A 115343-nucleotide genomic window follows, 5' to 3' on the forward strand; every position below is an offset into this window, starting at 1 on the left:
TTTTCAAATTGCCATAAATGCACTTGGAGCTGCGTTTTCACCAATTTATCAAGCTCTCTATTTTCCAGCTTAAAGGTGTGAATTGGGTGTCCCGGCTGCTCCTCAGAACGTTTTTCGCAGTTATCTTCCTCAATTCTGCCTTTAAAAATATCAGTGTGCTGAGTGTACAGTCGCTGAAGTTCTTCTGCCGGCATAATTCCCTCGTTGTCAAACTCCAGTTGCAGCTGCGCAATTTCCTCTATGGTCACTTTACCAATAAAAGCATCGAAATGAGCCGTCACTTCATTTATATTTCTTCCACTATGAAGGTCTCTGAAAATTTCTTTTAAAATTTCGAGGCGCTCTGTATTCTTATATGTTTGTTGTTCACGGTTATTTATGAATTCACTCATATCCAGGATTCTCCTTCACAAGTTGCTTTTTTAAAAAATATCACTAATCCTGGTTCGAGTTTGTGATTAAAATCATTCATTACTAAAGAAATATTAACAACTTGTGAACAATGAAAACCCCCATAAAAAAGCTTCAGTTTCTAAAAATGAAAACTGAAGCTGAACCGCCTATTTACCGATAAATGAAGCTTTACGTTTTTCAAGGAATGCCGCGGTTCCTTCCTCTTTGTCAAGGGAGCTGTACAGTACGGCCTGAGCCAGTTGCTCAATCAATATACCTGTTTGAATATCTGTTTCCGCTCCGCTGTGAACCGCCAGCTTGGCAAGCCTTACTGCTAACGGACCTTTGGATAAAATTTTTCCTACCTTTTTCACAACTGCTTCCCACAACTCTTCTTGTGAAACTACTAATGATACTAAGCCGATTTCCTTTGCTTCCTGGGCAGTGATCATGTCACCTGTTAAAATCAAATCCAAGGCTCTGCTTTCGCCAATCAATCTTGTCAGCCTTTGGGTCCCGCCTGCTGCTGGAATGACCGCCAAGTTAAGTTCAGGCAGTCCAAATTTAGCGTTCTCACTGGCAATCCGTATATCACAGGACATCGCCAACTCACTGCCCCCTCCTAAAGCATAGCCGTTTACAGCGGCAATGGTCACCTTGGAGCAGCTTTCCACTTTTTGATAAAAACGGGACATACCGAATCCTATAGCATCCATAGGTTGATAGCCATGGACCTGATTAATATCTGCCCCAGCCGCAAAGGCTTTATCCCCTGTTCCGGTAAAAACAATTACCCCAATACTATCATCCCGTTCAAGTGCTTCAAACCCCTCTTCCATCTCAGTAATGGTATCCTGATCCAAGGCATTCCGAACGCTAGGCCGATTGATTTTGATAACCCCGATAGACCCTCGCTTTTCCACCAAAATATTATCAAAAGACATTCTACTATTCTCCTTAAAGATTCTATTTTTAGAGCATCGTCAATCCGCCGCTGACCGACAACGTTTGTCCAGTCACATATCCCGCATCATCTGAAACAAAGTAAGCCACCGCGCCAGCAATATCCTGTGGCTGTGCCAATCTTCGGAACGGAATAGCTTTTTCTAGAGCACTGGCAATTCCTTCATTATATGAGCCGATTTCCTGGAATAATGGGGTGTCACTCGGACCTGGCGCCACACAATTTATGTTGATCTTATGACGGGCCATTTCGCGGGCCAGTGTTTTTGTCAGCGCTACTACGCCGCCTTTTGCAGCGGAATAAACAGCTTCACCGCTCGAACCAACCCTAGCTGCATCAGATGCAATATTGACAACCTTCCCGAAACCGTTTTCAATCATAAGCGGCAAAATCTCCTTGCACGTATGGATATGCCCCATTAAATTAATATCAATGATTTTCTTCCATGTGTCTGGCTCACTCTTTAAAAATGGCTCAACTTTATCCCAGCCGGCGTTATTCACTAACACGTCAATTTTCCCATACGCTTCAACTGATTCCTGAACCGCGTTTTTCACACTTTCCAAACTAGTAACATCACAATGAACCGCAACTGCTTCACCGTCATTTTCTTTAATTTGCGCAACAGTTTCCGCAGCGCCCTCCTTATTAATATCAGCAACAATTAAGTCCATTCCTCGTGATGCTAGTAATTTAGCAATCTCTCTGCCAATGCCGCTGCCGGCACCGGTAACAAATGCAATACGTTTTACCATTGTTTATCCCTCCAATTTTTAAACCTTATCAGCAAATTTTTCATTTATCATATCCCGTAAGCGGAACTTCTGGATTTTCCCGCTTGGTGTTCGCGGGAAATCGTCAATCACTTCGAGGTGCTCAGGCCAATATTGCTTGGCGACACCTCTTTCTGCTAAAAAGGCCTTCATCGCATCAAAAGTTAGCGGTGCTGCACCCTGTTTCATGCTTATAAATGCACAGGCTTTTTCCTGCAGACGTGCATCTGGCATGGCAACAATTTGAACGACTGACACATCCAGGTGCTCGTATAAAACATTTTCCACATACGCAACCGGGATGTTCTCGCCGCCGCGAATAATAATGTCCTTGTTACGGCCGGTAATGCGGATATAGCCGTCCTCATCTATCATCGCCCGGTCACCTGTGATGAACCATTCCCCGTCAAACTCAGACCTTGTCAACTCTATTCGTTTTAAATAACCAACAAACAATGAAGGCCCTCTTACCAGTAAACTCCCTTCGACGTTAGGAGGCAGTTGATTACCTACTGCATCCACAACCTTAACCTCAAGCCCCGGGAATGCTTTTCCATCAGTAGAGGTGAGCTTTTCCTCAGTATCGTTTGCAAGAGTCAGGGTAACCAAGCCATTTTCGGTTTGCCCCCAGCCCGAGAGAATTTGCGCTGGCAGCTTCTGACGGGCCTGTTTCACAAGTGTTCTTGGAATTGGTGCTCCAATTGCTGCAAAGTACCGGAGTGAGCTCAAATCGTATTTTTCGATTCCGTTGAAATTGATGGTATCCTGTAAGAATGGTGTTGCCGCCGTGGTAAAGGTAATTTTCTCTTTTTCTATTAATTGAATGAATTCTTCAGGGTTCCAAATATCCTGATAAACAGCACTTCCCCCATAAATGGCCGGTAGGCGGACGCCATATAGGAAACCGGTTTGATGGGCAAAGGTGGAAGCCATGAAAATTACGTCATTAGAAGTTAATTGAAAATGGTCAATCCAAAGCTCTGATGCGAACGTCACAGTATTGTGGGTGTGCATGACACCTTTTGGTTCACCCGTGGTTCCTGACGTAAAAATGATTTCTGTTACTTCATTAGGATTAAGGGCAATCTGATCCAAAGCAGAGGGCTCCCTTTGCTCTTCCCAAGGAGCATCCATTAAATAGGAGAAAGATTTCATTCCCTCCGGCACTTTTTCACCAACGACAAAAATATGTTCCAGTGAGGGCCATTGCGGCTTAAGTCTCTCAATCATTTCCGGATAATTGAAACCGCGGAACTCGTCGGGTACGACAATCATCTTGGATTCAGCGAGTTTGACCATAAAGCCAATTTCCCGATCACGATAAATCGGGATTAATGGATTGCTGATGGCGCCGATTCTTGTTGCTGCAAAATGCAAAATCACAAACTCATTCCAGTTAGGCAGCTGGATGGAGATGACATCTCCCTTTTTCAATCCTAATTCAAGCAAACCAAGAGCCACACGGTCTACCAGTCTCCCAAGCTCTTTGTAGGTGTATCTGCTTTTCTTGTCAATAATGGCTGCTTTTTCAGGATACTTTTCAATTGCTTCCTTTAAATAATCAAGAATCGTCTTATTTGACCAATTCGATTCATATTTTTTGATATCCTCATCCGTTAAAATCGTTTCGAAACCCATCAGCTTGTTCTCCCCCTACTAAAGGTAATATTGGTTTACTGCCTGAATTTCTTAAAATCAACCGGACGTTTCTCGACAAACGCATTTCTTCCTTCTGCCGACTCATCCGTTTTGTAGAACATCGCTAGGCTTGCCATTGAAATTTGCGAAATCCCTTCAATATTGGCAGAATCTGCATTAAAGGAATATTTCAGCATTTTAATTGCCGTCGGGCTCTTTTCTAAAATTTTCCCCGCCCATTCCTCTGCAGCCGCCATCAATTCGCCTTGTGGGACGATTTTATTGACAAGGCCCATTTCCTTTGCCTCCTGCGCCGAATACTTTTCGCACAAGTACCAAATTTCCCTTGCCTTTTTCTCACCGACAATCCTCGCAAGATAGGCAGATCCTAACCCTGCATCATAGCTGCCCACTTTCGGACCGCTTTGGCCAAAAATGGCATTTTCAGCGGCGATGGTTAAATCGCAAACCACATGAAGAACGTGGCCGCCGCCAATAGCATAACCGTTTACGGCTGCAATAACCGGCTTTGGAATCGCGCGAATTGTCCGGTGCAAAGCTTCAATTTCCAATCCGATGCCGCCGCCAAGTCCACCTGAGCTATCATAGCCACTGTCACCTTTATTCTTTTGGTCACCGCCAGTACAAAAGGCTTTTTCTCCTGCTCCTGTTAAAATAACCGCGCCAATTCTGTTATCATCCCAGGCATCCCGAAACGCCCAAATTAATTCTTGGACAGTTTGAGCACGAAAGGCGTTATAAACCTCCGGGCGGTTAATTGTTATCTTGGCAATTCCATCCTTTTTCTCATAAAGTACATCTGTCATTTCCATTTTTCATTCCTCCATTTTCTTTGCTAAAATTTTCAAAACAACTTGCCCTCTGACCACTTCAAAACCAGATTGATTGATGCATGTTACCTTTTCGGTAACCCAATCCATTTCTTGATTAACATCTATGGTTTCTATCTCAACTGTCAACATATCGCCGATATGGACTGGATTTAAAAAGACGAGTTCTTTCTTCAATATCACAGCAGGGTGACAGGTCAATTCTTTGCCCATCGCCTCCGCAATCAATCCCTCACAAACAATTCCCGGAACATGAGGCAGTTCAAACCATGTCTCACTTTGATACACCACATTAAAATCCCAGGTTAAAAATTTCCACTTTTCAACATCTTCACTAATAATGGTCCTTTGGATTCTCGCTATTTGTCCGATAAAAAATGTTTCAGCATCATCCATTCGGGAAGTAGTCTCCTATTTTAATAGGGACGAAATTCTTTCCCAATCAATTCTCGAGCAATGACCATTTGGTTAGCCTGTGCTGTGCCATCCCCAATTTCCAACCCAATTACATCCCGAAGCCTTTGTTCAAGCGGCATTTCCTTCGTATAGGCGTAGTGGCCATTAAGAAGCATACATTCATGGATTGCCTCCTGTGCATATTTTGGTCCTAGCCATTTTACCGAGGATGCCTCTTTTGTATGTTTTTTCCCATTGTCACGAAGCCATAGGCCTCGATATGCCTGCCACTTAATTAACTCCAACTGCGTATAGTGGATGACGATTGGAAAAGAAACTCCCTGAAATTTTGCAAGTGGTCTGCCAAAAGCCTGTCTCGTTTTTACGTGTTCAATGGTCTCATCGATACTTTGGAAGGCTGCCCCTGCACACTGGAGTCCAATTAACAAGCGGCTAAGGTCAAACCCATTCATAACTTGGAAAAAGCCATTGTTTTCAAGTCCGATTAAATTTTCTTCCGGAACCTCGACATCCGTTAAATAAATCGACCCTCTTCCAATCGGTACATTACCCATGTCGTCATAACCTTTACATTCCACGCCAGGAGCATCGGCAGGCACGACGAGGGCACTGATACCTTTACTGCCGGAGTTGGGGTCTGTTTTCGCAAAAACAATAAAGGCATCGCCAATCGTTGCCGCACTGATACCTGATTTTTCTCCATTTAAAATGTAGCGGTCCCCTTTATGTACTGCTGTCGAGCGGATTCCTGCAGCATCGGTCCCGGCCGCTGGCTCGGTAATTGCTACTCCAACAATTTTGTCACCGCTAGCAATTTGCGGAAGCCAGGTTTTTTTCAATTGGTCTGTCGCATGATTGGTAATAATTTCTGAGGCTAAGGCATTTAGCATGACAGCATAGGTCAGGTTAAAATCTCCTCTTCCGACTTCCTCTGCCGCAATACCGGTTGTTACACAATCCGCCCCGCTGCCGCCATACTCTTCGGGAATTCTTAGTCCATTCACTCCAAGTTCCCCGAGTTTTTTCCACAAATGGCGGGGATGTGTCTTCTCCCGGTCCCATTTTGTATATTGGGGAAGTAATTCATTTAAGGAAAATTCTCTTAGCATTTCACGAAAATATTCTTGTTCATCTGTAAAGGTAAAATTCAACAAGATGATTCCCTCCTTTACCTTTCTATATTGCAAATTCCGTGCCAACATAGAATTCACTATTTTACCGGTTTCCGAGTTTTGCATTTTTGCAAATTCACTATTTTTCGCATATTTGCGAATCCGATTTGCGAAAAAAAACACACACACTAGAAAAAGTGTGTGTGAATAGATAAAATTATCATTTATTTAGTTTATATTTCGCTATTTTTCTATATAGGCTGGCTAGATGAATATTAAGCAATTGGGCTGCTTTTGTCCGGTCGCCGTCTGCTTCCTTAAGTGCACGCTGGATTGCGGAAACTTCTGCATTTGAGACAGCTTCCTCTAAACTTAAGAGTTTAGGTGTTTCTTCCGTCTCCGTTTTTTCAACTGAACTTTCAAGAGATGGGGAAATAAACAAGCTTTCCATTGTCAGTGTTTCCCCCTGAACAATGTTCATCCCCCGTTCAATAACCGCTTTTAGTTCGCGGACATTCCCAGGCCACTCGTAATTCAAAAGCCATTCCTGGAGATTGGGTGCTAAGTATTTTACCTCTTGGACTAATTTTTCATTGAAATATTCGATGAAATAATAGGCTAACGGTAAAATGTCCTCTTTTCTCTGCCTTAATGACGGTATTTTTAATTCAAACACATACAAACGATAAAACAAATCCTGCCGGAATTTGCCTTCCTGAACCAAAGTTTTTAGGTCTCTGTTCGTTGCCGCAACAATCCGGATATCGACATTCTTGCTCCCAGTTCCCCCAAGCCGCTCCACCTCTCGCTCTTGCAGCACTCGGAGCAATTTCCCCTGTGCTTGATAAGGCAACTCAGATATTTCATCTAAAAATAGTGTCCCGTTCTGCGCCAATTCAATTTTTCCAGGCTTTCCTTCTTTCTTCGCCCCGCTAAATGCCCCTCCTTCATAGCCAAATACTTCCGATTCAAATAATTCATCAGGAATCGCTGCACAGTTAACCGCTACAAACGGATGGTTTTTTCTCGAGCTAAGTCCATGAATGGCCTGGGCAAACAATTCCTTCCCTGTACCGCTTTCGCCAGTAAGCAGCACAGTTGAACTACTGGCTGCAATCCTGGCAGCCAATTCCTTAATTTGCGCCATCAATGGGCTGTCGCCAATAATCTCCTCAAAACTATATCGATTCCCGTTGGCTGTCTTTGATCTTATTTTTGGCTTATCCACCATCTGCAGAAAGGAATAAAATTCAGCATGATCGATTTCTTCTTTTCTTAAAATGACCGAATAAATGAGATGTTTGTCCTTTTTTTCGATTCGAATTAAACAGGAATGGCCTTTAATCACACCAGGAATAACTGGTTTTCCAACAGCAGAGGTTGGCCGACTTTTTGTGGCTCCTTCAACGATATGCGCAATCGAAAGCCCTATTAGTTCAGGCTTTTCAAAAGCAAAACAGCTGCAAAATTCAGGGCTGACATCTACAAGAATCCCCTTTTCATTCACTTCCATTGATCCCCAATACCCTGTGCGGTTATCAACTTTTTGGGTTAGTTCCATTCACATCACCTATGAACTTTGTTTAGGCAGAATAAGTATGACCACCTGTCCTTTTACCACTTCGTTTCCCTGCTGGTTGTAACAGCTGACCCTTTGCGTTACCCAATTCCTTGTTTCGTTGATATCAATAATTTCGAGCTCCGCAGTAATCTCATCTCCAACATGGACAGGGTAATAAAAAACCAATTCCTTTTGCAGCAAAATGCAGGCGTCACCCGGCAGCTTTTGGCTGATAACCTGGGTGATTAAACCTTCGGTCAATAACCCTGGAACAATTGGTTGATCGTAAAAATTTTTCCAGACATTCTCATTTACTTGATAAACTGGGCTAAAATCCCGTGTCAACTCATTGCATAATTTGACATCCTCATCTGTAAATACTCGTTTTAAGCGAGCGATTTGTCCGATAAATAACTCATCAATCGCTATACTCATCTGTTCCATCTCCCATTGAAGAAATATTATGAATATTTTATTTATAATTAAAGGGTAACAGATACTCATCCAACCGTGCAATACTCAATCCCCCTTAACAGCTGTGTTAGGTTTTATATTTATTGAATATTCAACGCCGCCATGGCATATCGTTGTTAAGACGGAAAGGAGACTAAAGAATGACCATAAGTAAAGAAACAACCAAGAAAATTGAAAGTATCGCCCACCCGAAGGTACGTAACATTGTTAAAATATGCGTGGAGCACGGCTGCCAGTTCAGACCGCACCCCAACAATCCAAATATGGTAAATTTGTTCGATCCAATCCGAAGGAAAAATATTATAGGCGATATAAATATTGCAAGTGAAAGAGGCTATTTTACCCTCGAAGTCAAGGGCGGAAGGTTCAAGTCATTTCGCAATGAAACACATGATTTAGATATTGACCGGGCAGATTTCGAAGAACGGGTACTTAAAAAGTTGAAAAGCTGATTAATTAAAAACTAAGGGGCAGTAATATCTAAAATCACTGTCCCTTTTATGAATGTATTTTTTATAAAAATTTTTCAATTACCTTTTGTCCATTTTCATTTTCTTTATATAGAAATGTTACGTTACTACCCTCTTTAAGGGCCAATAATTGTCTTTGGGCTTCATCAGATAATTGGAACGCGGTATTCGTGCCATTCATATCAATTTCAATGGTATGTGGGTCGATTTGTCCAACGTATTTGCCAGAACCGTTGAAAGCGGCTTTTTCCACAAGTAAATCCTTAACAACACTCGCCTGCTCCTCTTTTGCTGTTAAGAAAACCTCCAGCTTATACTTGCCATTTTTCAGGTCGGTGATGGTAAATTCCTTGGAGATTTCTTCATTGTTCTCAAGATTTACTTCCTCCATGGCTTGAGTAGACATAACCTCTTCTGAATATTGTTTTAGCTTTTTTCCAGACTCATCATAAACAATATAATCCACTTGTAAACCATTTGAAAACGTTAATTTCTGAGCTTTACCGGAAATATTCTTTACTCGGTAATTCACGTTAATTCCCGTCCCTTGCTCAATAATTTCAATCCTTGGAAGGAAACTTGCAGCTATATCATTTTGTTTAGGCGCTGTCGCTTTTGGAGTTCCTGAACTGCCATTCGTCTTATCCACCACCCCTGAACCGCAGCCGGCTAAAAGCCCAATAGCTAAGGCAGTGGTTAATATGAAAATCACACTTTTATTTCTCATTTTCACGATCCCCTTTTTGTAATTATTTGGTTTTCAGCATAATAGTCGCTCAATAAAGGGGTGAGGTTACACCGTATTAAAAAAATTGGTCTTTTGACATAAAGAAAGCCGCCAGAGGCAGCTGATCTTTTTTATAACTTCTCCAATATGGTAAAAAGTTCTTCTAATTGGTGAATCTCGAAGGTAGGAATGACTTCATTCCGCTCTTTATTGTGGCGGTTGATCCAAACGGATTTGATCCCGGCACGGTTTGCCCCAAGAATATCGGTCATTAAGTTATCCCCCACCATGATGACTTCATCCTTTTGCAAGGAGAGGCGTGACAAGGCATGTTCAAAAATCGTTGGATCTGGTTTTCCTCTACCAAAATCACCTGAGATGACGATTTGGTCAAAGTATGGAACCAATTCTGGAGTAATTGTTAGTTTCGTATTTTGTAAGTCTGGTGATCCATTCGTTAATAGTAAAAGCTTGTATTTCCCTTTTAACGTATCTAGTGTTTTAAACGTTTCCTCATATAAAAATGGCAGCTTTCGACGCTCGGCTGGGAAACGCTCCGCCAATTCTTGGCCAAATTCTGGGTCGTCAACTCCCAAAGCCTTAAGACCTGCCGTCCAAGCGTCTTTCCGGTAACCAGGAACCGTGTCCTTCATTTTTCTAAAATCATCTTGATCATCAAGGAAATTGCCCCATAGGCCTTCAAATGGATTGATTCCTATCATTTGTGTAAAAGGATAAAATTCATAGGAAGAGTAGAGGTTTCTAGCAGCCTCTCTGACAGCCTCCTCCAACTGGTCCGAATCTACTAGTCCATATCGTTCCTCTGCAACCTTACATGTAGCCACAAAGGCTTCCTTTACACTCTTCTGATCCCACAGCAACGTATCATCCAAATCAAAAAAAACTGCTTTAATCATGCTGGCGCCTCACTTTTTGTTTTTTTAACTAGTTTACCATTTTTAAAAAAAAAGAAAACTGAAAACTTCCTATCTTCATAACCTAATAAAGAGGTTTTAAAATGAGGAGGAATTATATTTGCCTTTAGATAAGTTTGTAGATGCATTGCCAATACCTTCAGGCATTACCCCCGTCGGGAACATAAATGGAAAACCATACTACGAGGTAGAAATGAAGCAGGTTCAGCAAAAATTACACCGTGACCTAAAACCGACGACTGTTTGGGGTTATAACGGCATATATCCAGGACCTACATTTGAAGTTCGCAGGAACCAACCTATTTATGTTAAGTGGGAAAACCAACTGCCCTTTGAACACCTGCTTCCGGTAGATAGAACCATTCATGGCGCAGAACTCGACCGGCCATCTGTTCGGACAGTCGTGCATTTACATGGCGGGCGTAACCGGCCGGAAAATGACGGATATCCGGAAGCCTGGTTTACCCGAAACTTCAAAAATGTTGGACCTAAATTCTTGCATGAAGTTTATTATTACCCAAATGGCCAACGTCCTGCTACACTCTGGTATCATGATCATGCCATTGGAATCACCCGTCTAAATGTTTATGCAGGGCTAGCCGGGTTTTACCTTATTAGAGATGACGAGGAGGAAATGCTAAATCTTCCACGAGGAAACTATGAAATCCCGTTATTGATTCAAGATCGATCGTTCTATCTTAGCGGTGAGCAGTTTGGTGAATTATTCTATCCTTCCCAGCCAAACCAGGCAGCGCCGCCGGATCCTTCACCGCCAATTGATTCAAGCCTGCCCAGACCATCTGTCGTCCCGGAATTTTTCGGGAATACCGCTCTTGTGAATGGAAAAGTCTGGCCCTTTCTCGAGGTTGAGCCGCGCAAATACCGATTCCGTATCCTTAATGGCTCCAATTCCCGGTTTTATCGACTACGATTAAGTTCTGGCCAAGAGTTTATCCAAATAGGGACAGATGGCGGATTTCTTGTGAAACCAGTTTTTGTACCACATAGGGAAGGGCTGCTGCTCGGCCCAGCGGAACGTGCAGATGTGATTGTCGACTTTTCAAAACATGCAGGTCAGAAAATCATCCTAACAAATGATGCGCCATCACCATTCCCAAGCGGCGACCCACGCAATCCAGCCCTTCCGCAAATTATGGAGTTCCGTGTTAGTAAAAACCTTACTGAACCTGACAAAAGTGTAATTCCAGCAACATTATCTTGTTTGGAGAGACTTAATCCAAAAGGTGTACCTGTACGGCAGAACATTTTGACTGAAATAGATGACCCGGAATTTCCAGGTCGTTTGAAACCATTGCTCAATGACATGATGTGGAGTGAATTACCCATTACAGAAACTCCGTATAATGGCACTGTGGAAATATGGGAGCTTTACAATTTGACAGGAGACAATCATCCAATGCACTTACATCTTGTGCATTTTCAGGTTCTCAATCATGCTCCCATTACAATTGATAAAAATAAAAATATCACACACGTCGGTCCACCGCGGGAACCACCCGCGAACGAAAAAGGCTGGAAGGATACCGTTGGAGTGAATCCCAAAGAAGTCACTCGCATTATTGCCCGCTTCGGACCTTTTACGGGAATCTACCCTTGGCATTGCCATAACCTTGAACATGAGGACCATGAAATGATGCGGCCGTATGAAGTACTCCAAAATCCCGAATTTGACCCACGCATTCCAATTCCAGGTCAATGCCCTGATGACTCGTTTACTCAAAGTTTTAAAAAGGAGGGCCGAGATGAGTCAAGTATTTGACTTCTACCCTCTTCTAATGAAAAAACCTAGCTTTATCATGAAATGCTAGGTTTTTTCAATATTTAAGCATGCAATGTTTTTAATTCTTTCTCTTCCTTACTAACGATTTGCTTCGGAAGCAACCCGCTAAAAACGGCAGCCAGTGCAAGAATAATAATCGAAAAGTAGAAAGAAAGATTATAATTTCCTGAGAGGCTATACCATAAACCTGGTAAGTACGAACCTAATGCCGAGCCTATTTGATGGCTTAGTGACAACATGCCCAGGATAAACCCTACAGAATGATTTTTAAAAAATTGAGTTGCCAGTAATTGAGTTGGCGCTACCGTTGCAAAGTCGACCAATCCGAACACAACGGCAAAAGCCAGCAGCATTGCCGGGTTATAAGTATTTAATAGAATAACAATGGATAAAGCTCTTACCGCATACAACCCGAACAGTATTTTTTTGCAGCTCCATCGATCGGCAACGATACCTGAAAGTAAAATGCCAATAATGTTGAAAGCAGCTAGAATGCTCACTGCAGCACTTGTTACACCTGGTGAAAACCCACATAAATTAGAAATAGGAATTAAATGTGTATCCATTAATCCTGTCGTGGTAAATCCACAAACTCCAAACGGTAAAACTAAAAACCAAAACTGTCTTTGGCGGAAAGCTTCCCAAATAGAAAAATTACTATTTTGATCCGCATCACCAATTGTCTGTTTTTCTTCTTTCCCTTTTCCGCCAATTGGCAGTAAACCTTTCTCTTTAGGGTCATTGCGTAAAAATAAAAGGACAAAAGGAAAAACAATAACTGCCAGAAAAATACCTAAAATAACAACTGTTACTTTCCAATTCAACCAGTTTATTAACAGTAAAGACCCTGGTACAAGCAGCATTTGTCCTGCTCCAAATCCTGCTTCGATAATTCCTAAGGCAAGGCCGCGTTTTTCATTGAACCACTTCGTTACAAGGACGGTTGCCGCAACATTGGATGCTCCCCCCACTCCGATGGAAACGAAGATGCCGTAAAGAACAAACAACTGCCATGGCTTATTGATAAAGGAGGTTAAAAAGATACTCACTCCAACCAATAAGGTACTCACCGATAAAATCAACCGTGGACCCAGCTTATCTACAAGTCTCCCAATCACTGGCTGCGAAAGACCATAAACAACAAAGCTTAATGTAGATATAAGAGAAATAGTCCCCCTATCCATGGAAAAATCTTTTTCCCAAGGCTGCACAAATGCTCCAAACGCAAGGCGAACTCCTTGAACAGCCAATAAAGCTAAAAATGTAATAAAAATGATTATCCAAGCATAATGGAATTTTGCTTTCATAGAATTCACCTCATTTATAAAGTAATTTAGTTTTGCCCCCGATTTCCGCCAAATCAAAAATTTCACAATATTAACAGTATTCACTGTACTATGATACCACTTTTCTCCTTTAAACAAATAAAAAAGGTACTTTCCCTTAAAAAGGAAATGTACCAATTAACTTTTAATTACACATTAAACCTTCCCATCAAAAAAGTATTATAGTAATTCCCATCGGAAAGAATTTTGTCCTTTTTTAAAATGCCTTCCACTTCAAACCCATATCTTTGATAAAGCTTAACAGCCTTACTATTCGTTTCAAGAACACTCAATGATATTTTCTTAATACCGTTTGAATCTGCCCAATGAATGGATTCTTCCAATAGTTTTTTCCCAATGCTATGTCCCCAAAATTCTTTTAAGACACAGACTCCAAATTCCACTTTATGGGACATTCTTTTCAGTTGAGTCCCTTCACATCTAGAGAAACCTACAATTCTATCATTTGCTTCTGCCACTAAAAAAAGATTATTTTTCCGTTCGGTATCCGATCTAATAATCTGTTTGAAGCCAGATTCATCTATGTATGCTTCTCCTTTTTCTCTATCCATATTTTCTGTTTCACCATCAATCTGCACTCTAACTTCAGATAAGTTTTGGGCATCCTCTTCCTTTGCAGACCTAATAATATAAATTAAATTATTTATTTCAAATTTCTTTGGATTCACTCTCATTAAAAACTGTCCCCCATTTTTAGCTAAGTTGCCCTTACTATAATACTCTCCTGCCCACTTTATTTCCTTCTTGATAACATAAAAAAGCGTTCCTGCTTTAAACAGAAACGCAACTTTTATACCCACAAATCATTGAGATTTGAGTTTTATTATTTTGTTAAGTTGATACCATTAACGATTTGTGTCAAAGCTTCATTTATCGGTGTAGCTGGTCTGCCGATAAGCTTTTCAAAGTCGTCGCTTTCAACTGCCAGTGTATCTTCACGAATGCTTCTTTGGATGTCAACAAGTAAAGGAATAAGAAAATCAGGCAGTCCAGCACCTTTCATAATATCGGCATATGCAGCATCATCAACCTTTTGTAAAATTACCTCTTTACCCAACACGTTGCCAAGGGTAGTTGTTAATTCTTCCTGTGTTAATAGCTTGCCGGAAAGCTCGTAAATTGTGTTATCGTGTCCTTCACCAGTCAGTACCGCAGCTGCAGCCTCTGCATAATCCTGCTGCAACGCCCAGCCGACTTTACCTGATTCAGCAGATGTTACCCATGGAGCGCCAGCGATGACACCTTGAATACTTGGGATTTCGTTTTCCAAGTACCAGTTGTTGCGTAAGAAGGAGTAAGGAATGCCTGTTTTCACGATTGCCTTTTCTGTTGCCTGATGTGTTGGCGCAAATAGGTTATTACTTTCCATTGCATTCGCTAAACTAGTATAGGCAATGAATTTAACTCCAGCCCGTTCTGCCGCAGCTACTGCATTTGCATGCTGGCGAATTCTTGTTTCATTGTCTCCATCCGCAGAGATGATTAATAAACGATCGATTCCTGCAAAGGCAGTATCCAATGTTTCCGGAAGATCAAAATCTCCTTGGCGTACTTCCACTCCACGAGAACGAAGCCCTTCTGCTTTCTCCGGATTCCGAACGCTGACAGCCAATTGGCTTGCCGGTACAGTTTTTAATAAGGTCTCTACGATTTTTGTTCCCATCTTACCCGTTGCTCCAGTTACTAACATTTTCATTTTCTATTCCTCCAATGTTTTTGTTAATGTTTTTCATTTGTAACAAATTCGATTACCTGTAATCATAATAGTTACATTATGTTTTTTTGTCAACAAATAAATTTTGTTCTTTCTATTAAGATAAAATTCACATAAAAACAAAAAAGGACTTACTCATAAAAATTTCGAGTGAAGTCCTTGATAATATGATGGATTTTTTTAGCTCCTGTATTGGTTATATCTTTTTAATTTATATCATATAACTTACATTTATCATAAAAACTGGTTTTACCGATTTCCAGCAGTTTAGCCGCTTCTAGTTTATTACCCTTCGTTACCACTAAAGCTCGTTCAATTGCTTGTTTTTCAGCTTGAACGAGCGTCTCCTTCAATGGCAGAATTTTTATCGGTTCAGCTGACGAGATACTGCTTAATGAAACGTTTTGTTCATTATGTAAGATTCCTGCGTTTCTTCCCTCAGTCTCTCTGTCGCGCAAATATAGGGGCAGGTGCATTAATAGAATGTATTTTCCATCGAGAACATTAATCGAACGTTCTAATACATTCTCCAATTCACGAATGTTCCCTGGCCAAGAGTGCTGCATCAACCTTTCCGTTACCTCACTAGACAGCTCAATACCATTTCGGAAAAATCTTGACTCTAATTTCTTCAATAACTGCTTTGCAATCGCAGGGATATCCTTTTTTCTTGTCCTAAGCGAAGGAATATCAATTTTAATGACATTTAATCGATAATATAAATCTTGTCGGAAATCCCCTTTTTCAACCATTCTCTCTAAATTTCGATGGGTGGCAGCAATAATCCGCACATCCACAGGGATAGATTTATGACCTCCGACTCGGACCACTTCTTTTTCCTGCAGCACTCTTAATAGTTTACTTTGCATCGTGAGCGGCATGTCCCCAATTTCATCCAAAAACAACGTCCCGCCGCTTGCTAATTCAAACTGTCCTTTCTTGCCGCCTTTTTTCGCGCCGGTAAACGCACCATCCTCATAGCCAAACAATTCCGATTCAAGCAGGTGCTCTGGGATAGAGGAACAATTAATGGCCACAAAGGAAGCGGCAGTCCGGTTGCTGTCATGATGAATCGCATGTGCAAATAATTCCTTTCCAGTGCCTGATTCACCGATCAATAACACCGACGAATCACTCCTGGAAACTCTTTGCGCCAAAGTTTTTGCTGCAAGAAAATTAGGACTATCCCCTATTAAGTCCTGAAAACTATATTTACTTTGCAAATCCCTTTGAACTTTTGCTTGATAATAGTTTAATTCATCAACAAGGCTTTGGATCTTACTTTTATACATCCGCCATTCTTCAGGATTACGGAACATAACATTTCCTACAGCACCAACAATCTGTTCCGCTTCAACAATGGGGAATCGATTAGCAATCATTTCACTGCCATTTATTTGTTGGACTGAGGCCAGTTCCTTCAGACCTGTTTGGGCAACAATATGCATCCGCGAGTTTTCAATCACATCCTGTACATGCCGGCCAAGCGCCTCTTCCATCGTGGTGCCGATAAACTCGCAATATCCCTCGTTAATATATAAAATAATCCCGTTCTCATCGACAATAACCACACGTTCTGCTAATAGATTGATAATTTGCTCATGCCAACTGTTTGGTACTTTGTCAAATGCTCGCGTCATTGAATGCCTCCCCATTAATACTAAGTAAAATAATTATAGCAAAAACCACTTAATTTTTTGATATAATTGGAAGTTTTGCAAAAAAAAGAGAATCCTGCTTGCATGGATTCTCTTGAACTATAAAAATCAAACTGCAAAGCTACTGTGCCGTGTACCCTCCATCGAGCACAACCGCCTGCCCTGTAATCCCCCGACCTTTGTCGCTTGCTAGAAATACTGCATAATCTGCAATCTCAGATACGGATAAGAGCCTTTTTTGGGGGACAAGCGGATAAATGACTTCCTCGAGGACACGTTCCAATCCGACATTTCTTGTCTTGGCCAAATCAGCCAACTGCCCCCTTACAAGCGGTGTATCAACATAGCCCGGACATAAGGCATTGACCGTAATTCCGTATTGTGCCCCTTCTAATGCGGCTACTTTCGTTAAGCCAATCACCCCATGTTTCGCGCTATTGTAGGCCGCTTTCCCGGCAAAGCCAACCAAGCCATTAATGGAAGCCATATTGATAATTCGGCCGAAGCCCTGCTCTTTCATATACGGCAATACATTTTTAATGCCAATAAACGGTGCCGTTAACATAACTTTAATCATCAGTTCAAATTTTTCTGTCGGAAAATCCTCTATTGGGGAAACATATTGCAGCCCAGCATTATTTACGAGAATATCAATTTTTCCAAAAGTACTTCTTGCCAATTCCAGACTATTGCTATATGCCTCCTCATCGGTGACATCACAGGGAGCGGCAAATGCTTCAAAACCTTGTTCCTTTAACTCCAGCGCCACTTGTTCACTTTTTTCTTCATTTAAATCGGAAATAACAATATTTGCCCCTTCTTCAGCAAAAGTCCTAGCAATTTCTACGCCGATTCCGCTTGCCGACCCGGTTACAAATGCTGTTTTTCCAGCTAATGCTTTACTCATATTTCAAGACCCCCTAAACTGTTAAGCGATTCCAAAGAGTGAATAAATAGCAATAACCGCAAATACCGCCAATGTCTTAATGACCGTGATGGCAAAAATATCACGATAAGATTGCTTATGGGTTAAACCTGTTACTGCCAGCAAGGTGATGACTGCACCGTTATGCGGCAGCGTGTCCATTCCTCCTGATGCCATCGCTACAACTCGGTGCATAACTTCAGGAGGAATATTCGCTGCAGCAATCGCTTGATTATACTTTTCAGCCATCGCCCCTAATGCAATCCCCATACCGCCGGATGCTGATCCGGTCATCCCTGCAAGCGTAGTTGTCGTAACAGCACCGTTCACAAGCGGATTAGTAAAAGTAGTCGATATGCCATCACTTATTTTTGCAAATCCCGGAAGTGCGGCAATCACTCCGCCAAATCCGTATTCAGCCCCTGTATTCATGGTTGCCATAAGTGACCCGCCAATCGCAGTGTTTACGCCATCCTTAAAGCCCTTCGTAACCCGTTTCCAATCATAGGCAATAGATGTAATAATCCCTACAAGGAGTGCCATAATTATCGCCCAAATTGGAGCAGATACTGCCACATCCACCTTATAGGCATCTAAGCCAAGTGCTGCAAAATCAAAGCCATTCGGATACCACTTTGGAATATTCGTTACAAAAAGTTTATTCGTTACTCCGACCAAAATGAGCGGAACAAAGGCAAGAATTTTTCTTGATAATGACAGTTCGGTTGTTAAATCAGGTAGAGCAGGCTCATTAGCACCAAGCTTTTCCTTTTCAATAGCAGCTGCCATTTCCGCTCCTAACCCATAATAACCTTCACCTGCTTTTTCAGCTTTTTTCCGTCTGGATTCCAGATAGAATAAGCCGGCTGCCAAAACGATGATGGCACCAATGATTCCAAGGATAGGTGCGGCATAGATGTCGGTTTTAAAGAAAGCAATGGGAATAACGTTTTGAATTTGCGGTGTTCCAGGCAGCGCATCCATTGTAAATGTAAACGCACCTAGTGCAATCGTACCTGGAATAAGCCTTTTCGGAATATCTGCCTGCTTGAACATTTGTGCAGCAAACGGGTAAATCGCAAACACGGCTACAAATAAACTAACCCCGCTGTAGGTTAATATTGCCCCAAGCAGCACAATCGACAGCATCGCCCGTTTCGCCCCAAGCCAGCCGACAATTGTCTTGGCAATCGATTCAGCAATCCCGGACATTTCAACAACCTTACCAAAAATAGCTCCCAATAAGAAAACCGCGAAATAAGATTTAATAAATCCGACCATTTTTTCCATAAATACGCCTGAAAAGAATGGCAATACATGGCTTGGTGCAATTAATACCACAGCCAGGAGGGCACAGATTGGAGCAAACAGGATAACAGAGTAACCTCGGTATGCCACAAACATCAATAATCCAAGTGCCAATAAAATTACCAATAAATCCATATAAATCCCCCTTGCGTAAAATTCGTAAAGGACCTTTACAGAAAACGCTTTCATCTACGTTCAAAAAAAGGCCGTTACATTTAACATTTATTTGCAAGTTTCATGCCAACTATTCTGAAAATTAAAAACGCTTAATTTAAAGGCGTAATCAACATATTCACTTAGGAAATATAGATAATTCTGAATCCATTTCCAATTATACGGAAGTTGTTTTTCCGATAATCCGGAAATTCCGCCTATCCGGAAAAATACATCCCTTCACCAAAATGTTTTTTTATAACAAAAAACGCACTGCCAATTTGCAGTGCATTTTAACGAGGGTATATGTTTATGATTTAAGCGTTCTTTTCCCTAAAAGAAGTTTCAACATATTTTTGCAGTTTCACGATTCCTGTGCTGATCACAATGGCAATGATTGCTGGCAACAGCCAGCCCAGTCCTTCATTATACAACGGCAGTACTTGTTCATAAAAGGATACGATCGGATCCATCCACCTGAAATTTTCGATTCCTACAAGCTGACAGAAAGTTTTGATTCCATCGATAATGCTGACCATAAAGGTTACCACAGTTGCAGAAACATAGACAATCTGCGAATGTCTAAAAAACTTTGATAAAAATGTCAGCATCATTAAGACTACAGCCAGCGGATAAAGAAACATTAACACTGGAATTGAAAAGTTGATGATGTTAGCTAATCCGAAATTACCAATGATAAGAGATACTAACGAAAAGAAAACAACCCAAATTTTATAGCTGATTTTCGGCATTTGGGCATGAAAATACTCACCACAGGCTGTAACCAATCCGATACTGGTAGTCAAGCAAGCGAGAATGATAATAATCGAAAGCATAACTGTTCCGACAATCCCAAAATAATAAGTTGCTGTTTTTCCGAGAACAGGACCTCCTGTTTCTAGAAGTCCGAATCGCCCTGTGCTAGTCGCACCTAAGTAAGCAACACCAACATAAATGATTCCTAGGAAAACAACCGCAACCAATCCAGATTTAGCCGAAGCCGTCAGAATGCCGCTTGTTGATTTAACTCCCATGGCACGAACAGTATTGATAACAATGATGCCAAACACAAGCGATGCCAGTGCATCCATCGTGTTGTATCCTTCCATAAAGCCCTTTACAAATGCGCCGTTGGCATAGGCTTCTTGTGGTACTCCAATCGACCCCATAGGTTTAACAATCACCATTACCAATAACACAAAAATAAGAATAATGATGGCAGGTGAAAGAATTTTCCCGATCCGGTCAACCAGCTTGGCCGGATTTAATGAAAACCACAAGGTTACTCCAAAAAATATTAGTGAAAATATGAACAATCCAATGCGATCTGAACCCCCGCCGACAAACGGTGCAATCCCAATATCATAAGCTACAGCACCTGTTCTTGGTGCTGCAAACAGCGGTCCAATTGTTAAATAAAGCAGCGAGGTAAAAATGATTCCATAGAGCGGATGAACCCTGCTTGACAGTTCCTGTAGGTTTCTACTTCCAGAAACGCCCATCGCTAATATTCCAAGAAACGGCAATCCAATTCCCGTTATTAGAAACCCAGCTGCCGCCTCCCAAACGTTTGTCCCGGCGTTTTGCCCGAGTGATGCCGGAAATATTAGATTTCCCGCTCCAAAAAACAAGGCAAATAACATGACCCCTATTACAAAATACTTCGAAAATGGCAATCTATTTTCCATTAAGGTTAAACCCCTTCATTTCTTATTCACGGATACTAATTTTACTATTCTCAAAATTAAAATGCAATCCATTTCTGTGATTATTTTGATAATTTTAAAATACATTTAAATACTGGAAATACAGAATTAATCATTATTTACAGTAATTTCTTTTGAGAGCCACTTTTATAACACTCAATTTACAAAACAAAAATATTTTTCTAAAATAATAATTCACTTTAAAAAAATTCAGCCACCCGAACCATAACCTATCCCTGTTAACACAAAATTTCAAATTATACCCGTTTTGCCGGAGATATCATTATATAATGAATTTGAAAGATAAATTCTTTTCTCTGGAGTGAGATTTAGATGTCAAAAAAGAAAAAAGTCATTAAGGATAGCACTTCGAATTTTTTTGATTTGCATAAACAATTGGCTTTTTTGCGAGATAACAAGCGAAAAATACGGGAAGACAAAGACCTTTATTACGATGAAACACAAGATCTGCTTGATATTGAAAAATACTATCAAACAATCGCGCAACATGACCTTAATGGCACCACATTATTTTATAAATACAATGAATTACTAACAAAAACCCATAAAAATCGAATCCCCTATTTTATCAGTAAAGATTTATATCTATATACCTGGGTAGACCTGCACCCAGACGGCAGCGTAAAAAGTATTTACTCCAGTGAAAAAAAGAATCCTGAAACCATCATTATTCAGGATTATCAAATCATCACAGAAAAATATGAAGAATTTCAGGAATTTCTTCGAAAAATTAAGCAAAAGGAATTCGAAACGCTTCACCAATTGAAAGCCTATGAACGAAAATTAAAAGTTAACACGGAACATATTGTCCCCCAATCATGGTTCGGGGCCCTCGAACCGATGAAGGGCGATTTGCATCATTTGTTTGTTTGCGACCCGGAATGTAATATTACCCGCTCCAATTTCCCTTACTCAGATTTACCCAATTTCCATCCCGAATCACCGGAAGAACTGGTTCAAAATAATTGCGGACTCGCAGTCGGGGGAAGATTTGAGCCTGAGCATGGCAAAGGGACAGCAGCAAGGGCAATGCTGTATTTCTTGCTCCGCTATCCGAAGGCAATCAAAAAAGCTTTTCGAATTGAGATAGACCTCTCCACTTTAATCAAGTGGCACAAGACTTTTCCAGTAGGACTTTATGAAATGCATCGCAATCAAACCATTTACCATATCCAAGGAAATCGGAACCCATTCATTGACTTTTCTGAACTGACTGAACAAATTGAATTCCCTATTCATTAACTTGTTATTCCCATCATTTTTTTTGGCAGATTAAAAGATACGCAGTACTAAAAAGAGGCATCCTTTTTAACCGGATTGCCTCTTTTATATGGATATAAAATATATTTAGACTTTTTCCCTAACGTGCAAAAAAGGGGATAATCGAATGATTATCCTCTGCTTTTAAATGTATGATCTTTTCTTTGAAAATACGATTTTATTGAATCATTAATGAAGGCGATGCTGATTACTGTAAATATAAAGAAGAGAACTGGCACAACGATAATCCATTGGCTGGAATAAAGGTATGGAAGACTTCCGCCGATAACGCCGGACCACTCATAAGAAAAAGAGTGCGGATCGTCAACAATCATCCCGTAAGAAACGAAGGTACCGCCAAAGAATAGCTTCATAAACCCAAGGTGCGCAAGGAGCTGCAGGACCTGGGTAAATTGCTGGCCGAATAATAAAATCCATTTTACGTAAACATGGGGAACGATGTGTTTAAAATAAATGTAGCGTTTACTTGCCTGGGTTGTAAAGGCCCAGACACTTTTAGGTATTTTATTTACTGAATGCTATTTTTAAGGCTTCCCCGGATTTTTCCAAGGCCGCTTTTCCTACGTTTAGTACTGCTGCCATGCTGATAAAGCCGTGGATGGTGCCGTCGTAACGGATTGTTTCTACTTCCACACCAGAATCAGCTAATTTTTTACCATACTCTTCCCCTTCGTCACGTAACGGGTCATATTCAGCTGTAATCACAAGTGCTGGCGGCAGCCCTTTGAAATCCTCGTTAAGAGCAGGCGAAACTAACGGGTTTTTCTTGTCTTCTTCACTGTTAAAATAACAATCGCGGAACCATTCCATAGTTCCCTTTTCTAGAAAATAGCCGTAAGCATTTTCCACCATGGAACCTGTCGGCTCTCCGCCAGTGTTGGTACTAGGATACATCAAAAGCTGGAAACAAATAGGCGGGGTGTTTTTCTCTTTTGCAAGATGACTAATAACAGCAGCGAGGTTTCCACCAGCACTGTCACCGCCAACAGCCATCCGCGTGCGATCCACCATAAAGTCTTCGGCATGGTCGTAAACATATTGTACTGCTGTGTAGGAGTCTTCCACTGCAGCCGGGAACTTATGTTCAGGCGCTAGGCGATAATCAACGGAAATCGTAACGCAGCCAGCGCTATTGGTGAGGGCCCGGCAAATATTATCATGGGTATCAAGATCGCAGATTACCCAGCCTCCGCCATGATAAAAAACCAACGCAGGATAGCTTGACTGTTCTTCCTTCGGATAGTAAACCCTTACAGGAATATCTGCCGAAGGGCCAGGAATGGTCCGGTTTTCCACCTTGCCTACTTCCTCAACTTCCCCTTGAGGAAACTTGGAACCCATTCTTGCCTTTTGCGGGGTTAAAGTTTCGAGCGGCGGTGCGCCTAGAGCTTTTAACTGGTCTAATAAAAACTTTGTTTGCGGTTCAAGAGTCATTTTTTCGCCCACCTTCAAAATCATAGTTTAATACGATAATATTGTTCGAGAAAAGTTAATTTTTTCCTCCATGAATATAAATAATTATCACCAGCAGGCGAGGCAGTCTAAGAAATTGTTCCTTTCTTCTTTTCACAGTAAAATAAGGAGGCTAATTTATCGGCCTCCTTACTTTTTTTGCAATATATAGAATACATAACCATAATATTCAGAGTAATTTCGATATAAATCAATTTCTGTTTAAATTCTCCTAGAACGGTTAAGGCATCGACGTCATTTTTATATTTTTCACGGAAACTACCATTATATTTTTTTTGACTTTAAACTTTTCCTTATTAGCGTGATGACTCCCACCATTAATAGGCCGAAAAGAATCCCGTAAATTACGTTAGAGAAATTGTCCATTTTTTCCGTAATAAGTTCCCAATTCTCGCCCAAGCTTGCACCTAGATGAATCAGGATAGTATTCCAAATCAGTGTACCAATGGTTGTGAAAATAAGGAAAAGGGAGAAATTCATGTTGGCCATTCCAGCGGGGATTGAAATCAAACTGCGAATTAGTGGAATAAACCTACACAGGAAAACCGTCCAAATACCATATTTATTAAACCAGGCATTGGCGCGGTATAAATCTTCCTTTTTTAGTCGTAACAATTTTCCGTACCGGTTAATGATTCTGTCAAACCGTTCCACATCCAAAAAATTTCCGAGCCGATATAAAATTACCGCTCCAAGAACAGAACCCAAGGTTGAGGCAATAATGACCCCCGTAACGTTCAAACTGGTATCCAAGGTCATATAACCGCCAAAGGTCAGGATGACCTCTGAAGGAATGGGCGGGAAAATATTTTCAAGAGCTATCAGCAAAAATACCCCTATGTAACCATAGCTTTCAATAAAATCTTTTATCCAAACTTCCATTATAATCCTCCATTTTTTCATTTCCACATGTATTACGTTTTTTATCCTAAAAGGTTCCGCTAATAGGTATAAATTCTTTAAGGAAGGAGGGAAGGACGGAAAGTTTACCTTTAAATTCATAAAAGAACCATCCTATATAGGATGGTTCTTTTAAAAACACCGCATCATAAAGGCTGCTGCCTAATTTAGTTAAGCTTTACTATTTCGCTTTGGATATATTTTCTTCGTTCAAGGATGTATTCAGTGATTACCCGAAGTTCCTGGTCAAATTGTGTGATCGAGTCCTTTTTGTAGGGGTCCTGGAGGACATAGGGCCGTATTATTCCAAGCAACTTTTCAACTCTAGGCACCATAAATTCCAATGTAAACTGCTGATTCATAATTTCGACAAGCAGCTTTTGATACTGCTTTCGGAACGAATCCACATCCAAAATTCTTGCCGTTAACGTATTATAGCCCTGAAGCGGAACATAATCCGCCTCCATCATCTTCCCGTTAACATCTCTTCCCCAGGTGGCATCGTAATCCCATGGCATCACCTCGAATAGCCCTGTTTCACCGTTTCGGTAAAGCGAATAATTATGGACAAAACCATCATAGTTGGACGTAAAGATGATGCCCGCAATCCACCGCAAGTATTTTTCAACATCAATATATTTAATAATTCCCCTTTCAAATTCACTTCTAGGAATCGTATTAATGTTATAAATAAACCTTTCTAAAAACTTATCCTCGGACGCCTTCCCAAACTTCTTTTCATAGCCTGATTTCAATGATTTTTTCACGGCTTTATCCAAATCACTCATCAATGAAAAATTCGCATCGCCATCAATGGCGTAATAAATGCTACCAGCGGGAAGGTTTCTTCTTCTTAAAAAATTTTCATCCACCGATTCGATTTCCAAATATATTCCTTCCGGTTTGCCGTTAAGGGTCAAAAAGACATGCTGGGAATATGGTGCTAGGACACCAATCTGAGAAAAGAAATCGAAGGATAATTTATTGCGGATAAGTGATGGGTCCTTATACTCTGCATTTATATGAATTTCACTGGAGCCTTTGAATTTTTTAGGTTTATAAAAAGAAACATAATACGATTTTTTAGAAAAATCACGTATATGGGAACCCCGGTAACTGACATCTACCTCTAATCTTTTTCCATCAATATTTAGCTGTGCGGGGATTGGCATATCCACCCATATATCCCTTCTAAGCTCCTTTAAGTCGCTCGGTTTTATAAAAAGTTTATAGTTTGGCAGTTTTGCGGCTTCGTCCATTCCCTATCCCCCCTCCTTCTATACCTATGATGGAGTAAAAGGGATGTCACGGTTAATTGATTTTTTCCTTTAATAGGCTATTGTCCGAGACCAAGACAAGCATCCATTCGTAAATTGTTAAAAGAGGAGTGGGTGTTAAGAAAATGCACAATTCATTTCGTACTCCCTTTTCTGTAAAAAAAGGAGGTGCTTCAAATGGAAGAAAGAGAATTTTCTCCGGAGGATATTCAAAGAGCTGCTGAAGATGTAGGACGCGGCGGGTTCGGGGATTTCATGTTTATGGATCCAGGCCGTCATCGCGGGACATCTAGCCGTAGAAGAACTTCTAGTCGGACTTCTAGACGAACCTCTAGTCGTCGAAAGATGACATCCAGTAGAAATACGACTCGACGCCGCACATCCAGAAAAAGAACTTCAAGACGCTTAACGCATAATCTGGAATGCACAAACTGGAGAAATACGGGCCAAGGCAGACATCAAACGAAGAGCTGCTGGAAAGACGGCAACATGTGGGTGTTTAAATCACGGAGAAGAGGTTAAAGAATCAAAAGGCGGCAGGTCCGCCTTTTCTTTTTATTCTATTCAGGACACTTTGAAGGTCAGGACCCTGGCACAACGGCAACGAGGTCCTGACCTCTATTTAATTAATGTTTCCCATCTTCAAATTCGCCTTCCAATCTTCTAATTTCATCAATTGATTTTTCGAGTGCTGCCTGTGGGCCTTTGAAGTGTTTTTTATAATAGGTCAAATCCATGATAATTAACAGGATAAACATTCCAGCCAAGGCATAGGCAGCCATTTGGTTCGGCGGAATGATCATCATGATAGAAATGAAGATAATCCAAAGGATGCTGAGAATATTGATCGGCTTGCTCCACTTTCCAAGACTCCAAGGGCCGTAATGCTTTGGCTGAAAGATCCCCTTAGCCTCTGCCTGCAGCTTGAGATAGATGGGAATCCCATATGCAACATACAAACCAACCACACTTACTGCCGTCAGGAAAGCGATGGTGGAGTAACCTGCATCCGGATTCACCAGCTTCGTAATGTAATCAATCAACGCCAGCACAAACGAAAGAATCACAGACAGCCAAATCGCCTTTGCCGGTGTCCGGAACTTCCGGCTGATTTCCGCCCAATGGCGGCTGAACGGCATTCCTTTGTCCCTTGAGAAAGCATACATCATCCTCGAAAAGGAAGTAATCGACGAAAGACCGCAGAAGAACATCGCAAATGTCACCAGCCATAACACGACTGCTCCAAAGGTGCCACCTAGAGCTTCGCTAATAACAAAGATAAAAGCATTATCAGATTTCACCGCACCGGCAGCATCATGAATGGAAAGCGTGACAAATGCCAGCATGATAAAACCAAACACAAATGAAAACGCAACAGAGTTGTAAATTCCCCATGGAGCGCGGACGCGCGGGTGTACTGTTTCTTCAATCGTATGGGCAGATGCATCATAACCAGTAAAGGTCCATTGTGCCTGTAACAACCCGATTAAAAAGGCCAGAACATAAGGCTTATCCGAGAAGGTTTGCCCTACCTGGAATAAGTAATCGACTGGCTGGAGGCCATTTTTTGTAAAAAAAGCCAAGCTCACAACAAGGATGGCGACAACGACCATATGGTACCAGGCTGAAAAGTCGTTCAATTTTGCGACGATTTTAATCCCAACGTGATTGAGGATTCCATGTAATAGGAGAATAACGCCAAAGACAATTAAAGTGGTGGTATCGGTAGAGGTATAACCAAAAACGGTTGCTAGGAGCGGGTCTGCGAATAAGGCGCAAGAGTAGTCGATTCCGGCCACAATTCCAATTTGGCCGATTAAATTAATCCATGCTGTGTACCAGCCAATCCGAATGCCCTTTAAAGCTGCGGCCCAGTGATACAGGGCACCTGCGGTTGGAATAGCGGAAGCCAGTTCGGCAAGTGATGCGGCCACCAGCATCACGAAAAAGGCCACAATCGTCCAGCCAAACCCCATCATACCTGGACCGCCGTACGTTAATCCATGTCCATAGAGAGAAACAGCCCCTGTTAAGATGGAAATAATCGAAAAGGAAATCGCAAAGTTGGAAAATCCGCCCATATCCCGCAGTAATTCCTGGGCATAGCCATAGCGGTTCAGCTGCTTCCTATCCTCCAACAATTGTTGGTCTTTGTTTTTCATTTGTTCCACCCTTTCTGACTGATTATAAGTCATCCTTTCCAACAAAAATTTCATGTTCTTCTTCTTTAAAGGCCCTTACATTTTTATTCGCATGCATGCCAATGGCCGTACCGACCACTAATGTGATGACTACTAATGCAAAGCCGATTACAACCTCCATCACCCAACCTCCTTTCTAAAAAAATCCCAATAGAATGATGAAAGATCACTATAATTCCAGCTTTACTCCGCTTACCTTTTGCTCAAGCATCTTCTTAAGGACGGTACCGATATGGGCACCAGCCTCGACAGGCGGAGTACCAAGCGGGTGGATATTCGAAATGACATTGCGGTCGGATTCAACCACTCCTTTTCGCGGCCGGTAGCACATATAGGCGCTCATTGAACTAGCCGAGACCAGCCCAGGCCGTTCGCCGATTAACAGGACCAACACCTGCGGCTCAAGAATCTCGCCAATATGATCCATGCAAGCTACCCTGCCTCCTTTGACAAAAAACGGGGTTCCAGCGGAAAGGTTATTGATTTTCAAAGAATCCAGTAAGGCCGGATAAACATCCTTTAAATTGGTTTCCACAGCACTAGCACTTAGTCCGTCAGAGACGACAATTTGCACCTGCGGGTGATGGGTGCATTTATCCTTAATGGTCCTTACAGCATTATCGGTTAACATGCGCCCTTTATCAGGCCTTTTTAGATACGTTTCCTTGTTTTCATAGCACGTTTCAACGGTAAATAAATCAAATTCCGCCAAAGTTTTTTCGAGGACCTCGCCGCCAACCGCGTCAATCGCCGCCGCATGGTCGAACTGCAACTTTAACATCGTTTTCGTTAGCGGCCTTGTACCGGTCCGCCAAACGCCAATCCTGGCCGGCGTAGAGGCGATTAAATCAGATACCCCCTCCTGATATACAGCTGCCGGAATAGAGGTCTTCCAGTCATTCTCAGTAAATATCAGTCCATCTTCATTGGTTTTCGCAATTTGTTCTGTTTTAGTTTCAGCGGGGAATTTCCTTTGAAGTTCCTCCATTACTTTTTGAACAATAAATTCAATCTCATTCTCCTGCACTCTCTCCCCCTCCTTTCCTTAAATAAACAGTGTCGGATCACCGGCCCGCTTGGTTAATATTCCGTTCTCCATAATCCCCATCTTCTCAAGCCATTTTTCAAAAAAAGGCGCAGGTCTTAACCCCAGAACCCTTCTGACAGATGCAATGTCATGAAAGCTGGTCGATTGGTAATTCAGCATGCAGTCATCCGCCATTGGAACGCCGATAAGAAAATTGACCCCTGCCGAGCCCAGGAGCACGGCGAGATTTTCCATATCATTCTGATCAGCTTTCATATGGTTTGTATAACAAACATCGACTCCCATAGGAATGCCTTGCAGCTTCCCCATAAAATGATCCTCAAGCCCGGCCCTGATGACCTGTTTGCTGTTGTAAAGATACTCCGGCCCAATAAAACCGACAACGGTGTTGACGATAAACGGCTTATATTTTTTCGCAAGTCCGTAACAGCGGGCTTCGAGCGTTACTTGGTCAATCCCATGATGCGCATCTGATGAAAGCTCCGACCCCTGTCCCGTCTCGAAATACCACAAATTTGGCCCTGTTGCCGTTCCCTCTTTTTGAATCAAATCATTCGCTTCATCCAGCAGTCCAACGCTGATGCCAAACGCTGTATTACCGGCCTCCGTCCCCGCCAGGCTTTGAAATAGCAGATCGGACGGCGCACCATTTTTGATGGCCCGCATCTGGGTCGTGACATGCGCAAGCACACAGTTTTGCGTAGGGATTTGAAAGCGATCGATTTCCTCTTTTGTCATTTGTAAAATTTGTTTGACACTTTCGGCTGAATCAATAACTGGGTTGATTCCGATAACTGCATCACCGATTCCATAACTGAGCGCTTCATACAGAGAGGCTCTGATTCCTTGAATACTATCAGTGGGGTGATTGGGCTGGGCCCTGCCGGCAAGCGTGCCTTTATGGCCAACCGGATAATTACACTGTGTCACGACCTCGATTTTGGATGCTGCTTGAATTAAGTCCAAGTTGGACATAATTTTAGCTGCTGCAGCGACCATTTCACTCGTTAGTCCCCGGCGGATCCGGCTAATTTCCTGGTTTGCCGTAGATTCAGCCAGCAGGTTCTCACGCAGGTCGCTGACAGTCCAATTGGCGATAGATTGGTAGATTTTTTCATTAATAGATTCTTCGATGACACGGGAAACCTCGTCCTCCTCAGGAGGCAGCACGGGGTTATTGCGTATATCACTCAGAGTCAAATCAGCCAGGAGGTGACGTGCTGCAAGCCGCTCCTGAGCGTCATTGGCGGCGATACCCGCCAGTTGGTCCCCCGACTTTTCTTCATTCGCCTTCGCCAGAATCTCTTTTAAGCTATTAAATTCATATGTTTTATTAAGTAAGGTAATTTTGGTTTTCAAATTCCAATTCACCTCCCAGTTCCTTTTTCATATTTTAGGGGTTAACGAGGAGTTACTCGCCTGTTTTTCCGATTTTACTTGTCAGTTCGGCCAATTTACTCGTTGCTTTTCCATTTTACTCGCCAATTTCCCGGTATTACTCGCCAACCAGCTATTCCCGGTTAGGAAAACGCCAGCGTCTTCACGACAACGGGCACCATTGTATCATTCAACGGCTCTCCGATATCAATATAGTCGCCGTGCTCAACCACCACCTGGTCAATACAAATCACGTCCATATCAGCCGCTAACTGCAGTCGCAGCGCCTGCCCCAGGGCTTTAGCCATGTCATTTTCGCAGACTACGACAAGGACTGCTGCCTTAGGAAAAAGCCGTGTATAGACCTTCCCAAGTACTTCCGCCAGTTCCTTTAGCTTTAAATAAGGCAAATAGGGCATTTCCGCTAAACTAATCGCAAACGGCACTTCAAAATTTCCATGGAATAATTCCTTCCCCTGTAAAAAAAACCGTTCAATATACTGCTCCAAAGCTGTATCTGAATAGCTCATTTTAACAACTGGGATGTTTCTTAGCGGCAGATGCTCAGGAGCAATTGATATCGTTGCACCGCTTATTTTCGTTGTCTGCATGCCTGCCCCGATGACCGTAGCCTTCGAGGTTTGCGCCGCCTCCACCACGGAAAGAGGATAGTTTTTTAAAGCTTTAATCAGTTCTCCAGCCAAAATAGGACCGATGTCGTTATATTTCGCCGCATCATCCAATGTCGAAGGCGGCACTTCCAATGCCAGCCTCCCCACACCCCCTGAAATCATGACCTCATCAATCATGGGTAGTGTTTCGGACGAAGCACTGTGAACCAACGACTTAACAGCAGCAATGGGCATCTTCCCCACTAAACAGTCCAGCATGTCTTTGCACAAAACAGAAGAAAGTTCAGAAAGCTGCTTTAATGTCAGCCGCATCCCCTTTTCCACCAAGAAGTTTTTAGAAAAAAGCCAAAGCTGTAAAGATGGGGATACCGCCGAGACTTCACCGGCAGAATCGATTTCGATCAGTCGGCCGCCGACATGAAAGGTTATAGTATCCAACACTTTACCTTGCTGAAAAAAGGCAACGTTAGCAGTACCGCCGCCAATATCGATATTGGCGACAATACCCTTCACCTTTTTTGAGTACTCAGAGGAACCCGAGCCCCGTCCAGCCAATACGCCTTCCAAGCTAGCTCCGGCAATGGCTACAACGAAGTCCCCGGACCGTTCCGCCAAATAATGCAGCAGCGCATCGGCATTTTTCTTAATCGCCGTTTCCCCCGTAATGATTACCGCACCTGACTTGATATCCGATAGTGACAATCCAATCCGTCGATATTCCTGTTCAAGCCAGCCCGCCAATGCCATAAGGTCAATTTCATCTCCATTTTTCATAGGAGTGGAAATTATGTCACTCTCATAGGTGACCTTTCGATCAATAATATCAAAGTGAGGCAGGGCAAAATGGCTCGACACCCTCCCTAACCTCAGTTCGCTTAAAATCAATTTCGTTGTACTTGTGCCAATATCAATGCCGACACTTTTTATTGCTTCCATGCCCAATCTAAAACCCCTCCAGACCGCTATCTGTACCGCTCCTAAAAATTCAAATAAGATTCAATAGGGCCGCCTTCAAATCCGGTATTCCTAAAAGAGTGATGGACGAAATTTTATATATTGAATGATTTGACAAAACTTGCCTCAGCAGTTTTTCAGCCTTTTCCAAATCCGCATTTGGATGGTCTATTTTGGTGATGACACCAATAGGAATCAACGGAAATCCCTGCGCAAAATTCGGCGGCAGGAACTGCTCATGGCGAGTTGCGTCTTGAATGATTAGGAGAATCCGCGCTTCCAATGCTGTCGCGATTAAAGAACGGTAAAACAAAGGATTTTCACTATACTCCCCAGGTGTGTCAATGATCCAATCCATATAGTTTAGTGCCTGTGTTTTGACAGCGGGTGTCGGGTCCTCAAGCAGTCGTTTGGTTAACGTAGATTTTCCTGACCCAATAGGACCAATTAACATCACTTTCCCTTTTTTCATGACCTAGTGATCTCCGCAGGCTCAAATTTCAAATGCCTGCTCAGGAATTGATTGATAGCTTGGATGGCCATTTCTACATTAGAGACCGTTCCGCAGATGACAAGCGACCCGGTAAAGCGGTCCAAATACCCAATCTCGACATCTGCTGCTTTGGTAGCAATATCAGCCGCAATGATGGCGGTCTCCGTTGGAGTCAATGTCAAAATTCCAATCGCCCCCGCTTGACCAATTCCAAGCTTTGTATATAAAGCTTCATCAGGATTGGCTATAATGTGTGCCAATGTCAGCTGCTTCCCCGGTACATATTCCTGAATGACGCGCTGCTTTTTCTCCATCCATCTTCACACCTTTAAACGCTATTCTTCCCCTTCTCCTACCTCAAGGGAATCGACAATTCCAACCACCACTGCATCGATCGGGGCATTTTTTGAAAAAATAGCCCTTGCCGGACTGCCCCGTGAAACAATTACACGTTCACCGCGGCCGGCTCCAATTCGATCAGCAGCAATAATCGGAGCCCCTGCCGGCTCCCCTTTCCAGTTGATAGGCTCAATGATCAGCAGCTTCAGTTGGCTCATGCCATCCTCCTTTTGAGTAGCCCAAATGCTGCCCATGACCTTCCCAAGAATCATCCATCCGCCCCCTCTTCAATGACTTTTACCCCTTTTTCCTTCAGAAAATCCTTTGCCAACGGTGTCAGGATCGTCCCTTTCCTAATATTCAATGTCTTCGAGATTCCCAGATTCCCAGCAAGCCATTCCACTGTTAACACCTTTCCTATAAAGGTCCCCCCGGATTGTTGGTCCTTTTTTTCTTGGAAAAACAAACTAATAATTTCTTTATGCATATAGGATTGCTTGAAAAAACGAATACCAAGGTTGGTGAGTTCCTGCTTATAGGACTCAAATCGTTTCTTTAGTGGGAGCGGTAAATCTAGCGTTTTTAGGGTACAGCGGTCGGCCCGTTTGATACCGGGAGAATCACCGCCAACGATGACCGGTTTCTGGAGAACGAGGGCCGCAAAGATAATTTCCGATTTCACAGAACCCTTTAATCCATGACAGACACGGGCGGCGTTATCCAAGTCGATTTCCGGGATGACAATGGCATCATAATCCTTTGGCAGCTCAATCGGTGCTTTGGCATACTCGTCCGCTGCTACTACCTGCCCTGCTCCGGTGGCTTGGATATAGCTGCCCCCAAGCCATCCTGATGTCTCACCGTCAAGTAACAGAAAATCATAATCTATCGGATGTTTTTTTAGGACCATCAATTGGTCAACAAAGGGCTCGTGCGCTGAACTGTCACAAAATACAAACAGGACTTTTATTCTAGGAGTCTCTTGTTCGATAAGTTCACGAGTAATCCGTTCTACCAATTTCTGCAGCTGTCCTTTATCCATTTTTAACACTCCCAACCGCCATTTACGTTATGCTTTGCCCTTCCAGTTTCGGGAGAATCAGTTCAATATCGGAGTGTGGCCTTGGTATCACATGGACGGAAATAAGTTCTCCCACCTTGGACGCTGCGGCTGCCCCGGCTTCTGTAGCAGCCTTGACAGCACCAACATCACCGCGGACCAATACCGTTACAAGCCCGCCCCCGACCTGAACCTTCCCTACCAAACTAACATCCGCGGCTTTCACCATCGCATCCGCAGCCTCAACCGCTCCCACCAATCCCTTTGTTTCAATCATTCCTAATGCCGACGTTTCTCGTCCCATTTTTGGAACCTCCTTCATTTTTTTAACCATCTCTCCTAAAACATCTTATGTGGATACTGAGCTATTTTTTGAATTGTGTCCGCAAAGACTTCCGCTGCTGCTTTACAGGAGGATTGGCTTCCCGTCAGAAGCCCCCCGCCAAAGTTGGTTTCTGTCGGCGGGCCATAAAAAACGCAAATCCTTACGTCTGCAGCCTTCAACGCTGCATCCAGCCCCACCATCGCCTCAAGCGGAGGAGCAATTAAATACGCTAGTGATTCCCCCGTTTCAATCCCGGCTAAACTCGATAAAAACGAACCCGTTCGAGAAATGGTATGGGCAAAGTAGGCATGATTCCCAGCCTCGTCCACCGCATAAAAAGCCGGACCCTCATTGATCATCCTTACAGCTACCTCCAAGCCGCTCTTCACTTCAGATGGTGTAGCCCCTCCTAAAATTCCAATAAACTCTCCCGATAATGGACCTGAAGCATGTGCGGCCCCGGCATAAAAAGACTTTGCATATACGACTTCCACTGCGGCCATTTTCGTGGCCTCATCAATCGCAGTATAGCCGACATCATCACTCGTGCTGGTAACCAGCCCCAAACTTTTGACGTGGTCCGGAACCTTCAATGCCTCTCTTAATCCCTCATCAACATTTGGTATCAGCTGACTTGCCAAGGCTTGGGCAGGTAATCTTTGTAGCCTCATGAGTTCCACTCCCTATTAGCAAAAAGGGTGCCCTGATGGCAGTATGACACTTCATCTAAGGCACCGATGTCAATCTCTATTCAATTTGCTAGGTTACTACATCCTATTATTCTTAATTCAATTTATGCAAAAATTCCTAATTTAGAATTTCCTTGATCATTTGATATATAAAAAGACCTTCAAAAAAAGGAAATGAAAGGAATTAACAGAATAAATAGATTAGAGGGAATCATCCTTATCAAAATTTAAAAAAGGTGGTTTACAATGGTTAATGATTTTCGTTTTTCACATCGCCTGAAGGTCCGCTATTCTGAAATTGACGGTCAGAAGATTGTTTTTAACGCTCACTATATGACTTATATAGATGTTGCTGTTACTGAATATTTCCATGAGGGATTGAAGTTAGACTTTGAAGAGGCCGATTTTGATTTTGTTCTGGCAAAATCTACTTTGGAGTTTAAAAAGTCGGCAGAATTGAATGACTGGCTGAACATTTGGTGTAAAATGTCCAAGATAGGTAACACGAGTATGACCCTGAATTGCATGATTACTAGAGATGGTGAAACAGACCCAATTCTTTTAGCCGAAATTATTTACGTCAGCTATGATGCTAAAACAAAAACAACCCGGCCAGTGCCAGCTCTAGTTCGCAGTCGAATTGAAGAATTTGAGAACGGCTTATTGACCCCGTAATTATTGAGATAAATAACTAGTATGCACAAATAAAGGCGGCCGTCTTTTTAAGGGGCCGCCTTTTACTTCGTAATAATACTATTTTTTTAAAAAAATCCGATTCGGTGCAAGGAAATAAAGACATTGCTGGCCAACCGCTTCTCTAGTCAGTTCCTCCCATGCTCCCTTATAAAAGGCCAGCTGGCTGCTATAAAAGTCACGAAGTTTTTCATAATCCTCCTCGTGGACAGCCCGGTCTGTCTTATAATCGACAATGGTCCATTTGTTATTCCTTTTATAAATAAGGTCAATGACCCCTTTTACATAGAAAGGATGCTTGTCCTTTGGACCCGCGGTAATCTGTGAATAAAGCGGGTGACCTTTAACCACTTTAAAGGTAAATGGCACTTCCGTAAGAACCTCATCTGCCGTCCGCAGCTCGTCCCAAAGGGAAGAATTTTTAAATTGGTCTAAATAGGCCGTGACTTCCGTCTCTTTTTCTTCATCCAATCCATGTTTGCTTAACGCAATTTTTATATAATCCGCAACATCATAACCCTGGACCGCTTTTTCAAAAACATCATGAACAACCGTGCCCCATTCCTTGCCGCCTCCAGATTCTCGCTCAATCGTCAGTTCTGAATAATCCTTGTCCTTTGTTGGCGTCCAATGATCGTAGGTCTTCATTTTGCTTGGTTCAAGCCAAGCAAGCTTATTTGAGGTTTTTGCTTGGAATTCACTGAGGGTGATTTCCTTTGGTACAGATTTATTATCCCAGACATCTATTTCAGGAACCTCAAGCTCCTCGATCGCTTCCATCGCAAACAGAATATTCCATGGGTTTTTCTTGTTATTCCCGTTGGCACTGATTATCAAAGCTTTCTCCGCACGGGTGGCGGCCACATAAATTATCCGAAGTTCTTCCTCCGTAAGATACTTTAGCTCCTCCGCTTTATGAATCTCCCACTCCTTGGGAATCGCCGTCTCCCAGGACTGGTAGCCGTTATCCACCCTAAACATGAAGTACCCTTTTGAAGTCAGGTCCTCGCGTTTAATGTGCTTTGATAAAAACGATTCTGGGCTAACCGACTTGGCCGGATGGGCTAAAAAGACAATCGGTGCCTCAAGTCCCTTTGCCTTATGGACATTCATGAGGCGCACGGCATCTGCTTCTTCTTCCAAATTGGCGACAACCGATTTTTCAAAAATCATTTCGGTAAGGGTTTCTATCACCTGCTTATAGGTTGTCTTTCCTCCCGCCTCCTGTTTTCTCAAGGCCTCAAGCATTTGCAGCAGGCTTTTATAGGTTCGTTTGCCATGTTCATGCATTAATAGCAAGGGGTAGAAACCAACATCCTCGATCATTTTTTCAATTGCAGCTGTCGGCGGCAGGTTGCGAATCATTCGTTGATAATAATTTAGTTTCGAAATGGTTGTTTTAAATTTATCCTTAACGGTTGGTGCCAAATCTGCCGGAATATCGGTGTACAGCGAAAAGCGCCCCTTGGCCCGCTTCCATTGATACAATTCATCATCACTGATTCCAAAGAAAATCCCGCGGAGGACGGCAACAAAGCTTACCTCATCTGTCGGATCAAGGAAGGATTTTAAGAGAATCCATAGATCCTGAAACTCTCTCGTTTCACCAAGGATGACCTCGCCGCTGATGCTGACCGGAATGCCGGCATCCTCCAAAACTTTCGCATAAACAGCAACCCCGTCATTATATCTGGTCAGCACCATAAAATCCCGTGCCCGATGTCCTTGCCCGATAAGATTCCGAATCGAAAGCGCAATATTTTCTGCATCCTTATGGATAACTTCCTCTTTCTTAGAAAAATCTGCCGGGACCGTCAACCGCTTTACGCCGGAAAATTCGTTTCCCGAATCTACGTGATAAGAGATCAATGGACGGTATGCCGCTTGGTAATCGGTCTCTACTTCTGGCAGATGATGTTCAAAAACCGTATTTAATTCGGTTGTGACCGAATCTAAGGTACGGAAGTTCGTCGTCAGCTGCAGCACTTCCCCGCCATGCTCCTCAATTAATTGTTTGACACGGTTATAGGTGTCAATATCGGCCCGGCGGAAACGATAGATGGCCTGCTTTGGGTCCCCGACGACAAAGAGTGAGCCCGGTTTTGGCTTGCAGCTTGTCCAGTTTTTCTCATTCGGGTCCTCACTGGTTAAATAGAACATAATCTCTGCTTGCAGGGGATCGGTATCCTGAAATTCATCGACGAGCAGGTAACGGTACTTTCCTTGAAAATAACTGCGGACCTCAGCGTTTTCCTTCAGCAGCCTGGATGTATGCATCATTAGATCCTGAAAATTCAGCAAGGACCGTTCTTTTTTTAGCTGTTCGTATGTCTGAACCGCACCCTTTAGAAAGGCAATAATCTTAGGATGGCAATATTCCTTCCAGGCTTGAATCAGAGGCTTGATTTTCACCGCAAATTCTGATGAGATTTTCTCTTCATAAAATTTGGCATCTTCCTTGGACGGCCAGCGGTTATAGGTTGGCTTTAAATTCTTATCGAACAAAGTAAAAATACCAATGATATCCGTTTCCTTCGGAGAATCTAAAAACCTTTCCCGTTGCACGGCCATCAAAATTGCCTTTTGCAGGGTGTCATAGCCCCTTTCTGGCTCCTGTTCCGGCACGCTTTTCCGTGCTTCCCTTATGATATTCATAAATGTTTGGTAGTCCGCAAACATCTCTGGTTTTGGTACAGATTCTGCGACCCACTCTACATCAGAATATTCCTTAACATCCTTTAGCCATGGAAACAGGTTATCCGTTGAGATACCTAATCGTTCCATTTCTTCAAGCTGACCGGGGGCGTAATCCATCAAGTCTTGGAGATGTTTTTGCCAAGCTTCCTCCAAAACATCGGCATCATCCGACTCCTCAAGTTCCTTAAAGGTTAAGTCCAATTTTGCCTCAATAGGCCGCTCCCTTAGCAGCTTGGCGCAAAAGGAATGAACCGTGCCAAGAAAGCAGCGTTCTATATTTTTCACGGCCTCTCCGAAACGGAATTCCGCATCAAGGTCCGATTCCTTATTCCAAGCCTCTTCTAATTTAGCTTGAAAGCGGACCTTCAGCTCATCTGCAGCTTTCCTAGTAAAGGTAATGGCGACAATCTGGTGAATCTCAGCACTTCCGGTATATATAAGGTTGACCATCCGGTCCACAAGGCTCGTCGTTTTCCCTGAACCGGCGCCTGCTTCCACCAAGAAATTCGTTCCAAGTTCATGCTTTATTTTTTCGCGGGCAGCTTGGTCAAATATCACCTTAGTCATAGGCCCGCACCCCCTTTAACTTCTGGTTAGATTGTTTCATTTCAAGGGTATCTTGATTGTAAAAATGGCGGCGGCAGACAAGCTTAAATTCACAGTACTTGCAATCCTCTATGTCATCCGTCATTTCAAAATGTCCATGTTTAATTACATCAATTAATTTTTCCAAAATATCTAACCCATTGGTTCTGAGGGTGGCATCCTGTTTCCTGGTGAATCGCTCGGCCATCCCCTTTACGGTTGGAAAATAATATGAGCTTTCTTCCACGGCCCCCTCACCAAGCTGAAGATGCTGCTCAATCGCCAAGGCATAAATCATATGCTGAAGCTGACGGCCGCCTTTAAAGGCGCCATTTTTCTTATATCCGTAGGTGCTTCCTGTTTTGTAGTCAATGATGTGGTAGGTTCCGTCACTTGACCTATCCACACGGTCAATGATACCAGAAATCCTTAATTCTCCTGAAGGAAGCTTGATGACTGCAGGTTCTTTCCCGCCTATTCCAAAGGAATATTCAAAGTCAATCGCCTCATACTCTTCGCTATGGCGCTCCTCTTCCTTAAGAAAAATTTTGCAGCACTCCAGAATATCATTCATTTCCCTTAAAAAAATGCGTTCATTTGGCGGCGGCAACACTTCCTTTTGCTGCTCGACTAAACTAGTTGCTAAAGCAATGAGCTTGTCTAAATGAAGCGCATATGAAGGCTTAGCATTTTCCTTTTTTAACTGCTTATAAAAATTTTCAAAAATGCTGTGCAGAAGACTTCCCCTCAAGGCAGGATCGAGCCATTTGTTGGCATTAAACGAAATTTCCTCAATTGGCTTGACGCGCAGCACTTCTTTTAAGAAATAAGAATATGGACACTTGGCAAGCGTTTCAAGTTTTCCGGCGCTCATCTTTTTCTTCTGATTAAGGAGTGGGTCATCTTCGTTCGTGTCAATCTGAACAAGACCGTCAAATTCAGAAAAACCACTTGAATTCCGCCTGATTTCCGCCTCCACCCCGTGCTCTAAATTCGCAAAATGACCAAGAATTCCCTTAGTCAATTTGGCAGGCTGATTATCGGCTAATTTTTCATTCCAGTAATCTTTATCATCCAAAATATCGCCTGCAATGATGGAGGTTGGAAGTAATTTCAATGCTTTAAAGTCTGCAGTTTGATCTCCGGTCATAAGGCGATAACATTGCAGGACCACAAATGCTGGATTCATGACACGGTTATCATTGATATCAAAATGACAATAGCTGACTGTTACGGTTCCGGCAGATTGTGCCATTACCTGCAATAATGTATATAAATTGATCTGGCCCTTTTCGCTCCGCAGCGGCAGGCTGCTGCTTAGTTTTCTCCGTTCCAAATCTAAGAGCAGCGGGTCCTCACCGGCATTACCTGGAAACTTTTTATTATCGAGACCGACAAAAAACACGTTTTTGCGATTATTATAAATTCCTTTTTTATAGGAGGTTACATGAAGATGCCCCGGTTTCGATCGTGATTGCTGAACCCGAAGCGACAGCAGCAAGTCCTTCACCTTTTCAATTACGTCATATTTAGGCAAGGCTTCTTCTGCGAATGGAATAATTTTTTCAATCCCCTCAAGCAATGCAGTTTTGCTAATCTCATCCAAGCCTGAGCTGGTTTTGCTGAAATTTTTTAAAATATAAGCAATACCTGTTAAGCATTTTTTATAGTTAATTGTTAAATCAAAGGCCGGCAGCTTTTTGAAAATGGAAGAGAACCACTGCTTTAACCATGAAAATTCCTTTAATCGAGTTTCATAGTATGGGTCTTCAGAGTTTAAATTTTCAATTTCCGCCACTAGACACGCCCCATACCTCTCCTCTGACCAACCAATCTGTAAATCCCTTAAAATCCTGGCCATTCTTGTTTTTGACGGGGCCTCATCATCCAATTCGAGGAGCCCTTCATTTAACAAATCAAGAAATGCTTGCACACTATAATTCGACTGAATCCATTCCAGCAGACCTGAAACTAGACGGCCGGGACGGCTGAAGGAAATCGGCAGCCCTTCCCCGTAAGTAACCGGAATGTCTATTCGCTGGGACAAATGATAAAAAAGGGTAACATAGGAATCAGCGCTAGTATAGTAGATGACATTTTCATCAAGCGATGATTTGGACTTTTTTATCTGCTCCAGAATTTGTTTCACTTCCAGTTCTTCAGTTTTGGCGGTGAAAATATGCAAATCAGGCTTACCGCCTACCTGATCCTGTTGATAAAGATAGCTGAGTGGTGCGGGCTCACCCCAGCGAACAGAACTCAAGCTAGTCCGCTCAGGTAAATCGATGCCAAAAACGAGTGCCAGTGGAAGTTTAGCAGTGTTTTCAGGCAGAATTTTTTCAAGAAGTTGTTCTTCGAGTTGTGAAAGTTGTAAATTAGACTGCAGAATAAACAATTTCTTTTCATCAATTAGGGCATATTCCATTGCTTGAGTTAACAGGTCAGCTCTGTCGATGAGTGTATTCGCTTGCAAAAGCTCTTCATACCCTGCAAGTATTTCAGCCATGTCCGCGGCTTTGTCCGGTGCCACAAAGGCATTCGCGTTCAAATTCTCTTTGGTATAACCGGTAAGCCGCAATGTTTGAATGGCCGAGTAAATGGCATGGCTGAAGGACGGGGTAATCTCCATTCCTGAAAAATAATGGAGAGCCCCCTGTTCCTTTAATCTTTTAAGCAGTGTATACGTAATATGAACCCCAACCGTCTGGTCGAGCAATTCCGTAGGCTGGCCTGCATTCAATTCAACAATGCTCTTGGCCAGATCCAAAACAGTTCGATATTTAAGATTAACCGCCTGAAAGTCTTTTTTTATGAAGGCTTCGTTTATTTGTTCGCCAATTGTATGAGAATCGACAATGACAATTTTCTCGCGAAAGGGATCTCTCATACAAATTTCATTAAGTTCATTTACTAAAGATTCCATAAAAAAATCTCCTTGTATCAATTTACAATTAGTTACATTTTTATTATCTCACATTTCCTTCCAAATGGTTTACCATTTTTGGTAAAACTAAAAAGAGGCGGGCTTTAAGACCTTCCTCTATTCATAGGTTTGATTCATTTTTTGAATTTCCGCTTTTATTTCTTCCACTAAATCCCGAGGCTCAAGCACCTTTACATCACTTCCCCAGTTAAGCAGCCAGCGGACAAGACCTTCGCTTCTGTTTGCTTTTACCCTAAGCCAGCCAAAAGCTTCATCAATTTTTTTCATATCGGCACCAAGCCCAAAGTAATCGATCATGACATTCACCAAGGACTGTTTAAACTTCAGTGTAATCCACTGTTCTTTGCCAGCGTACATATTAAAGGATTTGTTAATGTAATCAGAGATATTGATATCAGCCTTAAGGAAAAAATCCTCCGTGCATTGGACGTTCCGCATCCGGTCTACCCTGAAATGGCGGAACTTCTCCTCACCGTTTAAGATCCCTATCAAATAGTAATAATCATTTTTCCAAATGAGTGCGTGCGGGCTGACCTCATAAAATTCACCATTGCGCTGGAGGACAAAATTTTTATCAATATCGAATTTACCATATTGAAACTTAATTTTTAAACTTTCATTAATTGCGATTTGAATTTGGTCAATTTCATACCGCAGCTGCTGGTAGGTACTGCGAATCGAACTTTCATAATGTGTCGGATTCGGAAGCTTGGCTGCAAGATGCTTGCTGGTCAGACCCTTCACCTTTTCTATCAACTGTTCTGCCTCTTTTTTTGTAATAAAACGTGCTGAAAGGATAGCGTTTATTAAAAGTCTCAATTCGTACTGCTCGAACCGCTTATTTTTATGACTGTAATATTTCTTCCCAGCTGCTCCCCTGGTAACAAAAATTTCGAAACGCTGGTTAGTTAAATCCTCGATGTCACGAAGAATGGCACGCTGTTCAAATTCAAAACCCGGTCCAAACTCCTGACGAAGTCTTTCAATTATTTCTCCCATTGAAAGCTCATTCGTTTCATCTGTTTCATTAAATAAAATTTCCCGCAACTTAAGCAGACGCTCTCCGCTTGGAGGCTTAGTCATCTAAAATCACCTTTCTTAAAAAAATTCCTTCTACCAGAATTCTACGTTAGTACTCATTTTACCTTCATGAAATATATTTTGGAAACTCGGACATAATAACCTCGATTAAACTTGAAAGGATGGGATGTTTGATGTCGTTAGAATGGTTTGACCGAGTTTGCAGTGAATTACAGGATCATCTTGAATCGATTTGTGAAGAATACGATCAAGCTGGCCACATGAAGATTGAGAGAGCTGCCAAGCATCCTAGGGTTGAGTTTTTTGTGGAGACCGCAGATGTTGATACTGAGGAACTAGACCGAGATTACTTTTGTACGCTGTTTTTTGACCCGCAAAACGAAGAATTTTATATTGACAGTTACGATGTTGACAGTGGTCATACTGCAAAAATCATTCTTTCAGACATTGAGGAGATTGTCGATGAGGTACATGAAAGTCTCCATGATTACATAAACGGCGAGGACCATTATACCGATGATGGGGTTTATCTTCAATCTGATGATGAATATTGTGAAGACGATGAAATTGAAATGGCGGATGATGACGAGGAGTATTTTGAAGGCGCACAAATAAACCGCGATGAAATTTTTGAAGAAATTGACGTTGAATGGTCCACCCCAGAGGTAACGGCCTTCAAGCATGAGGATGAAGTGGAAGTAACTTATCAGTTTGGCGTTGTTCAGGAAACCGGTGACGGTGTACTGAAGAGGGTCAACCGAATTTGGACGACCGAGGACGAGTTAATCAAGGATGAATCGCATTTTATTTTCAGTAAAGAAGAGGCGAGCACGATTATCGCGATGATTGCGAGCCATATGGATCAGTTAAGCGAATTTGATTTTTAAATAAGGAAAAGGGTGCTTTTTTAACGAGCACCCCTTTTTCATTCAACTGTATAATCAATCTGAATTAAATCCCATGGAGTAATAATGCCAAGCGGCTTTTCACCTGCATTTCCATTTTCCGTGATCACGACTGCTTCTAATTTATTCTTCTTTTTATGAGCCTTTTCAAAAATGTTTTCCACCTCGAATATATTAATCTCTTTTGAAATGAACTCTATTGACTGTTTCTTTTCAACCTTCATAATATCTGCAATCCGAACATCCGCCAGATTGACGATGCCGCTTTCCATATGCTCCGCCATCCATTTCATGATAGAGCCAGCGGTCAAAAGGCCGATGCACTTTTGATTTTTATAAATCGGAAACTTCGAATATCCATGCTGTTTAATGGCAGCAGTTACCTTTAAAATACTATCGTTTTCATCAAAGAAAACAACGTTCTTGGTTGCAATCGTAGGGGCGTAATTCGGCCTGCTTAAGATATTGGCGATTTTTTCGATATGATGGACCACTTTAGCATTGGGTTCTGCAATATAGAAGCCCACTGCCATCTTTTCGTGTACAATAGCATTCCGAAGTCTGGCATATTGCTCCAAATCCTTTTTAAAGGTTTCTATGACTTGATACTTTTTTGCTCCTACCTTCACTAATACAACAAATCTTTCATCATTGATCTGGACAATATCCCGAAGTGCATCATGGACCTGATTAAAGGCGACCTCGAAGCGCTCGGACAGAAGCTGATCCTGTTTATTTGCCGGTTTCATTGTTCTCTCCCATGTGAATGCTTTTTCTCTATTATACATTTTTTCATGGGTGGGAAATCAATTGAAAATACTTGTTAATAACTCCACCAAGCTTTATGTTAGATTTAACACAGTTGGAAAAATCTATTCCCTTTTCCATGTTTAGTGTAATATTGTTTGGATACTACATATTCTAAGGAGCCGATATGCGAACAATTACTCTATCAAATGGTCAAACAGTAGAAGTAGAATGTTTAAGCTGTGCCTTAACTAGCGGACTAATCCATCCGGATGGCGGGGTCATAATCGAAACAGACCATTTTCATGCCCATCAGGATGTCGCCTATCCCATTGAAGGCTTGGTTATCTTGGCTTCGAAGCGACATATTAAATGCTTTGATGAACTGACAGATACAGAAAAACACGATTATATTAATCTACTAACAAAAATCAGAAAAGCCCAAAGAGAAACGCTTGGTATTGAGTATGTTTATTACTTTTACAACGAGGACACTAGCCACCATTTTCACACCTGGCTTGTCCCCCGCTATGAATGGATGTATGATTTTGGCCGTTCGATAGAGTCCGTGAGACCGGTGCTGCTTCATGCCCGGAACAATATGATTGACGAAGAGAATAGACGAAAGGTATTTGCAGCGATTAAAGCATTAAAAAATGAATTAAATTAATATTTTCATGAAGCAAAATGATTTAAAATGAAATAAAAGACTTATAATAGGTGGGAGTTTAATTGGCTAATAAATATTGCCCAATTTGCGGGGAAGCTAACGGATGTATGTCAGGTGCAGGAGAACATGGAAATTGCTGGTGTGATGCCGAGAAATTTCCAAACGAAATCTTAGAATTAGTTCCTTCCGAAAGCATAAGAAGAGATTGCATTTGCAAAAAATGTTTAGATAAATTTCGGAAAGAGCAATTAAGCAGAAATACGATTAAGAAGTGATATTAAAGGGCAGTGAATCATTACAGTCACTGCCCATTTATTTTATTGGTTAGCCAATATTTTCACAAACTCATCTTCCAGTTTCTTTCCTTTTTCTTCATCCAGCAGATTGTTTAAAATGATTGAAAAAATTAATGTTTGACCGTTTTTTGTTGTTACATAGCCGGATAAAGAACTAACAGTGGAAAGAGTCCCAGTCTTTGCTTTTACCCTTCCTTGAACATCTGCGGTTTTCATCCGATAGCGAAGCGACCCGCCAGCCATTTTTTCAGGAACACCACTTACCGGTAATGAATTTTGATATGAAGAGAACCACGTTTCCTTTTGTACGACGAAAAGCAGTTTGGAAATTTCGTTTGCTGGAATTAAATCAACATGGGAGACGCCTGATCCGTCACGGATGACCATCGTTTTCGAATTTAACCCAAACTTCACCATTTCCAAATTCAAAACCTCAAGCCCCTTTTCCCAAGAGCCTTCACCGAGAACAACCTTTCCCATTTCCTTTACCAACATCTCAGCATGAACATTGTTGCTGAGCTTCATAAAGGGAACAAGTAGTTCTGACAATGGCATTGATTTGTGGGTAATAATTAGTATAGCATTGTCAGGTACTTTACCTGTCTTGATTTTCCCGGAAACTTTAATACCTTGTTCTTCTAATGATTGTTTAAAAAGCGCCAATGCATACCGCGTCGGTTCCCAAACGCCCACCCACTCTTTGACTGCTTTTGTTTTTATTGGGACAGTGCCTTCAATGGTTATCGTATTTTTTGCATGTTTCCGTTTGATGGTAATGTCTTTTTTATCATTTTCTCCAACCGTTACAGCATGATTGACTATTTTTACATAGCTGGTTTCCGGAGTAATTTTTACCTTCGGCTTTTCTCCTGCTTTGGAGCTTGGTGTCACGATAACTTCTACTGAACCTGAATCGTAGTCTGTAGTTGGTGATGCTGTCAGTGCTGAAATCTGTGCACCGTAATAAGTCGTTTCATCACTCCATGGCAGGTCAAGGGGGTATCGGACATCATCGAAGTGGGAATCATCACCTATTAGGTTTCCTTTTATCTTTGTGATACCATTCTTTCGTATTTCTTTAGCCAGGTTGTCAAAATTCTCTTTCATCAAGGTAGGGTCACCTTTTCCCTTTATATAAAGGTTCCCAGCAAGTGTTTTCTTTTTTACGGAACCATCAATATGTATTTCGGTTGGGAAGGTATAGTCTTCTCCTAAAACTTTCAGAGCTGCTGCTGCTGTAAGTAGCTTCATATTGGAGGCAGGTCGGAGCCGCACATCTCCATTATATTCATAAATCATCTTCCCATCTTCTGCTGACCGGATACTAATTCCGGCAATTGCCCCTTGCATCGTAAGGGAACTGCTCAATAGCTCATTAATCTGACTTTCTATTACTACAGACCTCCTTTCCGCAATAACCCTATCTTGCGCTATGTAATTAATAGTGGAAAATAAAATTATGAAGGAAAAAAGAATTCTTTCGAACAATAAATTTCCATCCTTTCTTTTTTCCTTAGAGTTTGTCCAAAACCTCCAAAAAATAGATGTACAGGCAAACTGGACAAAACTATTAAGTTTTTATAATAGCTATATGATCCCTTATATAAGCCCAATTTTGTGGAAATGGGAGGGTGATTTGCCAAAATGTCGTTCCAGCTAATTGATAAATATCAAGCAATCGATACTTTTCAATCAAGCTCCTGATATCTTCAAACCAGACAATACGTTCTTCCACACCACGCCAATAGCGGTACCAGGGCGATTTCGCAAAAAGGTCAATTTGAATGGGGGAACCAGTTGAAATTGCCCGATTTTGGGCCGCAAGAACTGACATAGCTTTTGTGGCATTCGTCCTTACTGCTTTATCATATCCATACAATGCAATAGCCATTTGCAATTTTCGTGGGGGTATTTGGGTGATGGAATACTGAATGACCTGCTCCAACCATGTTATAGGGGCAATAGGATCCGGCGGTCCGCCGGGATATCCGTAATCAATTGTCATGACTGCTACCATATCGGCCACCCGTCCGATTGCCGCATAGTCATAAGCACCAATAATCCTATTGGTAGGGATATCCTCTGTTTTTGCATGAACATTCACGTGTAAAACAAGGTCCCCTAATCCCCTTTTTAATTCGGTTAAAAATGAAATAAAATCTCTCCTTCTTTCCGGAGGAATAAATTCAAAATCAATGCTCACTCCTCCATATCCCCGCTGCCTCGCAAGGTTGAGAATGCTGGCTACCAAATTTCTCCGAAATTGTTGGTTTTCGAGGATCCTTCCCGCAAGATCGGGACTAAAGCCGGCACTTGTAAAATTTCGGATCATTAATAACGGTTTTATGTTTAATTGTTTACTTCTGGCTACTAGTGCTGCATCCTCTAATTCCCTATATGCAAATCCTTCGTCAGTAAAGGAATAAGCAACAATAGCAAGGTAACTAAGCTGACCGGCAACCGAGTTTAAGGCAGTTAAATTAGCACTTTCAGAAGAAGGAACTATAAATCCGAGCGCAGCCATTTGTAATTTAAGCGGAGAAGGAATGTGAATAATTTGACCGATACGAAGTTGGTTGGGGTGGATGCCTGGGTTTGCAGCTAAAATAGAGGCAGGGTCCGTATGAAATTGAAAAGCCAAATTCCCAATTTGGTCACCCGCTTTAATTCGATAGAATCTAATATGAGGAAGGTTATCTGGCAGGTAGAGGGCTAGGCCTGGAACAACGACGGATGCGGATACCAGCCCATTAAGATTGAGAATGGATTCAATTGGAACATTATACTTGTTTGAAATTGCCCATAAATCTTCCCCGGTTTGAACCACATGAACAGTCATAAATCCCCCTCCTTTCTAACATCATATGGGCAATTTAGCTTAAAATACTAATATCGGCAAAATAAACGCCCTATTTTTAATGCTAACATCCTTTCTTGCCTCTTCCTCCTAGGGCAAATAAAAAAGGCCCCAAACCAGGCCTTTAAAATTAAAACTCATCCTCATCATGCCAATATTTTTTAAACCGCGCACGGTAACAGGCATCACAGGTTGGAAATGGATGGTCCCAGGCAAGTCTTTTGCCGCAATTCTTGCACTTTTTCACAAATTTCTTGATGTCAGTTTTCAACCTTTCCTGGACCTTGTCACTGATTTCTTCACGCAGACGTTCCCAATAGCTAGCTTCGGTCCGCTCACCCAACCGGTATAAAAATAACAAATGCAGACCGATTGCCTTATAGCTTAATTCCAGTTCCTCCAGACTGCCTTCCTTTACAATTGGTTCCGGAAGCTCCCTTCCCTGAACAATTGCATACATTGTATCTTCCCACTGCTTCACAAGCGCTTGTTCATTTTTGGAAAAGGGCAGATGCAAAAAGCTGTACAAGTCTGTCAGTGTCAATCGCGCTTCGATTTCACTCCCGGCAATTTTTCTGTATAGTGACCGCTCCTCTGACAAGGAAGCCTTCTTTGTCCCTTTTGGGCTTTCAAATTTTTCCCACAGTGCAAAGAATGTATCCAAATCATGATAATAGCGTTGGAAACGTTCAAATACTGACGACGTGGGAGCGATAGCAAACGTCTGGACCGGCCGATCCTCCTGCAAGAGTAAATTCTTCATTTTTTTAATATCATTAGTAAAGGCCACCTTACCGACATCATAAATCCCCTTTCGTCCGGCACGGCCCGCTATTTGCTTCACTTCCTGAGAATTTAAAAGCCTTCTTCTCGTTCCATCAAATTTTTCATTTTCGAGAAAAACAATCCGTCGAATCGGCAGGTTCAAGCCCATCCCGATGGCATCCGTCGCGACAATCACCTTTGTTTTTCCTTCATTAAAAAGGTGAATTTGCTTCTTGCGTGTTTCCGGTGGCATGCTGCCATATATCATGCTGACTGAATGGCCGTCATTTTGCAGCCGAGATGCCATTTCCAATACCCGTCTTCTTGAAAAACAAATAAGGGCATCCCCTTTTTTAATATGTTTAATATGGAATTCCTTCGATTCCACCTCAAGAGGGGTATCGCGGCTATATTCATTAATCGTGATATCGGAATCACCTAAAAGCTCAAGCAGCATTTCCTTCGAATTGCGGCTGCCAATAATATGGACTTCCTCCGCATTTGCTTTGGTGATGGCCTTATACCAAGAAAAGCCTCGGTCCTTATCGGTTATCATCTGAGCTTCATCAATCACGACGACTTCGTAATATTCCTTTTCATGAAACATTTCAACCGTACAGGAAATATGGCCAGCTCCAAGGACAACCTTCTCTTCTTCTCCTGTTTTCAGATTACACGGTGTGCCTTCAGCATTTAATTTATCAAATACCTCAAGTGCCAAAAGTCTTAATGGTGCTAAATACAAGCCGCTCTCAGCATGCTTTATCCTCTCTAAGGCATGATGTGTTTTGCCTGTGTTAGTATCGCCAATATGCAGGACATAGCGGATGTGACGTAAGTTAAGGGAAGGGTCATATTCCGTACCGAAAATATCCCTCATAATCCGTTCTTCCTCGGACCTTTTCCGCTCCAGCTCTGCCAATTCTTCTGCCCGTTTTCGTTCTCTTTCCTCTAAATCTTGATCAAGCAGCTTCCGGTGAACTTCTTCATCAAATGGGATATCAACAAGCTTCAATAAGTCGGCAACGTATTCTTCTTGGATGTCCTCTAAATAATAACCAATTACATCATAAATCACATTAATCATACATTCTTTAACGAATGCTGCTGTGAGCGGCTTAGTAAAAGTCTCATTAAACCTATCTTTCAAATCCTTAGGCAATTCCTGTAATACTTTATTAGGCAGTAATTCTGAAAGATAATCCGAAATCAAGCTTTCATATACATAGTAGTATGTCTCGTATTCAAAATAGCTTCGCCCCCACTCGTGAGGAGGTTTATGGATATCACCGGTCAATTCTTCGAAAAAATCAGCAACTGTTTGATATGAAAACGAATCAAACGAACCTTCTGAGACTAACTTCTCCTCCAGAGCCACAGGATCTATAGACTGAAATTTTGTACTCGATTCAAAATCAGCTGCTAATTGTTTCGCTGTGAATTGACGTATATATAAGTAGACACGTGTGTATTGTTCTTCGATGATGGCAGCTGCTTCGTCTTCTATTTCTTCACGAAATTCTGCTTTTTCTTCTTCAAGCAGCCTTTCTTGCTCCCTAATAAAGAAGTTTTCTTTTGCCTGCTCAAAGCGGGTTTGCCAATCCTCATCATGTTCTTTAAAGTTTTCTATAACCCAAGTAAGCGTATCGAAAGGTTGATACGTCCTCATTTCATCACGGAACAGCTTATTAATCAGCTTCCGGTCAACACCCTGCACCTCATAATCTCTTTCACTCAAAAATTGCTTCTTTTCATTTTTCGAGACATCGTTCGTTACTTTGTTTAGCCACACATTGATCCAAATTTGTCCAATGTACTGGCCTCTGTCTGCCAAGTATTGCTCAAAAGAAGGCAGGGTTTCACTGTATTCAAAATAACGTTCCATATCCTGCAATACTTTTTGTTTCGTATGTTCAATTGCTTGAGGGTAAATAGCTTCGAGCTTGCTCATATAAATCCCTTCTTTAATATAGATATTTTCTTTCTTTTTGCAAAAATGTTATGTATAATGTTCAGTAAGAAGTGCATATAGTAAAAAAGACCGAGCATGACGACAGGTACTCGCTCGGCCATGCAATAGCTGGTTCCCATCAAGGGGATTCGGCAAAAGAAGGGCAAAAATCCACCGCTTATGCTTGCCGGCTCAAGGGTGGATTATTTTTTTTGGTGAAAAGACAGAATTGTGATAATCAGGCTGGCAAACGAGACAGCTAACATCAAGGCCTGAAATACTGTCAAACAGCATCACCCCCTTTCATTCGGAGATGTGCCGTCCACCCTTGAGAAGTCCTATTCTATTGCAATTTAGATTATACCATTAAAAACCAAAACGAACAAGCGTTCCCTAAATATTATGTAACTCGCAATACTTATCCACTAATTCTTCAATTTGGTCCAATTCCGGAAAATTCCCGGCAAACTGAAATTGGATTTCTTCAATAAACTCATCCCTATTGTAGACGTGAATCGCCCCATTTTGCTGGATTACACTATATTCTGGTACAAACCTAAAGCCGCTTCGTTCAATTGCCCCCATTTTTATAGCCCCTTTAAAGTTTTTTCATAGTATTTGCAAAAACTATATCTCTAAACCCTTTTAAAAAAGCAAGTTTCCTTTTAAAGGATTGTATTTCATAACGGCAGATGACAAAAAAAGAACGGCACCATAAAAAGTGCCGCGCTCTCAATCAACTTATGCAGTTGTATAAACTTCCTCCCGATTTGCTTCATGGCGAATGGTGGCCTGGGCAGCAGCCAAACGTGCTAAAGGCACCCGGTATGGCGAGCAGCTGACATAATCCAAACCAGTCCGGTAACAGAAATCAATTGAGCTTTTCTCTCCGCCATGTTCCCCACAAATGCCTGTTTTTAAGGAAGGTTTTGTTGCACGGCCAAGCTTAACGCCAGTTTCCACAAGCTTGCCAACACCATCCTGGTCAAGAACAGCAAATGGATTCTCTGGCAGTACCTTGTTTTCAATGTATGCCTGCAGGAATTTCCCTTCTGCATCATCACGGCTGTAGCCGAACGTTGTTTGCGTTAAATCATTGGTTCCGAAGGAGAAGAAATCAGCCTCCTCGGCGATTTGGTCTGCAGTAAGCGCAGCACGTGGAATCTCAATCATTGTGCCGATTGTGTAGTTAAAGGCCTTACCCGTTTCTTCCTGAACACGTACAGCAGCATCGACAACCAACTGACGCATTTGCTTCAATTCATTGACGTGACCAACAAGTGGAATCATGATTTCAGGCTGGACTACCAAGCCCTTTTCCGCTACTCTAGCAGCAGCGTAGAAAATCGCCTTTGCCTGCATATCATAAATTTCCGGATGTATCATCCCAAGACGGCAGCCGCGGTGGCCCAACATTGGATTGAACTCATCCAACTGGCGAACCTTTTTCAGAAGCAGTTCTTTTTGCTTTAACTCTTCAGAATCCGGATTGAGAATTTGTAACTTTGTTACTTCTACTAAAAGTTCTTCTTTATTCGGTAAGAATTCATGAAGCGGCGGATCTAACAAACGAATCGTTACTGGTAAACCTTGCATTGCTTCGAAAATCCCTTCAAAGTCACCTTGCTGCATCGGCAAAAGTTCTTCAAGTGCTTCCATTCTCTCGCTATAGGTTTCTGCTAAAATCATTTTTTGAACGATTGGAATCCTCTTTAAATCCATAAACATATGCTCTGTCCGGCACAATCCAATACCACCGGCACCGAATTCAAATGATTTCTTGGCATCCTCGGGATTATCGGCATTGGCACGGACACCTATTTTGCGTTCTTGGTCTGCCCAAGCAAGAAGCTGCTGGAACTCTTCAGATAATTCAGGGTCGATCATTGGGATTTCACCAAGCATAATTTCACCTGTTGAACCATCAACCGTGATAATATCGCCATGTTTAACAACCGTGGCACCCACCATGAATTGTTTTGCTTTCATGTCAATCTTTAAGGCTTCACATCCGCAAATACAAGCTTTCCCCATACCACGAGCAACCACGGCAGCGTGGCTTGTCATTCCACCGCGGCTAGTTAAAATAGCTTGTGCTGCAACCATACCGTGGATGTCATCTGGAGTGGTTTCAGGAGAAACAAGGATAACTTTTTTACCTTCATTTCCTAATTGCTCCGCTTCATCGGCATCAAAAACAACCCGGCCGGTTGCAGCGCCTGGTGATGCCGGCAAGCCTTTAGCTAATATTCTTCTTTCAGCTTTGTCATCGATTCGGCGGTGCAGCAGTTGGTTTAATTGGTCAGGATCAACACGAAGCAGCGCTGTCTTTTTATCGATAATTTCTTCCTCCACCATCTCAACTGCTATGCGGATAGCTGCTTGGGCGGTACGTTTTCCGTTCCGTGTTTGAAGGATGAACAGCTTCCCGCGTTCCACTGTGAATTCAATGTCCTGCATTTCCTTGTAATGCTGCTCAAGGCGATGGCATGTATCCGAAAACTGCTGGTAAACGTCTGGCATTTCGTCCTTAAGGGTGGCAATTGGCTGCGGTGTGCGGATACCGGCAACAACGTCTTCCCCTTGGGCGTTAATTAGGTATTCTCCGTATAGAACTGGCTCCCCAGTAGATGGATTTCTTGTAAAAGCTACACCTGTTCCGGAATCATTACCCATGTTCCCGAACACCATACTTTGAATATTTACAGCTGTACCCAGATGATCAGGAATTTTATTTAAGCGGCGGTAAACAATCGCCCGTTGATTATTCCAAGAATTGAATACAGCATTGATGGCAAGGAAAAGCTGCTCTTTCGGATTTTGCGGGAAGTCCTTACGCGTATGCTTTTTGACAATTTCCTTATAACCAACAATGACTTCCTTCCAGTCTTCAGCAGTCATTTCAGGGTCAGAGGAATACCCCTTATGTTCGCGTGTCTCTTCTAAATATTGTTCAAAATAATAAGTATCAATTTCAAGAACCACGTTGCTGAACATTTGAATGAAACGGCGATAAGAGTCGTAAGCAAATCGTGGATTATTCGTTAATGCAGCCAAACCCACAACAGTTTCGTCATTCATCCCCAGATTTAAAATGGTATCCATCATCCCAGGCATAGAAAAAACTGAACCGGATCGAACAGAAACAAGTAAAGGATTCTGCGGGTCACCGAGTTTTTTGTCCATTTTTTCTTCCAAAAGTCTTAACGCCTCTAATGTCTGTGATTCTACTAAAGCTGGAATGGTTTTATTAGATTCATAGTAAGCATTGCAAGCTTTTGTTGTAAGGGTAAAACCATAAGGAACCGGCAGGCCGATTCTTGTCATTTCTGCTAGATTCGCTCCCTTTCCCCCAAGTAAATCCCGCATATTGCCATGGCCTTCATGAAATAAATAAACGAATTTCCCCATAATTTTATAAGCTCCTCTCTTTTTTCAACACGTCTAAAATTAAACCTGCAGTTTCTTCAATCGCTTTATTCGAAACATTTATAATAGGACAGCCTACGCGTTTCATGATTTTTTCGGCATAATCTAGTTCGTCAAGAATTCTCTGGAAGCTGGCATAATTCGCCTTTGAGCCCAGCCCAAGTGCTTTTAGGCGCTCAGTCCGAATTTCGTTTAATTTATCTGGTGAAATAATTAAACCAATACAATTTTTTCTCGGTATTTTAAAAAGTTCATCTGGCGGAGGCACTTCTGGAACCAACGGGACATTGGCCACTTTAAAACGCTTATGGGCAAGGTACATGGACAGCGGCGTTTTTGAAGTCCGGGACACACCGATTAAAACAATATCGGCCTTCATAATTCCTCTTGGGTCCCGTCCATCATCATATTTCACGGCAAATTCAATCGCCTCGATTTTGCGGAAATATTCTTCGTCTAATTTTCTCATTAGGCCAGGCTGGCGGTGGGGCTGTTTATTAAACCTTGTTGCAAATGCATTCATTAATGGGTTGAGGAGGTCCACTGCCATTATCCCCTCTTCCATGGCACGCTTATCTAAATAATCTTTTAATTCCGGAATGACGATGGTATAGGCAATGATGGAATGGTCCTTTCTTGCCAAAATAATCACATCTTCAATGTCTTCAATGTCCTCTACATATGAGTTTCGGCGAATTTCTACCTGTCCACCATTAAACTGTGTTGCCACCGCTTTTACAACGAGCTCAGCTGTTTCACCAACCGAGTCAGATACTACGTAGACAACTTCCTTTTGTACCAAAATCGCAGCAACTCCCCTTAATCTATTTTTCTTCCATAAATTCTAAATAGGCCCTTGTTATTGTCGTCTTGGTAATTCTCCCTAACAACAAATATGTATTATTTTTATGATCGACTTCCTTTACTACCGGTAAGGAGTCAATATGAAAATTAATCATTTTTTTGGCCGCTTCGAGCAAGGTTTCCTCTGAATTAATCGTGATAATATTAGGCATTCTTGTCATAATGACACTTACGGGCAATTCTTGCAGATTTTTGTTCCCAAGTGCAGCCCTGAGCAAATCCTTTCGGGAAATCACTCCTGCTAAGTTTCCTTCTGTATCCACCGCATAAAGTGTTCCAACATCCTCGAGGAACAACTGAACAATCGCATTATAAACAGAAGTTGATTTTTCAACCACGATTGGATGAGCCTTAAAATCGGATACCTTTTGCTGAATAAACTTCTTCGCCTGACGTTTTACCTCTAATTTGTCATTAAAAAAATACCCTACACGCGGTCTGGCATCCAGACTGCCGGACATGGTCAAGATTGCAAGGTCCGGTCTTAATGCCGCTCTAGTAACAGAGAGTTTCTCTGCAATTTCTTTACCGGTTATCGGGCCATTTTCCTTTACAATCTGCAGAATTTCATCCTGACGCTTGGTGAGTTTAATCATTAGCACCACCTTATTCACAATAAATATGTTATATATATTTAAATGTGCTATACTTATTTGTATATAGTATAGTACATTTAAACAAATTCGGAAACAATAATTTTGCAAATTGATTAACTTTTTAATAAAAAACCCCACCGGCAATCGGCGGGATTCAGAATCACTTTTGACAATTAGGGCAATAAAGGGTTTTTCTCGACGAGATTGTTTCCATAACAATCGTAACCCTGCATCTCTTACACTTCTGTCCTTCAAGTTCAGGCATATTTATTTCCTCTAAAACCTCTTTTCCTTAATGCTTTCCAAAACGTCTAAACTCAAATAAAAAACCGAGTCATTTTGAACTCGGTTTTTGACTGCTATTTATTGTAATGGGCCTAAATGGACTTGAACCATCGACCTCACGCTTATCAGGCGTGCGCTCTAACCAGCTGAGCTATAGGCCCATAATAAAAAGTAATTATCAAAGACGAATTACATTATAACAAGAATTCTTTTACCTGTCGATAAATATCACAATCTTTTTTATTATTTAGCTGATTGGCGCACTGAATGGCAATTTAAGAGAGATTCACTGCGCCAATCGGGCAGCACATTACTTAATCCCTTTCAAGATTACCTTCCATTCTTTTTAATAATTCATATGGACGGACCTTGAAAGCTTCGTAGGGAGCCCTATTTCCCGTCATTGCATCAATCACCCTGGGAATAAATTTGCCTCTTTTAATATAGTGAGAAACATTGGAAGAATCGAGTTTGACGAAGCGAACTTCCTTGGTTTCCTTGGATGTTTTAGGCTCACCGCCTGCATACTTCCCACGAAAAACAATTGAAACAGTATTTCCATTTGAATACACACCCGATACTCCATGCAACTCAACTTGAATGCCTGTTTCCTCTAAAATCTCCCGAACAAGTGCCGTGTCTAAAGTTTCTCCTTCATCAACGCCCCCGCCAGGAAGTTCCCACGTATCTGCTCTCCAATAAGTTTTTACTAATAAAGTTTCTTGGTTCTCGTTTGTAATATACCCACTAACCGTTATAGTCGGTTTTGTTTTTGTATATTCTCCAAATGAAGATAAATAATCTTTTCGAGTATCGATAAAAAATTCGTCTACATTCGAAATGCGGTTTTGTAATTGTTTATACATCTCATCTTTAATAACACGCTCTTCAATTTTTAAATATTCTTCATGATTTGGATACTCCCAAATAATCGTTACCTCAGCTTTCCCTTTTGTCATCCAGCGGCCGATAATTTTTGCTCCACTTTTTATTTTCATTGGAAAAATAAGTTCTTCAAAAATTTCATTGAATTCGCTTACCTTATCAGGAACAAGCAGAAAAACTTCTCTTATATAAAACATTTTTTTCCCCATTTCATTCAGTGTACAAATTAAATTACACCAGTTTACGCGTCTTAATGAAATAGGTTCCATTTGTTAGTTCAATACGTTTGAATTAGCACAAAAAACACCTCCCTGAAAATTATAGGAAGGTGTTCATTCTAAGATTTATAGACAGGGGCAGTAGGAATCGAACCCACACTGAAGGTTTTGGAGACCTTAGTTCTACCTTTAAACTATGCCCCTATAAATGGTGGAGGGGGACGGATTCGAACCGCCGAACCCTGAGGGAGCGGATTTACAGTCCGCCGCGTTTAGCCACTTCGCTACCCCTCCATTATATAATTTTAAAAAAAGTAATAGCGGCGGAGGGGATCGAACCCCCGACCTTACGGGTATGAACCGTACGCTCTAGCCAGCTGAGCTACACCGCCAAAAGCAAATATGAAAATGGTGGAGCCTAGCGGGATCGAACCGCTGACCTCCTGCGTGCAAAGCAGGCGCTCTCCCAGCTGAGCTAAGGCCCCATACATATTATAATCAGGAAAACAGAATCTGAAGTAAGCGATCCTTCGTCCCGAACGTAGTACTCAATCAAGCTAAAGCTAGTTCCCGTTAGAGAAATAATGGTGCCGAGGACCGGAATCGAACCGGTACGGTAGTCACCTACCGCAGGATTTTAAGTCCTGTGCGTCTGCCAGTTCCGCCACCCCGGCATGTTTGGAGCGGAAGACGGGATTCGAACCCGCGACCCCCACCTTGGCAAGGTGGTGTTCTACCACTGAACTACTTCCGCATTTTAATCTCTTTGATGCGGGTGAAGGGACTTGAACCCATACGGTATTACTACCACTAGAACCTGAATCTAGCGCGTCTGCCGATTCCGCCACACCCGCAATATATAATATTGCATATTGGGATTTCATTCCCTCAAAACTAGATAATACAGAAGAAGTTTAGTAAAAACGAGTTGCCATTTTACATTGATGATTGTCTAGCTCCAGCGTCCAGCAACTAGTGTCCTTCGGTCTTTTCCCTACGATAAGTCAACATCGATTCGCTAAAGCTCATCGTGTTTCCTTTAGCTAATCAGAATTTATTACTAAATTCTGAACGCATAAGTTCAACTACACCTCTGTCTGCGCCTAACGGCTTGCCAATCGGCGAGTTTACACTTATCTCAGTCAAAGCCCTCCAGGCCATACGTTGCTAACCGGCCGCTTCCGCTTTTCTGTTTGGTTAAGTCCTCGATCGATTAGTATCAGTCAGCTCCACACGTCACCGCGCTTCCACCTCTGACCTATCAACCTGATCATCTTTCAGGGATCTTACTAGCTTGACGCTATGGGAAATCTCATCTCGAGGGGGGCTTCATGCTTAGATGCTTTCAGCACTTATCCCGTCCGCACATAGCTACCCAGCGATGCCTTTGGCAAGACAACTGGTACACCAGCGGTGCGTCCATCCCGGTCCTCTCGTACTAAGGACAGCTCCTCTCAAATTTCCTGCGCCCACGACGGATAGGGACCGAACTGTCTCACGACGTTCTGAACCCAGCTCGCGTACCGCTTTAATGGGCGAACAGCCCAACCCTTGGGACCGACTACAGCCCCAGGATGCGATGAGCCGACATCGAGGTGCCAAACCTCCCCGTCGATGTGGACTCTTGGGGGAGATAAGCCTGTTATCCCCAGGGTAGCTTTTATCCGTTGAGCGATGGCCCTTCCATGCGGAACCACCGGATCACTAAGCCCGACTTTCGTCCCTGCTCGACTTGTAAGTCTCGCAGTCAAGCTCCCTTGTGCCTTTACACTCTGCGAATGATTTCCAACCATTCTGAGGGAACCTTTGGGCGCCTCCGTTACATTTTAGGAGGCGACCGCCCCAGTCAAACTGCCCACCTGACACTGTCTCCCACCCCGATGAGGGGTGCAGGTTAGAATTTCAATACAGCCAGGGTAGTATCCCACCGACGCCTCCACACAAGCTGGCGCTCATGTCTCTCAGGCTCCTACCTATCCTGTACAAGCTGTACCAAAATTCAATATCAGGCTACAGTAAAGCTCCATGGGGTCTTTCCGTCCTGTCGCGGGTAACCTGCATCTTCACAGGTACTATAATTTCACCGAGTCTCTCGTTGAGACAGTGCCCAGATCGTTACGCCTTTCGTGCGGGTCGGAACTTACCCGACAAGGAATTTCGCTACCTTAGGACCGTTATAGTTACGGCCGCCGTTTACTGGGGCTTCGATTCAGAGCTTCGCTTAGCAGCTAACCCCTCCTCTTAACCTTCCAGCACCGGGCAGGCGTCAGCCCCTATACTTCGCCTTGCGGCTTTGCAGAGACCTGTGTTTTTGCTAAACAGTCGCCTGGGCCTATTCACTGCGGCTCTTCGGGGCTATTCACCCCAAAAAGCACCCCTTCTCCCGAAGTTACGGGGTCATTTTGCCGAGTTCCTTAACGAGAGTTCTCTCGCTCACCTTAGGATTCTCTCCTCGCCTACCTGTGTCGGTTTGCGGTACGGGCACCTTTTATCTCGCTAGAGGCTTTTCTTGGCAGTGTGGAATCAGGAACTTCGGTACTATAATTCCCTCGGCATCACAGCTCAGCCTTAAGGTGAACGGATTTTCCTATTCACCAGCCTAACTGCTTACACGCACATATCCAGCAGTGCGCTTACCCTATCCTCCTGCGTCCCCCATCACTCAAACGATAAAGAGGTGGTACAGGAATATCAACCTGTTGTCCATCGCCTACGCCTTTCGGCCTCGGCTTAGGTCCCGACTAACCCTGAGCGGACGAGCCTTCCTCAGGAAACCTTAGGCATACGGTGGATGAGATTCTCACTCATCTTTCGCTACTCATACCGGCATTCTCACTTCTAAGCGCTCCACCAGTCCTTACGGTCTAGCTTCAACGCCCTTAGAACGCTCTCCTACCGCGGACACCATAAGGTGTCCACCCACAGCTTCGGTGATACGTTTAGCCCCGGTACATTTTCGGCGCAGAGTCACTCGACCAGTGAGCTATTACGCACTCTTTAAATGGTGGCTGCTTCTAAGCCAACATCCTGGTTGTCTAAGCAACTCCACATCCTTTTCCACTTAACGTATACTTTGGGACCTTAGCTGGTGGTCTGGGCTGTTTCCCTTTTGACTACGGATCTTATCACTCGCAGTCTGACTCCCACGGATAAGTCATTGGCATTCGGAGTTTGTCTGAATTCGGTAACCCGATGAGGGCCCCTAGTCCAAACAGTGCTCTACCTCCAAGACTCTAACTACGTGAGGCTAGCCCTAAAGCTATTTCGGAGAGAACCAGCTATCTCCAAGTTCGATTGGAATTTCTCCGCTACCCACACCTCATCCCCGCACTTTTCAACGTGCGTGGGTTCGGGCCTCCATCCAGTGTTACCTGGACTTCACCCTGGACATGGGTAGATCACCTGGTTTCGGGTCTACGACTACATACTATTTCGCCCTATTCAGACTCGCTTTCGCTGCGGCTCCGTCTCTTCAACTTAACCTCGCATGCAATCGTAACTCGCCGGTTCATTCTACAAAAGGCACGCCATCACCCATGAACGGGCTCTGACTACTTGTAGGCACACGGTTTCAGGATCTCTTTCACTCCCCTTCCGGGGTGCTTTTCACCTTTCCCTCACGGTACTGGTTCACTATCGGTCACTAGGGAGTATTTAGCCTTGGGAGATGGTCCTCCCTGCTTCCGACCGGATTTCACGTGTCCGGCCGTACTCAGGATCCACTCGGGAGGGAACGAAGTTTCAACTACAGGGCTTTTACCTTCTATGGCCGGCCTTTCCAGACCGCTTCATCTACCCCGTTCCTTTGTAACTCCATGTTGAGTGTCCTACAACCCCGAAAGGCAAGCCTTTCGGTTTGGGCTGTTCCCGTTTCGCTCGCCGCTACTCAGGGAATCGCGTTTGCTTTCTCTTCCTCCGGGTACTTAGATGTTTCAGTTCCCCGGGTCTGCCTTCAATACCCTATGTATTCAGGTAAAGATACTGTTCCATTACGAACAGTGGGTTTCCCCATTCGGAAATCTCCGGATCGGCGCTTACTTACAGCTCCCCGAAGCATATCGGTGTTAGTCCCGTCCTTCATCGGCTCCTAGTGCCAAGGCATTCACCGTGCGCCCTTTCTAACTTAACCTAAAAGGTTTTTACTCTTAAAAATAAGAGAGAAAAACTAAAATGGCGATTACTCGGTTCTTACTTGGTTACTTCTTCGATACAATTATCTAGTTTTCAAGGAACAAAAAAAGTTCTGAAGGATAATTCCCTCAAAACTAAACAAACAAGAAACAGTCAACTTCTTATCAGTCCATAAGGACTGCATTATCCTTAGAAAGGAGGTGATCCAGCCGCACCTTCCGATACGGCTACCTTGTTACGACTTCACCCCAATCATCTGTCCCACCTTAGGCGGCTGGCTCCTTACGGTTACCCCACCGACTTCGGGTGTTACAAACTCTCGTGGTGTGACGGGCGGTGTGTACAAGGCCCGGGAACGTATTCACCGCGGCATGCTGATCCGCGATTACTAGCGATTCCGGCTTCATGCAGGCGAGTTGCAGCCTGCAATCCGAACTGAGAATGGTTTTATGGGATTGGCTCCACCTCGCGGCTTCGCTGCCCTTTGTACCATCCATTGTAGCACGTGTGTAGCCCAGGTCATAAGGGGCATGATGATTTGACGTCATCCCCACCTTCCTCCGGTTTGTCACCGGCAGTCACCTTAGAGTGCCCAACTGAATGCTGGCAACTAAGATCAAGGGTTGCGCTCGTTGCGGGACTTAACCCAACATCTCACGACACGAGCTGACGACAACCATGCACCACCTGTCACTCTGTCCCCCGAAGGGGAAATTCCTATCTCTAGGAGTGTCAGAGGATGTCAAGACCTGGTAAGGTTCTTCGCGTTGCTTCGAATTAAACCACATGCTCCACCGCTTGTGCGGGCCCCCGTCAATTCCTTTGAGTTTCAGCCTTGCGGCCGTACTCCCCAGGCGGAGTGCTTAATGCGTTAGCTGCAGCACTAAAGGGCGGAAACCCTCTAACACTTAGCACTCATCGTTTACGGCGTGGACTACCAGGGTATCTAATCCTGTTTGCTCCCCACGCTTTCGCGCCTCAGCGTCAGTTACAGACCAGAAAGCCGCCTTCGCCACTGGTGTTCCTCCACATCTCTACGCATTTCACCGCTACACGTGGAATTCCGCTTTCCTCTTCTGCACTCAAGTCCCCCAGTTTCCAATGACCCTCCACGGTTGAGCCGTGGGCTTTCACATCAGACTTAAAGGACCGCCTGCGCGCGCTTTACGCCCAATAATTCCGGACAACGCTTGCCACCTACGTATTACCGCGGCTGCTGGCACGTAGTTAGCCGTGGCTTTCTGGTCAGGTACCGTCAAGGTACCGGCAGTTACTCCGATACTTGTTCTTCCCTGACAACAGAGCTTTACGACCCGAAGGCCTTCATCGCTCACGCGGCGTTGCTCCATCAGACTTTCGTCCATTGTGGAAGATTCCCTACTGCTGCCTCCCGTAGGAGTCTGGGCCGTGTCTCAGTCCCAGTGTGGCCGATCACCCTCTCAGGTCGGCTACGCATCGTTGCCTTGGTGAGCCGTTACCTCACCAACTAGCTAATGCGCCGCGGGCCCATCTGTAAGTGTCAGCCGAAACCGACTTTCAACCTTCCCTCATGCGAGGGAAGAAATTATCCGGTATTAGCTCCGGTTTCCCGAAGTTATCCCAGTCTTACAGGCAGGTTGCCCACGTGTTACTCACCCGTCCGCCGCTAACCACCGGGAGCAAGCTCCCTGTGATTCGCTCGACTTGCATGTATTAGGCACGCCGCCAGCGTTCGTCCTGAGCCAGGATCAAACTCTCCAATAAAGTTGAGTCGATTAGCTCAAAAATGTTACGTTGGCTTCGTTTCAAATGAAACGAATATTATTGTTTGTTGACGTTTTTGTTTGTTTAGTTTTCAAAGAACTATCTACTAATCTATCGATTAGCGGCATTTTTTATATTAACATAATGTCTTCTATTTATCAACCTACATCAAGATAATTTATGAAACAGAACTTTTCTTCCAACTATCTCGCATCAGCGACAATGATTATATTACTACTCAAATTAATGTTCGTCAACTGTTATTTTTAACTATGATAAAAGTTCATTTCAAATAGTATTTTTAAAAACGTTTAGTTTTCTTCAGCTTAGGAAAAAATACTTAAGTAATTTTTCTCAAGGAAGGGGCTGTTAACTTGAATTCCAATCCACTGAAAAAAGAAAATGATAAAGAATTCGTCGATTCTAGCGTTCAAGATCAATTAATCAATTCAACCGATTCAGATAAGACACCAGAATTTGACGAACTCGGAACACCACTTAATGAAATTTGAAATTCAAAACCCTTTGCTAGTGAAGTAGCTCTTCCTGGCAAAGGGTGTTTTTTAGGGTCCTTAACCTTGTTGTATTTCCAGCAACACAGGGCAATGATCACTTCCCATAACATGGGCGTGAATATCGGCATTTTTTATACGCTCACATAAAGTTTGCGAGACGATGAAGTAGTCGATCCGCCATCCGATATTTCTTTCCCTAACTTTATTCATGTATGACCACCACGTATAAGCTCCCTCTTTATCCGGATAGAAATGGCGGAAACTGTCGACAAATCCCGCCTCCAGAAGTGTTGACATTTTAGCGCGTTCTTCGTCTGTAAATCCCGAATTTCCTACATTTGATTTCGGATTCCTTAAATCAATTGCCATGTGGGCAACATTTAAATCGCCGCAAAAGATAACTGGTTTTATCTTATCCAGCTCTTGCAGATGCTGAAGAATCCGCTCCTCCCAATCCAAACGGTACCCTAACCTTGCTAAGTCTCTCTGGGAATTTGGTGTATATACATTGACCAAGAAAAAATCAGGGAATTCTATTGTAAGAATTCGGCCTTCATTTTCATCATCTTCCTGTCCTACTCCATATTTAACTGATAACGGTTCAGCTTTTGTAAAAACAGCCGTACCTGAATAACCTTTCTTAACGGCATAGTTCCAGTATTGATGATAGCCTTCTAACTCCAGACTAATTTGCCCTTCTTGCAATTTCGTTTCCTGAATACAAAAAATATCCGCATCCACTTCTTGAAAATATTCCAAAAAGCCTTTCTTCACACAAGCTCTAAGACCGTTCACATTCCAAGAAACTAGTTTCATTTATTGATCCTACTCCCTTATGACTTTTATTCTTTTTAATAAAGGTCATTGTATCAGCTTTAGGAGACACACGGAAAGAATTTTGTTCAGAAAATAAATGGAAAAAGGCAACGAATCGCTGCCTTTTTTAGGGGATAAATTTCTTTTCAATTAATTGATAGTCAAAAAGCTGTGATACAGGAACAATTTTGATATTCTTCTTTTTAAACTCATCCATCGACTGCAAAATTCCGTTCGAGCAGACTTTCCCAGTCACTCCAACATGGCCGATCGCAATAGCCTTTCTTTTCAACTCTGTCTTTTTTACCAGCAGGTTCATCTGTTTTCGGACATGCGCGGAGGATGTAATATCATCCAGAAAGACATCATTTTTTAATAGAGGAACACCCATTTCGGCTGCAATCTCAGGAAATTTCGATTTGCTGCTAGTGCCACTGTCAACGATATATAGATTTTTTTCTTTGGCTACCTCTACAATCGCGCGGACAATTTTTTCATTTTCCACAGCCAACGAACCCATGTGATTATTTAGCCCAACAGCATACGGAACACTCTTAACAGCCTCTAACACACGTTCTCTTACTTGCTTTGGGGATAGGTCAGCGGTAATGGGTTTAGGTCCAAGCCACGATCGTTTCCCTCTTTTCGGCTCCATCGGCAAATGAATCATGACTTCAAAGCCATTTTTATGAGCTAATTCTGCGTGTTTTTTTGAGTTATCTGTAAAAGGCATGACTGCAGCTGTAATAGGTACATCTCCTTCCAAAAAGTCACTCGCCCCTTTGATGCAGCCCCCAAAGTCATCAATAATAATGGCCGCTTTAAGCTGTTTTGCCTCTGATTCCTTTGCGATCACTTTTGTATTAATAGGCAGAACCAATAGTAAAAGGAGGAAAATCACGAATTTCTTCAATATAAAGACCCCCGTATGTGAGTTATTGAAGATATTTTCCCCTTGTTACACGTTATTAGTCCTAATGAAAAAGAGAGCTGAAAATTCAGCTCTCCCGTTAAAATTATTCTTCATCAAAAACGCGTACTTCTTTCATGGTGTCACCGTTTCTCATTGATCTTACAGCCTCAAGATCAGAAGTTACTTGCCCAAAAACAGTATGGACGCCATTTAAGTGCGGCTGTGATTCATGAACAATAAAGAATTGGCTGCCGCCAGTGTCTCTTCCCGCATGAGCCATGGAAAGTGAACCTGGTACATGCTTATGTGGATTACCTTCTGTTTCACACTTTATAGTGTAGCCGGGACCACCCATTCCTGTTCCTGTAGGGTCCCCCCCTTGAGATACGAAGCCCGGAATTACTCGGTGAAAAATAACCCCATTGTAAAAACCTGAGTTCGCAAGTTTCTCAAAGTTTTCAACTGTCCCCGGCGCTTCGTTTTGAAATAAATCAAACTCGATTTTCGCGCCATTTTCCATCAATATGTATCCTTTTTTAGCCATATATAACACTCCTTATGTAAAAAATCATCTTAATCATACACTTTTCATCAAAGAAAAGAAAGTATTGGCACATTTGCCCATTTATATTTCTTACAGGAGTGTGTTAAAATAATCTCACCCCTTCCGATCATTTCGCTTGTTGCGGGACACTTAACCACTGTACGGACGGAAGGGGCAGCCGAGACTTTGTCTCGGCTTTTTTATTTTTCTTCTTTTTCCAGCCATTGAAAAAATGCCGTTACCACTGATAAAAATAACAGATACCAAAAAAAAGTGTAAATATGCTTCCACTCCACCGTATGCTTAAACAAGCCAAGAACCTCAGCTAATTTTTCTAGAATAGGCATCAATAAGCTGACAAACAGAATTACACCCATCCTACCCCATTTATTCAACCCAGCAATCACATATAAAAAAACGGCCATCAATATCGGAAGCACCACCAGCGTAAACCCGATATTTATGGAAAAAACGGCCGCTAGCGGGCGAAACGTAAACTCATACATTCCCTTCCCTACAAAATAAAGATCCAAATAAGTCCCTATTAATGAGCCGAGCACACCGCCAGCCAACACATGCTTAAAAGTTAATCGTCTTTTTGGCAAGAGCAGCGATTTCGAGCCGTTCAAGTGTTTTACAGTATTCATCCCTTATCTCCCCGTCCATCATTTCCATATCGTCCACTAAATAATCCGCTACACGCCAGTCATCAAACCAATCCCCAAGCTCCGCTTCCGGCTGGCTAACATTTTTCCAAGCATTTTCAAGATTCGGGCTGTAAAATCTTCTCGCTCCCTTCCTAAGCCTGCAAGATTTCAGGCGAAGCGGATAAGCTATGCCGGGTGTCCCCTCATTCACATTATTAAAAAGATGCGGCCAATAATCCTTTCGCGAGCCAGTATGCGGATGCAATTTTGCCCATTCCAAAGCTTGTTTATGAAAATCTTTATTTTTAAAAAGAACGGAATATAACTTTTTCCCAAGTAAAATCCGTTCATGCAGGGATTCAAATTGATGAAGCGTCTGGCCCTTCAGTCCCCCATCCCCATATGGAAAAAGTATATGGTTGAAGGAAAGTACGTCCTGAAGGATAAATTCAAACTTATTTAACACCTCCTTCTGATAAACCGGATTTTGGACCACCCTTTTTTCCAAATAGCTTTGTTCGTTAATAACCATCGCAATACAATGAATATAGCGGTCATGATTTTTCCAGAAATGATTCCAAATCGTTTCCATGAAGGTTGAAACTTTTAAATAAGAGAGCATATAAAACAATGGTTTGCCGCGCCTTAGGCTTTCCTCATAAAGCAGAAATTGGGGATAAACATCCTGAAAAATCAGCCAATTACCCCTCTCTAAAAAAGAAAAAAATGATTTTCTTTCCTTTTTAGAAAGCAGCCTTGTTAAAAATTCCCCTTTTAAGTCGGTCATGTTGTACCCGCCGTTCCGCGATACAGTATGACCCAAAAACGCCCATTGTATATCCGGGTACCGGATATAGAAATCAAGATATGCTTTTGTCCTTGTCACATTATTAAGGTTATGTTTCGCTGTTTCGTTCTTTATATTTTCTAAAAGATTTCGTTCTCTCCCTGTTAATGGAAGCTTGACCGCTGGAGCCCCTTTGCTTTTTTTCTTTAATTCGTCCCGGATGCTTTCAAGCGGTGGTTTGTCACGATTTCTCCAAAAGAACATGGCAAATCCCCCCAATGTGAATGGTCCTTGCACAATAGGAATATGTATAGCCTAAGGAGTTTTACTTGAGAAAGGGGTGACCATGCTGGTGGATATACAAATGGGTATCGATTGGATTATTGACAGGCTTAGAAAAGACCAATCTCCTGATGGCTCCTGGGATTATCCTTTTGATACAGGAATTTCAACGGATGCTTATACCATCATTTTATTACGCACATTGGAGATACATGATGAAGAATTAATCCAAGGTCTTTGCAGACGAATTTTAAGCAAGCAGGAAAAAAACGGGGCTTGGAAGCTTTTTTATGATGAAGGAGAAGGAAATGTTTCGGCTACGCTAGATGCGTACTACGCCCTCCTATTTTCCGGTTATTATTCAAAAGAAGACAAGAATTTGCGGGAAGCTAAAAAATTCATTTTGGCACATGGCGGTCTAAAAGAAGTTAGTACTTATACCAAAATTATGCTAGCTCTAACTGGCCAATACAGGTGGCCTTCGTTTTCACCACTGCCGATTGAAGTTATTCTTTTGCCGACTAACTTCCCGATAAATTTCTATTCCTTTTCTGTGTTTGGGCGTGCTAATTTGACACCGATAATGATTCTTGCCTCCAAGAAGTTATCGATAAAAGCTAAAAATGCCCCCGACTTATCCGACCTGCACATCCACCGGGAGGGAGACGAACAATGGATTCGCTCGGATGAATGGCGCTCGTTGTTATCCTTGATCGAAGAGGGAGTGGAGAATTTAATTGGTATCCCCGAAGAGCTCAAAAAATTAGCACTTGAACGAGCAAAAAAATACATGCTGGACAGGATTGAACCGGACGGAACATTTTTAAGTTACTACAGCAGTACATTTTTAATGATTTTCGCCCTTCTCTCGCTGGGCTACAAAAAAACGGACCCAATTATTACAAAAGCAATCGAGGGACTAAAGTCCATGAAATGTGAAATAAACGGGTTCCCACATATGCAATATACCACCGCCACTGTTTGGAATACATCCTTAATCGGCTTTGCCTTGCAGTCTGCAGGAATATCATCGGAAGACTCCATGGTTGCAGAAGCAAACCGTTACCTGTTAAGCAGGCAGCAGCATAAATTTGGCGATTGGGTGATTCATAATCCCAACAGCTTGCCTGGAGGATGGGGCTTTTCAAATATAAATACAATCCTGCCGGATGTGGATGACACTACTGCCTCCCTTAGATCACTTTCAAGAATTGCCTCCTCTGAAAAAGCAACTTGGGAGAGGGGAATCAGCTGGACCTTGTCGATGCAAAATGACGACGGCGGCTGGCCAGCCTTTGAGAGAAAAACCGATTCAAATTTGTTAAAATTATTGCCGTTAGAAAAAGGCGAGTTTTTGTTAAAGGACCCGACATGTGCCGATCTAACTGGAAGAACATTAGAGTTCTTTGGTAATTATACAAATCTGCCTAAAAATCACACTGTCATAAAAAAAGGCATCAACTGGCTTTGGAAAGACCAAAGGCGAGACGGCTCCTGGTATGGCCGCTGGGGAATTTGCTATACGTACGGAACCTGGGCAGCTATCACCGGATTACTGGCAGTTGACGTACCAGAAAGGGACCAACGTATTCAAAAAGCAGCAGACTGGTTAAAAACCATTCAGAATCCGGATGGCGGGTGGGGAGAGTCCTGTCACAGCGATTACCAAAAGACTTACATTCCACTCAAATCCAGTACCCTTACACATACCGCATGGGCACTTGATGCCTTAATTACGCTTGCCCCTAAACCAACTGCCGTCATCCAAAAAGGGATGGCTTATCTATTAGAATCGTTAGATAAAGACGACTGGACAACAGAATATCCAAAAGGACAGGGAATGGGCGGAGCCTTCTATATCCATTACCACAGCTACCGGTACATCTTTCCGCTTATCGCCCTAAGGCACTATCAAAAAAAATACCAATGATTAGATTCGACGGACTCATAGAGCCGTCGTTTTATTTTACGACTAGCCTGACAAGCTCCCGATAAATCTCCACCATCTCATCGAGCTTCATTCTGACCAATCCGCTTGTGTTCGGGGCAACAAAGTCTACCGTCCCCGGCACAATGGCCTCCTCCTGTATCCCCCATGGTGCTGTTTTCAGGCCGCTGTATTCCAGATATACGCCTTTTCCAACATAACAAACAATTTGAGGCTTCAGTCTTTCAATCTTTTGTTTTAAAATTTCCCTGCCTTCTTTGAATTCTTCCTTCGTAATTTCAGCGGCAGCTTTTGTCGGCCTTGCCACTATATTTGTAATACCCATTCCTAATTCAAGCAATAAATCACCTTCCGATGGGTCCAATTTTCTTTGTGTCAAGCCTGCTTCATGAAGGATTTTCCAAAAACGGTTGCTGGGCCCTGCAAAATGATGGCCCGTTTCACTTGAGCGGACCCCGGGATTAAAACCGACGAATAAAACAGCTAAATTTTCCTTTATTCGATCTTTGACTGGTTTCATAATCATAGCCCTTTCTTAAAAACCAAATTATTATTTTATCATAGCCTTTTCAGTTTCCTTTCAGACAAACTTCATCTTATACAAATTATTTAATTTTGGATATATCAATCTTGCGAATCGAGGTAATGATGCTAATCAACAACCCGATAATCGTGACTATGACCAAAGAATACAAGAATTTTGGATCCTTTAATAACAGCAGGCCTGAAATAATAATCATTCCATCGATGGTTAAGGCAATCAACCCCACATTCACCTTTGACCATTTGGAAATAATCAGAGCAAGCAGGTCGATTCCGCCGGGACTTATATGATTTCTTAGCATTACGCCTACACCGATCCCGATTATAATGGCCCCAAGAATGATACTGCTTAAGATAGGCATATGAAATACGCCGCCGAGCGGCAGCCAAAATTGAATCATTACCCCTGAAACAATAGCACCAATTAATCCATCAATAAAAAAGTTTGGTTCATACTTAATCGCAAACAAGTAAACCGGGATATTCAAAAGAATAAATATGATTCCCGGGTTTAGGTCCCAAAGATAATTGGCCAACAGACTAACTCCAAAAAATCCGCCATTGATTAAATGAAAGGGGAGGATAAACCCGTTAATGCCAATTCCAATCATCGACGTTCCAAAGCCAATTATGGCCCATTTTTTCAGCATCTCGTCATCCCTTGTCCAAGTTCTTTATTACCACTTATATGTTATAAAAACGGACTTCATTCATAGGGATTCCGTATGTAAAAAAACAAGAGCCGACGTTCATAATGGCTCTTACATTTAAAACGTTGAATATACACTTTCACATTCTTCCGCGGATGGCTGATAAAAACAATGGGCCTGCCTTATATCTTTAAACAAACGGCTGATCATACATGTTATGTTGACAGCTGCAACAATAGAAAGCTTTTTAATGGAGATACTTTTTACCAGAATTAAATCTTCGCCGATAAACAAACTTCCTTAAATCCCTTTCTTTAAGGTTTCCATCATATATCAAAAACAGCAGTGATTGAAACTCTGGATACCGTTTCATGACAAAAAGAGCGAACTCCTTCCGTTCGCCCTTTAATTTTGCTAAAAACTCTTGGTCTTGTTTAATTTCATTAAGCTGAATTTCAAAATAAGCTTTTGTATCCTCCCACTTTTCAATCCTTTTCTCCAAAATGTCGCGGGCATATACAGGTAATTTTTCAATCACAAGGTCAATATAGCCTTCAGACCACATCAGCATTTTATCCTTCTCAGGGAGTTCAAAAACCAAATTCAGCAGCTCAATATCATCCACAAAATCGCCTGTTGCATATTTTCCAATTCGGTTCACCATATCACCTCATATTTGAAGTTATTGGTTTTATTTTTTCTAAATCTATTCGCTATTATTATTCGTCAACTTGGCAGTTAACGTTTTCTGTTTTCCATCACGATATATTTCAAATTTAATCTCATCGCCAACTTTAACCTTAGAGTAAAGATATTTTCTTAAATCAGATGAATTAGCAATTGCTGTACCGTTCATGGAAACAATCACATCCTTTGGCTGGAAACCTGCCTTGCCTGCGGCTGAATTTGGATCAATATTCATGACCAAAACCCCTTTGGTGATATTCTCAGGAAGACTTTGCCAATACATTTGCGAAACTTGATCTAAGTCTGCCAGTCCAACCCCTAAATAGGGACGTACGATTTTTCCATTTTGAATAAGTTGATTAACGATTGGAATAACATCATTGCTTGGGATGGCAAATCCCAGACCTTCCACACCATTTTCGGAAATTTTCATGCTATTAATGCCAACGACCAACCCCTGAGAATTGATTAGCGCACCTCCGCTGTTCCCAGGATTAATCGCTGCATCTGTCTGGATGACATTGGTTTCCCAGTCACCCGCTGATGTCGAAACTGGAATACTTCTATTCGTGGCACTGACAATTCCCTGGGTTACAGTCCTGGAAAGCTCTAGCCCCAATGGATTTCCGATTGCATAAACCTGGTCGCCGGGACGGAGGGTTGATGAGTCGCCAAATTGAACTGTAGTCGTAACATTTTTAGCGTCTATTTTTAAAACTGCAAGGTCAGTCAAGGCATCTGTGCCGACAACCTCTGCTGTCGTTTTTTCACCATTGTATAAAGAAACCTCCAGCTTCGAAGCACCCTCTACTACATGGTTATTGGTAACAATGTAGGCAAAATCACCTTTTTTTTGAAAAAGAACCCCTGAGCCCGATCCAGATTCTACACTTTGGGATGAATTTGAACTACGGAAAAACGGATCATTTTGCTGCTGGTAATTGACAATTCCGACAATCGCCTTTGAGACCTGCTCCACTGTATCAGCAATAGAAGCAGAATCTGAAGTGGACTTTGTTGACACCGGTCTAACCGTTGAAGTCGTACTTTTGGCTGCCTGTGAACTGCTGGTGTCCTGATTTGCCGCTGCAGGATAATAGTTCTGGAAGTAATCAGTATGCGGCAGGACTGCTAATGTCAATGCAGATCCGACCACTCCTGCCGCTACTGTCGAAACAAATCCTTTTACAAAACCTTTTTTTGGTTTACTTTTAACAGGAGGAGCGGTCCTCATTTGCTCCGTTTCAGGCTGGATTCTTGTCACTTCATTCGAATCGTTTTGAGTTTGATTGATTTCATTCGGATCTCTGAATTCCATCTTAATCTTCTCCTTTAAGTATGTTAACTTCTTATCTTGTCTTTACTATACCTGACAAATTTTAAGAAATTATTAACAAACTTTAACGGCTTTTAGAAATTATTATGAAAAAAGCCGCGGGAGCAATTTTCCCGCGACGTTTATTTTGGAAAACGAATAATAAATTTTGTCCCTTTCCCTTTTTCACTTGCAACGTTTATTTCACCATTATGGAGAAGGACCAACTGTTTTACAATGGAAAGGCCAAGCCCAAATTCCCCATAAGGGTTGCTGGTTCTGGAAATATCAGCTTTGTAGAAGCGGCGCCAGATTTTTTCCACTTCAGCAGGATCAATCCCAATTCCGGTATCCTCCACCTCTATAACAACGCTGTCAGGCTCTTCCCTTCCGCGAAGCCAGATGGTTCCCTCTCTTGTAAATTGAATACTATTTTTTGTTATATTAATTAAGATTTGAATAAGCCGGTCGTAATCGGCTTTTACGTAAACTTCCGGTGCCGACTCGACAATGATTTGATTGTTTTTTTCTTCCGCCTGAAGACTTAATTGCTCCTGTATTATCTCAAGAACTTCCAAAAGCTCAATTTCTTCCTTCATTAACTGTATCTGGTTGGAACGGATTTTTTCAAAATCGAGATTTTCATTGACGAGACGGATCAGCCTTTTTGCCTCTTGACTGACTAGGTTTATGCCTCTCTCTTTATCCTCTTCAGAAATCATATTGTTTTTTAGCCCTTCAATCACACCGCTGATGGTCGTCAGCGGTGTCCTCATCTCATGAGAAACATCCGCCATAAATTGACGCCGGCGGTTTTCCAAGCTTTCAATCTCGGCCATAGAGGTATTGATTTTATCAACCATGTGATTAAAATCATTTGCTAATTCCCCGATTTCATCATAATTCGAGGATTGAACATGGACATTGTAGTCACCTTTAGACACTTGGGAAGTTGCCTCCCGGAGCCTTCGAATCCTTTTTACATGAATTCTTGATAAGTACCAGCTTTGAAGAAAGGATACGCCAAAGGCAATCAAAATAGTATACAATAAAATTTTATTAATTTCCTGAATCATTTCGAGGGAACCGCTAATTGGTGAAGTGAGCAGGATTCCCCCGTAGAATTTCCCGTTTTCCAAATAGGGTAAAACGACAAATGTTACGCCATCCTGGTCAAATCTTTTATAATCGCTTTGAACAATAATCGTCTTACCCTTTTTTAGGCTTTCCCAATCCTCCCGGGGCAGGTATTTAATTTCTGGCCCTCGATTAGAAACTAAATACAATTTGCCATCCCGATCAAATAAACTAAAACTTATTTTCCGGGCGGGTAAAACAGAACTATATTTATTAAGCACAATTTCGGTTGCATACGGATTTTCTTTAATATCCGACAAAATAGCTTTGCCATAGGAAATTAGTTCATCCGCCTTGTTCCTATAAACAAGGTTTTCAAGATAATGGGCAAATAATAAACTTAATAGTAAAAACGCTACAATAATAATGCTGATATGGCTGCTAAACTGTTGATAAAAGTAACGGAACTTAGTCTGTTTTAAGCGCGTCATCGAACTTATACCCTACTCCCCAAACAGTATGGAAGAATGGCTGCTCCGAAGTTTCCACCTTTTTCCGCAACCTTTTGATATGCACATCAACGGTTCGTTCATCTCCATAAAACTGATACCCCCAGACCCTTTCAAGCAGCTGCTCCCGTGAAAAAACCTGGCGAGGATGCTCCGCCATATAGAAAAGCAAATCAAACTCCTTGGGGGTCAAATTGGTTATCGGAGTCCCGTCAACCATTACTTCTCTAGTTGTTTTGTTGATTTTAAAATGGTCTGTTTCCAATACCCCTTCGTTATCTTTTGGTGCCTGAACCTGAACACGCCGGGTTACTGCCTTAATCCGGGCCATCAGGGTCAGCGGGCTGAACGGCTTAGTTACATAGTCATCCGCTCCCATTTCAAGGCCAAGAACCTGGTCTGACTCGCTGTCCTTTGCTGTTAGCATAATGATGGGGACAGTATTTTTTTCTTCTCTGATCTTTCGGCATATGGTGACCCCATCCATGCCGGGCAGCATCCAATCAACAATCAAAGCATCCCATGTGCCATTCTTGAATTGGTTGTATCCCTCTAATCCATCATTGACAAATACTCCTTCAATTCCCTCTTTTGCAAAAAACATTTCAATCATTGAACAAACACTTTTATTATCCTCGATCACTAATATTTTCACTAATGCTCAACTCCCAGAGTTAGAAACTTGATACTATTAGTGTAAACAAATTTGCAAACATAGCAAACCTTCAGTGTTATTCTTCCCTTTTAATTAATACATTGTTCATATTCTGTTAATATTTTCATAGAAAAAGAGGCCTTGAGTGACTCAGAGGGCCTCCTTAATAAACTCTTATTTCCCTTTAAATACCGGTTTTCTCTTTTCTTTAAATGCTGTAGTTCCTTCTTTATGGTCCTCTGATTCAACCATAATCATTTGGGTTAAACGCTCTAGCTCAAGAATCTCTTCCAGCGATGAATTAAACGCTTTATCAACCAGTTTCTTCTGTTTTCCATATGACAATCCTGGACCATTCGCTAATTTTAAAGCTAATTTAGTTGTTTCTTCTTGAAGCTTCTCAGCAGGAACAAGATAATTGATGACGCCTAATTGATAAAGCCGTTCGGCCGGAATTGGCTCTGCTGTAAAGAAGAATTGCTTTGCTAAATGCGGACCAACCAATCTAGGAAGGAAATAAGAACCGCCTCCATCAGAAATCAGCCCGACCTGGGAAAAGCTGAGGGCATATTTACTGTCCTCGGCTGCGACTATTAGATCACAGGCTAGAGCCAAATTAAAGCCTGCACCCGCTGCAAAGCCGTGAACCGCGGCAATTATCGGCTTTTCAACATCCTTCATTAATAAAATAAGTTCATTCAGTTTGCCAATATGTTCATAAACTTGAACGCCTGACCTTCCCTGTCCCATCCCTTTCACGTCACCGCCGGCACAGAAGGAACGGCCGGATCCAGATAGGACAATTGCTTGGATATCGTCATCATTTTGCGCGTTTCTGAGAGCTTCCTTCAATCCTAAAATCATTTCCGGGCTAAAGGCATTGAGGCTTTCCGGGCGGTTCAAGGTCAGTGATAAAACAGGTCCTAATTTTTCTACTAATAAATGTTCTTGCGCCATTATAATCTCCCTTTCCATTTAAAAATTTTAAGGTTTATAAAATTATTTAATCAGCCAGCCGCCATCCACTAGTAAATCAGAACCGGTCATATAGGAGGCATCGCTGGATGCTGCAAACGTTATGACACTTGCAATTTCCTCAGGAGTTCCCACTCTCGCCATTGCCGTATTTTTTTCAATGGCACGGACAAAACGTTCGTTTTGCAAGCCACGTTCGGTCAACGGGGTCTCGACAAACCCTGGCGAAACGGAGTTCACGCGGATTCCGTATTTAGAAAAATCCAACGCCAATGATCTTGTAAAATTAATCACTGCCGCTTTAGCTGCACTATAGTGAGGAATTTCCGCCCCAGCCTGGTGTCCCGATAAAGAGGCAATATTGACAATCGCACGATTGTGCTCGGAACGCTGTGCGCCCTCAATCATGATTTTCCCCATAGCTTTAGAGACAAGGAATACGCTCTTTAAATTCACATTTTGAACATAGTCCCAATCTGCTTCTGACATGTCTAATATTCTGTTGTGTCGTGACCCTCCTGCATTATTAACAAGAATGTGGAGATCACCATAATGCTGCTGGACATATTCTGCCAGCTCCTCGACATCTTCGGCATCCGTACAATCTGCCGGAAAAATTTCAGCCCTTGGAATTTTACTTTGGCGATTTATTTCTTCAGCCGTTTCTTCCAATTTTCTTTTTGTCCTGCCCACCAAAATGACCTTTGCCCCTTCACTTGCAAGCTTAATGGCAGCGGCTTTTCCTATTCCGCTACCGGCCCCGGTCACTAACGCAACGGTATCTAAAAACCTCATCCATTATCCCCCCTGATCTCCTTAAGTTTTAGACAGTGCAAGCTGTCTCGATTATTACTTTTCCATTTTTCAAAATTGGTACTATCGATGTAATCCCTTTAGAAACCGCGAGTTTCAAATCTGGATGTTGATCATATTTTTCTAGTAGTTTGCCAACATAGGAGTTTACGAATATTTCATATCCAGCATGTTCCTGGCCGCGGTAAAAATACATGGCAGCCTTTGCTGCATCAGTTAGCTCATGTTGGCCTGCTCTTGCCAAACAATCAATTAGATGCCCTGAACCATAAAAGTCTTCTAAGCTGAGCTCTCCGGAATTTCCGGAACATATGATAAGAATGGTCTGCTCTTCCCCAACATTCGCCAACGATTCGGCAACCGCAGGATTATTTAAAATCGATGCTACATAAACCATCTTGGCGGAAGCAGCCTTTCTTAAAGCAACTGTACCATTTGTGGTAGATAAAATGAGCGTCTTGCCTCTGACATTCTCCCTGATTAAGGTTGGACTAGGATATAAAAAGCCTTCAATTGGTTTCGCGTCCAGTTCACCAGCAAGAAGACAGGTACCGGGCATGAAATTTTCAGCTAAATCACTAGCTTCTGAGCTGTTTAGAACCGGTATAACTTCCTTTGCTCCATCCTTTAAAGCTGATACAATGGTTGTCGTGGCTAAAAGAATGTCTAAAACAACTGCCACTTTATTTCCTTCTAAAATTTTCTCCTCACTAACATCTTCCTTCTTCACAAGAAGGTGAATTTTGGCCATTTCATTCCATCCCCCTGCTAAAGCTTTTCATTGGCTGTAAATGTCGCATGCTGGATTAATCCCTTAACATAATTGTTTAGGGTTGCAAATCTTGTATCGCTCGTTTGACCTTTCTTATAACGATAATAGATTTGCTGGCAGATGACAGCGAGTTTGAAATAAGCAAACGTCAAATAGAAATGCAAGTTAGAGACATCCCTGCCGCTTTTTCTGGCATAACACTCAATAAATTCCTTCCTTGTGAAAAAACCTTCGTGGACAGCGGTAACCGGATCTCTGCCCATCCCTTTTTTCATGTTTTGCGTGTCCTCAGGGAGACTCCAGTAACTCATCGCAGCCCCCAAATCAGCAAGGGGGTCACCTACGGTAGTCATTTCCCAATCAAACAAACCGACCATCTCGGTAAAATCATCATTTAACATCGCATTATTCAGCTTGTAATCATAATGAATCACGGCAGCCTCTGAATGTTTAGGAATATTGCTCACAAGCCACTTCTTAAGGGATTCCACCTCGGCAACTTCATCCGTTTTGGCCCGTTCATAACGGCCAATCCAGCCGTGAACCTGCCGCTCCATAAAGCCCTCAGGCTTGCTTATTTGCATAAGTCCTGTTTCCTTGTAAGGAAGAGCATGCAGTTTCGCCAGGTTTTCAACCATTAGTTCAGAAATCTGTTGACAAAGCTCAGGTGTTACATTTACTCCAGCAGGAAATGAAGTGTCCAAGACATAACCATGCTTTCGCTCCATGATAAAAAATGAGCTGCCGACAATCTCATGATTATCGGAGAACAGAAATGGCTTAGGTGCGGCTGGGAAGATGGGATTTAATTCTGTCAGAATCTTAAATTCCCGTTCCATATCATGTGCTTTTGGTGCCACCTGACCAAGAGGAGGACGTCTTAACACTGCCTCCCAATCTCCCATCCTTATTTGATAGGTTAAATTCGAGGCACCTGCAGAAAACTGTAAAATTTCTAGCGGGGCACTCGGCAACGACTTAATATTCTCACGCAAAAACGATTCTAAAATAGCTAGATTTAACTCCTCTCCTATACGAACAGGAATCGTATCCTTATTCATTTGATAAGGCATGTTTTCATCCTCCTTTCAATTCAAAAAATTCAGACTTTTATTATTGCGTTTAACCCTATGAATACACCAGATGACTTTTCAGTTTATCTAATAAAACTTCCGGCAGTGGCTCACTTTGTTGTTTTTCAAAATCAAAGCAGACCATCACCGCATTCCCTTGGGCAATCAGTTTCTTTGTTTGCGAACAAATGATTTCATGGTCCAGGTGAAAGCTTTTTGAACCAATTTTGGAGACGCTCGTTTTAATTATTAATTGTTGATTGAAATACCCTTGGCTTATAAAATCACATTTCGTAGAAGCAAGGATAAAATTCCAATCCCGTGCATCAACTTGGTACCCAATTGCTTCAAAAAAGCGAATCCTTGCTTCTTCAAGGTAAATGAAATAACTTGTATTATTGATATGGCCTAATGCATCTGTTTCGCCGAAACGAACAGTTATCTGTATTTCGTGCATATTCTTCTTTTATACCTCCATCTCCACATTCGTTTTGAAAAACAAGCTTTCCAAATAAATGAAATGCACCATTCTTTTGATTTATACCTATTAATTTTGGAGTTTTCCACCAATACTAACCGGTTGGTATGTTCTTGCCTTAAAAAGAGGAATATAATCGGCATTAATATCCCTCTTTTTATTTCTATCCGCGTAATTGAATTCCCTTTAAAATCATATCGACAAATATCTCGCTTACCTCTTGGTCCGTATAAGCTCCCTTTGGGTTAAACCATTGATAACTCCAGTTGACGATCCCAAGAATCGCAAAAGAAACAATGGATGCATTTAAATCAGGCCGAAATTCGCCATTTTTCATTCCGGCTTGAATCAGCTCTTCGGTATTTAAACGGAATTGATCCCGCTTCGGCACAATTAATGCAGCATGTTCCGGACTTAAATTTTTCATTTCTCTAAAAAAGATTTTTGCTGCACGGCCGCGAATCTTAATATCGGAAATTAACATTAAGATAATGTCAAATAATTTTTGCTTAAAGCTTTTTGACTCATCCCCTAAGATTTGCTCTTGACGGCTTAATATTTCGCTAATATATCCAAGATGGATATCCATAAGTAGTTCTTCTTTACTAGAAAAATAATAGTAAAAGGTCCCTTTTGTCACCCCAAGTGTATCGACGATGTCTTGAATGGACGTTTCACTAAATCCTTTTTCTTCAAATAAGCGGATGCTTTTTTCCGTTATTTTTTCCTTCACCTTAATATCCTCACAATCATGTAAATATCTATTCGAGATTATACCATAAACTTTATCTCTTCTATAATATTGATTGCGTGAACTTTTTAAAAATTTTCATAAGTGTGACCTACTGTTTTAAAGCTTCTTCTCTCAATCTGCGGCGGAGGATTTTCCCGACTCCAGTTTTGGGCAGCTGTTCACGGAATTCCACATTGCGCGGCGCCTTATAGGCTGCAAGATTTTCTCTGCAATATTGAATAATCTCATCCTCTGTTGCCGTTTTTCCAGCTTTTAAGACGACATACGCCTTTACTGTTTCTCCTCTGTAAGGGTCTGGCACCCCGATGACAACAGCCTCTTGGACAGAAGGATGCTCATACAGAACCTCTTCAATATCACGAGGATAAATATTGAATCCTCCTGCGATGATCATGTCTTTTTTTCGATCGACAATATATAAATAGCCATCTTCGTCCACTTTGGCAATATCGCCTGTATACAGCCATCCATCCTTTAAGGTATTTGCCGTTTCCTCCGGCATGTTCCAGTACCCTTTCATAACCTGTGGCCCTTTAATAATCACTTCTCCTAGTTCGCCAGTCGGAACTTCTTCCGTTCCTGTTGATAGGTCGACAATTTTATATTCTGTTGAAGGTACTCCAATACCAACGCTGCCCGTTTTTCTCGCAGCAAATGGCGGGTTGCAGTGTGTTGTCGGTGATGCTTCCGATAATCCGTAGCCTTCCAAAATTTGCGCTCCTGTTTTACCTTCAAACTCACGAAGCAATTCAACAGGCATTGGCGCGCTTCCGCTATTACATGTCCGAATACAATTTAAGCCGTACTCTTCTGCCTTCGGATGGTTAGTTAGAGCAACGTACATGGTTGGAACTCCAGGGAAGGTCGTTGGTTGTTCTGTTTTGATTGTATTCAACACCTCTTCAAGGTCAAAACGCGGAAGCATAATGGACTCAGCGCCTGTATAGATAGAAAGATTCATACATGAAGTCATCCCAAACACATGAAAAAGAGGGATTACCGTTAAGCACTTCTCTTTGCCAAATTCCATTTCATGTTTGAAAAATTCCTGACATTGAATGACGTTAGCCAAAATATTGCGGTGTGTTAGCATTGCACCTTTGGAACGGCCTGTTGTTCCGCCAGTATACTGAAGAACAGCAACATCGTGTTCAGGTTCAAATTCCACCGGAACCACATTTCCATTGCCCTCCTTTAGGAAGCTTTCAAAGCTGCGGTCCGGAGCAAAATCCTGTCCTGCAGGCTGCAGGCTGATAACAATAATATTTTTCAATGGAGTTTGTGCCTGCACACTTTTCACCCGTGGGTAGAGGGAGTCAAGAACGACCATCGTTTCCGCACCGGAATCGTTTAATATATGAATGAGTTCTCTTTCAACAGACATCGGGTTGACTTGTGTGACAATGCCGCCGGCGTTTAGGATTCCATAATAGGCAATCACATATTGCGGACAGTTTGGCAGCATGATGGCAACCCGATCGCCTTTTTGGACTTGGTTTTGCTGGATGGCCGAAGTAAACGCAAACGCAAGGGATGATAGCTCTTTATAGCTTATTTTTCTTCCATAGAATGATAAAGCATTATTTTCCGGAAACTTTTCCGTAGTTTCTTTTAAAATCTGACCTAACGGTTTATTAGGAATTTCAATCGTCTTTGCAATAGATTCAGGATAATTTGCTAGCCATGCTTTCTGATAACTCATCGATATACCTCCGAATGATATTTATAGATCACAGTTCTTTTTCGTTCTTGTCTAGCTGCAGAAATTCCTCGTTTCCAATTAGAACGTCAGACCCCCGCCATCAACTGAAAGTGTTGCACCTGTTATAAAAGAGGCTTCATCTGATGCCAAAAATAAAACGGCATTTGCTACCTCTTCAGGACTGCCAATCCGGCCAAGGGCATTTGCCTTTGAGATGATCGGCCATTTCCACTCGCTTTGTCTCCAGTTTTCAATGATTTTCGTATCAATGACACCAGGTGCAATCGCATTTACACGGATATTCTTTTTTCCATATTCAAGTGCGGCGTTTTTCGTCAAAATCACCACTCCGCCTTTAGATGCATTATAGGCCGACATGTACTTTTGCCCTTTTAATCCCAATAGGCTTGCCGTGTTAACAATTGCCCCTCCGCCTGCTTTTATTAGCTCAGGAACCGCGTACTTAATGCCAAGGAAAACCCCTTTTAAATTAATATCAACGACTTTGTCCCATTCATCTTCTGATAAATCCGTGCTTCTCACCTCGGAATTGCCAATTCCAGCGTTGTTGAACATGATATTTAAAGAGCCGAAGGTGTTCGTTGTTGTACTGATCAATTCTTTTATTTGGTTGGAGTCTGCAACGTCTGTTTTTACAAAGATCGCTTTTCCTCCTGCGTTTTCTAAAATACTGACCGTTTCCTCACCACCAAGGGAATCAACGTCCGCTACTGCTACCGCTGCCCCTTCCTGTGCAAATCGGATGGCCGCTGCGCGCCCAATCCCGCTTCCTCCGCCGGTTACAATGGCTGTTTTACCTGAAAATCTCATAAACTATCAAACCTCACTTTTCACAAATTTAGATATAGTTAGTTTGAACACGCTTACATTATCATCTTAGATGCCCGCATAAAAATTGTTTGCGATTCTTATACTAACCGGTTGGTATGTAATAACTATAATTATACTATTGGTGAAGTAATAATTCAAATTCTTTTCTAAATATTCTAATAAATTTTTACAATTTTCGCACTGAAAATAAAGAAAACTCGCCGATTGGCGAGCCCCTAAGGGCGAAGACAGAGGCGTAGTTGCACTTATGCGTTAAGAAAGTATAAAGCTTTCGACAGAAAGTTTATACTTTCTTATTAGCTGGAAAGAGGCTGTCCCATTTGACAGCCCCTCCTTATTAAAATCTTTTTTGCATTTTTTTCTGTTTGTTCATCACTTCATACGATTTTTCAATAATATCTGTCAGAACATCACCCTTATAGATTCTACCAAGCTTTAATCCTTGCTGGTAATACTCGACAATCTCATCAAGTTTCGCCGCGGTGTCCTTCGAAATTCTTACATTCAATTGAATTCTGTCATTTTGCTCCAAAACAGACACTCCCGTTTCTGATGTTAGCAGTTTGCTAGCATTCTCCTATTCTTTTGTTATCTAATGCTAATATAGCATATTTCTACAATTTTTTCATTTTTTCTAAAAAAAAGAGACTAGTGACCTAGTCCCCATTACTCCATTTTCTCCCCAGGTATGAAAATATTCGCTATATTCCTACTTCTTCTTCCTTTCTCAGGCTTATTTTGGGATATGTTCGCGTATACAACTGTAAGTTGCTTGATAAATTCCCTGAATTCTTCGTCATTTAAATAAAAAGTCCCCTGCCGAAAGCTTACTCCATCAGCAATTAAATCAATGTTTTCCTGGTTTAAATAGCGCTCAAATTCCCCCATCAAATTGGCCAAAAATTTGATAAAGAAGCCCATATGTTCGTCTTTAGACATGTTATTCATTTCTTCTGGACTAACTGCCATTCCTGTTTGATGAATGGAATAAACCTTCTCAACCGTCCCGCGGATCGGCACTTCTGCAACAACTTGAATCACTTCGGCATCCGCCAATTTTTTGATATTTCGATAAAGAGATGCTTGCGGAATGTCTGGTAGCAATTCTTTTAATTGCTGCGCCGTCAGTTCTTGGTTAATTAATTGTTGAATGATTCTCATTCTGACCGGGTGTAATATAACATCAACTTTGGAATCCTTCATAAATAATTACTCCTAAATTTTATTATCATTATCAATAATGATAATATATTATATTTTATTAATTTTGTAAACCCTTATTCCTCATTTTTATTAAATGCCTTTAAAGAATTCTTTTTTAGCTACATGAAAGATAAAATTTCAACCCATATTATAATGAGGAGGTTTTGTAATATGGGATTATCGTGGGTTCTCGGCTTTTGGCTGGCTGTTCAACCGGTCTCTCAGCCTGATTATTTGACAATTACAAAGGACGGCAGCTCCATAACAAAGATTAGCCGAGTGGACTTTTTCTCACCCTATACAGATTTACCAATCATTAATACTAAAAAATATGACCAATTTTTAGACCAACTGGATAAAAAAGTTTCCGACCAGCCTGAAAATGCAAGCTTTGACCATAATGGAAATATCATACCAGAAAAGGTAGGCTTTCAAATCCATCGCCAAGCCTTTACGGAGCGGTTTTATTCTTATTTTTATAACAATAACCCGAACAGCATAGAAATTCCGATGTTCACCGTATATCCAAAGGTAGACAGTGAACTTCTAAATGAGATCAGTACAGTAAGAATTGGCCGTTATGTGACTTCATTTAATTCGTCTAATAAAAACCGATCCACAAATATTAAATTAGCTGCCCAAGCTATTAATAATTATGTTGTCTTTCCAGGTGAGACGTTTTCGTTTAACAAGGTGGTCGGAAAACGGACAAAAGCCAAGGGCTACTTAACAGCAAAGGTAATTGTAAGAGGCGAATATTCAGAAGATATAGGAGGCGGAATTTGCCAAGTATCCTCGACCCTTTTTAATGCCGTCGATAACGCTGGACTTGAGATTGTTGAGCGATTTTCCCACAGCCGTACTGTTCCATATATTCCACCCGGCAGAGATGCTACGGTCAGTTGGTATGGACCTGATTTTGTTTTTAAAAATAAATACAGCCAGCCAGTTTTAATCCGAGCAAGAACACTCGGCGGTTTGCTGATTATAAAGGTTTTCACTTCCGAAACAAGTAATTACATACCAAGAAAAATTCCAAATCCCCGCTATTAAAAAGAGGCTGACATTTTAAGACAGCCTCTTCGTTTGCATATTAGTGCCGTTCATTATTTAAGGCACTCTTTAATAACTCTTCAGAGAACTCAGTTAAAGCTGCATTATCCATCCTATCGAGGTTCATATTTGGCACCAAATTTTTTACTGCATTATTCATACCTTCGAGGTTAATGTTCGGTGCCATATTTTTTACTGCATTATTCATCCCTGCGAAATTCATATTTGGTGCCATGCTTTTAACAGCATCTTTAATAGGAAGGCCGAAATCGTTTCGTTTTCCTCTCGTTATCCCATAAACGACTGCACCGATTCCTATAAGAGATGCCCACATGGCTCCATTATTCCTTCTTTTGGGCCTGAACTTTTTTAAAAACGGCATTCTGCTTAGATTTTTCATGCTTTGCACCCCTTAACACTAAATGTGAAGAATGTCTTGCACCCTTCCATTTGCTTAATTTGTGCAGTTTTTATAGGAGTATGAGAAGGAATCCATAGATAATTTGTTATTTCTCGGAAGAACCCTGCCCATATCTCGAATAAAGCGTTTCCTTGGACAAAAATAAATACGTTAGATGATACTTTTGAAAATTTCTTAAAGAGGAATTGGAGAGAAAAAAAATGGGCAGCTGTCCAAGCTTTTTAAAAAAACGGTAAATGCGGCTTTTCGGTTTAAAACATTCAAATCCTAGAGCTTTAACACCGCGATTAAGAGATGTAATGCCAATTATTCCTTTTATTTTTTTCTCATCGGGATGTTCCTTGAGATAACTTGCTAGTGCTGGCATGGAATGTAACACGAGCCTATACGTAAGCTTAGCTCTTCTTAAATCGTTATTAATCTTGCCTATCTCCGCCATTATACGGACATTATGTAAATGAATTTTTAACAGCAGATCATTTTTATCAATTTTTGTCCCGTCAGAGAGAATATATTTTTTCCCCTTATATTTAGTTAACCTAACCCTGAATACAGAAGGTTTATTATTCACATCCCCTATATAATGTAATCGGGAGAAAAGATAAAATAGCGGATCAAATAATTTCCAAACCCACAATAATGTGCTGCGTATCCCCATATCCTCCACTCCATTCTTACCCTGGCCCATGTTTATATTTTATAAATATCCCGTGAAAAGAGAACCTATTATAGCCCTTTTTCATAAGATGCAAAAAAGAAATAGGGTGGTGTGTCTATGGGAGGCCTAACGTACATTGATTTCCTTGCCAAGTTTGGCATTGGTGGTGCCCATCCCGGAGGATTTAGCTTAACAAAAAATATGCTTTTGCAAGAAAAAATTACACAGAATTCTTATATTTTAGATGCAGGCTGCGGAACTGGACAGACATCTGCCTATTTGTATGAGCAATACAAGGCAAACGTGTTTGGATTGGAACTTAACCCTATTATGATTGAAAAAGCTCAGAACCGTTTCCAAAACAGACAGCTACCCATTCAATTAGTTCAAGGTTCTATAGAACAAATTCCATTTAAAGACGAAACCTTTGATTTTGTCCTTTCGGAGTCTGTTTTAGCCTTTGTTAATAAACCAAAAGCCTTAAAGGAACTCTTTAGGGTATTAAAAAAAGGCGGTCGTTTTCTAGCTAATGAGATGACCATAAATAAAAAGCTTACTTCCCAGGAAGAAACGGAAATTAAAGAGTTTTACGCAGTCGATTCCTTGCTTTTAGAGGAGGATTGGAGAAAAATTTTAAAAGAAACCGGCTTTCACGGCACTAAGCTAAGTATGCATCCCCTTGATTTCGTTAATGGAAATACAGGACAGGAATTTAATTTCTCTGCAAATTTCGAGCCCGAGCTTTTTGGTATTCTAAATCAGCATGGAAACATTCTTGTTAAGTACCATGATATCTTGAGCCACCGAATTATTACTTGTACGAAGTAAAAAAGAAAATAACCCTAAAATTCAAAATTGAATGAAGGGTTGTTTTCTTTTTATTAAAAAATGGGACGAGGTTTGGATGTCTGCCCTTACAGAAATAGGACTACCCTCATACTTTATAGCAAGTACAGTTGATTGGAGGAACTATAGAGTGGAATTGAATTATGAACAAGCGCGTCGGTTGGAGGGTCAAATGATTCGCTTTAAAAATAAAGAGGGCGAATGGTCAATTGGGAAAGTGAAAAAGGTGAGAAAAGACGGCCTTGAGATTGAGGAATTATCTAACTCTTCAGGCTCAGGTGACGGCTATGGCTTCCCTTTCTTTGGAGGTCCGTTTTTTAGACCGCCTATCTTCTTCCCATTTGTTGGGTTCGGCTTTGGTTTTCCATTATTCTTTTAATGCAAGTACGACATGTACTTGCTTTTTTTTCTTGATTTCACCAAAAATAATATCCAGACCCCGTTACAGTGAATATTTTTAGCCTTTCGATGAAAAATAAGGGCGTGAAAGGATGGGTGAAATCATGGATAAAACCTTGGGATATCTTCGCGAAATTTTATCTAATTATACTGATAACCATACAGATGGCAAACAAGTATATCAAAAACTCGTAAAAGGGCATTATCATTCTGAAGGGGATTTTGTCCGGGATTTGAGCAGTAAAGAAATGGACTTTTTAAATAAAATCCTGCCTGATGAAATTAAATATGCCCGTGAGGAACAAGACGAGAAGAGAGCTTACCAACTGAATGAAGTTTATGAACTATTGCTATAAGCAAGTATTCTGCCATCCAGGCTGTCGAGAAACTATCGATAGCCTTTTATTTTATTCACTTTCTCTGATGATTCAGAGTGTTAATTTTTTATAATAATAATAAAGGCTTTTCAACAAGTCTGTTGATTGGCGCTCCAGGCACTTCGCTTTCCGCGGGCGGTACGGGGAGCCTCCTCGGCGCTTAAGCGCCTGTGGGGTCTCCCCTCCCCTGCCCCGTACTCCCGCAGGAGTCTTTGTGCCTTCCGCGCCAATCAACAGGTGTATTCAATAAAGTAAGTCCTTCAACTTCAACAAAATAAGTGGTGAGACTAATATTTAAGCCAAAAGAGTATAGCCAAAGTGAATATGAATTTGTTTCTATTGATGAATTGGTTCAAGATGACCACCTTCTTCGCTTGATTGACAAATCCACATCATGCTACGATTAGTCGGAATCGTCAACACTGCTTTAAAGGTACTAATATTTTTCAGGGTGTTTTTGATGAAATTGTTCTCTTAGCAATGAATCACCAAATGGTTGGGGGACGTGTTTTATTTACAGATTCAACTCATTTAAAGGCAAACGCCAATATACATAAGTTTACAATGTGGAAGTAGGGACTCGCTAATATTTTGAGGAAATAACTAAAGCTATAAAAGAGGATAGAATAAAGTCTGGAAAAAGCCGGTAAAGGAAAAAGTGGAAGAGAAAGAAACAAAAGAAATTCGGGTAAATACAACAGACCCTGAATATGGATTTATGTCTCGTGAAAATAAGCAGGAAATGTTCTGTATCTTGACCTTAGGACTACTTACATGCAGTTACAGGGGTTTTATTGAATAATGTAAAAGGCCAGGCTCTTCTTACTGCAGCCTACCAAAATGTGAAAAAGATTGCAACACTCTTATCAAGGATAGAAAATGTGTGTTGCAATACTTTGATTGATTTGCCTCCCTGTTGATTGGAGCGGAGGGCACTCGACTCCTGCGGGATATAGAGGTCACTGGAGACCCCGCAGGCGCTTTTAGCGCCGAGGAGGCTCCAGGACCTCCCCGCGGAAAGCGAGTGCCCGGAGCGGAAATCAACAGGCCCTTTAGCAGGGATTATCAATAAAAATTTGTAATTTAGGTTGGATAAAATTAAAAATCGCCGAGAATTTTACCCCTTCTCGACAATCTAGATGGCAGAGTACTCTGCCATCTTTTTTGGAAATACTGCTTTTTTTGCACTCTTTATTTCCTAGGCAAGCGCATGGTGCGACAAAACATGCAGTTACTTTAGATTCATTTTCATCATAAATCGACAATTAATTTTCAGAATTCGCAAGTTACTTGCGTCACCTTCTTGATATTTAGACCAGAAACAACAAATTACCCTTTCGGCAATAAATTAGAATTTCCATCATTTTTCTTATTAATGGATATCTCTTTTTTTGAATCTTCCGCCCCTTACTTCAGCAATATCTGCGACAGCTAAAAAGGCATGATCATCGTAATCGGTGACAATTTCTTTCAATTTCGCTTCCTCAAGACGATTGATGACGCAAAAAATCACTTTTTTGTCATCTCCGGAAAAAGCCCCTTCTCCATTTAGATATGTGACACCACGTCCAAGTCGATGCAGAATGGCATCGCCTATTTGTCTGGCATTGTCACTGATAATCCAAACTGATTTCGATTCATCAAGGCCGGTAATCGTAATATCAATCGTTTTGTAGGCAACAAAATAGGCTATTAAAGAATACATAGCGCGATCCCATGTAAAAACAAAGCCTGCACTTCCTAGAATAAAGAGGTTAAAGAACATAATAATCTCACCGACCGAAAACGGGAGTTTATTATTAAAAAGAATGGCTAATATTTCTGTACCATCTAAAGATCCTCCATAACGAATAACTATACCGACCCCTATTCCGAGGACAACTCCCCCAAATATAGTCGCAAGGAGGATATCTTGTGTAAAGGCTGGAACTGGGTGGAATAATGTAGTAGCGATGGAAAGAATGATAATACCATATAGTGTAGAGAGAGCAAATGTTTTTCCGATTTGTTTGTAGCCGATAAAGAAAAAAGGGATATTTAGAATAAAAAGGAATATTCCTAAATTCCATCCTGTTAGATAGGATAGCATAATGGAAATTCCGGTAATTCCGCCATCAATAACATTATTTGGAACGAGAAAGATTTCTAGTCCGACCCCCATTAAGGTGGCACCTAGGGTGATTAATAAAATGCGTTGGAGAATTTTCTTTTTTGTCAATTTTCGGTGGTGGATTTTTTCTAGTTCTGCTGCAAGTGTTTCCTGCTGCTCCTTTAAATTAAGATCTTGAATTCCTGTCATTATCCTGCCCCTTTCATTTTAATTCCTATAAATAGAATACCGAATAATTGCGCCTATGTATAATACTTTGCATCTTTATTCACAAATAAAAAAAGGAGCTGCTTTATTTTTTAAAGCAGCTCCTTTTTTATTAACAACTTAGGAGACCCAACCATGAAATCAGCCAATTACTTTTTCAATTTTCATTTCTAATTAGCTTTTTTATATCTAATTGGAAACTATGAAAAATCAGCCGATTTTGTGTTTGTTCCGTTGAAGGAATTAATTCACATGTTAGATGGAATTCAAATTCCTTTTAAAACAAACATCATTTTCGGTATCGGACCGATGACTCTTTATTCCGTTTTTGCTGGAATAGTTTTACCTTACTACTTCGTTCACAAACGGAACGAACACGTATGGTTGAGCCTCCTAAGTTGTTAGGTTTGTGTATTTCCTTTACACTTTTATTATAGCACCAAAAAATAACCATAAACGCACTACTTGTGGCAGTTCTGTGAACATTTGGAAAAAATTATCAAAAAAGGTCTGCCCCTACGAAAGTGAGCCAGACCTTTAATTTTTCTAATCGACAATCGGATTCTTAAAATTATCCGTAACAATGATGTTGTATTTATTAATTTTTTCTTCTATTCTTCTTATGTTTTCCCTAAATTTAACATCATAAGGAATTGTAATCACGCTGCCATCTTTTTTTTCGAATTGATATTGGTAATATTGAGTCGTCCCTTGGTGGTTTCTATAGACAATCTTTACTTTTGCAATATCCTCCCACCTATACTCTTTTTCCGTTAAAGTCGTTAAAGAATTATTGTGGATTCCTTTTTCATCTATGTAGTAATACGCAGTTAAACTTAAGATAAATGCAGGAATCGAAATTATAAGAAGTAATACTGTCGTCCATTTAAATTTCGGCCCTTCCCACCGTTGTCTAAAAATGAGGTAAACGGTTAATACCAATGCTCCATAAAGCATTCCAGCCATAAAGGTGATATAAGCCGAAAAAGGTGTTGCAAAAAGCCATTGCGAACGGGAATAATATACAAGGCTCTGATAGGACGCCACAACAACAAATGGTACAAACAAACTGCTTATGTACAAAATAATTGTATAAGCTGCTAATTTAACTGAGTTTTCATCTGTTGAACTATTTCTTTTCAATAACACATTTAACCCCCCCTCTAACCAATTTTACCTTAATTTTACAAAAATTCACAACCTTTGAATAAGAAAAACCAAAAAAAGAGCGGCCCTTTTTGTGAAGGACAGCCTCTTTTAGATTTATTTTGTTCCCGGTGCTGGGTGGTCGACACCTTTGACATGATGGCTATGGCCAACATCTTCACTCGTATGGAAATCGTAATAATGAACATGCATTCCGTTTCCAACCGGTATCGCTGGACCTGAATAGGCACGGTAATGATGGGTATGCCCATCTTCAAATAAAACATATCCCTCCGTATAATGAACATGCCCTCCATCCTGAGTAGGAATCGGCGGCGAGGTTACATCTAGGCACTGGTGTACATGCCCGGCACTCATTCCAGTATAATCAACCGAACCGTGGTTATGATGCGGGACAAACCCTGCCGTAAAATCATCCTTCCCTATTTTCGACAATCCCTCCACCCCCAAAATAGTCCTTTTTTCATTCCATCTATATGCTCGAAAATGGGAATTTATAAATTACACTTCCAAAATTTTCACTAAAATGGTAATACATAAGTCAAATTATCGTACGCACACTATCAAAGTAAGGAATATTTTTTAAAGAAGGAAGGGAAATGGAATGACTGTAGGTACACAAGTTAAACAGACTTTGGCAGGTTTAAAATCGGCTCAGGCTAGTTTTGAATCGTTTGCTTTGCAGACTGAAAACCAAAGCGCCAAGCAAATTTATCAGCAGGCGGCCCAGCAAACGCAGACGATCATTGACAGTGTTGAACCGCGCATCCAGGAAATTATAAACGAAGAACCGCAATACAATCAGTAAAAGATAGGTTGGCGATTTCGCCAACCCATTTTCTGTTTTAATAAGGAGGAGCAAAATATGACAGTTGCATCAAATGTTAAACAATGTCTTGCCTCCCTAAAAGGGATTGAATCGCAGCTATCATCATTGGCGTTAAATTCTTTGGATCAAAGCGCGAAAGAAGCATTTCATGACTCAATGCTAACGATTGGAAAAATAAAAAAAGATCTTCAATATCGTGTTTTAGAGCTCGAAAGACTAGAACCGCAATATAGGGGCTAATGATTTGGGGTGAACTGAAGTGAACGGATTTGTAGAAATTATCCTCCGCTCTTTTCTTTTTATTGGTCTCTTATTCCTAACCACAAAATTGGTGGGAAAGAAACAAATTTCACAGCTCACCTTTTTTGAATATGTTTCCGGAATTACCATCGGAAGTATCGCAGGTGAAGCAATCACAGGATTAGAAAAAAACTACCTGCACGGGGCTGCGGCCGTTGTTTTATTCGGTATTGTCACGATTTTAGTTGACTATCTATCCTTAAAGAGCAAGTACTTCCGTGATGTAGTCGAAGGAAAAGGGACTGTTCTTATTAAAGACGGAAAAATTTTAGAGGAAAATTTAAAAAAGGAACGATTTACAATCGACGAATTGTCTACCCTGCTGCGAGAAAAAAATATATTTAAAGTGGCCGATGTGGAATTCGCCATATTAGAACCGCGTGGAAAAGTAACCGCCTTATTAAAAAAAGAGAACCGGCCAATAACTCCTAAAGATTTGCAAATGAAAATGGCAAATGAAAAGGAGCCAAATACAGTTATTATGGATGGCAATATTATTGAAGAGGGTCTCCGTGCATCCGGTAAAAACAGAGCCTGGTTGTACACAGAATTGGAAAAACTTAGTGTTACTCTTGACAATGTTTTTTTTGGTCAAGTGGATTCTTTTGGTGAGATAACGGTTGATATTTATGACGATAAAATTCAAGTACCCGCCCCAACTCAGCGTCCTCTATTAATGGCCAGTCTAAAAAAGGCCCAGGCGGATTTGGAAATTTTTTCACTATCAACTGATTGCGAAAAGTCTAAAGAAATGTATAAGGAAAATGCAGCTATAATGCAAGGATTAATAGACAAACTCGAGCCATATTTAAATGGATAACAAAAAAGAGGCTGTCTCTAAAGCCTCTTTTTAAATATTAAGCACTTTCCTTGCTGGCACTGAGCGGTGCCTTTTTATGAGTTATATAGCTATGAAGAACCATACCACCCATTACAAGCAGCATTCCCAGCCAAGAAACGGCATTTGGCAAAGAAGTATTTAGGAGCCATACTTCCCCAATTAAAGCGAATAAAACCTCCATCGCCTGTGTTGCTTCTACAGCGGCTAGCTTTTGCATATTTCCTCTTACCAAATCAGTCGCCTGAAAAAACAGGATGGTAGCTATTACCCCGGAGGAAATAGCCACTAACCCGGATTGAAATGTTTGCCCTATACTTGGAGGTCCCTCTGTAACTAGGCCATATATGGACAAAATCAGCCAAAAGGGCATGCTTGCCAGAGTCATTCCGAGAACACGCTGAAAAACATCAAGTCTTCCACCGCAAATATCCATCATTTTACGATTTCCAAGCGGGTAAGCAAAAGAAGCAATTATAACAGGCATTACTCCTAATACGATTGCCGTAACCGAAAGGGTACCCGCCTGCTCAAGCTGCATTAAAACGATTCCCATCAGAATGATTAATGACATTGCCAGCCCTTTAAAGGGAATTTTCCCTCTCACTATAATTGGGCCGTTAATGGTCATGACCTTTTCATAAAAGAGGGGAGCTAAAAGGGAACCTGAAATAATGGTTATTTGCCAGGTTGCAGCAATTAGCCAACCGGGGGCATAGGAAGCAGAAAAACAAAGCGGCGCATAAAACAAACCGAAGCCAATACAACTCCATAAAGTCCATTTTCCTGGTGCCGTTTTCAGCTCTTTCAAGAGTGGCTTAAGATTTTTCCTCCCCATTACAATAAGCAATAAAAATGGAATCATAAAGAAATATCTTAGTGATGCACTCCAAACCCAGCTGCCGCCAGCAAGGTCCATTGCCCTGTTTAAAATAAATGTAAATGCAAAAAAGAAAGCGGCAAAGATGCCTAAAATGATAGGACGCATTGTTTTCCCCTTTAACTCTTGTCAGCTTTGAATATTTCAATACTCTAAAGTATAACAGATTTCTGAATAGTTTGTTAATACTGATTTTCCCTTAAAATAAAATACATACTCTAAAAATGTTGGAAATAAATTTTAAATTGTCATTCAAATAACGAAACCTCTGCACCTCCTATTCGTACATAAGAATGGCAAATATTATAAGTAGAGAGAGGTTGACACAACGTTTGGAAAAGTGGCTTCAGATTTGTTGGGATTAAGTGATGTAGGGTCGGTGATTAAGCCTTCCGATTATGATAAGGTGGATGCCGATGATTACGTAATGCATGAGGATAATGAGAAGATTTATTTCTTAATTAAATCAAAATCTGATGAGTATTGCTTTACAAACAATGCTCTCATCCATCTTGATGGTACTAGTGCTACAAGCAAAAAGCGGATGCTTTATCGGTACAGCTATGCCACAAAAAAAATATCAGATGTTATGTTGGAAACGGCCGGTACAGTCGACCTAGACGTAGAAATCAAATTCAAAATCGGCTCTCAGCCTTTCTCCATTGACATTCATAAAAAGCATATCGAGGAAGTCAAAGATTTATACAAGGCACTTATAAAAATTTCCGAGATTACCCATGAAAATGAAATTTCACTTCAGTTTGCCAAGCAAAGTCTCGATGTCGCTTCCACAACATTAGGTCGCGTCTCCACTCCTGACAACAATTTGGTTGTTCAATTTAAAATGTTGAATCAGGCAGCATTCCAGTGGCTCGAGGAAAGTAAAAAACAATATTGTGTCAAAGATTTTGGCTTTGTTTTTGAAAAATATATAAACAATTAAAAATACAAAATAGAGGCCGTCTCATAAACGGAACTAAACTCCCATGGTACTGAGACGGCCTCTATTTTTAAAAACATTATTACGGGCTAGGCCGATGAAACAACCCCATTACTTCTATCGTTTCTGTAATATTCACAAAAGCTGTCGGATCGACTTCAGAAATAAGAGATTTAACCTCGTTTAACTCATATCTTGAAATGACCGAGATTAAAATCTTTCTGCTGCCATTTGTATATCCTCCAACCCCATCCATAATGGTGAGTCCACGGTATAAGTTGGCCACCAAATGATTTCTCATTTCTTCGCCCTTTTCTGTTATTATCATTAAAGTTAATTTGACATGGTCCGTGTAAATAGCGTCAACCACTTTTCCTGTAACAAAAATCGAAACCAACGTATTGAGGGCCGAATCCCAATTGAATAAAAATCCGCTAATTACAATAACAACCGCGTTCATTCCGGAGAGGAGCACCCCGATTGGAAAGTCTTTCTTCCGGGAAACAATCATTCCGATGATATCAAATCCGCCCGTTGAACCTGAGCTTCGAAATACGATTCCAACCCCCAGACCGGTCAAAGCTCCGCCAAATATTGATGAAAGGATGGTATCTTTCGCAACTGGAAACACTGGTACTAAATAAAGTCCTAAAGAAATAACGAACACTGAAAAGATTGAATTAAAGATAAATCTTTTTCCTAGCATTTTATAGCCAATGATTAAAAGGGGAAGGTTCAACAAAAGATTAGCCACTCCTGTGTTTATGGGGGTAATCATTCCTACTATCATCGAAATTCCGCTCATCCCGCTACTTAAAACCTCGTGAGGGATAAGGAAAAGATTGAATGCAGTTACAATTATAAAAGAACCGATAATAATTCCAACCATCTGCATGAATATTTCTCCTGTCTTTCCACTATTTATTTAAAAAAATGATAACGATTCATAGCTAGGATGTAAACTAATTAATATATTTAAAAAACAATTAATTATCTGGAAATAGAGCCCAAAGATTAAGTTGAATAATTATAAAGGCATATTACATTAATATTCACCTTACAAAAACCCCTTAAACCCTCGTTTCCAAAATATAATATTGACAAATTTATTAAAACGTATATACTCTAGTAATATATCATTTTTAATATTAAATCCTCATCAAAACCGATGAGGTAGAGGTCGCGGTTTTTATCAGTAAAATGGACGAGACGCAGAGATGTTTTTGACTCCGTTTGAAAGGAAAAGCTGCCGAAGTGTGTTTTTCTCTCTGGAGAAACATGCTGGGGCTGTCTCCGAACAGGAACAGAACTGTCACGTTTAGCCTTACCAGCTTTACGTGTTGAGCTATCTTTCGGAAGGTATGATGCGGGGTATATACAAATGCCGTCGAATCTGCTTCGAGGGCATTTTTTATTCCAAACTCCTTCCTATAAAAAAATTTAAAAGGAGTCATAAGCATGCAAACATCGCAGGTAAGTAAAGACGAAATATACACTAGGCCCACGGGTCCGAAAAATGATAAAAATGAATTAAGACGGAGCTTAAAGTCCCGCCATCTTACGATGATTTCTCTTGGTGGAACCATCGGGACCGGATTATTTCTTGCCAGCGGCGGAGCGATCCATAGTGCGGGACCTGGCGGAGCGATTCTTTCATATCTTGTTATTGGCATTATGGTTTATTTCTTAATGCAAAGCTTAGCTGAAATGGGTGCCTACATGCCGGTAGCAGGAAGCTTTAGTACCTATGCTACGAAATTCGTGGATCCATCCCTTGGCTTTGCCCTAGGCTGGAACTATTGGTACAACTGGGCTATTACGATTGCAGCAGAACTTTCTGCAGTAACAATGATTATGAAATTCTGGTTCCCAGATTCTCCTTCACTATTATGGAGCAGCATCTTTTTAGTTATCATGTTCTTGTTAAATTATCTTTCCGTTAAGGGATTTGGCGAGGCGGAATATTGGTTCTCATTAATTAAAGTTGTAACTGTTGTGATCTTTATCATTGCTGGTACGTTAATGATTTTTGGAATTATGGGAAATGAAGCAATTGGCTTTAAAAACTTTACAGTTGGAGATGCACCATTCCATGGCGGATTCATGGCTATGCTTGGAATCTTTATGGCAGCTGGATTTTCCTTCCAAGGAACTGAACTTTTAGGTGTTGCAGCGGGTGAAACAGATAACCCAGAAAAATCAATTCCGCGTGCAGTAAAGCAAGTTTTTTGGCGAATTCTTTTATTCTATGTGTTAGCTATTCTTGTTATTGGTCTTATTATTCCTTACACAAATGAAAACCTTGCTAATGGAGATGTTGCCGTAAGTCCATTTACGCTTGTTTTCCAAAAAGCAGGAATCGCATTTGCTGCTTCTGTCATGAACGCAGTCATTTTAACAGCTGTTTTATCAGCAGGTAATTCAGGAATGTATGCATCGACTCGGATGCTTTGGGATTTGGCACGTGAAGGAAAAGCACCAAAATTTCTTGGTAAATTGAACAAAAATGGTGTGCCAGTTAATGCTTTAATTGTAACAGCATTAGTCGGAACACTTGCTTTTCTGGCATCCCTCTTTGGCGATGGTACAGTTTATGTATGGCTTTTAAATGCTTCCGGTATGTCCGGCTTTATCGCATGGCTAGGAATTGCGATTTGTCATTACCGTTTCCGCAGAGCTTATGTAGCTCAAGGCAAAGATCTAAATTTATTGCCATATAAATCAAAGCTGTTCCCATTTGGCCCAATCTTTGCATTTATTGTTTGCGCCATTGTCGTAATTGGGCAAAACTATTCAGCATTTATGGGCGATCATATTGATTGGAACGGTGTTTTAGTATCCTATATCGGTCTGCCATTATTCCTTATCCTTTGGTTAGGCTATAAATTCACAAAGAAAACAAAGGTTATTCCTTTGGAGAAGTGTGATTTAAACAATTAAAATTAAAAATGGCTCCCAAGGAGCCATTTTTTTATAATCTAATAGTAACCTCTGTCCCATCTTTTAATTTCGTATCCACTAACAACAGGCCTTTATACTTGGTCAGACCATCCAATAAAGGCTTCAAGTCCCTTTTTTCTATCTTTGGAAAGACGAATTTTTCCCCGCCTTTTTTAATCGATTTGTTTATAAAATCAATAAATCTTCTAGATGTGATAACCGAACTAAATAGTTTTAATACAACATAAGGAACAGGTACCATAAAGCTTTTTCCTTTTACTTTTAAACCCACCTTTAACATGCTTATTCAATCACCACAAATACTTTATCGCCATTTGCGGAAGTAACATCAACAATTTGGCCGTCTAGTTCGTTTTCAATCGCTTCTATCAACAAATCTACATTGATATCTTTCACATACTTTTCCGCTTGCGGAATTCTTTCGGCAATGCTGGTGCCCACCTTCAACACTGCTTTCACAAGATTAATGGGAAGATTGACATTAACATTGTCACCTTCATGGGAATTAACTCGGATTTTTAGCATTTTGCTGCCATATGATGAGGTTTCTTTCTTTAATTCAACAGTTAGTTCCTTCCCTTGAAGGATGTTAATCAGTTCAGTCGCTTTTTCTTTATCAAGCTTACCTTCCTCGACCAACGTTAACACTCTAGAGATTTCATCTTTCATTTACATATCCCCCTCTTTTAATAAGGCAATAGCCTCTTCGGCAGTGATTTCCCCTTTTTCCAGCATGGATACAACCTTCTTCTTATCAACCTCCGGCTTCCGGTTTGCTGAGTAGCCCAAGGCCGAAATGATGTCGTCTAATTTCCCTCTAACGGTCGGATAAGAAATCCCAAGTTCTTTTTCGACTTCTTTAATACTTCCGCGGCACTTCAGGAAAATTTCAATAAAATGAAGCTGTTCCTGTCCAAGTGAGGCAAGCTTTGATAATTCGAATTCATTTTCCACCGTCGTGTGGCAATGTTTACACTGCAGTTTAGTAATGTTTAATTGTTTGCTGCAAACGGGGCAATTAGTAATTAACGGGTAAGCCATTTTATTCTCCCTTCCTTTATTAACCATATCATACATCACTTTCATAATAATTTAAAGGATAAATTAATATTTTTAATTTAATTTATTTAAAAAATTAAATTAGTTAAAATCAATATTAAAAACGTTAAATTAAAGCAACAAAAAAAACAAAAAAATGCCCCTGAACAACCAAACAGTTTTGTAAATATGTGGTATACTCAATTAGATAACAGAAGGAGTGTTTAATTTGAAAAGCACCAATAATCGATACCAAAATGGACAAATGGTGAGCATTAAAACAACCGGAGAGACAGTTACGATTTTAAAGTGGCAATATATAAAAAATATGAAGCGATATTCCTATATCGTCAAAGAACAGCCGAGTTTATTTTATTTTGAGGAAGAATTAGAAGAACTTTAGAAACAGACAAAATAAGAAGACCAACCACTCGGTTGGTCTTCTTATTTGTCAATTAGTTTAAAAATCTGCATTTCCTGGTGTTCTTGGGAATGGAATCACGTCTCTGATATTGGTCATTCCGGTTAGGTACATGATCAGGCGTTCGAAGCCAAGGCCATAGCCAGAATGCTTGGTGGCGCCGTATTTTCTTAATTCCATGTACCACCAATAGTCTTCTTCGTTCATGCCAAGTTTTTTGATTTTTGCAGCAAGAACCTCTTCACGTTCTTCACGCTGGCTGCCGCCAATCAATTCCCCGATTCCCGGTACAAGAAGGTCGGTCGCTGCCACCGTTTTGTCGTCTTCATTTAAGCGCATATAGAAGGCTTTGATTTCTTTTGGATAGTCTGTGACAAACACCGGCTTTTGGTATACCTTTTCGCATAAAAAGCGCTCATGCTCCGTTTGCAGGTCAAGGCCCCATTCAACTGGATAAGCAAAATTCTCACCTGATTTTTTCAAAAGTTCAATAGCCTCTGTGTAAGTGACTCGGCCAAAGTCAGCTGTATATGCATTGTTTAAGCGATCCAATAATCCCTTCTCCACAAAGCTGTTAAAGAAGGCCATTTCCTCCGGAGCATGTTCTAACACATATCCGATTACATATTTCACCATTTCTTCAGCTAGGTCCATAATATCAGGAAGCTCTGCAAACGCCACTTCCGGTTCAATCATCCAGAATTCCGCAGCATGTCTTGCCGTGTTAGAGTTTTCAGCTCTAAATGTTGGACCAAACGTATAGACATTACGGAATGCAAGGGCAAAGGATTCGGCAGAAAGCTGGCCGCTTACGGTTAAATTCGTTTCTTTTCCAAAGAAATCCTTGGTATCGTCTGTTTTGCCCTCTTCATTTTTCGGCAGGTTATTTAAATCCAGCGAGGTTACTCTAAACATTTCACCTGCACCTTCTGTGTCACTCCCTGTTATAATCGGCGAGTGAACATAAACAAAGCCTTTTTCGTTAAAAAATTTATGCATGGCATACGCTGCAATTGATCTCACACGAAAAACAGCAGAGAAAGTGTTGGTTCTCGGTCTTAAATGAGCAATCGTTCTTAAATATTCAAATGTGTGTCTTTTCTTCTGCAGCGGATAATCTACGTTTGAAGTCCCTTCAATCACAATAGTTGTTGCTTTGATTTCAAACGGCTGCTTCGCCTGAGGGGTATGGATAAATTCTCCCTCTATTTTAATTGATGAGCTAATTGGCAGCTTGGCAATATCTTTATAGTTCTCTAGCTTGTCATCGAAAACAATCTGAACACTCTTAAAAAAGCTCCCATCATTTAATTCAATAAATCCAAACGTTTTTGAATCACGAATTGTCCGGATCCAGCCGGATAATTCAACTTTTTTGTCAATGAAGCTTTCAGTATTTCTGTACAAATCTTTAATTAAGACCTGTTTCACTTGAATTTCCTCCTAATTTATATGTATAAGTTATTGAACAACCAGAGGCAGGAGTGACCATTTAAATAAAAAACCTCCCATCCCAAGTTGGGACGAAAGGTAATTTCCCCTGTTGTTACCGTTAGTGTTTATCCCTTCCATATTATATTAAAATCCTCACAAATAAGCAATATTCAACAAAATCGATAATTTAGCCTTCGTTTTTGTTAGGTTAGTCTAATCCATGACGTAATTTTTAATAATTTTCTGAAAAAATAGCAGGAAAATAAAAATCGAAGTCGAATTAGTAAACAAATGTTCGATTCTTGATTGGTTAGGAGTGTTGGTTATGGACAAAATCACTTGTATTGCCTATCTTCTTTACAATTCATCGAAGAATCAAGACATCCGTGAGAAAGCTATTCAATTATTAAATGGGGATGTATCAATCCGAGATTTAAAAAGAAATGTTTCCATACAAGCCCATTTAGTTCTAGCAGAATCCACATTAAAGAAAAATAATCTAGACAAAAATCTTGTCCAGCAGTTCGCCGAGGAGTTCCTGAGCGTTGAAGTTTAAAAAGCTTCCAAACCGGAGGCTTTTTTATCCGATAAATTTTTCATAACAAAAAATAACTCTTCCTTTTTCCCAGTCAGCTGTGTTATAATATCTAAACCCTAATAATTCCCAAAAATGTCTTGCTTTAGTATTTTCTTTTATAAGACCAATTCGGACTCTGTCCAAACCCCGCTTGTCCATCTCATTTTCAAAATGTGCATAAGCTTGTGCACCAAAACCATATCCTTGATAATCAGCATGAATCATCAGCAGTCCAAGCCAAGGAAAATGATCGTTGGGATTTTCCAGCACGTAATCCATAACACCAATATAAGTATCATCAAGTTTGATAAAAGCACTGATCGTTTTAGGGTTTAAAAATTCCTTTTCCAAATCGGCAAGCTCCCTTGCCGCCAAATCATTTTCCAAAACATTGTATTCGGGATTCGAATTAACAATCTCAAGCGCAATATAGAGTGTTTCTTTCCCTAATCTCTTCAAAATGTATCGACATCGTTTTTCTCCTTTTTTATTGATACTTAGGATATTTTATCAAAAAATCAGTTATTCACACTTTAAAATTATGTCATAAAAATCAGTTCTCCGAATAAGCTTAAACCGTTGTGAAAAATAGGATTTTCTACTCTATTAATTTTGTAAAGAAAGGTGATTTTATATGGTACAAATTGAGGTAAATATTACTTTCGAAGGAAGAAACTATTGGACAAATGTCATTGCCGACCAAAATACATCTGATGAAGAAATACTCCGCCTTGCTTTTGAACAGGTTCAAAAGCAATGGAAGAAATAAAGTTTGAAAAGGCAGCAAATTTGCTGCCTTTTTATTTTCTAGCCGATTATTTCATATGTGTTTTTTGGCACATCAACCATAAGGGGACTTATTCCATCTGTTGCAAATAAATGCAATTCGTGCATCACTCGGGTACAGACTGTATAAAATAACTTTCGGTCGCTTTCTTTTTGATATTGGGAACTATCATAAAGGATGACTGCATCAAATTCAATTCCTTTTGAAAGATATGAGGGAATCACCGACACCCCGCTTTCATAGGAAGTTGTTCCTTTTTCAATAAAATGAAGAGGAACATCTTCTTTTAAAGCTTCATATACCCGTTTGCTTTCCTCGCCAGTTCTGCAAATAACCGCAATCGTTCGATGGCTTGTTTGAAGTTCTTTAATTTTCTCCAAAACCTGTTTATTAAGCAAATTACTTTCAACTACATTCAGCGAAGGCTTGATACCGCTCCGGTTAAAAGGCTCAATTTTGTCGCCATTCTCAATAAACTCCCTTGTGAATTCAACAATCTCCTTAGTCGAACGATATGTTTTCGTTAAAACAAATTTTTCAACCTCTCCCTCTTCTGCCTGAAAATCAGTGAAAACTGATTGCATTCCCGTCGCCCCTGAGAAAATAGCTTGGTTAAAGTCTCCGAGTAAGGTCACCTTACTGTAAGGAAACAACATTTTTATAAAGGCGAACTGAAAAGGAGTGTAATCCTGGGCCTCGTCAATAAATATATGACGAATGGAGGAATTTGACTTTCTCCCCTCAATTAAATCCTGCAAGTACACATATGGCGTGGCATCTTCGTAAGGAATCACCATACTGCTTATTTGTGCCTTTGTTTGAGAGCATATGGTATCCCACATTAGCGGCAGTTCGGAAGGATTATTTTCCTTGTTAAATAACCCAAGATAAATTAACGGCAGATTGATAAATTTTAGGTTTTTAACTGCCGCAAATATTGGCTTAAATTTTTCTTTCACAACCATTTCTGCCAACAACTTTTGTTCCTGGTCGAAATCATCAAATGAATGCTCCGTAAACCGTTTCTTTTCCTGGAGTTTTTTATAAACCTCTAAATAATCCTCTTTCTCCAAATATTGAATCTCTTCCTCAACCCAGCTTCGGGACTGTTCCCGTTTGACCCATTTCTTTAATTCTTTCTTAAGCCACTCCTTGAGAAGCTGCATCCTGTTTGGAATTGAAAAATTGGTATTTAAAGTATAAAAATAATCGTGAATTTCTTTTTTCGAGATTAAAACATTTCCTCTAAAGCTTATATCCTTAAAGATTAAACCTTGATTTGATAACCTCGCTGCATATTCTTCTATTAATCGCTTAAACTCCAAACTAGCCTTGAAGCGAATACCATTCAACCTTGATTGACAATGGTCATTGTCCACTAAACTTAGCAGGTATTCAATCTGGGTAAAAGGATCCTCAACGTCAAATTCCCGGCCCAATCTCTGATTTAAGTATTCCTGGAAGGTCGATTGCTGCATGTTCTCTTCTCCCAGCTCAGGCAATACTGTTGCGACATAGCTGTTGAATAAAGGATTTGGAGAAAACAACAAAATATTTTCCGATTTCAATGTACCTCGATATCGATACAAAAGATAAGCCACCCGCTGCATCGCCGCTGAGGTCTTGCCGCTCCCGGCCACACCTTGGACAATCAGCAATTTACTTCGTTCATTACGGATAATCGCATTTTGCTCGCGCTGAATCGTTGCGACAATGCTTTTCATTTGGGTACTGGCATTGTTCCCCAGAACCTCCCGCAGCATTTCATCACCGATGGTGACACCGGTATCGAACATTCCTTTAATTTCCGAAAACCGGATGATAAATTGCCTTTTCAACTCCATTTCACCGTGGATGGTCCCTTCCGGGGTTTGATAATGTGCCGGCCCGGGTGAATAATCATAATAAAGACTGGAAATCGGCGCACGCCAGTCATAAATTAAGAAGTTTTCATCCTGTTCATCCATTAATGAAGCAATCCCCAGATATACTTGATCGGTCGACTTTTCACCAGCCTCCCAAAAATCAATACGACCAAAGTAAGGAGAAAATTTTAATTTATCCAAGGTTTTGAGGGTTCTGTCTAGCTGACTGTGTGTCCGTTCCCGCTCTGAGAGAAGTTCTGCCTGCTGTTTAATACTAGCCGCTGTTTCAATGACGTCATCCGGTTCATCCAGATTGACTGTAACATCCTCCCAAAAAGTCTTGCGGATTTCCAGAACATCAGAGCTAACTCTGCCGGTATTTTTTTGTAATTTGGCTATCTTTTTATCCACTTCATGCACTACCGAATTAACTCTTTCCTGCTCCAATTCCCAGTCATTATCTTGTAAATCCTTCATTCAACAACCACTCCCCAAATAAATTTTGGCTGCATTAGTTGACAACAGCGAACGAATGTGGTAATGTTATTATAGGGTATTTATAATCCTAATCATAATTTGGTTTTCTTGCCAAAGTTCATTTTAACATGTTTTTTTGTCTATTTTCAAGTGTATTTTTTTAAAAGTAAAAACGCCGCTTTGGCGTTTTTTTCATTTTATGACGCTCTTTTCCTCAATATCAATCTCCATTTAAATCCCTTTGTAGTATTTGAAAAATCCAATAAATAATTTATAAAAAAACAATTGACAATCAGCATGACCTAATCATATAATTTATCTTGAATTAAGTTATTTCAAAATCAAGATAAATTATTTCAAACTAAAAAGGGAGAGATTTTAACATGACTAAAACAAAATGGGCATTAGACCCTGCACACAGCAGTGTAGACTTTTCTGTTCGTCACATGATGATTGCAAACGTAAAAGGAACATTCAACAGCTTCAGCGCCAATATTGAAGCAGATCCTGCAGATTTAACAACCGCAAACATCGAGTTCTCGGTTGAAACTTCAAGTGTGGATACGCGCAACCAAGATCGTGATGGCCACTTAGTGTCTGCGGATTTCTTTGATGCTGCCAATTTTCCTGCTATGAATTTCAAAGCAACAAATATTGAAAAGACTGATGATGGCGAGTACAATGTAACCGGCGATTTAACGCTACGTGGAGTGACAAAACAAGAAACTTTCGCTGTTTCCTTTGAAGGTCAAGGCAAAGATCCTTGGGGAAATGAAAAAGTTGGTTTCAGTGCTGCAGGCACTCTAAACCGCTCTGATTATGGTTTGGTTTGGAATGCGGCACTTGAAACTGGCGGGGTGCTTGTTGGCGATAAAGTAAAGATCAATCTGCAAATTCAAGCAGCAAAAGCTGAATAATTTAGCCACAACAAAAAAGCTCTCCTGGTATTTGGAGAGCTTTTTTACCTGTTAATTATCATTCCATATCAAAAAGCGGCGACAAATCTTCGCGAATGAAATCTATATAAAAATAATCATTACTAGCAGCATCATATAAATAATCTTGTTTCCACCTTTCTATATTGGCAACAATCTCCTGCATTGCCGCAACAAACGTTAGGATTTCTTCATTAGACATAATCGGATGCAATGAAAACCGAACCCAGCCAGGCTTTGTTGATAAATCCCCTTGGTCTATTTTGTCGGTTATTTGCTGCGAGGAATTTTTGTCAATATTAAACAAGTAATGCCCATATGTTCCTGCACATGAACAGCCGCCGCGAACCTGAACCCCAAAACGGTCATTTAGAAGGCGGACAATTAAATTATAATGAACTTTTTCGACGTAAAAGGAAACGATTCCTAACCGGTCTTTCACATGACCTTCTAAAATATGGAGCCCAGGGATTTCCTCTAACCGTGGCAGCAGCAGCTGCAGCATTTCTTTCTCTCTCTTTAAAATATTTTCAATCCCCATCTGTTCTTTTAGATTTATGCATAAAGCCGTTCGAATACCCTGAAGAATTCCGGGCGTACCTCCATCCTCCTTGATTTCAATGTCATCATAATAGTGATGTCCTGCCCATGGGTTAGTCCAAGTAACTGTCCCTCCACCTGGATGGTCGGGAATCTTGTTCTTATATAACCTGGAATCAAATATTATCACACCGCTTGTTCCCGGCCCTCCTAAAAACTTATGTGGCGAGAAAAAAACAGCATCTAATTTTTCCATTGGATCAGTTGGATGCATGTTAATAGAGACATAAGGGGCAGATGCCGCAAAGTCAACAAAACATAGTCCGCCATGTTCGTGCATGATTTTGGCTAATTGATGAAACGGCGTTTGAATCCCCGTTACATTGGAACAGGCTGAAAACGAACCAATTTTTAATGGACGGTCTTCATATCTCTTTAGAAGCTGTTCTAAATGGGAAATATCAACATTTCCATTTCTGTCAGGCTGTATCATGACAACATCCGCCGCCGTTTCAAGCCAGGATGTTTGATTCGAATGATGCTCTATATGGGTTAGAAAAATAATCGGCCTCTCATTTTCAGGCAAGTTTAGCCGTTTTTTCCACCGCTCATGTATTCGCAGCCCCAGCATTCTTTGAAATTTATTGATCACAGAGGTCATCCCAAAACCGTCTAAGAGAACCACATCATATTTATCAGCACGGACATGCTCCTTGATGATTTTTTTTGCTTGTTTATACATTCCCGTCATCATTAAACTAGTTATGTTTGATTCTGTATGGGTATTCGCCATAAAAGGACCAAAAACTTCTGTAATTTTCTCCTCAATTTTCCGGTAAAGACGTCCGCTTGCTGTCCAGTCACCATAAATAATCTTCTTTTTACCATAGGGAGAGTCAAATTCATGATTAATTCCAATAACGTGGTCACGGAAGCTTTGAAAATAGGTTTCGAGGTTATCAGGAATGCGAAAGGTTTTGCTGCCAATTTTGCCGGTAATCATGTCAATTCCACCTCAACACAAAGTCTTGATAACCAGTATATGCGAGAAGTTTTTTCATGGGTCTCGGTTTCGTTCTATATAAATAAAAGCAGCCTATTTTGGCTGCTTTTGTGTTTCATTAAAAAGTGGTAACCTTTGTGGATTCCTTTCGATTGACCTCATCTATTTTTTGAGTAAACATTTGAAAGACCCGTTTTTTCTCCTCAAGGTCACGTATGTATTCTTTTAGTTGATTATAGCTTTCTTCAAACGGCTTATGATACATTTCACGGATTTTATCAATTAACTCCTCATTGACTGTGGATTGAATCACTTGTTTAGTAATCCCGTATTTATAGGTATATACTTTTAATTCTTGAGATACTTCCTCGTATTCCTTTTCAATTTCTTCTAGCACAACTAAAATATCTTGCTTCCACTCTTCCAATGATTTCTGCAGATAGGACTTGACCATTGTCTCTTCCATAAACACACCTTCTCTATTCCCTTATTTAACTTATTATAGCGATGTTAGTTTACATGGAAGTTTCGGAAAAATTACAAACCCTTTTCAAGCATAAAAAACGATTACTAATCAAGTAATCGTTTACTTAGTTTCCACAATTTCTGCAAACTCATCGAGCGTCGTAGAATATTTAATATACGTTCGCGGTAAAAGATAAAGTTCATTGTCTATGCCAGTTTTTATATAAGGCCCAGGTGTAGTGGTTAGCCCGTAAGTATAATACTTCTTTGTTTCAGCCACTACTTTTTCATCATAGTCTCCATAGGGGTAGGCTAGTGCAATAACCGGTTTACCTGTAATTTGTTCAATTTTTTTCTTAGAGTGATTTAATTCATACTCATCATGAGTGATTTTTGTTAATTCAGGATGTGTTGCTGTATGTGATTGAATAGAAATGAGCCCTGAATTGGCTAGCATCTTTAAATCCGATGGGGATAATCGATTGGGCCGCTCAATAAAATCAGCAATAATAAAGAATGTTCCTGTTGGATTAAAATTTTCTGATTTCAGCCTTTGAAAGATGTAAAAAACATTAAGATTATTTTTATAGCCATCATCAAAGGTAAGAAAGATTGGCTTGTTGACTTTATCCTTATCAGCCCATCTTTCAAAAGTTAACAATGTAAAACCATGGTCTCTTAAATACGTCATTTGTTTTTCAAAATTTTCCGGTCTGACATATAGCTCCTTTTGCCCATAACCACTATATTCCTCGATAGAGTGATAAATTAAGATTGGTACTTTTTTAACGGCGTGTGTCTGTTCAGGAAATGCAGCCATCAAAAGAATGAAAACTATTATTAAAATTTTATTCAAATAATTCATCTCATTTCAGACTTTTTAGTATTATATGCATCTCTTCTATTATTTGCCTTCAATTAAGCTTTATACAGCTATAGTCACTTCGCTCAATTTGCAATAAAATGTTACTATTTCAAGATTTTCGTCTTGTTTTGATAGCTTTTGTCAAGCGGCAGGAAAAAACCATATCGGATGGTGAATATCTTAGTATCGAACTCATAAAATTCTTTCCGAGATAAATAGAAAGGAATGATTCTCATGAAGTCTTATACACTTAAAGAAGTTTCCAAAAAAATAAATACTGCACCTGGCATCATCCGGCAATGGGAGAAGGAATTAACAGGAATACTCCATATTTCCAGATCAAAACAAGGGGCAAGAATTTATACAGATGTTGAGATTAACCAATTAACCGAAGTAAAGGAACTATTTGCTAAAAAGATGGGTAAAGAAGCAGTTCGGGATGCTCTGTTAAAACAATCCATCGCCAATCATGATACAGAGCTCGAAGAAACAGCCGCTGACGCTGATATTGAGTTTATTTCTCCCCCGGAACCAGTCACATTCGAAATGATTACCCATATAACCAAACAGCCTTCTATCCCTGATAACGAAAACAGCTTATCGAATGCTGATTTATTTTTTGAGGTGATGGATGCCTATAAGAAAAACTTCTTAAATGAGGTTAAAGAGGAAATTAGAAGTGTTGTACGAAAAGAAGTATTAACTGAGGTAAAAAAGGAGATTTCAAACGGAACGCTTAGAACCGTTAAATCCGTGCAGGATTCCATTTATAAATCTTCAGAAAACACAAAAGAGCATATTCGGGAACTGTCGGAGACCATTTCGAAAGCTTCGGAGGAAACCGCAGATAAGTTAAGATATTTATCTTCCAACATCAAGAATGTCACCATCGAAACTGCTGATGAAGTTTATTCCCTCACAAAACAGGTTGTCGAAACCTCAGATAAGCTTTCAAATTATATCGACCAAACTAATAACGAAATTTCCAATTTGGCTGATGAAATCGCAAAGGAACGTGAATTCCTGATGGATGACCGTGAGCAATACCGTCATGATATCCGGCAAAGGGAAGCCGCGTTTCAACAAATGCTGGCAAACTATCGAGAGGTTGCCGCGGCAAAGGAAAAAAAGTGGTGGAAATTTTGGAGTTAAATTTAAGGTGCGGGAATCTTCATTTACGCTGATTCTTTTCGTTGGATATCAAGGTTTTCGGTCATTTTTAAAAATGGAGGGATTGTCATGAATACAGCAGAGGCTGCAAAATTATTGGGTGTTTCAATTAGCACGATTCAGCGCTGGGTAAAGCAGCTTGAACTGCCTATGGAACGAAATGAGCGTGGCCACTATCATTTTAAAGATGAGGATATTGAACTGTTTAAAAATATCCACGAACAGCTCCAGAACGGAACCTTATTGCAAGATATCAGCCAAGAAAAGGAAAAGAAAAGCCCACGCAAAGGGACAGTGAAGGCGGTCGAAAACGGTGATGCATTGGTTAAGCTTTATGCCAAGGTAAAGGATTTAGAGCTTGGCTTACATTCGAAGGCGGATGCTGTTGCCTCCTATCAACTCCTCCAGCATCGCAGGGAGATTGAAGAACTGCAAAATCTTGTGAGTAGCTTGGGGCAACAGGTTGCACAGCTTCAAACCGAGATAACCAAATTAAAAGGACCTGCACCTTCCGAAAAACCGTTAGTTTTAGAAAACAGTAAGGTAAAAAGAAAAAAGAAGAATTTTGTTAGTTCTCTATTTGGCTTTTGATTATCAATTAAACTGACCGAACGCGGTCCTCACACGTTCGGTCGTTCTCTTATAAAACGTTTTCAAAAGCATGCATGTTTAAGCCTCTTTTGTTTGCTGTGTATCGAATTCCAGCAGACCCCCAAAGTACGAGATTTCCTTAATGCTGACACCAAGTTCTCCTGTCGGAATTTTCAAGGATAATTCTTCCCCGATATTTTTTAAAAGAAGCTGTCTGCCGACTGGGGATAAAAAGGATATAAAGCCTTTATCTGGGTCAGACTCCTCTGGAAAGCAAATGACATAATCCTCTGTTTCCTGATCATCGAGATACATAACGGTAACCTTTGTCCCAATATAAACCTTTGGAATTGATGCTATAAAGCTATTTTTTTGGTTTTGTTTTAATAACTCCTCCAACTCCAAAACATAAAGGCTGAAAAAATGTTTCAGTCTTTCCTGAATAGGCGTCGAGGAAATGTAAAGATTAGTTAAATCCTTGATATTTTCCTCAATATACACTAACTGACTTAGGAAGTACTGTTTGTTGGCCTGACCACTATGGTTCATAGTAGATAGCCCCCATGCTCGGATTAAACTTCCTGCAAAATTTTGTTGCGTTTTTCATGTTATATTCCTCCCACATAAAAAATGAACCCTCCAAAATATTTTTGGAAGATCTTAGCACTATATTACCATATTTCAACTTGAAAGTCGCAATACAAAAAGGCCATTCATAAAGAATAGCCTTTTTAGCTTTTACGCCTATTTGCCGCCAGCATTTGTAAGCGGCAGCTTAGGTTCAACAAGCGGTTTTGTATATTTTTTAACCAAAAAGCTTCCCAATAGCAAGCAGACAATAAATGAAAAACCAATGAGAAATAAATAGACTCCCGAGATGGAACTAAACCCTTGGTCCGGAAAAACGGATTGTACCGGTTTAATGAGAAAACCGTGGAACAAATAAATATAAAGCGTTCTTTCTCCAATTTCGGTAAATTTGAACTGTGCCGATGGAATAAATGTTAAAAAGCTAAACACCATTAGAAGTGTTAAGAGATATTGCAAAGACCGATATACTCCGGCTGAAATGTGTTCTATCCCCATTGCTGCATAGGAACTGTCACCCAAAAGCCAAGAAACTGCATCTTGAGGAAAGGAATGGCCAAAGGAAATGACAGCAGCCAGCAGGACGACCATTGCCGTCGGCAGTGAATACTTCCCTCTCAGAATCCTTTTCAAATGCCCCTCGTTTAACAGAAAGCCGAGCAAGAAATATGGAAAAAAGACAAATGTTCTCGACAAGCTCAAATAGCTGCCTGCTTCATTAAAATAGCCAATGGCCACTCCGAGAACAATAGCAAGGGCCAACCCCAGCCATTTCATTCTTGAAAAAGGAATCAGCAAAATGTTCCAAAATAATAAACTTAATAAAAACCAAAGCGACCAGTGAGGGTGGAAAAAATCAACATGAAATGCAGTTTCTTTGCCATTCATATAATAGTACACAGAATAGATGGTCTGAAAAAGGAGATATGGGATTAATAGCTTTATGGCCAGTTTTTTAAAGTAGCCTGGCTTTTGGAATCCCTTAGAAAAATAACCTGAGATTAAAATGAACGCTGGCATATGAAATAAGTAAATAACTGTATACAACGTGAAGAGAAACCCATCTTGATCCTTTAACGGGCTGATTAAATGCCCAAAAACGACCAAGAACATTAAGATAAACTTTGCATTATCAAAATATTTACTCCTTTTTGATTTAGCCATAATATCACCTCATCATATGGATTCAATCAAAAGGTATATTAATATTGTAAAATTAACTTTTGCTTAAAAAATAAAATATCCATTTGGTGTATTAAAAAATACCTTTTATAAACTTTACCATTTTTTTATTACAGGAACATGTTTATAAATTTACTTTTCATTTTCAGCAAAATTACAATTTCAAAATAATGATAAAATATTCCTGCGCAGATTTTCCTATAATTTACTCCTCGCAAAAAAAGAGCTGGACATCCAGCTCTCATTTTCCTCCAACTATATCCACCAATCGATTACTGATAATTTCTGCATAGTTTTCCTTTAATTCATTCTCTGATATCTGTAAATATTCGGAAAGTTCTACAAGGTACTCCCGGTCATACCGCAGCCATGAGGAATAGCTTCTTTTAACAAACCGCTCAGCTTCCATAAAGGTCGAGAACATCGGCGGGACCTTTTCACCGTTATGAAAGATATAAAACTCCCCGTCTCCAGAAGGGAATATATAAGAAATCTCCCCTTTATGATTCTGGTAGCTGCTTCCTGTTTCCGACTCCTTCAGATTAAATTCATTGCGGTCAGCATCGGGTTTAAGCGGTAAGTTATCAAATACATTTATAACAAATGTTTCAAAGGCCTCTCTGGTCAAATCTGCCCCTGAAGCTTTTGGATGTCCCCCTCCCCCATACCTTTTTGCAAACTCTGCGACATTCACTTCATCATGAATGGTCCTAAAGCCCATCTTTTTTCCACCCAAATTAAGAAGGACGATCATATCCAAATGAGGATTTTGCGTATTTAATGCATTCCCTAGCTCTGACATGTTTTGTTCCGCAGGGACAATACCTACACAATAATCTTCCACAAAGGTTTGGACCATTTGCCTGCTTTTGGAATGGATATATCGGTTAATTTTTTGTTCCTCGATATCCAAAATTATGTTTTCTGTTTCGGTAAAATCAAATGCTTCCCTGTTCTCCGTTAACCTTTTTATCATTTCCTCTTCAAACTGTTCCCGGTTCATAATATGGAACAAATCATTTAAGCGTTTCGCCTTGATATTATTATTTTCATCCCATTCCCATGTATCGTACTGCCTGATCAAGTCTACAAATTCATTGAGCGCTTTGCTTTTATCCAGTTTTCCCTTCTCAATTAGAAAGTCGTAAAACAGCGATGTGGCACAGGTTTTTTTTCCGGATTCATATTCTGTTTTGACACTCCCCCATTTATAGTTATTAAAATGCAACGCCGTCACATGATGATCAATCACCTGAATATGTTTTCCAGCCTGAAATCTTTCGGCTAATTTTTTCTCAGTTTCTTCATTTACAGCTAAATCGGTAATGAACGTTTCTTCATTATTATTTTCTTGGTTAGTTATAAAAGCTTCGACCCGCTGATTTAAATTACGATAAGAGCAATAAGATACTTTCGCCTGTTCTCCAAAAGCGAGCTTTGCCAACACCCCGCTGCCAAGGCCATCTAAATCAACATCAGTAAAAAGTTTGACCATTCCATACACCATCCCATATTTTTTCCATAACGTATATTTTGGTTTTGATTTTATCTTCTTATTCATTAGAAAAGCTGACCCGATTAGAGCCAGCTCCATTCCCCAGTATAAGCTTAAGTTTTGTAATATCCTCTTTTTAAGCCGTAATAACAAAACCAGAGTGCCTGAAAGAAAAAGAGTGCTCCCCAAAATGGGGCGGGAAAAATAATGGTCAAATTCGCCAAATTCGCCGCATCTCCCGCAGATTGCGGGCTTTGTAAACTTATATAAAATATTTCATATGCACTTTGAACCGAATCCACCAGTAAAATGGAGGCGATTAGCATCAATAAATGATCTCTAAATCCTTGGCTCCCTTTAATGAGCAGGAACAGGAACCCCGCTGCAAATGAACTGAGCCAAAAGATTCCATATGGGTTACGTACCCAGAAAAAGAGATTAATAAAAATGAACCCCAATATGATATCGATCAATAGTATCTGCTTTTTCCTTCCAAGTAATAAAAAGAAAAGGAAGGCTGAAAATGATGCAAATGTATAACCCGCCAAACCGGTAAAAAAACTGCCAATCCAAGTTGACTGGTTACTATACGTGGCACCTTCAGAATTCATAAATAACGAAATTCTTTCCACATTACCGCCAAGTAAAGCCACGAATGCATGTCCGGACTCATGAATTAATGTATTTATCACCCGAAAATAATTCCCCATAAACGGAATATGAATTAACAGAACGCTAATCACGAGGAAAAGAAAAAACTTCGCACTGAATTTTTCACGAACAAAGCTCAATTGACATTCTCCTCTGTTTTAGAAATTTTCATTATTTTCTTTATTTTATCACTATTAGTTAAAAAAGAATAACAATAACCACGCCATTTTGAAGTTGCATATTTTTTGAGCAATTTTCGAAAGGATTCGACAACCAACAACTTATGTGTTACCATTAAGTTGTTACATCCCAAAAAGGAGGGAATGAGATTGATAGAGTTTAAGAATATTATTAAAAAATATCGATCCAAAACAGTTATAAATTCTTTTTCATTAAAAGTTGAGGCGGGACAGCTTGTTGTTTTTATCGGTCCAAGTGGCTGCGGGAAGACAACCTTGCTAAAAATGATTAATAAGCTGATACAGCCAACCTCAGGGAAGATTTTGGTAAATGGATCTGATATTTCTACCGTGAATCCGATTGAGCTTCGCCGAAATATTGGCTATGTCATTCAAAACACAGGTTTGTTCCCACATATGACGATTAAGGAAAACTTGGAGTTGATTCCTAAACTTAAGGGCGAAGATCCTGCAGCTATTGAGAAGAAAACGAACGAGTTACTTGACATAGTAGGGTTAAATCCCAAAGAATATCTGCACCGTTATCCAAAGGAATTAAGTGGCGGCCAGCAGCAGCGAATTGGCGTAGCAAGAGCCTTCTCCACAAACTCCGACATTATCTTAATGGATGAACCATTCAGTGCACTCGACCCCGTCACACGATCATCGCTTCAGGATGAACTGTTCCAAATGCAAAAGGAATTAAACAAAACAATCATCTTTGTCACTCATGATATGGATGAGGCTATTAAAATAGCTGACAAGATTTGTATTTTAAAAGATGGCGATATTCTTCAGTATGACACGCCAGAAAACATCTTAAAAAATCCTGCTAATGATTTTGTTTCCGATTTTATCGGCAAGCGCAGGGTATGGAATAATCCTGAATTGTTAATGGCCGAGGATATCATGATTCCAAATCCGGTTAAAATTACCGCCAAACGGAACGTCCTGCAGGCAATTGAAATCATGAAGGAAAACAAAGTAGACAGTTTATTGGTTACTGAAAAGAATAATCGTCTTATCGGATTGGTGACCTTGAAAGGAATTCAATTGCTAAACCGCAACTCCGAAATTGAATGGGTAATGGAGAAGAATGTCCTGTCAGTATCACAGGATGCCAATTTGATTTCCGTTCTCGCAACCATGAATGAACATAAGATTGGTTACGTTCCTGTTATTAACAGTACTGGACAGTTAACAGGTCTTATTACGAGAAGCAGTATTTTATCTGCACTAAGCAGCCAATTAATCGATATGGAGGTGGCCTTTTAATGAGTGAATTA

The 115343-nt window shown here is 41.0% G+C and carries 115 protein-coding genes, 8 tRNA genes, 2 rRNA genes, 1 pseudogene and 1 riboswitch (2 of these 127 only partly in view); of the genes and pseudogenes, 28 read left to right on the top strand and 98 right to left on the bottom strand.

Features of this window, described 5'->3' with window-relative positions:
* The 9 genes from QNN06_RS20890 to QNN06_RS20930 form a co-directional block, all read right to left on the bottom strand.
* Positions 1-392, bottom strand: partial view of a DUF438 domain-containing protein gene (locus tag QNN06_RS20890; RefSeq protein ID WP_284035893.1) — the 5' portion only. Its footprint begins 838 nt before the window's first position; only the first 392 of its 1230 coding nucleotides appear in the window; its start codon is at positions 390-392; its stop codon lies beyond the left edge, outside the window.
* A 168-nt stretch (positions 393-560) separates the two neighbouring features.
* Entirely contained in the window at positions 561-1337 is a 777-nt protein-coding gene (locus QNN06_RS20895) for an enoyl-CoA hydratase/isomerase family protein (protein WP_284035894.1), read from the bottom strand.
* 28 nt (positions 1338-1365) lie between these two features.
* Positions 1366-2112 (bottom strand): SDR family NAD(P)-dependent oxidoreductase, encoded by a 747-nt coding sequence (locus QNN06_RS20900; protein WP_213121040.1) that lies wholly within the window; start codon positions 2110-2112, stop codon positions 1366-1368.
* Positions 2113-2130: 18 nt separating this feature from the next.
* Positions 2131-3768 (bottom strand): AMP-binding protein, encoded by a 1638-nt coding sequence (locus tag QNN06_RS20905; protein WP_284035895.1) that lies wholly within the window; start codon positions 3766-3768, stop codon positions 2131-2133.
* Between the two features lie 35 nt (positions 3769-3803).
* Positions 3804-4601: a 1,4-dihydroxy-2-naphthoyl-CoA synthase gene (menB, locus tag QNN06_RS20910; protein WP_213121038.1), complete on the bottom strand. Its 798-nt coding sequence runs from the start codon at positions 4599-4601 to the stop codon at positions 3804-3806.
* Positions 4602-4604: 3 nt separating this feature from the next.
* Positions 4605-5015, bottom strand: coding sequence for a hotdog family protein (locus QNN06_RS20915; RefSeq protein ID WP_213121037.1), 411 nt, complete (start codon positions 5013-5015; stop codon positions 4605-4607).
* A gap of 20 nt (positions 5016-5035) precedes the next feature.
* Positions 5036-6190, bottom strand: a complete 1155-nt coding sequence (locus QNN06_RS20920; RefSeq protein WP_249367013.1) for an acyl-CoA dehydrogenase family protein — start codon at positions 6188-6190, stop codon at positions 5036-5038.
* Positions 6191-6368: 178 nt separating this feature from the next.
* The gene (locus tag QNN06_RS20925) at positions 6369-7709 is read right to left on the bottom strand and encodes a sigma-54 interaction domain-containing protein (RefSeq protein WP_284035896.1); all 1341 of its coding nucleotides are present in this window, start codon (positions 7707-7709) and stop codon (positions 6369-6371) included.
* A gap of 9 nt (positions 7710-7718) precedes the next feature.
* Positions 7719-8144: a hotdog family protein gene (locus QNN06_RS20930; protein WP_284035897.1), complete on the bottom strand. Its 426-nt coding sequence runs from the start codon at positions 8142-8144 to the stop codon at positions 7719-7721.
* 179 nt (positions 8145-8323) lie between these two features.
* Between QNN06_RS20930 and QNN06_RS20935 the strand changes: the two genes are divergently transcribed.
* Positions 8324-8635 carry a hypothetical protein gene (locus tag QNN06_RS20935; protein WP_213121034.1) on the top strand — a complete coding sequence of 104 codons (312 nt, stop codon included), beginning with the start codon at positions 8324-8326 and terminating at the stop codon, positions 8633-8635.
* A 61-nt stretch (positions 8636-8696) separates the two neighbouring features.
* On the opposite strand, the gene QNN06_RS20940 is transcribed toward QNN06_RS20935, so the two are convergent.
* Positions 8697-9380 carry a BsuPI-related putative proteinase inhibitor gene (locus QNN06_RS20940; RefSeq protein ID WP_284035898.1) on the bottom strand — a complete coding sequence of 228 codons (684 nt, stop codon included), beginning with the start codon at positions 9378-9380 and terminating at the stop codon, positions 8697-8699.
* A gap of 131 nt (positions 9381-9511) precedes the next feature.
* Positions 9512-10297 carry an HAD family hydrolase gene (locus tag QNN06_RS20945; RefSeq protein WP_284035899.1) on the bottom strand — a complete coding sequence of 262 codons (786 nt, stop codon included), beginning with the start codon at positions 10295-10297 and terminating at the stop codon, positions 9512-9514.
* 118 nt (positions 10298-10415) lie between these two features.
* Between QNN06_RS20945 and QNN06_RS20950 the strand changes: the two genes are divergently transcribed.
* Entirely contained in the window at positions 10416-12095 is a 1680-nt protein-coding gene (locus tag QNN06_RS20950; RefSeq protein ID WP_284035900.1) for a multicopper oxidase family protein, read from the top strand.
* Positions 12096-12157: 62 nt separating this feature from the next.
* On the opposite strand, the gene QNN06_RS20955 is transcribed toward QNN06_RS20950, so the two are convergent.
* The 7 genes from QNN06_RS20955 to brnQ form a co-directional block, all read right to left on the bottom strand.
* Positions 12158-13423: an MFS transporter gene (locus QNN06_RS20955; protein ID WP_213121030.1), complete on the bottom strand. Its 1266-nt coding sequence runs from the start codon at positions 13421-13423 to the stop codon at positions 12158-12160.
* Positions 13424-13590: 167 nt separating this feature from the next.
* Positions 13591-14136, bottom strand: coding sequence for a GNAT family N-acetyltransferase (locus QNN06_RS20960; protein WP_213121029.1), 546 nt, complete (start codon positions 14134-14136; stop codon positions 13591-13593).
* 149 nt (positions 14137-14285) lie between these two features.
* Positions 14286-15158 carry an SDR family oxidoreductase gene (locus QNN06_RS20965; protein WP_284035901.1) on the bottom strand — a complete coding sequence of 291 codons (873 nt, stop codon included), beginning with the start codon at positions 15156-15158 and terminating at the stop codon, positions 14286-14288.
* A gap of 224 nt (positions 15159-15382) precedes the next feature.
* Positions 15383-16816, bottom strand: coding sequence for a sigma-54 interaction domain-containing protein (locus QNN06_RS20970; protein WP_284035902.1), 1434 nt, complete (start codon positions 16814-16816; stop codon positions 15383-15385).
* A gap of 139 nt (positions 16817-16955) precedes the next feature.
* Entirely contained in the window at positions 16956-17741 is a 786-nt protein-coding gene (locus tag QNN06_RS20975) for a 3-hydroxybutyrate dehydrogenase (protein WP_284035903.1), read from the bottom strand.
* Between the two features lie 21 nt (positions 17742-17762).
* Positions 17763-19202 carry a GntP family permease gene (locus QNN06_RS20980; RefSeq protein WP_284035904.1) on the bottom strand — a complete coding sequence of 480 codons (1440 nt, stop codon included), beginning with the start codon at positions 19200-19202 and terminating at the stop codon, positions 17763-17765.
* 335 nt (positions 19203-19537) lie between these two features.
* Entirely contained in the window at positions 19538-20908 is a 1371-nt protein-coding gene (gene brnQ / locus QNN06_RS20985) for a branched-chain amino acid transport system II carrier protein (RefSeq protein ID WP_284035905.1), read from the bottom strand.
* A 351-nt stretch (positions 20909-21259) separates the two neighbouring features.
* Here brnQ and QNN06_RS20990 point away from each other — a divergent pair, with 351 nt between their 5' ends.
* Positions 21260-22189, top strand: coding sequence for an endonuclease I family protein (locus tag QNN06_RS20990; RefSeq protein WP_213121023.1), 930 nt, complete (start codon positions 21260-21262; stop codon positions 22187-22189).
* A 149-nt stretch (positions 22190-22338) separates the two neighbouring features.
* Here the strand turns inward: QNN06_RS20990 and QNN06_RS20995 are convergent, their stop codons facing one another.
* From QNN06_RS20995 to QNN06_RS21010, 4 genes are all read right to left on the bottom strand, one after another.
* Positions 22339-22581, bottom strand: coding sequence for a hypothetical protein (locus QNN06_RS20995; RefSeq protein ID WP_284035906.1), 243 nt, complete (start codon positions 22579-22581; stop codon positions 22339-22341).
* Positions 22582-22732: 151 nt separating this feature from the next.
* Positions 22733-23662, bottom strand: a complete 930-nt coding sequence (locus tag QNN06_RS21000) for an alpha/beta hydrolase (protein ID WP_213121022.1) — start codon at positions 23660-23662, stop codon at positions 22733-22735.
* A 303-nt stretch (positions 23663-23965) separates the two neighbouring features.
* Positions 23966-24583, bottom strand: a complete 618-nt coding sequence (locus QNN06_RS21005) for a DedA family protein (RefSeq protein WP_213121021.1) — start codon at positions 24581-24583, stop codon at positions 23966-23968.
* 185 nt (positions 24584-24768) lie between these two features.
* The gene (locus QNN06_RS21010; RefSeq protein ID WP_213121020.1) at positions 24769-25860 is read right to left on the bottom strand and encodes a CotH kinase family protein; all 1092 of its coding nucleotides are present in this window, start codon (positions 25858-25860) and stop codon (positions 24769-24771) included.
* Between the two features lie 195 nt (positions 25861-26055).
* Between QNN06_RS21010 and QNN06_RS31455 the strand changes: the two genes are divergently transcribed.
* Positions 26056-26400, top strand: a complete 345-nt coding sequence (locus QNN06_RS31455; protein WP_213121019.1) for a CotG/ExsB N-terminal domain-containing protein — start codon at positions 26056-26058, stop codon at positions 26398-26400.
* Positions 26401-26504: 104 nt separating this feature from the next.
* Here the strand turns inward: QNN06_RS31455 and QNN06_RS21015 are convergent, their stop codons facing one another.
* The 11 genes from QNN06_RS21015 to eutL all read right to left on the bottom strand — a co-directional run bounded on the left by QNN06_RS21015 (position 26505) and on the right by eutL (position 34978).
* A complete protein-coding gene (locus QNN06_RS21015; protein WP_213121018.1) occupies positions 26505-28040 on the bottom strand; it encodes an amino acid permease in 1536 nt (511 codons plus the stop codon).
* A gap of 22 nt (positions 28041-28062) precedes the next feature.
* Complete coding sequence (locus QNN06_RS21020) at positions 28063-28200, bottom strand: hypothetical protein (protein WP_213121017.1); 138 nt, start codon at positions 28198-28200, stop codon at positions 28063-28065.
* Positions 28201-28248: 48 nt separating this feature from the next.
* Entirely contained in the window at positions 28249-29106 is an 858-nt protein-coding gene (eutC, locus tag QNN06_RS21025; RefSeq protein ID WP_372447648.1) for an ethanolamine ammonia-lyase subunit EutC, read from the bottom strand.
* 18 nt (positions 29107-29124) lie between these two features.
* Positions 29125-30486, bottom strand: a complete 1362-nt coding sequence (locus QNN06_RS21030; protein WP_213121016.1) for an ethanolamine ammonia-lyase subunit EutB — start codon at positions 30484-30486, stop codon at positions 29125-29127.
* A gap of 161 nt (positions 30487-30647) precedes the next feature.
* On the bottom strand, positions 30648-32072 hold the full coding sequence (locus QNN06_RS21035) for an ethanolamine ammonia-lyase reactivating factor EutA (protein ID WP_284035907.1): 1425 nt from the start codon (positions 32070-32072) through the stop codon (positions 30648-30650).
* A gap of 49 nt (positions 32073-32121) precedes the next feature.
* Positions 32122-32562, bottom strand: coding sequence for a EutP/PduV family microcompartment system protein (locus QNN06_RS21040; RefSeq protein WP_213121014.1), 441 nt, complete (start codon positions 32560-32562; stop codon positions 32122-32124).
* Positions 32559-32897: an ethanolamine utilization microcompartment protein EutS gene (gene eutS / locus QNN06_RS21045; protein ID WP_213121013.1), complete on the bottom strand. Its 339-nt coding sequence runs from the start codon at positions 32895-32897 to the stop codon at positions 32559-32561. Before eutS ends, QNN06_RS21040 begins: the two co-directional genes overlap by 4 nt.
* A gap of 21 nt (positions 32898-32918) precedes the next feature.
* Positions 32919-33194, bottom strand: a complete 276-nt coding sequence (locus tag QNN06_RS21050) for a EutN/CcmL family microcompartment protein (protein ID WP_213121012.1) — start codon at positions 33192-33194, stop codon at positions 32919-32921.
* A complete protein-coding gene (locus QNN06_RS21055; protein WP_213121011.1) occupies positions 33191-33964 on the bottom strand; it encodes a hypothetical protein in 774 nt (257 codons plus the stop codon). Before QNN06_RS21055 ends, QNN06_RS21050 begins: the two co-directional genes overlap by 4 nt.
* A gap of 22 nt (positions 33965-33986) precedes the next feature.
* The gene (locus QNN06_RS21060; protein WP_213121010.1) at positions 33987-34286 is read right to left on the bottom strand and encodes a BMC domain-containing protein; all 300 of its coding nucleotides are present in this window, start codon (positions 34284-34286) and stop codon (positions 33987-33989) included.
* A 35-nt stretch (positions 34287-34321) separates the two neighbouring features.
* Positions 34322-34978: an ethanolamine utilization microcompartment protein EutL gene (eutL, locus tag QNN06_RS21065; RefSeq protein ID WP_213121009.1), complete on the bottom strand. Its 657-nt coding sequence runs from the start codon at positions 34976-34978 to the stop codon at positions 34322-34324.
* A gap of 264 nt (positions 34979-35242) precedes the next feature.
* Between eutL and QNN06_RS21070 the strand changes: the two genes are divergently transcribed.
* The gene (locus QNN06_RS21070; RefSeq protein ID WP_213121008.1) at positions 35243-35671 is read left to right on the top strand and encodes an acyl-CoA thioesterase; all 429 of its coding nucleotides are present in this window, start codon (positions 35243-35245) and stop codon (positions 35669-35671) included.
* A 78-nt stretch (positions 35672-35749) separates the two neighbouring features.
* Here the strand turns inward: QNN06_RS21070 and QNN06_RS21075 are convergent, their stop codons facing one another.
* The 3 genes from QNN06_RS21075 to QNN06_RS21085 all read right to left on the bottom strand — a co-directional run bounded on the left by QNN06_RS21075 (position 35750) and on the right by QNN06_RS21085 (position 42998).
* Positions 35750-38953, bottom strand: coding sequence for a UvrD-helicase domain-containing protein (locus QNN06_RS21075; RefSeq protein WP_284035908.1), 3204 nt, complete (start codon positions 38951-38953; stop codon positions 35750-35752).
* Positions 38946-41894, bottom strand: coding sequence for a PD-(D/E)XK nuclease family protein (locus tag QNN06_RS21080; protein ID WP_284035909.1), 2949 nt, complete (start codon positions 41892-41894; stop codon positions 38946-38948). The genes QNN06_RS21075 and QNN06_RS21080 overlap by 8 nt, the downstream gene beginning before the upstream one ends.
* Before the next feature lie 117 nt (positions 41895-42011).
* The gene (locus QNN06_RS21085) at positions 42012-42998 is read right to left on the bottom strand and encodes a helix-turn-helix transcriptional regulator (protein ID WP_217037380.1); all 987 of its coding nucleotides are present in this window, start codon (positions 42996-42998) and stop codon (positions 42012-42014) included.
* 131 nt (positions 42999-43129) lie between these two features.
* Between QNN06_RS21085 and QNN06_RS21090 the strand changes: the two genes are divergently transcribed.
* Positions 43130-43843, top strand: coding sequence for a hypothetical protein (locus QNN06_RS21090; RefSeq protein ID WP_213121004.1), 714 nt, complete (start codon positions 43130-43132; stop codon positions 43841-43843).
* Positions 43844-43881: 38 nt separating this feature from the next.
* Here QNN06_RS21090 and QNN06_RS21095 read toward each other — a convergent pair whose 3' ends face one another.
* Positions 43882-44610 carry a CBS domain-containing protein gene (locus tag QNN06_RS21095; protein ID WP_284035910.1) on the bottom strand — a complete coding sequence of 243 codons (729 nt, stop codon included), beginning with the start codon at positions 44608-44610 and terminating at the stop codon, positions 43882-43884.
* A 185-nt stretch (positions 44611-44795) separates the two neighbouring features.
* Here QNN06_RS21095 and QNN06_RS21100 point away from each other — a divergent pair, with 185 nt between their 5' ends.
* Both QNN06_RS21100 and QNN06_RS21105 read left to right on the top strand, forming a co-directional pair.
* Positions 44796-45278 (top strand): HIT family protein, encoded by a 483-nt coding sequence (locus tag QNN06_RS21100; protein ID WP_213121002.1) that lies wholly within the window; start codon positions 44796-44798, stop codon positions 45276-45278.
* A 62-nt stretch (positions 45279-45340) separates the two neighbouring features.
* Positions 45341-45553 carry a cysteine-rich CWC family protein gene (locus QNN06_RS21105; protein WP_213121001.1) on the top strand — a complete coding sequence of 71 codons (213 nt, stop codon included), beginning with the start codon at positions 45341-45343 and terminating at the stop codon, positions 45551-45553.
* A 42-nt stretch (positions 45554-45595) separates the two neighbouring features.
* On the opposite strand, the gene dacB is transcribed toward QNN06_RS21105, so the two are convergent.
* The 20 genes from dacB to QNN06_RS21200 form a co-directional block, all read right to left on the bottom strand.
* A complete protein-coding gene (gene dacB / locus QNN06_RS21110; RefSeq protein WP_213121000.1) occupies positions 45596-47062 on the bottom strand; it encodes a D-alanyl-D-alanine carboxypeptidase/D-alanyl-D-alanine endopeptidase in 1467 nt (488 codons plus the stop codon).
* A gap of 82 nt (positions 47063-47144) precedes the next feature.
* Complete coding sequence (locus QNN06_RS21115; protein WP_213120999.1) at positions 47145-48413, bottom strand: glycosyl hydrolase family 18 protein; 1269 nt, start codon at positions 48411-48413, stop codon at positions 47145-47147.
* Positions 48414-48561: 148 nt separating this feature from the next.
* On the bottom strand, positions 48562-51147 hold the full coding sequence (locus QNN06_RS21120) for a DEAD/DEAH box helicase (protein ID WP_284035911.1): 2586 nt from the start codon (positions 51145-51147) through the stop codon (positions 48562-48564).
* A gap of 203 nt (positions 51148-51350) precedes the next feature.
* Positions 51351-51434 (bottom strand): putative holin-like toxin, encoded by an 84-nt coding sequence (locus tag QNN06_RS31460; protein ID WP_372447649.1) that lies wholly within the window; start codon positions 51432-51434, stop codon positions 51351-51353.
* Positions 51435-51540: 106 nt separating this feature from the next.
* Positions 51541-51732 carry a YbxH family protein gene (locus QNN06_RS21125; RefSeq protein ID WP_213120997.1) on the bottom strand — a complete coding sequence of 64 codons (192 nt, stop codon included), beginning with the start codon at positions 51730-51732 and terminating at the stop codon, positions 51541-51543.
* A 156-nt stretch (positions 51733-51888) separates the two neighbouring features.
* On the bottom strand, positions 51889-54558 hold the full coding sequence (ppdK, locus tag QNN06_RS21130; RefSeq protein ID WP_213120996.1) for a pyruvate, phosphate dikinase: 2670 nt from the start codon (positions 54556-54558) through the stop codon (positions 51889-51891).
* Between the two features lie 4 nt (positions 54559-54562).
* Positions 54563-55378 carry a pyruvate, water dikinase regulatory protein gene (locus tag QNN06_RS21135; protein ID WP_213120995.1) on the bottom strand — a complete coding sequence of 272 codons (816 nt, stop codon included), beginning with the start codon at positions 55376-55378 and terminating at the stop codon, positions 54563-54565.
* 22 nt (positions 55379-55400) lie between these two features.
* On the bottom strand, positions 55401-56036 hold the full coding sequence (ccpN, locus tag QNN06_RS21140; protein WP_213120994.1) for a transcriptional regulator CcpN: 636 nt from the start codon (positions 56034-56036) through the stop codon (positions 55401-55403).
* A 160-nt stretch (positions 56037-56196) separates the two neighbouring features.
* Positions 56197-56301, bottom strand: coding sequence for a zinc finger domain-containing protein (locus QNN06_RS21145; RefSeq protein ID WP_213120993.1), 105 nt, complete (start codon positions 56299-56301; stop codon positions 56197-56199).
* A 107-nt stretch (positions 56302-56408) separates the two neighbouring features.
* Positions 56409-56482 (bottom strand) — tRNA-Ile (locus tag QNN06_RS21150).
* A 153-nt stretch (positions 56483-56635) separates the two neighbouring features.
* Complete coding sequence (locus QNN06_RS21155) at positions 56636-57403, bottom strand: NUDIX domain-containing protein (protein WP_213120992.1); 768 nt, start codon at positions 57401-57403, stop codon at positions 56636-56638.
* A 154-nt stretch (positions 57404-57557) separates the two neighbouring features.
* Positions 57558-57628, bottom strand: a tRNA-Trp gene (locus tag QNN06_RS21160).
* 5 nt (positions 57629-57633) lie between these two features.
* Positions 57634-57718: transfer RNA gene (locus QNN06_RS21165), tRNA-Tyr, on the bottom strand.
* Between the two features lie 24 nt (positions 57719-57742).
* A tRNA-Met gene (locus QNN06_RS21170) sits at positions 57743-57816 on the bottom strand.
* A 17-nt stretch (positions 57817-57833) separates the two neighbouring features.
* Positions 57834-57909: transfer RNA gene (locus QNN06_RS21175), tRNA-Ala, on the bottom strand.
* A gap of 100 nt (positions 57910-58009) precedes the next feature.
* A tRNA-Leu gene (locus QNN06_RS21180) sits at positions 58010-58098 on the bottom strand.
* Between the two features lie 5 nt (positions 58099-58103).
* A tRNA-Gly gene (locus QNN06_RS21185) sits at positions 58104-58178 on the bottom strand.
* Positions 58179-58194: 16 nt separating this feature from the next.
* A tRNA-Leu gene (locus QNN06_RS21190) sits at positions 58195-58278 on the bottom strand.
* 339 nt (positions 58279-58617) lie between these two features.
* Positions 58618-61553 (bottom strand): 23S ribosomal RNA (locus QNN06_RS21195).
* Between the two features lie 195 nt (positions 61554-61748).
* A 16S ribosomal RNA gene (locus tag QNN06_RS21200) occupies positions 61749-63298 on the bottom strand.
* Together the 16S and 23S rRNA genes with 7 tRNA genes alongside form the textbook arrangement of a ribosomal RNA operon.
* A 374-nt stretch (positions 63299-63672) precedes the next feature.
* On the opposite strand from QNN06_RS21200, the gene QNN06_RS21205 reads away from it, so the two are divergent.
* Positions 63673-63810, top strand: coding sequence for a hypothetical protein (locus QNN06_RS21205; RefSeq protein ID WP_213120634.1), 138 nt, complete (start codon positions 63673-63675; stop codon positions 63808-63810).
* Between the two features lie 60 nt (positions 63811-63870).
* Here QNN06_RS21205 and QNN06_RS21210 read toward each other — a convergent pair whose 3' ends face one another.
* The 5 genes from QNN06_RS21210 to QNN06_RS21230 all read right to left on the bottom strand — a co-directional run bounded on the left by QNN06_RS21210 (position 63871) and on the right by QNN06_RS21230 (position 67784).
* On the bottom strand, positions 63871-64629 hold the full coding sequence (locus tag QNN06_RS21210; RefSeq protein WP_213120633.1) for an exodeoxyribonuclease III: 759 nt from the start codon (positions 64627-64629) through the stop codon (positions 63871-63873).
* 127 nt (positions 64630-64756) lie between these two features.
* Positions 64757-65542, bottom strand: coding sequence for a divergent polysaccharide deacetylase family protein (locus tag QNN06_RS21215; protein ID WP_213120632.1), 786 nt, complete (start codon positions 65540-65542; stop codon positions 64757-64759).
* A 103-nt stretch (positions 65543-65645) separates the two neighbouring features.
* Positions 65646-66086 carry a peptidylprolyl isomerase gene (locus QNN06_RS21220; RefSeq protein WP_213120631.1) on the bottom strand — a complete coding sequence of 147 codons (441 nt, stop codon included), beginning with the start codon at positions 66084-66086 and terminating at the stop codon, positions 65646-65648.
* Between the two features lie 200 nt (positions 66087-66286).
* Positions 66287-66733, bottom strand: coding sequence for a CBO0543 family protein (locus QNN06_RS21225; protein ID WP_249366915.1), 447 nt, complete (start codon positions 66731-66733; stop codon positions 66287-66289).
* On the bottom strand, positions 66666-67784 hold the full coding sequence (locus tag QNN06_RS21230) for a DUF2515 domain-containing protein (protein ID WP_284035912.1): 1119 nt from the start codon (positions 67782-67784) through the stop codon (positions 66666-66668). The genes QNN06_RS21225 and QNN06_RS21230 overlap by 68 nt, the downstream gene beginning before the upstream one ends.
* A gap of 100 nt (positions 67785-67884) precedes the next feature.
* On the opposite strand from QNN06_RS21230, the gene QNN06_RS21235 reads away from it, so the two are divergent.
* Positions 67885-69732: a terpene cyclase/mutase family protein gene (locus QNN06_RS21235; protein ID WP_249366913.1), complete on the top strand. Its 1848-nt coding sequence runs from the start codon at positions 67885-67887 to the stop codon at positions 69730-69732.
* Positions 69733-69763: 31 nt separating this feature from the next.
* On the opposite strand, the gene mug is transcribed toward QNN06_RS21235, so the two are convergent.
* The 16 genes from mug to QNN06_RS21320 all read right to left on the bottom strand — a co-directional run bounded on the left by mug (position 69764) and on the right by QNN06_RS21320 (position 83808).
* The gene (gene mug, locus QNN06_RS21240) at positions 69764-70270 is read right to left on the bottom strand and encodes a G/U mismatch-specific DNA glycosylase (RefSeq protein ID WP_213120628.1); all 507 of its coding nucleotides are present in this window, start codon (positions 70268-70270) and stop codon (positions 69764-69766) included.
* An 85-nt stretch (positions 70271-70355) separates the two neighbouring features.
* Positions 70356-70943, bottom strand: coding sequence for a YitT family protein (locus QNN06_RS21245; protein ID WP_213120627.1), 588 nt, complete (start codon positions 70941-70943; stop codon positions 70356-70358).
* A 247-nt stretch (positions 70944-71190) separates the two neighbouring features.
* Positions 71191-71604, bottom strand: coding sequence for a hypothetical protein (locus QNN06_RS21255; protein ID WP_213120626.1), 414 nt, complete (start codon positions 71602-71604; stop codon positions 71191-71193).
* A gap of 45 nt (positions 71605-71649) precedes the next feature.
* Positions 71650-72948, bottom strand: coding sequence for a S1C family serine protease (locus QNN06_RS21260; protein ID WP_213120625.1), 1299 nt, complete (start codon positions 72946-72948; stop codon positions 71650-71652).
* 140 nt (positions 72949-73088) lie between these two features.
* Entirely contained in the window at positions 73089-74513 is a 1425-nt protein-coding gene (locus QNN06_RS21265) for an ATP-binding protein (RefSeq protein ID WP_284035913.1), read from the bottom strand.
* Positions 74491-75186, bottom strand: a complete 696-nt coding sequence (locus tag QNN06_RS21270; RefSeq protein WP_213120623.1) for a response regulator transcription factor — start codon at positions 75184-75186, stop codon at positions 74491-74493. The genes QNN06_RS21265 and QNN06_RS21270 overlap by 23 nt, the downstream gene beginning before the upstream one ends.
* 174 nt (positions 75187-75360) lie before the next feature.
* Positions 75361-76143 carry an enoyl-CoA hydratase/isomerase family protein gene (locus QNN06_RS21275; RefSeq protein ID WP_213120622.1) on the bottom strand — a complete coding sequence of 261 codons (783 nt, stop codon included), beginning with the start codon at positions 76141-76143 and terminating at the stop codon, positions 75361-75363.
* Between the two features lie 42 nt (positions 76144-76185).
* The gene (locus tag QNN06_RS21280; RefSeq protein ID WP_213120621.1) at positions 76186-76956 is read right to left on the bottom strand and encodes an SDR family NAD(P)-dependent oxidoreductase; all 771 of its coding nucleotides are present in this window, start codon (positions 76954-76956) and stop codon (positions 76186-76188) included.
* 28 nt (positions 76957-76984) lie between these two features.
* Entirely contained in the window at positions 76985-77725 is a 741-nt protein-coding gene (locus tag QNN06_RS21285; protein WP_284035914.1) for a 2-phosphosulfolactate phosphatase, read from the bottom strand.
* 17 nt (positions 77726-77742) lie between these two features.
* On the bottom strand, positions 77743-78819 hold the full coding sequence (locus QNN06_RS21290) for a phosphotransferase family protein (protein ID WP_213120619.1): 1077 nt from the start codon (positions 78817-78819) through the stop codon (positions 77743-77745).
* A gap of 55 nt (positions 78820-78874) precedes the next feature.
* Positions 78875-79276, bottom strand: coding sequence for an acyl-CoA thioesterase (locus QNN06_RS21295; protein WP_213120618.1), 402 nt, complete (start codon positions 79274-79276; stop codon positions 78875-78877).
* 184 nt (positions 79277-79460) lie between these two features.
* Positions 79461-80030, bottom strand: coding sequence for a TetR/AcrR family transcriptional regulator (locus tag QNN06_RS21300; RefSeq protein WP_213120617.1), 570 nt, complete (start codon positions 80028-80030; stop codon positions 79461-79463).
* A 109-nt stretch (positions 80031-80139) separates the two neighbouring features.
* The gene (locus QNN06_RS21305) at positions 80140-81753 is read right to left on the bottom strand and encodes a long-chain-fatty-acid--CoA ligase (RefSeq protein ID WP_213120616.1); all 1614 of its coding nucleotides are present in this window, start codon (positions 81751-81753) and stop codon (positions 80140-80142) included.
* Positions 81754-81831: 78 nt separating this feature from the next.
* Positions 81832-82584: an SDR family NAD(P)-dependent oxidoreductase gene (locus QNN06_RS21310; RefSeq protein ID WP_284035915.1), complete on the bottom strand. Its 753-nt coding sequence runs from the start codon at positions 82582-82584 to the stop codon at positions 81832-81834.
* 358 nt (positions 82585-82942) lie between these two features.
* Positions 82943-83137: a hypothetical protein gene (locus QNN06_RS21315; protein WP_213120614.1), complete on the bottom strand. Its 195-nt coding sequence runs from the start codon at positions 83135-83137 to the stop codon at positions 82943-82945.
* 134 nt (positions 83138-83271) lie between these two features.
* A complete protein-coding gene (locus QNN06_RS21320; protein ID WP_284035916.1) occupies positions 83272-83808 on the bottom strand; it encodes a helix-turn-helix domain-containing protein in 537 nt (178 codons plus the stop codon).
* A 171-nt stretch (positions 83809-83979) separates the two neighbouring features.
* Between QNN06_RS21320 and QNN06_RS21325 the strand changes: the two genes are divergently transcribed.
* Positions 83980-84861, top strand: a complete 882-nt coding sequence (locus tag QNN06_RS21325) for a VanW family protein (protein ID WP_213120612.1) — start codon at positions 83980-83982, stop codon at positions 84859-84861.
* A 40-nt stretch (positions 84862-84901) separates the two neighbouring features.
* On the opposite strand, the gene QNN06_RS21330 is transcribed toward QNN06_RS21325, so the two are convergent.
* Both QNN06_RS21330 and QNN06_RS21335 read right to left on the bottom strand, forming a co-directional pair.
* The gene (locus QNN06_RS21330; RefSeq protein ID WP_213120611.1) at positions 84902-85261 is read right to left on the bottom strand and encodes a hypothetical protein; all 360 of its coding nucleotides are present in this window, start codon (positions 85259-85261) and stop codon (positions 84902-84904) included.
* A 106-nt stretch (positions 85262-85367) separates the two neighbouring features.
* Entirely contained in the window at positions 85368-85940 is a 573-nt protein-coding gene (locus QNN06_RS21335) for a YkoP family protein (RefSeq protein WP_213120610.1), read from the bottom strand.
* 117 nt (positions 85941-86057) lie between these two features.
* Here QNN06_RS21335 and QNN06_RS21340 point away from each other — a divergent pair, with 117 nt between their 5' ends.
* The 4 genes and pseudogenes from QNN06_RS21340 to QNN06_RS21355 all read left to right on the top strand — a co-directional run.
* Positions 86058-86768 carry a class I SAM-dependent methyltransferase gene (locus QNN06_RS21340; protein ID WP_284035917.1) on the top strand — a complete coding sequence of 237 codons (711 nt, stop codon included), beginning with the start codon at positions 86058-86060 and terminating at the stop codon, positions 86766-86768.
* Positions 86769-86958: 190 nt separating this feature from the next.
* Positions 86959-87165: a hypothetical protein gene (locus QNN06_RS21345; protein WP_284035918.1), complete on the top strand. Its 207-nt coding sequence runs from the start codon at positions 86959-86961 to the stop codon at positions 87163-87165.
* Between the two features lie 124 nt (positions 87166-87289).
* On the top strand, positions 87290-87541 hold the full coding sequence (locus QNN06_RS21350; protein ID WP_213120607.1) for a sigma-G-dependent sporulation-specific acid-soluble spore protein CsgA: 252 nt from the start codon (positions 87290-87292) through the stop codon (positions 87539-87541).
* Positions 87542-87949: 408 nt separating this feature from the next.
* Positions 87950-88319, top strand: a pseudogene (locus QNN06_RS21355) (IS5/IS1182 family transposase); the annotation flags it as partial.
* A 615-nt stretch (positions 88320-88934) separates the two neighbouring features.
* Here the strand turns inward: QNN06_RS21355 and QNN06_RS21360 are convergent.
* The 3 genes from QNN06_RS21360 to QNN06_RS21370 all read right to left on the bottom strand — a co-directional run bounded on the left by QNN06_RS21360 (position 88935) and on the right by QNN06_RS21370 (position 91481).
* The gene (locus tag QNN06_RS21360) at positions 88935-89861 is read right to left on the bottom strand and encodes a YitT family protein (protein WP_213120606.1); all 927 of its coding nucleotides are present in this window, start codon (positions 89859-89861) and stop codon (positions 88935-88937) included.
* A gap of 564 nt (positions 89862-90425) precedes the next feature.
* Positions 90426-91028, bottom strand: coding sequence for a hypothetical protein (locus tag QNN06_RS21365; protein WP_284035919.1), 603 nt, complete (start codon positions 91026-91028; stop codon positions 90426-90428).
* 114 nt (positions 91029-91142) lie between these two features.
* Positions 91143-91481 (bottom strand): YmaF family protein, encoded by a 339-nt coding sequence (locus QNN06_RS21370; RefSeq protein WP_213120603.1) that lies wholly within the window; start codon positions 91479-91481, stop codon positions 91143-91145.
* Positions 91482-91650: 169 nt separating this feature from the next.
* Between QNN06_RS21370 and QNN06_RS21375 the strand changes: the two genes are divergently transcribed.
* The 3 genes from QNN06_RS21375 to QNN06_RS21385 are packed head-to-tail and all read left to right on the top strand — an operon-like array spanning position 91651 to position 92995.
* Complete coding sequence (locus QNN06_RS21375) at positions 91651-91854, top strand: DUF1657 domain-containing protein (RefSeq protein ID WP_213120602.1); 204 nt, start codon at positions 91651-91653, stop codon at positions 91852-91854.
* Between the two features lie 57 nt (positions 91855-91911).
* Positions 91912-92115, top strand: a complete 204-nt coding sequence (locus QNN06_RS21380) for a DUF1657 domain-containing protein (RefSeq protein WP_213120601.1) — start codon at positions 91912-91914, stop codon at positions 92113-92115.
* Between the two features lie 19 nt (positions 92116-92134).
* The gene (locus QNN06_RS21385) at positions 92135-92995 is read left to right on the top strand and encodes a DUF421 domain-containing protein (RefSeq protein ID WP_213120600.1); all 861 of its coding nucleotides are present in this window, start codon (positions 92135-92137) and stop codon (positions 92993-92995) included.
* Between the two features lie 37 nt (positions 92996-93032).
* On the opposite strand, the gene QNN06_RS21390 is transcribed toward QNN06_RS21385, so the two are convergent.
* The gene (locus QNN06_RS21390; protein WP_284035920.1) at positions 93033-94001 is read right to left on the bottom strand and encodes a DMT family transporter; all 969 of its coding nucleotides are present in this window, start codon (positions 93999-94001) and stop codon (positions 93033-93035) included.
* Between the two features lie 232 nt (positions 94002-94233).
* Between QNN06_RS21390 and QNN06_RS21395 the strand changes: the two genes are divergently transcribed.
* Positions 94234-94836 carry a PH domain-containing protein gene (locus QNN06_RS21395; protein WP_284035921.1) on the top strand — a complete coding sequence of 201 codons (603 nt, stop codon included), beginning with the start codon at positions 94234-94236 and terminating at the stop codon, positions 94834-94836.
* Between the two features lie 79 nt (positions 94837-94915).
* Here the strand turns inward: QNN06_RS21395 and QNN06_RS21400 are convergent, their stop codons facing one another.
* Complete coding sequence (locus QNN06_RS21400; protein ID WP_284035922.1) at positions 94916-95728, bottom strand: YitT family protein; 813 nt, start codon at positions 95726-95728, stop codon at positions 94916-94918.
* A 271-nt stretch (positions 95729-95999) separates the two neighbouring features.
* A riboswitch (Lysine riboswitch) is annotated at positions 96000-96189 on the top strand.
* Positions 96190-96291: 102 nt separating this feature from the next.
* On the opposite strand from QNN06_RS21400, the gene QNN06_RS21405 reads away from it, so the two are divergent.
* Positions 96292-97773: an amino acid permease gene (locus QNN06_RS21405; RefSeq protein ID WP_213120596.1), complete on the top strand. Its 1482-nt coding sequence runs from the start codon at positions 96292-96294 to the stop codon at positions 97771-97773.
* Positions 97774-97804: 31 nt separating this feature from the next.
* Here QNN06_RS21405 and QNN06_RS21410 read toward each other — a convergent pair whose 3' ends face one another.
* Genes QNN06_RS21410 through QNN06_RS21420 form a run of 3 tightly spaced genes read right to left on the bottom strand, consistent with a single transcriptional unit; the run spans position 97805 to position 98835 of the window.
* Positions 97805-98074: a hypothetical protein gene (locus QNN06_RS21410; protein ID WP_284035923.1), complete on the bottom strand. Its 270-nt coding sequence runs from the start codon at positions 98072-98074 to the stop codon at positions 97805-97807.
* Between the two features lie 2 nt (positions 98075-98076).
* A complete protein-coding gene (locus QNN06_RS21415; protein ID WP_213120594.1) occupies positions 98077-98463 on the bottom strand; it encodes an SHOCT-like domain-containing protein in 387 nt (128 codons plus the stop codon).
* Positions 98464-98835: a DUF2089 domain-containing protein gene (locus QNN06_RS21420; RefSeq protein WP_213120593.1), complete on the bottom strand. Its 372-nt coding sequence runs from the start codon at positions 98833-98835 to the stop codon at positions 98464-98466. It lies immediately after the preceding gene.
* Between the two features lie 226 nt (positions 98836-99061).
* Here QNN06_RS21420 and QNN06_RS21425 point away from each other — a divergent pair, with 226 nt between their 5' ends.
* On the top strand, positions 99062-99235 hold the full coding sequence (locus QNN06_RS21425; RefSeq protein ID WP_213120679.1) for a hypothetical protein: 174 nt from the start codon (positions 99062-99064) through the stop codon (positions 99233-99235).
* A gap of 57 nt (positions 99236-99292) precedes the next feature.
* On the opposite strand, the gene asnS is transcribed toward QNN06_RS21425, so the two are convergent.
* The gene (asnS, locus tag QNN06_RS21430; RefSeq protein WP_284035924.1) at positions 99293-100684 is read right to left on the bottom strand and encodes an asparagine--tRNA ligase; all 1392 of its coding nucleotides are present in this window, start codon (positions 100682-100684) and stop codon (positions 99293-99295) included.
* Between the two features lie 328 nt (positions 100685-101012).
* Between asnS and QNN06_RS21435 the strand changes: the two genes are divergently transcribed.
* Positions 101013-101243 (top strand): hypothetical protein, encoded by a 231-nt coding sequence (locus QNN06_RS21435; protein ID WP_213120591.1) that lies wholly within the window; start codon positions 101013-101015, stop codon positions 101241-101243.
* Between the two features lie 24 nt (positions 101244-101267).
* Here the strand turns inward: QNN06_RS21435 and QNN06_RS21440 are convergent, their stop codons facing one another.
* Positions 101268-101615 (bottom strand): GNAT family N-acetyltransferase, encoded by a 348-nt coding sequence (locus QNN06_RS21440; RefSeq protein ID WP_284035925.1) that lies wholly within the window; start codon positions 101613-101615, stop codon positions 101268-101270.
* Between the two features lie 283 nt (positions 101616-101898).
* Here QNN06_RS21440 and QNN06_RS21445 point away from each other — a divergent pair, with 283 nt between their 5' ends.
* Positions 101899-102033, top strand: coding sequence for a BA3454 family stress response protein (locus QNN06_RS21445; RefSeq protein WP_213120589.1), 135 nt, complete (start codon positions 101899-101901; stop codon positions 102031-102033).
* Between the two features lie 38 nt (positions 102034-102071).
* Here QNN06_RS21445 and helD read toward each other — a convergent pair whose 3' ends face one another.
* Entirely contained in the window at positions 102072-104393 is a 2322-nt protein-coding gene (gene helD, locus QNN06_RS21450; RefSeq protein WP_284035926.1) for an RNA polymerase recycling motor HelD, read from the bottom strand.
* Between the two features lie 383 nt (positions 104394-104776).
* Between helD and QNN06_RS21455 the strand changes: the two genes are divergently transcribed.
* Positions 104777-105310 (top strand): YceI family protein, encoded by a 534-nt coding sequence (locus QNN06_RS21455; RefSeq protein WP_284035927.1) that lies wholly within the window; start codon positions 104777-104779, stop codon positions 105308-105310.
* A 58-nt stretch (positions 105311-105368) separates the two neighbouring features.
* Here the strand turns inward: QNN06_RS21455 and QNN06_RS21460 are convergent, their stop codons facing one another.
* The 3 genes from QNN06_RS21460 to QNN06_RS21470 form a co-directional block, all read right to left on the bottom strand.
* Positions 105369-106871 (bottom strand): aminotransferase class V-fold PLP-dependent enzyme, encoded by a 1503-nt coding sequence (locus tag QNN06_RS21460; RefSeq protein WP_284035928.1) that lies wholly within the window; start codon positions 106869-106871, stop codon positions 105369-105371.
* Positions 106872-106989: 118 nt separating this feature from the next.
* Positions 106990-107337 (bottom strand): hypothetical protein, encoded by a 348-nt coding sequence (locus QNN06_RS21465; protein ID WP_284035929.1) that lies wholly within the window; start codon positions 107335-107337, stop codon positions 106990-106992.
* A 120-nt stretch (positions 107338-107457) separates the two neighbouring features.
* Positions 107458-108201: a polysaccharide deacetylase family protein gene (locus tag QNN06_RS21470; protein WP_481819226.1), complete on the bottom strand. Its 744-nt coding sequence runs from the start codon at positions 108199-108201 to the stop codon at positions 107458-107460.
* 234 nt (positions 108202-108435) lie between these two features.
* Here QNN06_RS21470 and QNN06_RS21475 point away from each other — a divergent pair, with 234 nt between their 5' ends.
* Entirely contained in the window at positions 108436-109353 is a 918-nt protein-coding gene (locus tag QNN06_RS21475; RefSeq protein ID WP_284035930.1) for a MerR family transcriptional regulator, read from the top strand.
* An 87-nt stretch (positions 109354-109440) separates the two neighbouring features.
* Positions 109441-109962 carry a MerR family transcriptional regulator gene (locus QNN06_RS21480; RefSeq protein ID WP_284035931.1) on the top strand — a complete coding sequence of 174 codons (522 nt, stop codon included), beginning with the start codon at positions 109441-109443 and terminating at the stop codon, positions 109960-109962.
* A 78-nt stretch (positions 109963-110040) separates the two neighbouring features.
* Here the strand turns inward: QNN06_RS21480 and QNN06_RS21485 are convergent, their stop codons facing one another.
* The 4 genes from QNN06_RS21485 to QNN06_RS21500 all read right to left on the bottom strand — a co-directional run bounded on the left by QNN06_RS21485 (position 110041) and on the right by QNN06_RS21500 (position 114018).
* Positions 110041-110511, bottom strand: a complete 471-nt coding sequence (locus QNN06_RS21485; RefSeq protein ID WP_213120581.1) for a GreA/GreB family elongation factor — start codon at positions 110509-110511, stop codon at positions 110041-110043.
* Between the two features lie 195 nt (positions 110512-110706).
* A complete protein-coding gene (locus QNN06_RS21490) occupies positions 110707-111714 on the bottom strand; it encodes an acyltransferase family protein (protein WP_213120580.1) in 1008 nt (335 codons plus the stop codon).
* 259 nt (positions 111715-111973) lie between these two features.
* Complete coding sequence (locus QNN06_RS21495; RefSeq protein WP_213120676.1) at positions 111974-113227, bottom strand: DHH family phosphoesterase; 1254 nt, start codon at positions 113225-113227, stop codon at positions 111974-111976.
* Positions 113228-113340: 113 nt separating this feature from the next.
* Positions 113341-114018, bottom strand: a complete 678-nt coding sequence (locus QNN06_RS21500; protein WP_213120579.1) for a M50 family metallopeptidase — start codon at positions 114016-114018, stop codon at positions 113341-113343.
* 183 nt (positions 114019-114201) lie between these two features.
* Here QNN06_RS21500 and QNN06_RS21505 point away from each other — a divergent pair, with 183 nt between their 5' ends.
* Complete coding sequence (locus QNN06_RS21505) at positions 114202-115332, top strand: ABC transporter ATP-binding protein (RefSeq protein ID WP_284035932.1); 1131 nt, start codon at positions 114202-114204, stop codon at positions 115330-115332.
* On the top strand, positions 115332-115343 hold the start of the coding sequence (locus QNN06_RS21510) for an ABC transporter permease/substrate-binding protein (protein ID WP_213120577.1). The gene runs 1548 nt beyond the window's last position; the window shows 12 of its 1560 coding nt (coding positions 1-12); the start codon lies at positions 115332-115334; its stop codon lies beyond the right edge, outside the window. The genes QNN06_RS21505 and QNN06_RS21510 overlap by 1 nt, the downstream gene beginning before the upstream one ends.

The sequence above is a fragment of the Neobacillus sp. 114 genome, from assembly GCF_030127045.1.
Classification (GTDB): Bacteria; Bacillota; Bacilli; order Bacillales; family Cytobacillaceae; genus Neobacillus; species Neobacillus rhizophilus.

What these genes read in the sequence shown, in the direction of transcription:
- QNN06_RS21220 (WP_213120631.1), bottom strand. Translation starts at nt 66,086, where the DNA reads ATGGCTAAAAAAGGATACATATTGATGGAAAATGGCGCGAAAATCGAG.
- QNN06_RS21260 (WP_213120625.1), bottom strand. Translation starts at nt 72,948, where the DNA reads ATGGAATTCAGAGATCCGAATGAAATCAATCAAACTCAAAACGATTCG.
- QNN06_RS21495 (WP_213120676.1), bottom strand. Translation starts at nt 113,227, where the DNA reads ATGGTCAAACTTTTTACTGATGTTGATTTAGATGGCCTTGGCAGCGGG.
- QNN06_RS21360 (WP_213120606.1), bottom strand. Translation starts at nt 89,861, where the DNA reads ATGACAGGAATTCAAGATCTTAATTTAAAGGAGCAGCAGGAAACACTT.
- QNN06_RS20895 (WP_284035894.1), bottom strand. Translation starts at nt 1,337, where the DNA reads ATGTCTTTTGATAATATTTTGGTGGAAAAGCGAGGGTCTATCGGGGTT.
- QNN06_RS21075 (WP_284035908.1), bottom strand. Translation starts at nt 38,953, where the DNA reads ATGACTAAGGTGATATTTGACCAAGCTGCCCGCGAAAAAATAAAGCAT.
- QNN06_RS21210 (WP_213120633.1), bottom strand. Translation starts at nt 64,629, where the DNA reads ATGAAACTAGTTTCTTGGAATGTGAACGGTCTTAGAGCTTGTGTGAAG.
- QNN06_RS21460 (WP_284035928.1), bottom strand. Translation starts at nt 106,871, where the DNA reads ATGATTACCGGCAAAATTGGCAGCAAAACCTTTCGCATTCCTGATAAC.
- QNN06_RS21005 (WP_213121021.1), bottom strand. Translation starts at nt 24,583, where the DNA reads ATGGAAGTTTGGATAAAAGATTTTATTGAAAGCTATGGTTACATAGGG.
- QNN06_RS20955 (WP_213121030.1), bottom strand. Translation starts at nt 13,423, where the DNA reads ATGAAAGCAAAATTCCATTATGCTTGGATAATCATTTTTATTACATTT.
- QNN06_RS21505 (WP_284035932.1), top strand. Translation starts at nt 114,202, where the DNA reads ATGAGATTGATAGAGTTTAAGAATATTATTAAAAAATATCGATCCAAA.
- QNN06_RS20930 (WP_284035897.1), bottom strand. Translation starts at nt 8,144, where the DNA reads ATGAGTATAGCGATTGATGAGTTATTTATCGGACAAATCGCTCGCTTA.
- QNN06_RS21055 (WP_213121011.1), bottom strand. Translation starts at nt 33,964, where the DNA reads ATGGATAAAGGACAGCTGCAGAAATTGGTAGAACGGATTACTCGTGAA.
- QNN06_RS21490 (WP_213120580.1), bottom strand. Translation starts at nt 111,714, where the DNA reads ATGGCTAAATCAAAAAGGAGTAAATATTTTGATAATGCAAAGTTTATC.
- QNN06_RS21040 (WP_213121014.1), bottom strand. Translation starts at nt 32,562, where the DNA reads ATGAAAAAAGGGAAAGTGATGTTAATTGGTCCTATTGGGTCAGGAAAA.
- QNN06_RS21320 (WP_284035916.1), bottom strand. Translation starts at nt 83,808, where the DNA reads ATGAAGGATTCCAAAGTTGATGTTATATTACACCCGGTCAGAATGAGA.
- QNN06_RS21345 (WP_284035918.1), top strand. Translation starts at nt 86,959, where the DNA reads ATGATTCGCTTTAAAAATAAAGAGGGCGAATGGTCAATTGGGAAAGTG.
- QNN06_RS21405 (WP_213120596.1), top strand. Translation starts at nt 96,292, where the DNA reads ATGCAAACATCGCAGGTAAGTAAAGACGAAATATACACTAGGCCCACG.
- QNN06_RS20925 (WP_284035896.1), bottom strand. Translation starts at nt 7,709, where the DNA reads ATGGAACTAACCCAAAAAGTTGATAACCGCACAGGGTATTGGGGATCA.
- QNN06_RS21095 (WP_284035910.1), bottom strand. Translation starts at nt 44,610, where the DNA reads ATGAAACCGGCAAATAAACAGGATCAGCTTCTGTCCGAGCGCTTCGAG.
- QNN06_RS21335 (WP_213120610.1), bottom strand. Translation starts at nt 85,940, where the DNA reads ATGGGGATACGCAGCACATTATTGTGGGTTTGGAAATTATTTGATCCG.
- QNN06_RS20975 (WP_284035903.1), bottom strand. Translation starts at nt 17,741, where the DNA reads ATGAGTAAAGCATTAGCTGGAAAAACAGCATTTGTAACCGGGTCGGCA.
- QNN06_RS20995 (WP_284035906.1), bottom strand. Translation starts at nt 22,581, where the DNA reads ATGAAGCTATTCTTTGGCGGTACCTTCGTTTCTTACGGGATGATTGTT.
- QNN06_RS21115 (WP_213120999.1), bottom strand. Translation starts at nt 48,413, where the DNA reads ATGACTGTTCATGTGGTTCAAACCGGGGAAGATTTATGGGCAATTTCA.
- QNN06_RS21225 (WP_249366915.1), bottom strand. Translation starts at nt 66,733, where the DNA reads ATGAATACTGTAAAACACTTGAACGGCTCGAAATCGCTGCTCTTGCCA.
- QNN06_RS21445 (WP_213120589.1), top strand. Translation starts at nt 101,899, where the DNA reads ATGGTACAAATTGAGGTAAATATTACTTTCGAAGGAAGAAACTATTGG.
- QNN06_RS21480 (WP_284035931.1), top strand. Translation starts at nt 109,441, where the DNA reads ATGAATACAGCAGAGGCTGCAAAATTATTGGGTGTTTCAATTAGCACG.
- QNN06_RS21455 (WP_284035927.1), top strand. Translation starts at nt 104,777, where the DNA reads ATGACTAAAACAAAATGGGCATTAGACCCTGCACACAGCAGTGTAGAC.
- QNN06_RS21145 (WP_213120993.1), bottom strand. Translation starts at nt 56,301, where the DNA reads ATGCCTGAACTTGAAGGACAGAAGTGTAAGAGATGCAGGGTTACGATT.
- QNN06_RS21085 (WP_217037380.1), bottom strand. Translation starts at nt 42,998, where the DNA reads ATGACTAAGCCTCCAAGCGGAGAGCGTCTGCTTAAGTTGCGGGAAATT.
- QNN06_RS21310 (WP_284035915.1), bottom strand. Translation starts at nt 82,584, where the DNA reads ATGAGATTTTCAGGTAAAACAGCCATTGTAACCGGCGGAGGAAGCGGG.
- QNN06_RS21070 (WP_213121008.1), top strand. Translation starts at nt 35,243, where the DNA reads ATGGTTAATGATTTTCGTTTTTCACATCGCCTGAAGGTCCGCTATTCT.
- QNN06_RS21290 (WP_213120619.1), bottom strand. Translation starts at nt 78,819, where the DNA reads ATGCCTTATCAAATGAATAAGGATACGATTCCTGTTCGTATAGGAGAG.
- QNN06_RS20935 (WP_213121034.1), top strand. Translation starts at nt 8,324, where the DNA reads ATGACCATAAGTAAAGAAACAACCAAGAAAATTGAAAGTATCGCCCAC.
- brnQ (WP_284035905.1), bottom strand. Translation starts at nt 20,908, where the DNA reads ATGGAAAATAGATTGCCATTTTCGAAGTATTTTGTAATAGGGGTCATG.
- QNN06_RS21035 (WP_284035907.1), bottom strand. Translation starts at nt 32,072, where the DNA reads ATGGAAGCAATAAAAAGTGTCGGCATTGATATTGGCACAAGTACAACG.
- QNN06_RS21050 (WP_213121012.1), bottom strand. Translation starts at nt 33,194, where the DNA reads ATGATTCTTGGGAAGGTCATGGGCAGCATTTGGGCTACTCAAAAGGAG.
- QNN06_RS20940 (WP_284035898.1), bottom strand. Translation starts at nt 9,380, where the DNA reads ATGAGAAATAAAAGTGTGATTTTCATATTAACCACTGCCTTAGCTATT.
- QNN06_RS21375 (WP_213120602.1), top strand. Translation starts at nt 91,651, where the DNA reads ATGACTGTAGGTACACAAGTTAAACAGACTTTGGCAGGTTTAAAATCG.
- eutL (WP_213121009.1), bottom strand. Translation starts at nt 34,978, where the DNA reads ATGAGGCTACAAAGATTACCTGCCCAAGCCTTGGCAAGTCAGCTGATA.
- menB (WP_213121038.1), bottom strand. Translation starts at nt 4,601, where the DNA reads ATGGAAATGACAGATGTACTTTATGAGAAAAAGGATGGAATTGCCAAG.
- helD (WP_284035926.1), bottom strand. Translation starts at nt 104,393, where the DNA reads ATGAAGGATTTACAAGATAATGACTGGGAATTGGAGCAGGAAAGAGTT.
- QNN06_RS21120 (WP_284035911.1), bottom strand. Translation starts at nt 51,147, where the DNA reads ATGAGCAAGCTCGAAGCTATTTACCCTCAAGCAATTGAACATACGAAA.
- QNN06_RS21415 (WP_213120594.1), bottom strand. Translation starts at nt 98,463, where the DNA reads ATGAAAGATGAAATCTCTAGAGTGTTAACGTTGGTCGAGGAAGGTAAG.
- ppdK (WP_213120996.1), bottom strand. Translation starts at nt 54,558, where the DNA reads ATGGGGAAATTCGTTTATTTATTTCATGAAGGCCATGGCAATATGCGG.
- QNN06_RS21060 (WP_213121010.1), bottom strand. Translation starts at nt 34,286, where the DNA reads ATGGGACGAGAAACGTCGGCATTAGGAATGATTGAAACAAAGGGATTG.
- QNN06_RS20965 (WP_284035901.1), bottom strand. Translation starts at nt 15,158, where the DNA reads ATGAAAATGTTAGTAACTGGAGCAACGGGTAAGATGGGAACAAAAATC.
- QNN06_RS21465 (WP_284035929.1), bottom strand. Translation starts at nt 107,337, where the DNA reads ATGGAAGAGACAATGGTCAAGTCCTATCTGCAGAAATCATTGGAAGAG.
- QNN06_RS21435 (WP_213120591.1), top strand. Translation starts at nt 101,013, where the DNA reads ATGGACAAAATCACTTGTATTGCCTATCTTCTTTACAATTCATCGAAG.
- QNN06_RS21400 (WP_284035922.1), bottom strand. Translation starts at nt 95,728, where the DNA reads ATGCAGATGGTTGGAATTATTATCGGTTCTTTTATAATTGTAACTGCA.
- QNN06_RS20905 (WP_284035895.1), bottom strand. Translation starts at nt 3,768, where the DNA reads ATGGGTTTCGAAACGATTTTAACGGATGAGGATATCAAAAAATATGAA.
- QNN06_RS21285 (WP_284035914.1), bottom strand. Translation starts at nt 77,725, where the DNA reads ATGGCCAAAATTCACCTTCTTGTGAAGAAGGAAGATGTTAGTGAGGAG.
- QNN06_RS21010 (WP_213121020.1), bottom strand. Translation starts at nt 25,860, where the DNA reads ATGGACGAAGCCGCAAAACTGCCAAACTATAAACTTTTTATAAAACCG.
- QNN06_RS20960 (WP_213121029.1), bottom strand. Translation starts at nt 14,136, where the DNA reads ATGAGAGTGAATCCAAAGAAATTTGAAATAAATAATTTAATTTATATT.
- mug (WP_213120628.1), bottom strand. Translation starts at nt 70,270, where the DNA reads ATGAAACCAGTCAAAGATCGAATAAAGGAAAATTTAGCTGTTTTATTC.
- QNN06_RS21155 (WP_213120992.1), bottom strand. Translation starts at nt 57,403, where the DNA reads ATGTTTTATATAAGAGAAGTTTTTCTGCTTGTTCCTGATAAGGTAAGC.
- QNN06_RS21235 (WP_249366913.1), top strand. Translation starts at nt 67,885, where the DNA reads ATGGGTATCGATTGGATTATTGACAGGCTTAGAAAAGACCAATCTCCT.
- QNN06_RS21280 (WP_213120621.1), bottom strand. Translation starts at nt 76,956, where the DNA reads ATGAGGTTTTTAGATACCGTTGCGTTAGTGACCGGGGCCGGTAGCGGA.
- QNN06_RS21265 (WP_284035913.1), bottom strand. Translation starts at nt 74,513, where the DNA reads ATGACGCGCTTAAAACAGACTAAGTTCCGTTACTTTTATCAACAGTTT.
- QNN06_RS20970 (WP_284035902.1), bottom strand. Translation starts at nt 16,816, where the DNA reads ATGACGCGAGCATTTGACAAAGTACCAAACAGTTGGCATGAGCAAATT.
- eutS (WP_213121013.1), bottom strand. Translation starts at nt 32,897, where the DNA reads ATGGAGAAAAAGCAGCGCGTCATTCAGGAATATGTACCGGGGAAGCAG.
- QNN06_RS21100 (WP_213121002.1), top strand. Translation starts at nt 44,796, where the DNA reads ATGCGAACAATTACTCTATCAAATGGTCAAACAGTAGAAGTAGAATGT.
- QNN06_RS20945 (WP_284035899.1), bottom strand. Translation starts at nt 10,297, where the DNA reads ATGATTAAAGCAGTTTTTTTTGATTTGGATGATACGTTGCTGTGGGAT.
- QNN06_RS21090 (WP_213121004.1), top strand. Translation starts at nt 43,130, where the DNA reads ATGTCGTTAGAATGGTTTGACCGAGTTTGCAGTGAATTACAGGATCAT.
- QNN06_RS21080 (WP_284035909.1), bottom strand. Translation starts at nt 41,894, where the DNA reads ATGGAATCTTTAGTAAATGAACTTAATGAAATTTGTATGAGAGATCCC.
- QNN06_RS21230 (WP_284035912.1), bottom strand. Translation starts at nt 67,784, where the DNA reads ATGTTCTTTTGGAGAAATCGTGACAAACCACCGCTTGAAAGCATCCGG.
- QNN06_RS21380 (WP_213120601.1), top strand. Translation starts at nt 91,912, where the DNA reads ATGACAGTTGCATCAAATGTTAAACAATGTCTTGCCTCCCTAAAAGGG.
- QNN06_RS21390 (WP_284035920.1), bottom strand. Translation starts at nt 94,001, where the DNA reads ATGCGTCCTATCATTTTAGGCATCTTTGCCGCTTTCTTTTTTGCATTT.
- QNN06_RS20990 (WP_213121023.1), top strand. Translation starts at nt 21,260, where the DNA reads ATGTCAAAAAAGAAAAAAGTCATTAAGGATAGCACTTCGAATTTTTTT.
- QNN06_RS21245 (WP_213120627.1), bottom strand. Translation starts at nt 70,943, where the DNA reads ATGCTGAAAAAATGGGCCATAATTGGCTTTGGAACGTCGATGATTGGA.
- QNN06_RS21015 (WP_213121018.1), bottom strand. Translation starts at nt 28,040, where the DNA reads ATGAAAAACAAAGACCAACAATTGTTGGAGGATAGGAAGCAGCTGAAC.
- QNN06_RS31455 (WP_213121019.1), top strand. Translation starts at nt 26,056, where the DNA reads ATGGAAGAAAGAGAATTTTCTCCGGAGGATATTCAAAGAGCTGCTGAA.
- QNN06_RS21340 (WP_284035917.1), top strand. Translation starts at nt 86,058, where the DNA reads ATGGGAGGCCTAACGTACATTGATTTCCTTGCCAAGTTTGGCATTGGT.
- QNN06_RS21475 (WP_284035930.1), top strand. Translation starts at nt 108,436, where the DNA reads ATGAAGTCTTATACACTTAAAGAAGTTTCCAAAAAAATAAATACTGCA.
- QNN06_RS21125 (WP_213120997.1), bottom strand. Translation starts at nt 51,732, where the DNA reads ATGGGGGCAATTGAACGAAGCGGCTTTAGGTTTGTACCAGAATATAGT.
- QNN06_RS20915 (WP_213121037.1), bottom strand. Translation starts at nt 5,015, where the DNA reads ATGGATGATGCTGAAACATTTTTTATCGGACAAATAGCGAGAATCCAA.
- QNN06_RS20900 (WP_213121040.1), bottom strand. Translation starts at nt 2,112, where the DNA reads ATGGTAAAACGTATTGCATTTGTTACCGGTGCCGGCAGCGGCATTGGC.
- QNN06_RS21275 (WP_213120622.1), bottom strand. Translation starts at nt 76,143, where the DNA reads ATGGCGCAAGAACATTTATTAGTAGAAAAATTAGGACCTGTTTTATCA.
- QNN06_RS21325 (WP_213120612.1), top strand. Translation starts at nt 83,980, where the DNA reads ATGGGATTATCGTGGGTTCTCGGCTTTTGGCTGGCTGTTCAACCGGTC.
- QNN06_RS21295 (WP_213120618.1), bottom strand. Translation starts at nt 79,276, where the DNA reads ATGCACGAAATACAGATAACTGTTCGTTTCGGCGAAACAGATGCATTA.
- QNN06_RS21020 (WP_213121017.1), bottom strand. Translation starts at nt 28,200, where the DNA reads ATGGAGGTTGTAATCGGCTTTGCATTAGTAGTCATCACATTAGTGGTC.
- QNN06_RS21470 (WP_481819226.1), bottom strand. Translation starts at nt 108,201, where the DNA reads ATGAATTATTTGAATAAAATTTTAATAATAGTTTTCATTCTTTTGATG.
- QNN06_RS21420 (WP_213120593.1), bottom strand. Translation starts at nt 98,835, where the DNA reads ATGGCTTACCCGTTAATTACTAATTGCCCCGTTTGCAGCAAACAATTA.
- QNN06_RS21305 (WP_213120616.1), bottom strand. Translation starts at nt 81,753, where the DNA reads ATGAGTTATCAGAAAGCATGGCTAGCAAATTATCCTGAATCTATTGCA.
- ccpN (WP_213120994.1), bottom strand. Translation starts at nt 56,036, where the DNA reads ATGATTAAACTCACCAAGCGTCAGGATGAAATTCTGCAGATTGTAAAG.
- QNN06_RS21330 (WP_213120611.1), bottom strand. Translation starts at nt 85,261, where the DNA reads ATGAAAAATCTAAGCAGAATGCCGTTTTTAAAAAAGTTCAGGCCCAAA.
- QNN06_RS21410 (WP_284035923.1), bottom strand. Translation starts at nt 98,074, where the DNA reads ATGTTAAAGGTGGGTTTAAAAGTAAAAGGAAAAAGCTTTATGGTACCT.
- QNN06_RS21000 (WP_213121022.1), bottom strand. Translation starts at nt 23,662, where the DNA reads ATGACTCTTGAACCGCAAACAAAGTTTTTATTAGACCAGTTAAAAGCT.
- QNN06_RS21485 (WP_213120581.1), bottom strand. Translation starts at nt 110,511, where the DNA reads ATGAACCATAGTGGTCAGGCCAACAAACAGTACTTCCTAAGTCAGTTA.
- QNN06_RS21350 (WP_213120607.1), top strand. Translation starts at nt 87,290, where the DNA reads ATGGATAAAACCTTGGGATATCTTCGCGAAATTTTATCTAATTATACT.
- QNN06_RS20980 (WP_284035904.1), bottom strand. Translation starts at nt 19,202, where the DNA reads ATGGATTTATTGGTAATTTTATTGGCACTTGGATTATTGATGTTTGTG.